Genomic DNA, 115343 nt, shown 5'->3' on the forward strand with positions numbered 1-115343 from the left:
GTCACTTTGATCATGGTGTTGTCCGCGCGCGAGGTCGTGGCTGGGCGGATGACGGTGGGGGACGTGGTATTGGTGGCCACGTTCATTACCCAGTTGTACGCGCCCTTGAACTTCCTGGGTTTTGTCTATCGCGAGATTAAGCATTCGCTGGCCGACATCGAGCGCATGTTCTCGCTGTTGAACGCCAATGAGGAAGTGGCGGACGCGCCGGGGGCTGCGGTCTTGGCCGCGCGGGCGGCCGGAGTGCGCTTCGAGCAGGTGGGGTTCGCTTATGAGAGCAAGCGCCGGATTCTAAGCGAAGTCAGCTTCGATATTCCGGCCGGCAAGACGCTGGCGGTGGTCGGCGCCAGCGGCGCCGGCAAATCCACGCTGTCGCGCTTGCTGTTCCGCTATTACGACGTTGGGCAGGGGCGGATTATGGTCAATGGCCGCGACATCCGAGAGCTGACTCAGGATAGCCTGCGCGCCCATATTGGCATCGTGCCGCAGGATACCGTGCTGTTCAACGACACGGTGTATTACAACATCGCTTACGGCCGGCCGGGAGCTAGTCGCGAGGAGGTGATCGAGGCGGCTAAGTCCGCGCACATTCACGACTTTGTCAGCGGCCTGCCGGATGGTTACGACACGATGGTGGGCGAGAGAGGGCTGAAGCTGTCAGGTGGGGAAAAGCAAAGGGTGGCGATTGCGCGCACTATTCTGAAGAACCCGCCCATCCTTATCTTCGACGAGGCCACCAGCGCGTTGGATTCGCGCACCGAGAAGGCGATCCAGCGCGAACTGGTGGAGATCTCAGCCAACCGCACCACGCTGATCATCGCCCACCGGCTGTCCACCATCGTCGACGCCGACCAGATCCTGGTGATGGAGGCCGGGCGCGTGTTGGAGCAGGGCGCGCACCGCGAACTGCTGGAGCGTGGCGGCCGCTACGCCGAGATGTGGCGCTTGCAGCAGACGGAGCAGCTGGCGGCCGGCGACGCCTGAAAGGCGTCGCTTTAAGCTTGGCGGCGGCCGGCGGCTTTCAATTCGCTCATCGCCGCCAGCACCTCGTCGGCCAGCGCCAGCATGCGTTGGCAGTCGGCCGCTTGCGGCAGGGAGGAGAAGTCCAGCGTGGGGGCCAGCGCCTGCAAGGCGCGGCGGGCGCTGGCGGCCACGTCGGCGGCCAGATTGAAGTCGCCGGGAGACAGCACCCGGCCGTTGCGGACTTTCTTGTAGTATACGGCCGCCATCTGCGCGTATTGCGTCGCGGTTTGCTGCGCGGCCAGGCTGGGGCCCAGCGCTTCCAGCAGCGCCATGATTTCGCGGCAGGCCTGCTCCGCGGCGTTCCAGCGCTTGTCCTGCTGCTGGCGTTGCTGCGCCTGGGGCTTGGTCGCGGCTTTCTTGCTGGCCATCTTGGGCTCCTGGGGAAATAGACAGAGCGCCGCATTCTAGCCATCCCGGCCGCGGCGCGCCACCGTCGCGCTATTCGTGCAGGTGGAAGCCGAGCAGGGCGTCGTCTTCGCTGGGCAGCGATAGTTCGACGAAATCGTTTAGGCAGAACAGGGTCAGTTTACCACCGTAGACCGCGCCGGTGTCCAGGTTCAGTACATTGTCGAAGCGGGTGGCGCTGGTTTGTGGGGTATGGCCCACCAGCAGCAGGTCAACACCGCGCACGACACCGCCACGGCTGTTGCGCGCGCGTTCCCGAGACCATAGCGTGACGTTGCGGCTGGACTCCGGCAGGGTGCCGTTCGCGAGGCCGGAGGCCAGTGCCTCCCAGTCGTTGTCCGGGCAGTCGGCGTGCAGCACGCCGATCTTGCCGCCGTCCGCGTCGGCGACTTCAATGGCGTATGGCAGGCGCTGAAAAGCAGTCAGGCAGGCTTGCCGCTGAGGGGCCGGCAGCGTCAGCAACCAGGAGCCTCCATTGTTCACATGACGGACTTCGGCTTGCTTGTCCCCCAGCAGCGAGTCAATCGCCAGTTGCTCGTGATTGCCGCGCACTGCATAGAACCAGGGTTGCGCCAGCCACTCCAGCACCGCTGCGCTGTCGGCGCCGCGATCTATCATGTCGCCAACCGACAGCAGGCGATCGCATTCGGGATTGAAGGCGGCCATTTTCAGCAAGCGCGACAATTGGCGGAAGCATCCGTGAATGTCGCCAACCGCCCAGTCTCGGCCTTGGGTATTGCTTTGCAGCTTCAGAATCATGCTTGAACTCGGGGGTGGGGTGCGTTTATTTTGCGCCATGCCCATGGTTTTGTCATTGAGTTGATAGTTTCAAAGCTAGAATTGTTTTGATTTGACTATCAATGGCTTACCGAGTTCGGCGCCGTCTGGGCTAGCCGGTTAGCCATTCCTGGCAAAATTGCCGGCGGAAGTCGCGCAACCATTGCAGCCGCAGTTCTGCCATTTTTCTGCCGGCTTCTGTTTGCATCATGGCCGGCAATTTGGCGAGTTTGACCTCGATGTGATCCAGCGCCCAGCGGCGGTCGTCCAGTTCGCGGGCCTCGCCAAGCGGGTCCAGCGGGTGGGCCAGCGCGGAGTCCATGCGCCCGGCGGTATAGAACAGCCGCGCCAAGCCGACGGCGCCCAGCGCGTCCATGCGGTCGGCGTCCTGCACGATGCGGGCCTCCAGGCTTTGCGGCGGTATGGCGGCGCTGAAACTGTGCGCCTCGATGGCGTGGGCGACACCGTCCAGCCGGTCCGCCGGAAAATCGCTGGCGGCCAGCAGCGCGCGGGCGCGCGCGGCGGCCTGGCGCGAGGCCAGGTGGCGCTCTGGGTGGTTCTTCGGCAAGTTGACCAGATCGTGCAGATAGCAGGCGGCCAGCACGGTCAGCGCGTCAGCGGCGGGGTGGGCGTCCAGCAACTGTCGGGCGCAGGCCCAGACACGGTGAAAATGGTTCAGGTCGTGGGCGCCGTCGTCGTCGCCCGGCTGTTGTTGCAGCAGGTCGATCAGGCGGGCGCGCCAGACGTCGATAGTCGCATTGGGGAGGATGGCGTTCATGGCGGCGGCAAGGATTGGGGCAGGGGATTACAGCCCCAATCCGCGTTGTCGTCAAGCTGGCCATTTAGAGCGGCTAACAAAAATCAGTTTTACGGCTGAGGCAAGGCGCGCCGACGCAGGCAGTACTTGAGTACGGCAAGTCGGCGCAACGCAGCATCAGGGGTTTGTTAGCCGCTCTTGGCAGGTGCTTAGCCTGCGTTCATCTCGCAGTAGCGCGCGGCGATAGCGGAGGCCAGGCGGGCGTTGTTCAGCACCAACTGGATGTTGGCGGCCAGGCTGTTGCCGCCGGTCAGCTCGCAGACGCGGGCCAGCAGGAAGGGGGTGGACTCCTTGCCGGCTACCCCTTGCTCCTCGGCTTCGCGCAAGGCCTGCTCGATGGCGGCGTCTATCTTGTCGCGCGGCATCGCGTACTGCTCCGGAATCGGGTTGGCCACCACCATGCCGCCGCGCAGCTCCAGGCTCCACTTGGCCTGCATTGCGGCGGCGATGTCGGCGGCTTCATCCAGACGGTGATCCAGTTTGAAGGCGCTGTCGCGGGTGAAGAAGGCTGGGAGGTGGTCGCAGCGGTGGCCGATGACCGGCACGCCGTGGGTTTCCAGGTATTCCAGCGTCAGGCCCAGGTCCAGGATGGACTTGGCGCCGGCGCAGACCACGGCTACCGGGGTTTGCGCCAGTTCCTGAAGGTCGGCGGAAACGTCGAAGCTGCGTTCGGCGCCGCGGTGCACGCCGCCGATGCCGCCGGTTGCGAACACGCGGATGCCGGCCATCGCGGCGATGATCATGGTGGAGGCTACCGTGGTGGCGCCGCTGCGCTTGCCGGCGACGATGAAGGGCAGGTCGCGGCGGCTGACCTTGGCGATGTCGCGGCCGCCCTTGCCCAGGTATTCGATCTCCTGCGCGCTCAGGCCCGCTTTCAAGCGGCCGTCGATGATGGCGATAGTGGCCGGCACCGCGCCGTGGGCGCGGATTTCCGCTTCCACTTGCAGCGCGGTTTCCACGTTCTGCGGATAGGGCATGCCGTGGGAAATGATGGTGGATTCCAGGGCCACTACCGGGCGGTTGGCGGCCAGTGCCGCGGCTACTTCGGGGTGGATATCGAGATGGGCGTTGTGCATTGCGTGCTCCTTGTTGATGACGAGATCAGGCGTTCAGATAGGCATCCACTGCCGCGCGCGACAGAGAAGGGTTGTTGGTGGCGGCGCAGGACAGTGTCAGCGCGGCGCAGCCGCGGGCAAAGCGCACGCTGTCCGCCAGCGACAATTCATTGAGCCAGCCCCAGACCAGGCCGGCCATCAGCGCGTCGCCGGAGCCGGTGGTGTTGACGATGGCGCAGTCCGGCGCGTCCAGCCAGCCGTCGCCGGCTTCGCCGCTGTAATAGATGCCGGCGCCGGCCATGCTCAGCACCACGCGGCGTACGCCTTGGCCATGGAACCAGCGCGCCGCATCCGGCGCGTGTTCCGCCCGCTCCAGCGGCAGGCCGGACAGGGCGGCGGCTTCCAGGCGATTGGGTTTGAGCGTATGTATGCGGGACAGCCAGGGTCGAATGCGTTCCGCCTTGAAGGCGGATACCGGGTCGACAAATAGCGGCTTCTCGCCGCTTTCGGCTATCAGCCAGGCGAGCGCGTCTGCGCTCAGATTGGTGTCCGCCACCACCGCGCCCGCATGGCGCACCAGATCGCGCTGCGCTTGCAGGCGTTCCGGTGTCAGCCGGTTGAGGATGTCCATATCGTTGATGGCCAGCGCCATGTCGCCGTCGGCCTGCTGGATGGACAGATAGGTGGAAGTGGCCGCGTCCGGCAGCGTCAGACAGCCGCGGACGTCGACGCCGGCGCGCTGGGTGGCTTCTAACAGCGAGCGGCCGTGGATATCGTCGCCCACCACCGAAACTAGCCGGCAGTCGGCGCCCAAGCGCGCCAGATTTTCCGCTACGTTGCGAGCCACGCCTCCGGGCGAACAGCGTACCTGGCCGGGATTGGAGTCGCCGTGGCGCAGCGCGGCGGCGGTGCTGCCGACAATGTCCATATTGGCGCCGCCGACGGCGGCGACATAGCGCTGCTCGGCCAGGATGTAACCCTTGCCGCGGATGTGACCCTTCTGCGCCAGGTTCATGATATGCCCAGCCACTGCCGAGCGGCTGATGCCCAGCTGATCCGCCAGCTCCTGCTGTGGAATCAGCGGATCGCGGCGCAGCAGGGCGAGGATTTGTTGTTCCCGCTCTGTCATCAAACATTTGTCCGTTTTGCAAACATTTGTTCGATGTTACTGCTTTGGCATGTCGCGGGTCAAGGGCGGCGCATTTCTCATGGAGATAGTCGCGGGCAGATGAGACAGTGATCACGCCGGACGCGCTGAGGCAGCATGGCTACCGGCTGTTCTTCATTCACTTGCATGAGCGGCGAGTCATCGCGGAACGCCAGTGAAACGCTTGGATGGATGAGCGGGAAATCGATCAGGTATAGGCTGTGCAAGCGCATGGATGGGGGAGAATGAGGGTAGCGATGGTTGTGCGCGGAAATGGCGAGGCGTGCTCGGCGCTGTAGTGTATTGGATACAAAAGACTAAATTCTGCGATGACAGCCTGAGGCAATGCGTCTAGACTATAGCCATGCGCATTGTGCGTGTTTCAAAGGGAGGCAAAGTATGGATGGATTGAGTCAGATCAGCGGGCAAGGCGTATCCAACAGCCTCCAGATCTACGCATTGAAAAAAGCCATGTCGGCGTCGGCGCAGTCGGCTTTGAGCCTGGTGCAGGGCGCGTCCGATAATATGGCGCAGGCCCAGGCCAGCAATCCCGCCCATCTGGGGCAGAACATCGATACCCGCGCCTGATCCGGCGCGGGAACTGAAAAAGCGGCCTTGGCCGCTTTTTTTATTACGGATTGTGGGCGTTCAAGCGCTGAGCGCCTGATCCCAATCCTCGGGGAATTGGCGTTCCAGCCAGTTTGCCAGCCATTCGGCCACGCTCTCCCAGCGGGTGTCCAGCATCATCATGTGACCAAGATGGGGCAGGATGTCCGCCGCCACGTCCAGGCGGCGCGCGGTGGCCACCACGTCCTCAGGCCCCACCAGCCGGTCTTCCGCCGCGCCCAGCACCAGCGCCGGCAGCCTCGTCAGCGGCCGGTTGGTCAGCGGGTTGACCAGGGTCATGTCCATTAATGCGCGCTGACTTTCCTGTTGGCAACGGCTGATCAGCAGCTCCACGGCCGATTCGGGCGCGTCCGGCGATAGCAGCATGTCTTTCAGTTCGATGAACTCCGGGTCGTACAGGCCGTGCTGGTACATATTGAGCTTGAGAAACAGGGCGGGCGCCTGCGTCAGCAGCCTCAGGCTGGAAGAGGCCAGGCCAGTGGGCGGCACCGAGGCCAGCAAGGCCGCGCCCGGAAGCTTGTGGCGGCTCAGATATTGCTGCACCACATAGCCGCCCATGGAGTGGCCCACCATCACCGGCGCGGCCGGCAATTGTTTGAGCGCGAAGTCCAGATTGCGCACATAGTCGTCGATGCCGATGGCGGCCAGGTAGTCCCGGCCCTCGCTGCCGCCGTGGCCTTCCAGGCTTAGCGCCCAGCAATCGTAACCTTGCCGGGCGAACCAGGGCATGAAGTTTTCCCGCCAGCACCAGGCGCCGCAGAAGGCGCCGTGAATGAACAACAACGGCGGCGCATGGCGCGCCGCCGTTGTGGCCGGGGCTTGATGGAGCAGCTCCAGGCGGGGGTGCATCACAGTACTTCTGCTGCGTGGTCGGCCAGCCGCGAGCGCTCGCCGCGTTGCAGTGTGATATGGCCGGAATGGCCCCAGCCCTTGAAGCGGTCCACCACATAAGTCAGGCCGGAGCTGCCCTCGGTCAGGTAGGGGGTGTCGATCTGAGAGATATTGCCCAGGCAGACCACCTTGGTACCGGGGCCGGCGCGGGTGATCAGCGTCTTCATTTGCTTGGGCGTCAGGTTCTGAGCCTCGTCTATGATCAGGTATTTGTTGAGGAAGGTGCGGCCGCGCATGAAGTTCAGCGATTTGACCTTGATGCGGGAGCGAATCAGATCGCGCGTCGCGGCGCGGCCCCAGTCGCCGCCGTCGTCATCGCTCTTGTTGAGCACGTCCAGATTGTCCTCCAGCGCGCCCATCCACGGCGCCATTTTTTCCTCTTCGGTGCCTGGCAGGAAGCCGATGTCCTCGCCCACCGGCACGGTGACCCGGGTCATGATGATTTCGGAGTACAGCTTCTGTTCCAGCGTCATCGCCAGGCCGGCGGCCAGCGTCAGCAGCGTCTTGCCGGTGCCGGCCTGACCCAGCAGTGTGATGAAGTCCACCTCGGGATCCATCAGCAGGTTGAGGGCGAAGTTCTGCTCGCGATTGCGCGCGGTGATGCCCCAGACATTGTTTTTGTGGTGGCTGTAGTCCTTCAGCGTCTGCAGCACCGCGGTCTTGCCTTCCACCTGGGTCACTCGCGCCTGCAGCGGCTGGGCGCCTTCCTGCCACAGCATCTGGTTGACGTAGAGATTCTGGCCGTCCGGGCCTTTGACCTGGTAGTAGCTGCGGCCCTGTTCCTGCCAGGATTTCATGTCCTTGCCGTTGCGCTCCCAGAAGCTCTCGTCGATTTCCCGGGTGCCGGTGTACAGCAGGTCGGTGTCTTCCAGCACCTTGTCGTTGAAATAGTCTTCCGCGTCCAAGCCTAGCGCGCGGGCCTTGATGCGCATATTGATGTCTTTGGATACCAGGATTACCGAGCGGCCCTGCTGCAGTTCCTTCAGCGCCATCACGATGCCGAGGATCTGATTGTCGGCCTTGCCCACCGGCAGCGACGGCGGTAGCACGCTGTGTATCGCCTGAGTCTGCAGGATCAGCTTGCCGGTGGCGGCGTCGCGGCTGGCGTTCTTCAGCGGAATGCCGGATTCGATTTTGGCTTCGGCGCCGCTGACGATCTCATCGAGGAAACGGCTGGCCTGGCGCGCGTTGCGCGCCACTTCGGACATGCCCTTCTTGTGGGTGTCCAATTCTTCCAGCGTGATGATGGGGATGAACACATCGTGTTCTTCGAAACGATACAAGCAGGTGGGGTCGTGCAGCAGCACGTTGGTGTCGAGAACAAACAGCTTGCTGGCGCTGATTTTTTTGCGGCTGGCCATAATGATCCCCTGGTTTTATCGCGGGGCGGCCCGGAAGCCGGCCGCCCGACGCGGTTTTTAGAGTGTCTTGACGAAGTCCAGCACCGCCGCGGCGTGGCCGGGTACCTTGACGCCGCGCCATTCGCGCGCGATGTCGCCGTTCCCGTCAATCACGAAGGTGCTGCGTTCAATGCCTCTGACTTGTTTGCCATACATATTCTTCATCTTGATGACGCCAAACAAATTGCAGACGGTCTCCTCTGTGTCGGACAGCAGTTCAAACGGCAGCTCCAGCTTGGCCTTGAAATTTTCATGGGATTTCAGACTGTCGCGGGAAATGCCGACGATGGCGGCCCCGGCGGCGGCGAATTCGGCATGGAGGTCGCGGAAGTCCATGCTTTCATTGGTGCAACCGGGGGTGTTGTCTTTGGGGTAGAAGTAGATCACCAGCGGCTTGGGGCTGGAGGACAACTGAAACGTGACGCCGGCGGTGCCGGGCAGGGTGAAGTCGGGGCAAGCAGTGCCGGACATGCAGTAACTCCTGTGGTGGAACTGGGTGGTGCGTCCGCCTTGTTTTGAGATTAGCGGATTCCCGCCCGGTTAGACAATGGGAATGGGTAACGAAATTTTCACGGCGCGTGTTCGCGCCGCAGCAGCACCAGAAGCGCGCCGGCGCCGCCCATGGTTTCGCCGGCCTCGCAGAAGGCCAGCACATCGGGGTGGTGCTTGAGCCAGGCGCGCACCATGCGTTTGAGCACTGGCTGGCCGTTGGAGCCGAAGCCCTTGCCGTGTATCACCCGCACACAGGGACCATGTCGGCGCGCCTGGTGCAGGAACAATGCCAGCGCGTCCTGTGCCTGATAGCGGTCGCAGCCGTGCAAGTCGAGCTGACGCGTCACCGGCCAGAAACCGGCGCGCAGCTTCTTCAGCGTGGCCGAAGGCATGCCGGGTCGGGCGAAATGGGCGTCGACCTCGGCGGGTTCGAACCAGCCCACCATGTGCTGCAACAAGGCCTGCTGCACCGCTTCCGACGCTTGGCCGTGCTGATGGCAGCGGCGCGGATGCGGGCTGGGCTTGGGGCGGGGGCTGGCGTGACGGCCGTCCGGCTTCATGGGCTTGACGTCGCGAAACAGCTGGCGGAAATCCGGCTCCGGCTCGGCCTGCGGCGCGGCGGAAACGGAAACGCCAGCAGGCGCGCGGGAGTCGCGCACCTGCTGGCGCAGGCCTTGCAAGGCTTTCTTGAAGGCTTTCAAGCGTTTACTTCAGGCTGTCCAGATAGCGTTCCGCGTCCAGGGCGGCCTGGCAGCCGGAGGCCGCGCTGGTCACCGCCTGGCGGTAAATATGGTCCTGCACGTCGCCGGCGGCGAATACGCCCGCCACGCTGGTGGCGGTGGCGTTGCCTTCGCGGCCGCTCTTGGTGATCAGGTAGCCGGTGGCGTCCATTTCCAGCTGGCCTTTGAAGATTTCGGTGTTGGGTTGGTGGCCGATGGCGACAAACAAGCCCATCACCTTGATTTCTTCAGTGGCGCCGTCCTGCATCGATTTCAGGCGCAGGCCGGTGACGCCGGAGTCGTCGCCCAGCACTTCGTCCAGAGTGGCGTTCAGCTTCAGGCTGATCTTGCCTTCCTTGACGCGGTCCATCAGTTTGTCGATCAGGATTTTCTCTGCGCGGAAGGTGTCGCGGCGGTGGATCAGGGTGACGTGTTTGGCGATATTGGCCAGGTACAGCGCCTCTTCCACGGCGGTGTTGCCGCCGCCGATCACCGCCACGTCCTGGTTGCGGTAGAAGAAACCGTCGCAGGTGGCGCAGGCGGACACGCCCTTGCCCTTGAAGGCTTCTTCGGACGCCAGGCCCAGGTATTTGGCCGAAGCGCCGGTGGAGATGATCAGCGCGTCGCAAGTGTATTCGCCGGCATCGCCCACCAAACGGATCGGTTTTTCGTGCAGATGCGTGGTGTGGATGTGGTCGAACAGGATTTCGGTGCCAAAGCGCTCGGCGTGTTGCTGAAAGCGCTGCATCAGTTCCGGGCCCACCACGCCGGCGGCGTCCGCGGGCCAGTTGTCCACATCGGTGGTGGTCATCAGCTGGCCGCCTTGCGCCAGGCCGGTGATCAGCACCGGCTTCAGGTTGGCGCGCGCCGCGTAAACAGCGGCGGTGTAGCCGGCGGGGCCGGAGCCAAGAATCAGCAGGGGGCTGTGGCGAGTCGTGGTCATGATGTTTTCCTGTGTGAGAAGCGGTAAGAGAGCCGATGGCGACGGTCCGGGGCGGAGTGCTTGGGGCCGAGAACGCGCCGTTCAGTTCTGAAGTATGGAGCCAAGCCGGCGGAATCCAAGCTCCTGACGCCCGCCGGCGTCGGCCGCGCCTGCGCGGCGGCGACCGTTTCGGCTGACAATATACAAGAGCGGCGAGGCAAGGTTAAGGGCCGGCGTGATTGGAATATTCAACATTGCTGATTGAAATCCTTTATCGCCCGTCCAGGCCGTCCTATTGGCCGGGCTTGGTCCAGGTCAAAATCATTTGTGCATTCACGCGTTGATTCAAAAGCTTGCCGTTTCTCGGGCCGTCCTCATGCTGGAATTCGTGGCGGGGCTGGGCCCGCCTGGCCCGCCGCGGCCGCGTGGCGGCTACTTGCCAGCGCCGGCCGCGTGCTATACTGTCCGCTTTCGCGTTGGGTGCGTGGTGTAACTCCACGCAGCGCCAGTCTAAGGTGAGGCAATGTCCTTCGAGTCTGCCGATCCGTGGCGTCGTACCGTCCCAGATGACTAAACCTGTCACACACTTAAGGATTTAACATGCAAGTACAGCTGGAAACATTGAGCAATCTTGAGCGCCGCATGAATATCGCCCTGCCGATGGCGGCTATCGACACGCAAGTGGCCGAGCGCCTGAAGCGCGTGGCCCGCAACGCCAAGATTCAAGGTTTCCGCCCGGGCAAGGCTCCGCTGAAGATCGTGGAAATGAACTACGGCGCCCAGGTGCGTGAAGAAGTGATGGGTGAACAGGTTCAACAGGGTTTCTACTCCGCCGTGAGCGAGCAGAAACTGCGTGTCGCAGGTTACCCGCGCTTCGAGCCGGTAGCCGCCGGCGACGACAAGGAAAACTTCAAGTTCGCCGCCACTTTCGAGGTTTACCCGGAGGTGAAGCTGGGTGAACTGGCCGGCAAGGAAGTGGAAAAGCCGCTGACTCCGGTGACTGACGCCGAAATCGAGAAAACCATCGATATCCTGCGTAAACAGCGCACTCGCTACAACCGCGTTGAGCGCGAAGCCGCCACCGGCGACCGCGTGATCATCGACTTCAAGGGCGCCATCGACGGCGTGGCCTTCGAAGGCGGTTCCTCCGAGAACTTCCCGTTCGTGCTGGGTCAGGGCCAGATGCTGGCCGAGTTTGAAGCGGGCGTTGCCGGCATGAAGGAAGGCGACATCAAGAGCGTGGAAGTGAGCTTCCCCGAGGACTACCACGGCAAGGACGTGGCCGGCAAAACCGCCGTGTTCGAAATCCTGCTGAAGAATGTGGCTGAAGCCGTGCTGCCGGAAGTGAACGAAGAGTTCGCCAAGCAGCTGGGCATCGCCGACGGCGACGTTGAGAAAATGCGCGCTGAAATCCGCAAGAACGTGGAGCGCGAAGTGAAGCGCCGCCTGCAGGCCCGCACCAAGGAAAACGTGATGCAGGTGCTGTTGGACTCCACCGAGATCGAACTGCCGAAAGCCCTGGTCAGCCTGGAAATCGGCCGTCTGGTCGAGCAAGCCCGTCGCGATATGCAGCAACGCGGCATGAACGTCAAGGACATGCCGTTCCCGCCGGAGCTGTTCGCTCAACAAGCCGAGCGCCGCGTGGCTCTGGGCCTGATCCTGTCCGAAGTCGTGGAATCCAACAAGCTGGAAGCCAAGCCGGAGCAGGTCAAGGCCATGATCACCGAGTTTGCCGACAGCTACGAAGATCCGGCTGAAGTGCTGACCTGGTACTACGCCAGCCCGGACCGCCTGGAAGGCCCGACTTCCATGGTGCTGGAAGACAATGTGGTTGAATTTGTGCTGTCCAAGGCCAATGTTGTAGAGAAAGAACTGTCCTTCGACGCCCTGATGGGCAACAACGCCTGATAACAGCTGGAGTGGCCGATGAAATCGATGATGGAACCTCAAGGTCTGGGCCTGGTGCCCATGGTGGTGGAACAAAGCGGCCGCGGCGAGCGCGCGTATGATATCTACTCGCGTCTGCTGAAGGAGCGCATCGTTTTCCTGGTGGGCCCTGTCACGGATGAGTCGGCCAACCTGGTTGTGGCGCAGATGTTGTTCCTTGAATCGGAAAATCCGGACAAGGATATTCACTTCTACATCAACTCGCCGGGTGGGTCGATTACCGCGGGCATGTCCATTTACGACACGATGAACTTCATCAAGCCGGATGTTTCCACCTTGTGCATCGGCCAGGCCGCCAGCATGGGCGCCTTCCTGCTCGCCGCCGGCGCGCCGGGCAAGCGCTTCGCGCTGGCCAACAGCCGGGTGATGATTCACCAGCCGCTGCTGTACGGCGGCGGTCTGTCCGGCCAGGTCACCGATATCGAGATCCACGCTCGCGAACTGGTCAAGGTCAAGGCCAAGATGAACGAGCTGTTGGCCAAGCACAGCGGTCAACCGCTGGAGCGGGTGATGGCCGACACCGAGCGCGACAACTTCATGTCCGCCGACGAGGCGCAGGCCTACGGCTTGATCGACAAAGTGCTGACGTCCCACAAGGACGTGAAAGCTTAAGGAGTGATGGAATCCGCCAATGGCTGACAAGAACAGCAATGAAAAGCTTCTCTACTGCTCTTTCTGCGGCAAGAGCCAGCATGAAGTCCAGCGCCTGATCGCCGGGCCGCAGGTATTCATCTGCAACGAATGCGTCGAGTTGTGCAACGACATCATTCGCGAGGAGCTGGAGAAGGGCGTCGGCGATGCCGCGTCCGCCCCCGAAGACAGTCCGCTGCCCACACCTCAGGAAATCCGCGCGGATCTCGACCAGTACATCATTGGTCAGGATTTCGCCAAGAAAACCCTGTCGGTGGCGGTGTACAACCACTACAAGCGCCTGAGCAGCCCGGCAAGCAAGAACGATGTCGAGCTGGCCAAGAGCAATATCTTGCTGATCGGCCCGACCGGCTCCGGCAAAACCTTGCTCGCCCAGTCGCTAGCCCGTCTGCTGGACGTGCCCTTCGTCATCGCCGACGCCACCACGCTCACCGAAGCGGGTTACGTGGGCGAGGATGTCGAGCACATCATCCAGAAGCTGCTGCAAAAATGCGATTACGACGTGGACAAGGCCCAGCGCGGCATTGTCTACATCGACGAGATCGACAAGATCTCGCGCAAGTCGGAAAACCCGTCCATCACCCGCGACGTATCGGGCGAGGGCGTGCAGCAGGCGCTGCTGAAGCTGATCGAGGGCACCGTTGCCTCGATTCCGCCGCAGGGTGGCCGCAAGCATCCGAATCAGGAATTCATTCAGGTGGACACCACCAACATCCTGTTCATTTGCGGCGGCGCTTTCGACGGCCTGGAGAAGATTATTCGCCAGCGCTCGGAGAAGGGCGGCATTGGTTTCGGCGCCGACATCAGCTCCAAGGACGATGGCAAGAGCTTGTCCGTGTTGTTCCAGGAGGTGGAGCCTCAGGATCTGATTCGTTTCGGTCTTATTCCTGAACTGATCGGCCGGCTGCCGGTGGCGGCAACGCTGGAGGAGCTGGACGAGGAAGCACTGGTCACCATCCTGACCCAGCCGAAGAACGCGCTGATCAAGCAGTATCAGAAGCTGTTCTCGATGGAGTCGGTGGAGCTGGAGGTTCGTCCGTCCGCCTTGCGCGTGATCGCCAAGCAGGCGCTGATCCGCAAGACCGGCGCGCGCGGCTTGCGCTCCATTTTGGAACGGGCGCTGCTCGACACCATGTACGAGCTGCCGTCCATGGCCGATGTGGAAAAAGTGGTGGTGGATGAAAAGGTTATCGACAAGGGCGACAAGCCGTTGTTCATCTATCGCGATAAGGACGACAAGGCGCAATCGGCCTGATTGTTCGCCGCGAATCCGGAGACCGCCCAAACCGGGCGGTTTTTTATTTGTAGAGCCGGAAATCTGATTTAGTATGGGGGTGTTGAATTTTACTGTCCGCCCCCCATCTCCCAAGCATTGTTTCACAAGCAAGGTTAGGTGATATGCCGCAACCCGCAGAACTCAAAGAAGAATCCACGCTGCCATTGCTGCCATTGCGCGATGTGGTGGTCTTCCCCCATATGGTCATCCCGCTGTTCGTCGGCCGCGCCAAGTCCATTCGAGCGCTGGAGCTGGCGATGGACGAGGGCAAGCAAATCCTCTTGGTGGCGCAGCGTTCCGCCTCCAAGGACGAACCGTCCGCCGACGATCTGTACCCAGTCGGCACCATCGCTTCGGTGTTGCAGATGCTCAAGCTGCCGGACGGCACCGTCAAGGTGCTGGTCGAAGGCCGTCAGCGCGCGATGATCGAATCCGTAGGCGAGGAAAACGAGTGCTTTGTCGGCGCCTTCAAGCCGCTGAGCCCGGAAGCCGAGGAATCGACCGAGACCGAGGCAATGCGCCGCGCGCTGCTCGCCCAGTTCGAGCAGTACGTCAAACTGAACAAGAAAATCCCGCCGGAGGTCTTGAACTCGCTGGCCGGCATTGACCGCGCCGGCCGCATGGCCGACACCATCATTGCCCACCTGCCGCTGAAGCTGGAGCAGAAGCAGGAGGTGCTGGAGATGTTCGACGTGCAGCAGCGCCTCGAACACCTGATGTCGCAGCTGGAAGGCGAGATCGACATCCTTCAGGTGGAAAAGCGCATCCGCGGCCGCGTCAAGCGGCAGATGGAAAAGAGCCAGCGCGAGTACTATCTGAACGAGCAGGTCAAGGCGATCCAGAAAGAGCTCGGCGAGATGGACGAGGTCAGCGACCTCGACGAGCTGGAAAACAAGATCAAGGCCGCGGGCATGAGCAAGGAGGGCCGCGAGAAGGCGATGTCCGAGCTCAAGAAGCTACGCATGATGTCGCCTATGTCGGCGGAAGCCACCGTGGTGCGCAACTACATCGACACTCTGCTTGAGCTGCCCTGGAAGAAGAAAACCAAGATCAGCAAGGACGTGGCTAAGGCCGAGGAAGTGCTGGACGAGGATCACTTCGGCCTGGAAAAGGTCAAGGAACGCATCCTGGAGTATCTGGCGGTGCAACAGCGCGTCGACAAGCTCAAGGCGCCCATCCTGTGCCTGGTGGGGCCGCCGGGTGTGGGCAAGACCTCCTTGGGGCAGTCTCTGGCGCGCGCCACCAACCGCAAGTTCGTGCGCATGGCGCTGGGCGGGGTGCGCGACGAGTCCGAGATCCGTGGCCATCGCCGCACCTATATCGGCTCGATGCCGGGCAAGGTGCTACAGAACATGAGCAAGGCGGCGGTGAAGAACCCGCTGTTCCTGCTGGACGAAGTGGACAAGATGGGCGCGGATTTCCGCGGCGATCCGTCGTCGGCGCTGCTGGAGGTGCTAGACCCGGAGCAGAACCATTCCTTCATTGATCACTACGCCGAAGTCGAATTCGACTTGTCCGACGTGATGTTCGTGGCCACCGCCAACTCGTTGAACATTCCGCCGGCGCTGCTGGACCGGATGGAGATCATCCGTCTGGCCGGCTACACCGAGGACGAGAAGGTCAACATCGCCACTAAATACCTGCTGCCCAAGCAAATGAAGGCCAACGGCGTGCAGGAAGGTGAGCTGGCGGTGCAGGAGTCCGCGCTGCGCGACATCGTGCGCTATTACACCCGTGAGGCCGGCGTGCGCAGTCTGGACCGCGAGATAGCCAAGATTTGCCGCAAGGTGGTGACCAGCGCCTCGTTGAAGGCGGGCAAGGCGGCCAAGGTGACGGTTAGCGGCCGCAATCTGGACAAGTATCTGGGTGTGCGCCGTTTCGACTACGGCATCGCCGAGGATGAGAACCGCATCGGTCAGGTCACCGGCCTGGCCTGGACCGAGGTGGGCGGCGAACTGCTGACCATCGAGGCGGTGTCGCTGCCGGGCAAGGGCAACATCATTCGCACCGGCCAGCTGGGCGAGGTGATGCAGGAGTCCATCACCGCGGCGATGAGCGTGGTGCGTAGCCGCGCGCGTTCGCTGGGCATCAAGCCGGACTTCTACGAGAAGAGCGATATGCACATCCACGTGCCGGAAGGCGCGACGCCTAAGGACGGGCCAAGCGCCGGCATCGCGATGACCACGGCCCTGGTGTCCATCCTGACAGGCATTCCGGTGCGCGCCGACGTGGCGATGACCGGCGAGATCACGCTGCGAGGCGAGGTGTTGCCCATTGGCGGCCTGAAGGAGAAGCTGTTGGCCGCTCACCGCGGCGGAATCAAGCATGTGTTGATCCCCAAAGGGAACGAAAAAGATTTGGTTGAAATTCCCGCCAATATCAAGCATAAAATCGAAATCCATGCCGTTAAGTGGATTGACGAGGTCTTGGCCTTGGCGTTGGAGAGACAGCCGGAGCCTTTGTCGGAAGAAGAAAAGCCGGCGGAGGAGTTGCGAGCGACGCAGGAAGCGGCGCAAGGCGTGTCCGTGATGAAGCATTAAGAATCATGGCCTTAGCCAAACGCTGAATAACTTGTGTTCAAGCGGCTTTCCAGTGTGTTTGCGAAATGGCAAAATGCCCGTCAAAGCCGCTTGACACAAGGATTTCGCCCTTGCTATAAAGCAAGCGGTTTTTATCCGAATTACGTAGACCGAGAACGACGAAAGGGGACTTACGTGAACAAGTCTGAACTGATTGACGCTATTGCCGCTGAGGCCGATATCTCCAAAGCCGCCGCCGCCAAGGCGCTGGACGGCATGGTGGCCGCTGTAACCGACGCTCTGAAAAAGGGCGACACCGTGACCCTGGTGGGCTTCGGCACCTTCTATGTTGGCGAACGCGCTGAACGCAGCGGCCGCAACCCGAAGACCGGCGCTACCATCAAGATCCCGGCAGCTCGTTCGCCGAAGTTCCGTGCTGGCAAGGCACTGAAAGACGCGCTATAATTAGCGGCCTTGGCAGCCCCTAGCGGCTGGCAAGGTGTTTCGAGGGGCGTTTAGCTCAGTTGGTAGAGCGTCTGCCTTACAAGCAGAATGTCGGCGGTTCGACTCCGTCAACGCCCACCACAGTCCGGAGCGGTAGTTCAGTTGGTTAGAATACCGGCCTGTCACGCCGGGGGTCGCGGGTTCGAGTCCCGTCCGCTCCGCCAGAACTCACAAAAAGGTGAACGAAATACAGCGTTCACCTTTTTTTTTGACAAGGGTGGCTCAAGCCAATCGCCATGTTCGAGTTTGTCCAGAACAATAAAGTCTTCATTCAGGTTGTATTGGGAGCTGTTGCGTTGACCTTCGTGGGCTTCGGCGTGGGCAGCTATGAAGCAGCTTCCGACGACCCTTATCTCGCCAAGGTGGGTTCCTCCAAGATTTACAAGCGCGATCTGGATCGAGCCTTGGAAGGCCAGCCCACGGATCCGGCCAGTCGTCAGGCCGCGCTGGAAAACCTGATTCGTCAAGAGCTGTTGCTGTCCGACGCACACGACCGCGGCGTCACCGTCAGCCCCGAGCAGTTGCGCAAAGTCATTGCCTCCATTCCCGCCTTCCAGGACAACGGCAAGTTCAGCCCGGAACGTTATCGCGAGTTCCTGCAAAACCGCTACCCGTCGCCTGAGGCATTCGAAACCCAGGTCAAACGCGACCTCGTGCTGCAAAGCCAGCTGACCGGCATCGCCGGAACCGAATTCGTCGCGGGCACGGTGGTCAATCGCCTGGCCGGCCTGTTGGGCGAGGGCCGCGAAGTGCGTTCCTTGCTGTTGAAGCCGGCGGACTTCGCCGCTGAGGTCAAAACCGACGAAGCATCGCTCAAGGCCTTCTACGACGCTAATTTGAAGCGTTTCCGCGTGCCGGAGCGGGTCAAGCTCGATTATGTGCTGCTGTCCCAGGACGCGTTGGTTCAAGGTGTCAAGCCCAGCGACGCCGAGCTGCAGAAGTACTACGAAGAACACAAGGCCGAGTTCAGCAATGAGCAGCGCCGTGCTTCTCACATCTTGCTGACGGTGGCCAAGGACGCCAAGCCGGAGCAGAAGGCCAAGATCAAGGCGGAAGCCGAGGCGTTGTTGAAGGATGTTCGCGCCAATCCGGCTCGTTTCGCGGAGTTGGCCAAGGCGAAGTCGCAAGACCCGGGTTCCGCGGCCAATGGCGGCGATCTGGGCTTCTTCGGCCATGGCATGATGGTGAAGCCTTTCGACGACGCGGTGTTCCGGATGAAGCCGGGCCAGATCAGCGAAGTGATCGAGACCGAGTTCGGTTATCACATCATCAAGCTGGACGAGGTCAAGGCGCAGGACTTCGCCGAAGTGAAGGCGGCTATCGCCGAGAAGCTGCAGCGTCAGCAGGCGGGCAGCCTGTTCCGCAGCCAGGCCGACAAGCTGACCGAGCTGGCTTACCAGCAGGGCGACTCATTGAAGGCTCTGCAGGAGCAACTGAAGCTGCAGCCGCAGCATTCGGATTGGCTGAGCCGCGGCAAGCCGGCGGCGGACCCTCTGCTCAACAGCCCCAAGGTGCTTGAAGCGGCGTTCAGCGAGGACGTGCTGAAGAAGAAACACAATAGCGAGCCAGTGGATATCGGCAACAACCGCCTGTTGGTGGTGCGCGTGGCCGAGCATCAGCCGGAACGTCAGCAGTCGATGGATGAAGTGCGCGATGTAATCAAGGCCGAACTAGTGGCCAAGGAAGGTGCCAAGCTGGCCGAGAGGAAGGGCCAGGCCTTGTTGGCTGAGCTGAAGGGGGGCAAGGGCAATGGCAAGGCCTGGGGCGAATCCAAGACCCTGCTGCGCCGCGATCCGGCCGGGTTGCCGATTGCCGACGCGCGCGCCGTGTTCGCCGCTCAGGCGGGCAAGCTGCCGGCCTTCGCCGGCGCCAAGCGTGATAACGGAGAATACGCGCTTTATCGCATCGACAAGGTGATTCCTGCGCCGGCGGCCAGCGAGGCCGAACGCGGCCAACTGAGCGCCATTTTGGGCGAGATGAACGCCAACGCTCAGTTGTCCAGCTATCTCGACACGCTGCGTCAGAAGTACAGCGTGACAATGGGCAAGCAGGGTTTGTCCGACGCTCAATAAACCTGTGTTGGAGTTGTCTCATCGCCGCCGCCAGCGCCTGCTGGCGGCGGTTTTTCATATGTTTTTGTGCTGAATTGTTTATAGCTATTCTCGCTAAGAGAGACGTTTTTTTGAACTGGATGAGACAATTTCAATGTTTTTGGGGTGGGGCTATTGACTGAAAACGAAAAAAGATGTTCAATCATAAACAAATTTAGTCGCCGATTTGAACACAGCTTGCGGGCGTAAAACAGCTAAAGCGTGGGTAAGCAGACCCAGGAAACAAACCAGCATCTGCTTACAGTAATCTCGATTCAGCATTGATTCCGAAGATTCCCATGCAAGGCCCGCCAAGTTCATTGGCGGGCCTTGTGTTTTTGGAGTGTTTGGAATGATTCATCTGCAAAATGTTCGTAAGCGTTTCCGTCATCCCGAGGGTGGCTGGTTCGACGCGGTCACGGACACCTCTCTTACCATTCGTCCGGGCGAAGTCTTCGGACTGATCGGCTTTTCCGGCGCCGGCAAGTCCACTTTGCTGCGCCTGATCAATTTACTGGAGCGCCCGGACCACGGCGCGGTCATCGTCGATGGCGAAGACCTGACCAGCTTGTCCGCCAAGGCTTTGCGCCGCGCGCGCCAGAATATCGGCATGGTGTTCCAGCAGTTCAATTTGATGGCCAACCGCACCGTGGCCGGCAATGTCGCCTTTCCGCTGGAAGTGGCGGGCTGGGCTAAGACGGATATAGATAAGCGCGTCAACGAATGTCTAGAAGTGGTGGGCTTGCTGGACCGCGCCAACCACTACCCGGCCCAATTGTCCGGCGGTCAGAAGCAGCGCGTCGGCATTGCCCGCGCCCTGGCGCCCAGCCCCAAGGTGATTCTGGCCGATGAGCCTACATCGGCGCTGGACCCGAAAACCACTCAAGCCGTGTTGGAGTGCCTGAAAGACATTAATCAACGCTTTGGCGTCACTATCGTCATCGTCACTCATGAGATGGGCGTGGTGCGGGCGATCTGCCATCGCGCGGCGGCTTTGGACGCCGGTCGGGTGGTGGAAGTGGTGGATGTGTCGGATAACGAAGTGGCGGCGGACTCCGATCTGGCGCGCTCGCTGCTGGAGGCCGCGTAATGGATGCCGCAACCCTGAACGAAGCATTGCAAAACCTGGCGAGCATGGGGCCGGAAATCTGGCAGGCCTTCCAGGAAACGCTGGTGATGCTGGGCATAGGCCTGAGCGCGGCCGTCTTGCTGGGTGGCCCGCTGGGCATCGTGCTCTACCTGACCCAGCCGGGCCAGCAGTTCGCCAACCGCGCGTTGAACGGCGTGTTGGGCTGGGTGGTGAACTTGGTGCGTTCCTTCCCCTTCATTATTCTGATGGTGTCGTTGGTGCCGCTGACGCGGGCGCTGGTGGGCAGCACCATCGGTCCGGTGGCGGCTTCGGTGCCTCTGGCCTTCGCCGCGATTCCGTATTTTGGTCGTCTGGTCGAGCAGACGCTGCGCGAGATTCCTCGCGGAGTGGTGGAGGCGGCCGAAGCGATGGGCGCCAGCCCGCTGCAGATCATTTGCAAGGTGCTGCTCAACGAGGCGCGCTCCGGCCTGATTTCCAGTCTGACCATCCTCACCATCAGCTTCCTGAGCTATACCGCGGTGGCGGGGGTGGTGGGCGGCGGCGGCATCGGCGACTTGGCCATCCGCTATGGCTACTACCGTTATCAGACCGATGTGATGGTGGCCATGGTGCTGATGCTGGTGGTGCTGGTACAGATCATCCAACTGCTGGGCAACCGGCTGGCGGCCAAGCTGGACAAACGTTGACATTCGCCGGCGCTTGGCGCCGGCATGGTGGACCTTTTACCTATCAATGGACAAAGCAGGAGAAAAAAATGCGTAGATTCGTGATCAAGGCAGTGGCGGCTTCGGTATTGGGATTGGCGGCGGCGGGCGCGGCGCTGGCGGCGGACCCGGCCAAGAAGGACATCGTGATTGGCACCACCGTCGGCGATTTCGGCGACATGGTCAAGCAGTCGATCAAACCGATTCTGGAAAAGCAGGGCTACAAGGTCAAGCTGGTGGAGTTCACCGACTATGTCCGCCCGAACCTGGCTTTGCAGGAAGGCGCGCTGGATGTGAATGTGTTCCAGCACAAGCCCTATCTGGACAATTTCGTCAAAGAGCACAAATTGAGCCTGAAAGAGGCTTTCCAAGTGCCGACCGCGCCGCTGGGCATTTACGCTGGCAAGATCAAGGCGCTGAAAGACGTCAAAGTGGGTTCCACCGTGGCCGCCCCCAATGATCCGTCCAACTTTGCCCGCGCGCTGGTGATGCTGGCCGATCTGGGCTGGGTCAAGCTGAAGCCGGGCATCAACCCCTTGACCGCTTCCGAGCGCGACATCGCTGTCAATGTGAAGAAGATCAAGATTATTCCGCTGGAGGCTGCACAGTTGCCGCGTTCGCGCAGTGATGTGGACTTCTCGGTGATCAACGGCAACTACGCCACCAGCTCCGGCATCAAGCTGACCGAGGCGGTCTATCAGGAGAAGAGCTACGCCTATGTCAACTGGGGCGCGGTGCGCACGGCTGACTTGAGCAAGCCCTGGGCCAAGGACGTGGTGGCGGCTTATAACTCGCCGGAGTTCAAGGCTTTCGCCAAGCAGAAATACGCGGGCTACAAGCTTCCGCAGAACTGGAAGTAAGCGAGATTGTTATTCGCGCGCCGGCCAACGGCCGGCGGCGCAGGATTTCTTGTAACACTCCTGGCTACAAGACTTGGTGGGAGGGCTTGGCCCTCCCTATTTTTTTGCGCGCTTAGGACCTGTTCAAAGTCTGCCGCGCTTCGTGGAGCGTTGTACGGTGAGTACAAGCTCAAAATGCTCATGTAACACGTGTACATTCCGCTTTTTCGCTCGTTTTCGCCTTGTCTCGCCCTTGCTCGCGAGACTTTGAACAGGCTCTTAGGAGCTCTTATTTCAGGTAGGAGCGCAGCACACTCGTCACCTGTTCCAAGTCTTTGCCGCGCTGTGCGGGGTCGGCAGCCTCCGGCCCCAGGTGCTCGCGCAGATGGCCCTCGATCACTTCCATCATTAGTCCATTGACAGCGCCGCGTACTGCGGCGATTTGTTGCAGAATCGCCGAGCAATCAACTTCCTGTTCCAGTGCGCGTTCCAACGCTTCCGCCTGGCCTTTGATGCGTCGGACGCGGGTCAATAACTTCTTCTTGTCTTTCACGGTATGCGGCATGCGAGTGGACGTCCCTTATTGTTGATAATATACTGGGGTATAGTATATGGGCGCAGCTTTGCTGCGGTGCCGCCGGTTTGTCCCTCCGTGAGCGGGGAGGCCGGCATGAACGTATTGTAAAAGAAGGCTGAAGATGCCGCCAATCGTCGAGCTGATTCAACAAGGAAGCATTAATCTCTGGTTGTTCATTCCTTCCGCCATCCTGCTGGGGGCGCTGCACGGGCTGGAGCCCGGGCATTCCAAGACCATGATGGCTTCTTTCATCATTGCTATCCGCGGCAGCATCGGTCAGGCCGTGCTGCTTGGCCTGTGCGCGGCCTTGTCGCATTCGCTGATCGTTTGGCTGCTGGCTGCGCTGGCGCTCAAGTACGGGAATCAGTTGATTGCCGAGCAGGCGGAGCCTTATCTGATGCTGTTTTCGGCTGTCGTGGTCATGGTGGTGGCAGCCTGGATGCTATGGCGTACTTGGCGAGACAATCTAGCCGCTCGGGCCATGCTGAAGCCGCCTCAGGGCGGCCGCATGATAAACACCGGCCATGGCTTGATGGAGGCGCTGCCCGTGCGGGAGGAGGGGCTGCGCGTGGCCTTGTACCAGTACGACACCGGTTTGCGACGGCTGAAGCCTGATGGACGTGGCTTGTCGCTGGCTTGGCGGCGCGGCGAAGAGCAAGGAGTGCTAGGTTTTGAAACTGAGGGGGAGTATCTGCTCAGCCCGTGTTTGCCCGCTGGAGCGCTTGTAAGCGCTTTGCTCTTGAGTCACGGCGGTCACGCTCATCGCTACCCTTTGCAGCTGGAGGCAATGGGCTGCGCCGGGCGCGCCGGGCCCTACCGTCGGGCGGAGGGCGCGGGGTTGACACAACGAGCGCGTCGCGCGTCGGCGGCGCTGCCCGTTTATCAAGACGCGCACGAACGCGCGCACGCGGAACAGATTCAGCGGCGCTTTGCGGGCAAGGAGGTTGGCAACGCTCAGATTGCGTTGTTTGGCCTGACTGGGGGCTTGATACCGTGCCCGGCCTCGGTGACTATTTTGCTGCTATGCCTGCACCTGAAGCACTTTTCCCTGGGGGCTACCATGGTGGCTGCGTTCAGCCTGGGTCTGGCCTTGGCGCTGGTCAGCGTTGGAGTGTTGGCGGCCTGGGGCGTGCGTCAGGCGAGCGCCCGCTTTGGCGGGCTGGGCGAATGGGCGCGGCGCGCGCCCTATCTATCTGCCGGTTTGATGTTGCTGGTTGGGTTGGCGATGGCCGCGCAAGCCGCGCGCGGCCTGGTCGCTTAGAACCTGTTCTAAGCGTCTGTTTACGATCTCGCGAGCTAAGGCCAGACAAGGCGAAAATGGCGGAAGAAGCGGAGTGTGCAGTGGTACATGAGCATTCTGAAGCGGTTTTCAACGCTGTATCGCTGATGCGCAGCATATCGTAAACAGGTTCTAGGACCCGCTAAGCAAACATCTGATCCTCCCTTGCGCCTCTTTGTCGTTGCCTGCGTCCGCGCGCCTAGGCTCAGGTTCTCCGCGAGGTTTTGTTGGCAGCTTGAAGTCCGCGGCGCATCGTAAGACGTGGCGCGGCGAGTGCTCCTTGCGAAATGCGCATGTACCCCATGTGCATTTCGCCTTTTCTGCGGTTTTCGCCATGTCTCGTTCCGAGACTTTGAACCGGGTACTTAGGATGGCCTCCGCGCGGTGCCGGCGCGGCCCAGGTATCGCTCCAGCCAGCGGTCCTGCTCCCACAGCATGTGCAGTATGGATTCGCGCGCGCGGTAGCCGTGGCTCTCCGCCGGCAGGGTCACCAGCCGCGCAGTGGCCCCCAGTCCTTGCAGCGCTTGATACAGCCGCTCGCTTTGCAGCGGGAAGGTACCGGGGTTATTGTCCATCTCGCCATGAATCAGCAAGAGCGGGTCTTTGATCTGATTGGCGAAGTTAAACGGCGACATGGCTTGGTAGACCTCTTTGGCCTGCCAGAAATTGCGTTCCTCCGATTGGAAGCCAAAGGGTGTCAGCGTGCGATTGTAGGCGCCGGAGCGGGCGATGCCGGCATGGAACAGCCGGGTGTGAGCCAGCAGGTTGGCGGTCATGAAGGCGCCGTAGGAATGGCCGCCGACGGCGATGCGGGCCGGGTCGGCCACGCCCAGTCGAACCACTTCGTCCACGGCGGCCTGGGCGTTCATTTTCAGTTGCGGCAGGTAGCTGTCGTTCGGCTCTTTGTCGCCTTCGCCGACGATGGGCATGCCTGGGTCGTCCATCACCGCGTAGCCGCGCGCCAGCATGGCCAGCGGCCCCCAATAGCTGACGCGGTTGAAACGGTAAGGGGACTCCGTCACCTGGCTGGCTGCGGCGGCGGTTTTGAACTCGGTGGGATAGGCCCACATCAGCAGCGGCAGCGGACCATCGCGTTTGGCCTCGTAGCCGGGCGGCAGGTAGAGGGTGGCGGTCAGCTTCACTCCATCGGCGCGTTGGTAGCGCAGCTGCTTTTTGGAGACGTTTTTCAGCTGTGGTGTTGGGTGCGGCATATGCGTTAGCGCCAGCGGTTCGGCGGCGTGCCCCAGCGTCAGACGGTAGAGATTGGGCGGCTGGTCGACGGATTCGCGGCTAAGCAGAAGCTCTTGGCCGGCGTCGTCCAGCAGTGCGGCCGGCTGTTCAAACCAGGGCGCTTGCGATTGCCATAGCCGCGTGGCGCGTTTATCGGCTAGAGCGTAGCGGTCGACGAAGGGGCGGTCGCCGTCGGGGCCGGCGCCTTCGCCCAGCAGATAGACGGACTTGCCGTCCGGCGTGGTTTGCAGCACGGATTGGCCGTTAGCATTGCTGACCATGGCCGCCTCGCCTGGGTCGCTGTAGCGGTCTTCCGATTTGCGGCTGCTCAACAACTCCGGCGCGACATCCTGATCCGGGCGCGCGCGCCAGACTTTCAGTTCACGGGTTTTCCACCAGTGCTCGCGCACCAGAGCCAGGTCGCCGCGGCCCCAGCGGACATCGGCGAAGCGGCTGGTCAGCCGCATCAGCCGCCGCGGCGCTTGCTGAAACGGCGCGGCTTGCAGATAGAGCGCGTCGCGTTCGGCGGCGGCGCGGGCAGGGTCGCCTCCGTCCAGCGCCTCAACCCAAAACAGAGACGCTGGAGCGTCGGCGCGCCAGGCGATTTCGCGCGGACCAGCCTCCACCGCGTCGTTGCCGGACGGCATGCGTTCCAGCAGCGGCCGCTGAGTCACGGTGTGCGCAATACGGCCATGCCGGTCCAGTACATCGATGCGTTTAGGGAAGCGGGATATCGGCACCAGGCCGGAGTAGGGGCGCTGCAGGCGGGTGGCCAGCAGGTATTGGCGGTTGGGAGAGCCGCTGACGCTGAGATAGCGGTCCGGTTGACCGATCGTACTGAGCTTGCCGTCCAGGCCGACCAGCGCCAATTGGCTTTGCAGTTGATAGTCGAGCAAGTCGGCGTCGTACGGGGTCTTGAGCAGATCGGGATAGGTCCGGGTTTGGGACAGGATGCCGCCTTCGCTTTGCTGGATGTTGGGGCCGCTGGGCGCTTGGGGTTGCCGCGGCGCGGGGCCTTGCTTCGCGGGCACGCGCTTGATCAGCAATTGTTCGCCGAACCAGGCGAAGCCGGAGCCGGTGGCGGCGTTGAGGTGGAAATCGCCCAGCCGGCGGGCGCGGGCGTCGGCGACATCCAGCAGCCACAGCTCCACGCCCTTGACGCCCCACAGGCTGAAGGCCACTCGGCTTTCGTCGGCGGACCAGGCTGTGTCCGCGATGCGGGCGCCGGCCGGCAGGCCGCGTACCGTGCGGGCGCGGCCTTGTTTGACGTCCAGCAGGGTCAGTGCGTTGCCGAAGTCGAAACGGCTGGCGGCACGCATCGAGGGGTTCAGGCGCAAGCCGGCCAGCTTGAGTTCAGGCTGAGCGACATCGGCGATGCCGGGCAGGCCTGGACGATGGATTTGCAGCAAGGTCCGGCGTTTGGGGCCCAGGCTTTGTAAGGGAGGGCGCGGCGCGTCCACTAGCGCTTGCAGTTCCGCGGGCGGGGTCTGATAGCCGTGTTCGGCGGCGCTAAGCGGCGCCGCGGCCAACAGGCCGACAATGAGCGGCGCGCTGGTCAGCAGCGGGGAACGAAGGGACATGCGGGACTCCTGGCGAAGAATGGCGGGCAAGTCAAAAAACTTGCCCTAGTCTTGCCGGAGCGTCAAGGCGCGCCGCGCGCGGGCGGCGAAGGCCGAGTGTGCGCTAGAGCGGCGCGGCGGCGCTAAGCAGTTCTTTTTGCTGCGGATTGGCCGGTGTTACCGGGTAGTCGAAGAACTGCAGCGTCAGGCCGCCGCCGTCTGCGTTGAAGCGGGCCGGGAAGCCCAGAGGCAGCGTGGTCTTGTCGTGGACATGACCAAAAGGAATGCCTGTCAGCACCGGAACCCCGGTCAGACGGCGGATTTCTTCCAATACCGCGTCCAGGGTATAGCCGGGATCGTAAATGTCGACTTGGCGGTTCATATTGAAATCGCCGATGAAAATGGCGCGTTGTTTAGCAAGCACGCCGGCGAGATGCAGTTGCTGCAGCATGCGCTCAATGCGGTAGGGCTGTTCGGCGACATCCTCCAGGAACAGCAGACCGCCTTTGATCTCCGGCAGGTAGGGGGTGCCGACCAGGCTGCTGAGCACGCTGAGGTTGCCGCCCCAGAAAATGCCTTCGCCGCTGGCGTTGTGGCGTTGAGGCGCGTCGACGCGCAGTTGGCGGTTGGGCGTGGTGGTGGTGGTCAAGAACTCATTCAGCGTGAAGGCGCTGAGCTGCTTGGCTCCAAAGTCGCTGACCATGGGGCCGGCGAAGCTGCCCAGGCCGCCCTTGGCCAGCAAGGCCAGCTGGATGGCGGTGAAGTCGCTGTAGCCGATCAGTTGGCTGCCGGATTCACGCAGCAGCGGGCAGAGCCGGCCGTAGTCGATATGAGGCAGCAGCCGCGTGGCGCCGTAGCCGCCACGGCCGGCCACCAGCAACTGCGGCGCGCGGCGGCGCGAGATCAGCTGATTGAGGTCGCCCAGCCTTTGCGCGTCGCTGCCGGCGAAGCGCTGGTAGCGGCGATCCAAAGCCTGGACGTTTTCAAGCTGGTAACCGGCCAAGCGCAGCCGCTCGACGGCTTGCTGTTTTTGGCGCGCGTCCGGCAGCGGGCCGGAGCAGGCGGTGAAATAGAGGCTGCTGCCGGCGGCGGCCGGCGTGGGAAGCGATTGGTCAACCATGGTGCGACATCCTTGCAAGAGGCCAAGGCCGGCGCTGAGCGCGCCCATCTGGAGTAGTTGGCGACGAGAGTATTGAATGCGGGCAGTCATTGAGTCCGGGGCCGGTAAGGGCTGGTGCAAACGAGGTTCGACAGCGCTAGGCTGCGTGAGTTGCGCCAGTATACGGCAAACGCGGCGACGATGCTGAGCGCCGCCGTCGTGATGCACTTTGAACAGGCTCATAGAGCCTATTTGCGATCTCGCGAGCTAGAGCGAGACAAGGCGAAAACGGCTGAGAAAGCGGAATGCACAAGTGGTACTTGAGCATTTTGAGTTTGTTTTTAACGCCGTATCGCTGAAGCGCAGCAGACTATGAACAGGTCCTTAGGCAAGCAGATTGGCCAGGCTGGAAGTGGACTGCTGCATGGCGGACAGTTCGCTGTTCAGCGAGGTGTACTGGTGCAGGAGCGAGCTTTTCTCATTGGCCAACTGGTTGTTGAGCTGGGACTGGAGATTGTTCTCGTCGCTGATCTTGGTGTTGATGTCGCCTTGTTCGGTGGTGATCATGCCGTTGGGCCCCAGCAGATTATTGATGGCGGTATTGAAGGTGTTGGCGTAGCCGTTGTTCTTGGCATTGCCAAACAGATTGGCCACGGCGCCGGGGTCGGCTTTTAGCGCGGAGGTGAAGGCTGTGGAGTCCAGTTTCAGCGTGCCGTCCGCCTGCTGGGTGATGCCGACCTGGGCCAGGTAAGCGTAAGAGGAGGTGGCGTTGACGCCTGGCACCGGGGTGCTGAGCAGGCCGGCTAATTGCTCTTGCAGGCCGATCACATCGCTATTGTTCTTCATGCTGCCGCCCAGCGCGGAATTGCTGGCGCTTATCACCTGATTGTAAGCGCTGACGAAGCTTTGCAGCGTCGAGGTGACATTGGCGGTGTTCTGGCTCATGTTCAGTGTTGCCTGGCCCAGTTTGTTGAGGTTGACGGAGGCGCCGTTGATCACATTGCTCAGGGTGTTGCTGCTGCTGGACACGTTGACGCCGTTGACGGTCAGCAACGCGTCCTGAGCGGCCGCGGATTCGCTGGCGGCCGCGCTGCTCTGGCCCAGGCCGGCCAGGGTGTTGCCCGAGGTGCCGCCGCTATCGCTGCCGCCGGCGGAAATGCTGAAGGCGTTGGCGGGGCCGAATTGCGAGGAGGCCAGCACCAGCGAGTAATGGTTGTTGTACTGCACCACCGATGCGTTGACGCCGATGCCGGCGCTGTTGATGTTGTCGGCGATTGAGGAGAGCGAGATGGTGGAGCCGTTCTGGCCCAATTGCACCGTGCTGGTGGTGCCGTTGACGGTGAAGCTCAGTGCGCTGGGGGCGCCGGCCAGCGCCGCGTTCTGGTCGGTGATGGCTTGTCCGCCGGATGTTTGGTCGAACACCAGTTGCCGCGGCTGTGCCAGTTGGGTGACGTTAAGCGCGTAATTGCCGGCCACGCCGCCGGAGGTGGCACTGGCGGTGGCGATGGTGTTGTCGGTGGAGGTGACCTGGAATTGTTGCAGGAAACTGCCCGAGGCCATGGCGGTGACCGAGGTCTGCAAGGCGGACAGCGCCGAGCTGATCTGACCGATGGAACTGAGCTGGGACTGATAGTTGCTGACCCGGCTTTGGCTTTGGGCCAGCGGCCGGGACTCAATCGACATCAGTTGGCTGACGATGCTTTGAACGTCCAGCGGCCCAACGCTGGTGGTAATGGACGCCATGACGACTTCTCCCCGCGCGATCCGCTGCCATGGGCGCGCTGCAATGCTAGAGATTCAAGAATCTTATTGTCGTAATGCGTCCATCACGGTTGAGCCTCCGGCTGCCAGGCCGGCGCGAGCTTGCGCCGCAACTTCCATTGTAGAAGGCGGCGCGCTGCGCGTTGATGAAACCTTATCGACCATTCCCGTCCGGATTTTAGCGCGGCGCGTGCGAATGAGTCGGCGGGGCGGTTTCCGTTATAACGCGGGCCGCGGCGGCGGGTTGACGTCGCCGCGGCCCCGAGCGGTCACGAACCGTTCTTTAGTTCGGCGGCTTCACCGGTTTCGCCGCCGTCTTCCGGCGGAGGGCTCTTGGGCGGGAGGAAGAAAGACAGCGGCGCGTTGAGGAAGCGTTTGAACAGCATGGGCACAAGAGGCCACAGCAGGCTGCCGGACAGCTTGCGCGAGCGCAGCGCCACCCACAGCGCCAGCGAGAAGCTGACCGCCAGGTTGGTCAGGCCGATCAGCGCCACGCCGGCGCAGCCCAGCAGCACGGTGGCCAAGGGCAATTGGAAGTCCTGCGCCACGGTGGCGAAGGCCAGGTTGGCGGCGGAAAAGGTGATGTGGCGGATGTCGATGGGCAGGCCGAGGATGAAGCCTATGGTGCCGGTCAGGCCCAGGAACATGCCAAAGTAAAAGTTGCCTGCCAGCGCGCCCAGATTGTGCTCGATATAGCTGCCCAGCTTCCAGGCGCGGTGCTCGCCCAGCAACCGCTTCAGGCCGGCGTGGGAGGCGATGCGTTCCGGGATGCGGCGGTAGATCGCCTTGTTGTCGTAGTAGCCGGCGATCAGGCCGGACAGAAACAGGAAGACGCCGGCAATGGCGGCGTGCGGCAGCGCTAGGCTGTGAATGGGGTCGATATCGTGCAGCAGGCTTTGCGCCTTGACCACGTTCACCACCGGCGCGCCAAAGGCGGCTTGCCAGGCGAAGGCGATCAGGCCGGCGGTGGGGATGGCCAGCAACACGTTGCCGAGGATGGCGACGAACTGAGTGCGCATCACTTTGACCACCAAGTCGGCCAGGTCTTCCAGCTGCTTCTTCTGGCCGTGGTTTTCATGCAGCACCGCGGCGATGCGGGCGGCGGTCATCGCCGGCTGCTTGGTGGCAATGGTCAGGTGCAGGATCTGCACGATGATGAAGCCTATGGCGTAATTGAGGCCGAAGGCGATGCCTTCCCACAGCGGGGGCAAATGGCCGCGGCTGAGCATCAGTTTGATCAGCGCCATGAAGCCGACGATCAGGCCGGCGCCCATCGCCGCCTTGGCCATGGTTGACCACTCCTGGCGGCTCTCGGCGATATAGTGCTCGCCGTGGCGGCCGGCGTGCTCGGTGACTTGCAGCGCCAGCAGCTCCACATTGGACTTGAACAGATCGCGCAGGCTGTATTTGCGGTTCTCCGCGCGCGCGAAGGTCACGATGAGCTGGAACAAATGCGGTTCTGCGGCCGGGTTGTGTTCCGGATCCAGGATGGCCAGCAGCGCGCGGATGCGGGCGATGCTCTGCGCCAGCCGCAGGCCGTGGTAGGTGAGGTTGACCGAGATGCCGAAGCGCCGCGCGTTCTTGCGCACCTTGTTGAGAATGCTTTCACACTGGTCCAGCAGCACCAGCACGTGCTTGTCGTCCTCGGCGCGCGGCAGGCTCTCCACCAGATCGCGGCGGTAGCCATCGACATAGCGCTGAACCTCGGCGTTCAGGTTGAGAAAAGGGGATTCGAAGCGCTCGATGTCCGGATTGATGCGCACCAGCTCGGGCTCCAGGCCGATGGCGGTGATCTGGGCCGACAGCACTTGCACCGACTCCAATAATTGCAGCCGGGTCTGCTGCCAGCCGTCGGCGTTATCGTTCTCCTGCCAGGCCATCGCCCGCCACAGCGCGTGCCAAGTGGCGTTGGGGATGGCCGCCAGCCAAATGTAGTCTTGTTTCCAGCTAAACAGCCGGCTGAAGCGGTCTTGCAGCGAATCCGCCTTATAAGGCATGGGCAGGATGCGCTCGCCGACGCGGCGCAGCAAGGTGGAGCCGAAACCTTCGTTGGCCAGGATGCCGCATTCGGTATACAGCGGAATCTGCCGGGTTTCGGTCAGCAATTGCAGCAAGGCTTTGCGTAAGGCCGCGCGGTAATCGGAATGGTGCTCCAGCAGATAGGACAGCGCTTGCAGATTGACCACCGCTTGTTGCGGTTTGCCGGCGTCGTCGGGGCGCAGGCACTGCAGCAGGGCGGACAGGGCGTCGAGCTGGGCCGGCGCTTGGCTGATCTGGCGCAAGGCCTGTTCCAGGCTGGGGGACTGAATGTTTTCGCTCATCTAGGGTGCTGGTTTGGATGAAAGTGAGTGGTGGGGCGCGACTCCGGCCTACGACCTTAATGGTAGGCGCAAGCGGCTGGATTTTCCGGCGCGGCGCGAGCGCCTGCTTGGCGGCGCGTGGAATCGACCTCGGGGTTTAGAGATGGGGACGATTGATTCAGTTTCCAGCTTTGCTTGCAAAATCGCGTAATTGACACCTTACTGACCAGTAAGTAGAGTGCTTCGCATGACTCAAAGCTCCGATCCCAAGACCGACACCCGCAAGCGCATTCTGGACATCGCCGAGCAGTTGCTGCTCAGCCGGGGCTTCAACGCTTTCAGCTATCAGCACATCAGCTCGGAGCTGGGCGTGCGCAATGCCGCCATTCATTATCACTTTCCCAAGAAAAGCGATCTGGGCGTGGCCTTGATCCAGCGTTACCGCCGGCGTTTCCAACGCTTCATCGACCAGCAAGCGGCGCTGGATCCCCGGGCGCAGCTGGAGGCGTATTTCGGTTTGAGCGACAGCTATTACCGACAGCACCGGCAGATCTGCCCCAGCGGCATTCTCAGCACGGAGTTCCTGACGTTGCCGGAGGACATGCAGCAAGAGGCGGCGGCCTTCATCGACGAGATGCGGCTGTGGGCGGTGGACATCACCCGGCGGGGAGCGGCCTGCGGCCAGATGCGTTACGCCGGCACGCCGGAAGCAATCGGCATGATGTTGTTTTCCGCCTTGCAAGGCGCGCTGCAACTGGCGCGCATCGACCCGCACGCGCTGGAAACCATCAAGCAGCAGGTGCGCGCGGTGCTGGGGCTGGACGGGCGTTGAGTGCCGGAATCACGACAACAACAGAGGGGCGCTACATGGAGTACAAGAAAAACAGCATGAGCCGCATTGCCGACAAAGTGGGCAAGTTGCCGACGGGAATGCGCAGCACGGTATTGAGTTTGATGTTCGGCAAGATCGTGCCGTTTCTGTCCACGGCCGGCCTGCGTTTCGAGGAGGTGGGCCATCAGCGCTTGACGGTGTCCATTCGCAACCGCAAGAAGGTGCAGAACCACATTCGCGGCGTGCACGCCGCGGCGATGGCCTTGCTGGCGGAGACTTCGACCGGCTTTGTCGTCGGCATGAACATGCCGGACGACAAGCTGATGCTGCTTAAGTCCATGAAGGTCAACTACGTGCGTCGTTCGCAAGGGGATATGCGCGCGGTGGCCAGCCTGAACGCGGAACAGATTCAGCTGATGCACGACACGGAAAAGGGCGAGGTGCTGGTGCCGGTGCTTGTCACCGACGAATCCGGCGAATCGCCGATCGAATGCGAAATGCTGTGGGCGTGGATTCCCAAGAAGCGTCCGGAACAAGGAGCGGCGGCATGATCAATCTGGAAACGATGCGAATCGAACTGAACGAGCATGTAGCGCTGATTCGCCTCAGCCGCGCGGATAAGGCCAATGCCCTGAACCGGCAAATGTGGCAGGATTTGCGCGCCGCTTTCGAGTGGCTGGACGACGCTCCCGAGGCACGCGTGGGCGTGTTGGCCGGCGAGGGCAGGCATTTCTGTTCCGGCATCGACCTGGGCATGCTGATGGGCGTGCAGGCGGAGATCGCCGACGATTGCGAGGCGCGCAAGCGCGAGAAGTTGCGTAGGCTGATCCTGGATCTGCAGGACTGCGTCAATAGTCTGGAACATTGCCGCAAGCCGGTGATCGCCGCGGTGCACGGCGCTTGCGTCGGCGGCGGCCTGGATGTCGCGCTGGCCGCGGATTTCCGCTTCGCCGCCGCGGACGCGGTGTTCTCGGTGCGGGAGATCGACGTGGGCATGGTGGCGGACGTGGGGTCGCTACAGCGGCTACCACGCGTGGTGGGCGAGGGCATGGCGCGCGAACTGGCGTTGACCGGCCGCGACGTGGCCGCGGAAGAGGCGCTGGCGATGCGTTTGGTCAACCGGGTGTTGCCGGATGCGGACGCGGTGCTGGCGGCGGCGCTGGAGTCGGCGCGGCTGATCGCCGGCAAGTCGCCGTTGGCGATGCGCGGCTGCAAGGAAGTGCTCAACTACAGCCGCGACCATTCTGTGGAGGACGGCCTTAATTATGTGGCGAGCTGGAACGCGGCGATGCTGATCTCCGAGGATATCCAAAAGGCCGGCATGGCCATCCTGACCGGCCACGCGGCGCAGTTCCGCGACTGAGCGCGGTTTGTCTGTTCCCAATGGCGCCTGCGGGCGCCATTGTCGTTGGCGGCGGGCAAAGAAAAAGAGGCGCGGAGCGCCTCTTTTTGAGTCAAGCGGGTTCGGCAGCGCTTACTGAGCGGCGCTGGCGGCCGGCGCGGCGGCGGCTTCGCCGCCGACGGTGGACACCACTTCCCACTTGCCGCCCTTGACCTGATACACGGTGACCGCGCCGTTCTTGATGTCGCCCTTGTCGTCAAAGGCGATCTTGCCTGTCACGCCGGTGTAGCCGGTCTTGCCCACTTCGGCCAGATAGGTCTTGGGGTCGGTGGATTTGGCGCGCTTCATCGCGTCCACCAGCACCATTACCGCATCGTATTCATACGGCGCGTAGATCTGCACCTCGGTATTGAACTGCTTCTTGAACTTATCGTTGAACGCCGCGAAGCCGGGCATCTTGTCGCGCGGCACGCCGCAGCTGGACGCGTATTGCCCGTCGGAGGCCTCGCCGGCCAGTTTGATGAATTCCGGCGTCTGCCAGCCGTCGCCGCCCATCAGTTTGGCCTTGAGGCCCAGGCGCTGCATCTGCTTGGCCAAGGGGCCGGCTTGCGCGTCCATGCCGCCGTAGAAAATCAGGTCCGGCTTGCTGGCCTTGATCGAGGTCAGGATGGCGTTGAAGTCGGTGGCGGTGTTGGTGGTGAACTCGCGTTTCACCACTTCGGCGCCCTTGCCCTTGACCGCTGCCTCGAACTGATCGGCGAGGCCTTGGCCGTAAGCCGTGCGGTCGTCAATGATGGCGATCTTCTTCGCCTTCAGCCCGGTGGCGGCGAATTCGCCCAACGCGCGGCCTTGCTGCACGTCGTTGGCGATCACGCGGAAGGTGGTCTTGAAGCCTTGCTTGGTGTAGTCCGGGTTGGTGGCGGAGGGGGAGATTTGAGGAATGCCCGCGTCGGAGTAAATCTTGGACGCGGGGATGGTGGTGCCGGAGTTCAAGTGACCCACCACGCCGGCGACGCCGGCGTCAACCAGGCGCTGCGCCACTTGGGTGCCGATTTTCGGGTCGCCTTGGTCATCTTCCGACACCAGTTCGAATTTGAGCTTCTTCCCGCCGATCTCCACGCCGGCGGCGTTCAGATCGGCGATGGCCAGTTTGGCGCCGTACTCGTTGTCCTTGCCCAAATGGGAAATGGGACCGGACATCGGCGATACCTGGCCGATCTTGACGACGGCGCCGTCGCCAGCGGCTTGAGCCGGGGCCGAAGCCGCCTGATTGGCGGCTGGTTGCTCCTGTTTGCCGCAGGCGGCCAGGGTCATGGCGGCAGCGGCAATGACGCTGAGGCGGACATATTTGTTCATGTGATGTATCCCCTGATTCTCTATTCTGTAGACTCTAGTCATCTCTTTGTGGCCAACGGCATTTTGGTGAAATGACCGTTGGTTGCGTTTGATTATGGGTAGCTGTTTGCGCGAGTGTCAATGTCAAAACCGGGGAGGGATGCAACTATTTGTAAACTTCTTCGCCAATGGTGTGTCTAAAGCGCAAACGCCCCCTGGAATAATTGCCAGGGGGCGTTTCTTGTATTTCAAGTTTTTGAATTTAAAAGACTTGTTCGGATTTTTGCCGGCAGTCTTGTTTCAGGCCTTGGCGCCCAACGTCTGGGCTCGCTGCTGGCGCAGCAGGGCGTTTTCCTCCGGCGCTTCGCACCATCCCGACAGATTCTTTTTGATCATAGTCGAGATTGCGAGAATCCATTGCGGGTTTTCGTTCAAACAAGAAATGTATCGATATTCGCCGCCCCCGTGGCTGAGGAAGGTTTCCTTGCCTTCCATCGCGATTTCCTCCAGCGTTTCCAGGCAGTCGGCGATAAAGCCGGGGCAGAGAATATCCAGCTTGCCGGTCTTGTCCTTGCCTAGTTGAGTCAATACTTCGCTGGTATAAGGCTGCAGCCATTCCGCGCGACCGAATCGGCTTTGGAAGCACACTTGGTATTCTTGATGCGACAAGCCCAATTCTTCCGCCAATAAGCGGCCGGTTTTCTGGCATTCACAGTGATAAGGGTCGCCTTTGTCGCGGGTGAACCGGGGGACGCCGTGAAAGCTCATCACCAATTTGTCGCCGCGGCCATGTTCGCGCCAATGCGAGCGCACTTGTTCCGCCAGCGCGCGGATATAGCCGGGATCGTCGTGAAAATGACGAACGGTGCGCAGCTCCGGCATATTGCGCAGTTTCATCAGGGAGCGGAATACCTGATCCAGCGCAGTGGCGCTGGAGGAAGCCGCGTATTGAGGATACAAAGGCACCACCAGCAGACGTTCCACGCCTTGTTCTCGCATGCGGGCGATCACGCTTTCCACCGAGGGTTCGCCGTAGCGCATGGCGAAATCCACGACTAAGTCGCGCAGCCCCATTTCACCCAACTGGCCTTTGATTAACGCGGCCTGCTTGCGGGTGTGGGTATAAAGCGGCGAACCGTCCTTCTCCCAGATCGCCGCGTATTTTTTGGCGGATTGGGCGGGGCGGGTGTTCAGGATGACGCCGTTGAGGATCAGCCACCAGAGCGCGCGCGGGATTTCGATCACGCGGCGGTCGGAAAGAAACTCTTTCAGGTAGGGGCGCAGAGCCTTGGCGGTGGGGGCTTGCGGCGTGCCCAGATTCATCAGCAGCACACCGGTTTTGGGCGTGTAATCGTGGCGAAAAGGGGGTTCGGGCTTGAAATCCGCCATGCGTGACCTCTTGGTTGGTGCCGGGCGGCATTGCGCCCGGTTGGGTTTTTAGGGGGGGCAGCGGCCGGGTGATCTTAAGACCTGTTTGCGATCTGCTGCGCGTCGTGAAACGAGGCTTGGTGAGTGCGCCATCCGAAATGCTCATGTACCGTGTGCACACTCCGCTTTCTCAGCGGTTTTCACCTTGTCTCGCCTCAGCTCGCGAGATCGTAAACTGTTCTTAGTCTTCGCGGGACGGCGCCAGCACTGCGCGGTTGCCGTTGCTTTCCATCGCCGAAACCAGGCCGGCGGATTCCATCTGCTCAATCAGTCGCGCGGCGCGGTTGTAGCCTATGCGCAGATGGCGCTGCACAGAGGAGATCGACGCCTTGCGCGTCTTGAGCACAATGGCGACGGCTTCGTCGTAAAGCGGGTCGGCTTCGCCGTTCGCCTCGCCGTCAAGGCCGGAGGGCGAACCGTCTTCGCTGTCGCTCTGGCCGGTGAGAATGCCTTCCACATAGTCCGGGCCGCCGGTGCTTTTCAGGAACTCCACCACATGGTGGACTTCTTCGTCGGCGACGAAGGCGCCATGGACCCGGACCGGATAGCCGGTGCCCGGCGGCAGATAGAGCATATCGCCTTGACCGAGCAGGGTTTCCGCGCCCATCTGATCCAGAATGGTGCGGCTGTCTATCTTGCTGGATACCTGGAAGGCGATTCGCGTCGGGATATTGGCCTTGATCAGGCCGGTGATCACGTCCACAGACGGCCGCTGAGTGGCCAGGATCAGGTGGATGCCGGCGGCGCGGGCCTTCTGCGCCAAGCGAGCGATCAGTTCTTCTATCTTCTTGCCAGCCACCATCATTAGATCGGCCAGCTCGTCTATCACCACCACGATCAAAGGCAGGGTGTCCAGCGGTTCCGGGGTTTCCGGGCTCAGGCTGAAGGGGTTGGGGATCTTTTCGCCGGCCTTGTCCGCGTCCTTGATCTTTTGGTTGAACCCGGCCAGGTTGCGCACGCCCAGCTTGGACATCAGTTTATAGCGGCGTTCCATCTCCGCCACGCACCAGTTCAGCGCGTTGGCGGCTTGTTTCATGTCGGTGACCACCGGGGCCAGTAGGTGAGGAATGCCTTCATAGATCGACAGCTCCAGCATTTTGGGGTCGACCATGATCAGCCGCACTTCTTTGGGCGTGGACTTGTACAGCAGCGACAAGATCATCGCGTTGATGGCCACTGATTTGCCGGAGCCGGTGGTGCCGGCCACCAGCACGTGTGGCATCTTGGCGAGGTCGGCGGACACGGGTTGTCCGGCGATGTCCTTGCCCAAGGCCATGGTCAGCTTGGAAGCCATGTTCTGGTAGCCGTCGGAGCCGACGATTTCCGAGAGGCGCACGATCTGGCGTTTGGGGTTGGGGAGTTCCAGGCCCATATAGGTTTTACCGGGAATGGTTTCCACCACCCGGATGGAAACCAGAGACAGCGCGCGCGCCAGATCCTTCATCAAATTGACGACCTGAGCGCCCTTTACGCCCACCGCCGGTTCCACCTCGTAGCGAGTAATCACTGGGCCGGGATAGGCCGCCACCACTTTGACGTCGACCCCGAAATCGGCCAGCTTGCGCTCGATCAGCCGCGAAGTGTATTCAACCGTATCCTGCGACACCGGTTCCTGTTGTTCCTTGGGCGCCTCCAGCAGTGTCAGGCCGGGCAGCGCGCCGTCCTTGGGGTCGGCGAACAAGGATTGTTGCACTGGCTTTTGAGCCTTGGTGGACAGCGGCACGTCCAGCACTGGAGGCTCGATCCGCAGCGGGCTTTTCTCCTCGTTCTTCTTTTTCTCGGTGGTGATCTTGGCTTCGCGCTTTTGCGCGATCTCTTTGCCGATTTCGCGATCTTTGCGTGCCTGCCAGTTGTGCCATAGTTTCAAGGCGCCGTCTTCCAGCGCGCCGCCCAGCCGCTCCATGATGTCGAGCCAAGACAGCCCGGTGAACAGGGAAAAACCGATGGCGGCGAGCACGCTGAGCAAGAGGTAGGCGCCAGACAGGCCCAGGCCGTGGGCGATGCCGAGGCCGATGAAATGCCCCAGCATGCCACCGGCGGACAGGGGTAGATTGAGCGCTTTTTCCGCCAGGATGATGGCCTCTATGCTGGCGCTGGAAAACAGCAGCAGCAGAAAGCCGCCGATGGCGGCGACGGTGATGGGGTTGAGCTTGAAGCCCAGTGTTTCCATGCGCTGATAGCCCCAGGCGATGGCCACCAGGCAGAACACCACCAGCCACCAGGCCGACAAGCCGAACACGTAGAGCAGCATATCGGACAGCCAAGCGCCGAAAGCGCCGCCGTAATTGCGCACGGTGGGATCTGAGGAGCTATGGGACCAGGAGGGGTCTTGCGGGGAGTAGCTTGCCAGCACCAGCACCAGGTAGACGGCCAATACGGCCATCAGCAGCCACCACGCCTCGCGCAGCAGCGAGGCCAGCTGCGGCGGCAACGGGGTCTGGCTGTTTTTGACTACGGCTTTGCGCTTGAAAAGTCGCATTTTTCTCTTGTTTGGCTATGACTGTCGCTGATTATAGCCTGACACGCCTCGTTTAAGCGTGTCGGAATGTATTCGGTTTTGCTGACAAGTCTTGATGGCGTTCCCTTTAGAGACTGTGTATCAAAGTCTGTTGTGTTGACACGCAAGGCCTTGGAACAGGCTTTGAGGCGCTTATTTGGGGTATAGCGCGCCGAGTACGCGTTCGCCGGCGGCGCCGGTCACTTCCGGCAGGTTGCCGGCGAGGCGGCGCAGGAAGCGCCAGCCCAGCCAGGCGAAGGCGGCGGCCTCCACTTGGTGTTCGGGCAGGCCCAGCGCGGCGGTGCCGGCGATGTTTTGTTCCGGCAGCAAGGCGCTCAGGCGACGCATCAGCGCGCCGTTGCGCGCTCCGCCGCCGCAGACGAAGATAGCCTGGTTTGCCGGGCAATGCAGGGTGATGGCCTGAGCGATGCCGCGCGCGCTCAGCTCCAGCAGCGTGGCTTGCACGTCGACGGCGGGCACATGGCGGCCCAGCAGTTTATGCTCCAGCCAGGGCAAGTCGAACAGGTCGCGACCGGTGCTTTTGGGCGGGGGCTGACGGAAGAAGGGTTCGTCCAGTAGCGCCTGCAGCAGCGAAGACTCCACCACGCCCTGGCTGGCCCATTGGCCGTCGGCATCGTAAGGGTGGCCCTGATGGCGTAGGCACCAGGCGTCCATCAGCATATTGCCGGGACCGCAGTCGAAGCCGATCACCGCTTGGTTTGGGTGAAGGCGGGTCAGGTTGCTGATGCCGCCGATGTTGAGAATCACCCGGTTTTGCTCCGGCGCGCCAAACACCGCCTGATGGAAGGCCGGCACCAGAGGCGCGCCCTGGCCGCCGGCGGCCAGGTCGCGGCTGCGGAAATCGGCGATCACATCGATGTGGGTCAGCTCGGCAAGGCGGGCCATATTGCCTATTTGCCAGGTGTAGCCGGCGTCCGGGGCGTGGCGTATGGTTTGGCCGTGGCTGGCGACGGCTGCGATGTCAGCCGGCTTCAGCTCTTCAGCGGCCATCAGGCCGTTAACCGCCTGGGCGTAGAGCTCGGCCAACTCATTGGCCAGCCGGGCGGCGCGATCCAGCTCATTGTCGCCGATGGCCTGCAGCGCCAGCGCCTGTTCGCGCAGTCGCGGCGGGTAGGCAACGAAGTAGTCGGCTTCGACGCGGAGCGCGCCTTGTTCGTTGAAGCGCACCAGCACGGCGTCGACGCCGTCCAGGCTGGTGCCGGACATCAGTCCGATCAAGCGTTGATTCATCAGTCTAGCAATGCGATGTTGGTGGGCAGTTCGCGCAGTAGTTTCAGGTGCGCGGTCAGCGCCTGGTTGCCGGATTTGAATTCGGCCAGCTGAGTGGCGCTCAGGCCCGGCGTCGGCAAGGCGTTGGTGGCCGGGTCCACCGCCTGGCCGTTGATCCGCACCTCAAAGTGCAGATGGGGGCCGGTGGAGCGGCCGGTGCTGCCGACATAGCCTATCACCTCGCCGGCCTTGACGCTTTTGCCGGAGCGGGCGCCAGGGGCGAAGCGGCTCATGTGCGCGTACAGCGTGGTCATTTTTTGATTGTGGCGGATTTCCACCATATTGCCATAGCCGTTTTGGCGTTCCACCTTGACCATGGTGCCGTCGGCAGGGGCAATGATGGGGGTGCCGCTGGCGGCGGCATAGTCCACGCCGGAATGCAGGCGCAAGGAGCGTAGTATCGGGTGCTTGCGGAAGCCGAAGCCGGAGCTGATGCGGGCGTTGGCCACCGGCTGGTGGCTAAAGCCCTGTTTGATGGGCTTGCCCAGCGCGTCGTAATAGGCGCCGGACTCGCTGTCATGAGCAAAGTAGAAGGCTTGGTGAAGCTTGCCGGAGCGTTGAATTTCCACAGCCAGCAGGTTGCCGGCGGCGATGGGCGCGCCGTTGTAGAGCAGGGTTTCGTACACCAGATTGATGCGGTCGCCTTTGCCCAGAGAGTTGATGTTGAATTGATCGGCGAAGATTTCCGTCAATTGGGCGCGGATGTCGCGCGGTACTTGGGCTTTGGCCAGCGCGGCGCCCACGGAGCGGGTGATCAGCAGCGAGCGCACCGTCTGCACCGCTTCGGTGGCGATCGGGTCGGCGCTGGCCTGCCATTCGCCGTTGACCTTTTCGATGGCCACCAGCACTTGCTCGCCGTTTTCGTCGTCATTGAGAAAACGCAGGCCGAACAATTCGCCCAAATCGTTGGTCTGCACCGACAGCGTGGCGCCGGTCTTCAACTTGAGCAAGTCCTTGGACAGCGGGCTGGAGTGCAGAAAGCGGTTGGCTTCGCTGTCGCGGATGCCCAGCCGGTTCAGCACGCGGGCGATGGTGTCGCCGCGTTGAATCGCCTCGTCTCGCCAGTAACGGGTGGCGCTTTCGTTGAAGGAAAAAGCCGGCAGGGTCAGTTGCTCGGTCACTTCTTTTTGCAAAACTTCCGGTTTGGCGGGCTGAGCGCCGTTCTGAGCCACGGCGAAGGCGGTGGCCATGCCGAACAAGGGCAGGGAGGCGGCCGCGCCGATCAAGCTCAGATGATGGTTCATCAGCTTGTGGAAGCATTTTTGCGGGATATGTAGCAGTTTGCGATAATCCATCGTTCACTATAAAAGGCTGGCCATGAGCCAACCTTTGTAAATTCCGTATTTGCCAATCACAGGCCTTGCGGCCGCGTCTCAACATTTGGGGAGCTTGCGCGGCATAAGTTCCTGTGCAAACTGTAAATTATAGCCGCGATTCCGGATGCTATCCGCCTGATTTCGCCCAGGGCCCATGCCAGGGCGTTTTCGCAAGGCTTTGATATTACTTCGATCTCGTCATCCAAGTGTAGCGATAAATGAAATTGACATTGTTGTTGCCCGGTCTGCTTTGGCTGGACGGCCACGACGGCGCCGATGTGTGCAAGGGGCTGGAACTTCCCGCCCTGCAACGCTTGTTGGGCCAGGGAGAACGCGCCGCCGGACCGGCGACGCTGAGCGAGCTCTTGACCGCGCCGTGGCGCGGCTCCGCGGACGGCCTGGCGAGGCTTCGGGCGCGTCAGGCCGGCTTGCCGGCGGAACAGGGAGATTGGCTGCTGGCCGATCCGGTGCATGTGCGTGTGGATCGCGACCGCGTCTTGCTGGCTGATGTCGGCGTGATGAGCTTGAGCCAGGCCGAGGCCGAAACCCTGGCCGACGCGGCTAACCGCCATTTCGCCGACGACGGCTGGCGCATCCATCCGCTGGAGCCGGGCCGTTGGCTGTTGCAGCTGGACGCGCCCGCGGCGGCCAGCTTCAGCCCGCTGCCGGATGTGGTGGGCGAGGACATTGACGCGCATTTGCCGCAGGGCGAGCGCGGCCTGGACTGGAGCCGCTTGCTGAACGAGTTGCAGATGCTGCTGTACGCCCATCCGCTGAACGATGAGCGCGAGGCGCGCGGGGAACTCGGCGTCAACAGTTTATGGCTGTGGGGCGGCGGCGTAGAGCCGGGCTGGCGCGCGCCGGCGGAACAGGTGTTCGCCGACGAGGGCTGGTTGGGCTGGATCGCGGCCGAGGCCGGCGCGCCGTGCCTGCCGGCGCCTTACGACTTCGCCGGCTTCGTCGAGCAGGCCGGCGTCCGCGACTGCCTGGTGGCGCTGGACGCCTTGCAGGCGGCGGCGCAGTACCGCGACGCCTGGGGCTGGCGCGAAGCGTTGCAACGACTGGAGCGCGACTGGTTCGCTCCCTTGTTGCGGGCGCTGCGTCAGGGCCGGATCGATAGCCTGGTCTTGCGCGCGCACGGTCACGGCGGGCTGGAACTGAAGGTGCGCCGCAACGACCTGTGGAAATTCTGGAAGCGGCCGCTGCCGTTGTCCGCCTTGTATTGAGAAAACATGTCCCAAATCGTTTCCCGAAGCATTCCCGCCGATACTCATGAACAATTGCTGCGTCAGGGCTTGAGCCCGTTGATGGCGAGACTGTACGCCGCGCGCGGCATTTGCGACTGCGCCGAGCTGGATTACGGCCTCAAGGCACTGCTGCCCTATCAAAACCTGAAAAACATCCAGCCGATGGCGGAGCGCCTGGCCGACGCCATCGCCGGCCGTCAACGCCTGTTGGTGGTGGCGGATTACGACGCCGACGGCGCCACCGCCTGCGCGGTGGCGGTCAAGGGCTTGTCCATGCTGGGCGCGCGCGTTGACTTCATCGTGCCAAATCGCTTCGAGTACGGTTACGGCCTGACGCCGGAGATCGTTGAACTGGCCGCGCGTCAAAACCCCGACATCATTGTCACCGTGGACAACGGCATCGCCAGCGTGGACGGCGTGCTCGCCGCCAAGGCGCTCGGCATTGAAGTGCTGGTCACCGATCACCACCTGCCCGGCGACGTGTTGCCGGAGGCCTTGATCGTCAACCCCAATCAGCCCGGCTGCGAATTTCCGTCCAAGAACCTGGCCGGCGTGGGGGTGATGTTCTACGTGCTGCTGGCGCTGCGCGCCGAAATGCGCCGGCGCGGAGTGTTTGACGAGCGTAGCCAGCCCAATCTGGGAGAGCTGCTGGACTATGTGGCGCTGGGCACGGTGGCCGACGTGGTGCGGCTGGATCAGAACAATCGCACCTTGGTGGAAAACGGCCTCAAGCGCATGCGCGCCGGCCGCATGGCGCCAGGCATCGCCGCTTTGTTCCGCGTCGCCGGCCGCGCGCATTACAAGGCCAACACTTTTGACCTGGGGTTCACGCTGGGCCCCCGTTTGAACGCCGCCGGCCGGCTGGACGATATGAGCCTGGGCATCGCCTGCCTGCTGGCCGCCAATGAGGAACAGGCGATGCGGCTGGCGCAACAGCTGGACCAGCTCAACCGCGAACGGCGCAGCATAGAGCACGGCATGCAGGACGAGGCGCTGGCGGCGTTGTCCGGCATCGATGCCGACAACCGCTACACGCTGACTCTGTTCCGCGACGACTGGCATCAGGGCGTGGTCGGCATCGTCGCCTCCCGGCTCAAGGAGCGCTTCCATCGGCCGGCCATCGTGTTCGCGCCCGGCGACAACGGCGAGATCAAGGGCTCCGGCCGCTCGATTCCCGGCTTCCATCTGCGCGACGCGCTGGACTTGGTGTTCAAGCGGCATCCCGGCCTGATTCTCAAGTTCGGCGGCCATGCGATGGCGGCCGGCCTTAGCCTGAAACAGACGCGCTTTGACGAGTTTCAGCGCGCCTTCGAGGCAGTGGCGCGCGAGTTGTTGGAAGAGCGCCATCTGACCCGCACCATAGAAACCGACGGCAGCCTGGCGCCGCGCGAATTGAACCTGGCCTTCGCCGAGCAATTGGCGGCCGAGGTGTGGGGCCAGGGCTTCCCCGTACCTTACTTCCACGACCGTTTCGCGGTGATGAGCCAGCGCGTGGTTGGCGACAAGCACTTGAAGCTGCGCTTGGCGCGCGACGGAGAGGAGTTCGACGCCATGTTGTTCAATCAGGTGGAATGGCTGCCGGACAATGTCGACGCGGTGTATCAGTTGATCGCCAATGAATGGCAGGGCCGCAAGGAGTTGCAAGTGTATTTGCAGCATTGGGCGGCGGTGGGTTTGGAGAGGGAGGGGCTGGGTGTTTAGCGGTCTAGCCCTTTGGGAATTGGTGTGGATGCTTGCCTTCCTGGCTTGGCCGCTGGTGCTGGCTATTCTGCTTTTGCTGATGGCCTGGGGTTTGCTGAGTAGGGGGCGGTTCGGCGCGGCGCTTAAATGGGGGGGCGGCGTTCTTGTCACAGCTTTCGGCGTTTGTGTGTGGTTCACCTCGGCCGAGGGCAATTGGCGCCAGGCCTTGCAACTATTCGGCGTGTTTCTCGTTCTGGCATTGTTGTTCTGGGGCGCCGCCTTGATTCATTTATGGAGAGCGCGGTAATGAGCATGCCGTTGGTAGCGATATTGGCTGCGCTAGTCGCTGGTTTGGGGGGGTGGGCCGCCGCCAGGATTGTGGACGCACGCAGGCGCGAATCGGAATTACAGGATTGGATGCAGCGTCTGGCTACGCTGACGGCGCAGCTGGAAAGCAGCAAGGAGTTGTTGCAGGAGGCGCGGCATAAGGAAGGGAAGTTGGCGGAGGCCCAACAGCAGGCGGCCGCCTATTGGTCGGCGATGCAGGAGCATGTCAAGCAACTGGAGGATATGCGTCAGCAGCGTAGCAGGCAGGCGGAACGGCTGGAGCAACTGAACACGGAGTTGACCCGGCTCACTGCCCGCGAGCAGGAGCTGATGACGCTGCTGGAGCAGGAGCGCGGCCAGAACGCCGAGAAGCTGGCCTTGTTGACCGAGGCGCGCGAAAGCATGGCTGGGCAGTTCAAGGCGCTGGCCGGGGATATCCTGGAAGAGAAGGCCAAGCGTTTCACCGAGCAGAATCAGCAGAACCTCGGTCATCTGCTCGGGCCCTTGCAGCAGCGGCTGCAAGATTTCGGCAAGCTGGTGCAGGACAGTTATGAAAAAGACAGTCAGGGGCGCTTGTCGCTGGAGGCGGAGCTCAAGCGCTTGCAAGAACTCAATAGCCGGCTGGGCGACGACGCCATCGCGCTGACCAAGGCCTTGACCGGCGCCAGCAGCAAGGCGCAGGGCTCTTGGGGCGAGATGGTGCTGGAACGGGTGCTGGAAACCTCCGGCCTGCAGAAGGATCGCGAGTACCGGGTGCAAGTGTCCGACGTGGTGGCCGGCGAAGACGGCAACCGCCGCTATCAGCCGGACGTGGTGATAGACCTGCCGGAAGGCAAGCAGCTGGTGGTGGATTCCAAGGTATCGCTGAACGCCTATGTGCGCTACACCGCCGCAGAGGACGAGGCGGAACGGGCGACGGAAATGAAGGCCCATGTCGCGGCCATCCGCAATCACATCCGTACGCTGTCGGAAAAGCGTTACCAGGACTTGTATCGTTTGAACACCCTGGACTTCGTGTTCATGTTCATTCCGGTGGAGCCGGCCTATCTGTTGGCGGTGCAGCAGGATATGAGTTTGTTCAACGAGGCTTTCGAGCGCCGCATCATGATCGTCGGCCCCAGTACCTTGCTGGCGACGCTACGCACCGTGGCCAGCATCTGGCGCTACGAATACCAGAACCAGAACGCGCAGGAGATCGCCCGCCAGGGCGGGGCGATGTACGACAAATTCGTCGGCTTCGCCGCCAATCTGGAAAAACTGGGCAAGCAGTTGGACGTGGCTCGCGACAGTTTTGGCGACGCGATGAAGCAGCTGTCCGGAGGCCGCGGCAATCTGGTGGCCAGCGCCGAGCGTCTGCGCAAGCTGGGGGTGCGCAATAACAAGCAATTACAGCAGCATCTTAAACTGGGCGCGATGGAAGGCGAGGGCGTGGAAGGGGCGGAAGAGGCCGGGCTGGACTGACGGAAGTCGGTTGGAGATGACCGTTTCGTGATAGAATACGAGCTGTCATTACCTATGCTGGCCGCCCTGCGGCGGGCGCGTGAATGCACCCGCAAACGCAGGGCGGCCTGTTCATCCTTACGAATCAAGAAACTATGACCGATAACCTGTTCGCCAAGGAAACCATCCCCATCAGCCTCGAAGAGGAGATGCGCCGCTCTTATCTGGATTACGCGATGAGCGTGATCGTGGGCCGCGCCTTGCCTGATGTGCGCGATGGCCTGAAGCCGGTGCACCGTCGGGTGCTGTACGCCATGCACGAGCTGTCCAACGATTGGAACCGCGCGTACAAGAAATCGGCGCGTATCGTTGGCGACGTGATCGGTAAATACCACCCGCACGGCGACACCGCGGTGTACGACACTATCGTGCGCATGGCGCAGGACTTTTCGCTGCGCTACCCCTTGGTGGATGGTCAGGGCAACTTCGGTTCGGTGGACGGCGACAACGCCGCCGCGATGCGTTACACCGAGATCCGCATGGCGCGCATCGCCCATGAGCTTCTGGCCGACATCGAGAAGGAAACCGTGGACTTCGGTCCCAACTACGACGGTTCCGAACACGAGCCGCTGATCCTTCCGGCCAAAATCCCCAATCTGCTGATCAACGGCTCCTCCGGCATCGCAGTGGGCATGGCCACCAATATTCCGCCGCACAATCTCAACGAGGTGGTGGACGCCTGCCTGGCCTTGCTGGCCAACAGCGAGCTGACCATTGACGAGCTGATCGACATCATTCCGGCGCCGGACTTCCCCACCGCCGGCATCATCTACGGCACCGCCGGCGTCAAGGAAGGCTATCGCACCGGCCGCGGCCGCGTGATCATGCGCGCGCGCGTTCATTTCGAAGACATCGGCAAGGGCGATCGCCAGGCCATCATCGTCGACGAGATCCCGTATCAGGTAAACAAGGCGCGTCTGCTGGAGCGCATCGGCGAGCTGGTGCGCGACAAGCAGATCGAAGGTATTTCCGACCTGCGCGACGAATCCGACAAGTCCGGCATGCGCGTGGTGATCGAGCTCAAGCGCGGCGAAATGCCGGAAGTGGTGCTCAATCACCTGTACAAGATGACCCAGCTGCAGGACAGCTTCGGCATCAATATGGTGGCGCTGGTGGATGGCCAGCCGCGCTTGCTGAACCTGAAGCAGATCCTGGTGGAGTTCCTGCGTCACCGCCGCGAAGTGGTGACCCGACGCACCATCTTCGAATTGCGCAAGGCGCGCGAGCGGGGCCACATCCTGGAAGGTTTGGCTGTCGCGCTGTCCAACGTCGATGAAATCATCGCGTTGATTAAAGCGTCGGAAACCCCGCCGCAAGCCAAGATCGCGCTGATGGACCGCGAATGGCGTTCGCAGCTGGTGGAGGAAATGCTGTCCCGCGTCGATCAGGATAAGGCGCGCCCAGACGGGCTGGCGGAAGAGTTCGGCCTCAAGGCCAACGGTTACCGTTTGTCCGAAGCCCAGGCCCAGGCTATTTTGGAAATGCGCTTGCAGCGCCTCACCGGCCTGGAGCAGGACAAGATCGTCGCAGAATACCGCGACATCATGGCGGTGATCCTGGACCTCTTGGACATCCTGGCCAAGCCGGAGCGCATCAACCAGATCATCAGCGAAGAACTGACCGCCATTCGCGCCCAGTTTGGCGACGCGCGCCGTTCCGAGATCGAGCCTTTTGGCGGCGATATCAATATCGAGGACTTGATCACCCCGCAGGACATGGTGGTGACCATTTCCCACACCGGCTACATCAAGGCTCAACCCATCGACGACTACAGCGCTCAGCGCCGCGGCGGTCGAGGCAAGCAGGCGGCGGCCACCAAGGACGACGATTTCATCGACACTCTGTTCGTGGCGAATACCCACGACTTCGTGCTGTGCTTCTCCAGCCGCGGCCGCTGCTACTGGCGCAAGGTCTATGACCTGCCGCAGGGCGGCCGACAAAGCCGCGGCAAGCCCATGGTCAACGTGCTGCCGCTGGAAGAGGGAGAGAAGATCAACGCGCTGTTGCCGGTCAAGGAATTCCGCGACGACCAGTACGTATTCATGGCCACCGCCGACGGCACCGTGAAGAAGACGCCGTTGCGCGCCTTCTCCAAGCCGCGCGCGGCGGGCATCATCGCCATCAATCTGGATGAGGGCAACTACCTGGTGGGCGTGGCGCTGACCTGCGGCAAGAGCGTGGCAGGCCAGGGAGACGAGGATGACGAGGCCATCGTAGAGGAAGACATCGCGGTTGAAGGCGAACTGATCGAGGACGGCCTGCCGGTCGAGGGCGATCAGGTGATGCTGTTCTCCGACGCCGGTAAGTCGGTCCGCTTCAGCGAAAGCCAGGTGCGGCCGATGGGGCGCACTTCCAGAGGTGTTCGCGGCATGAAGCTGGGCGAAGGCCAGAAGCTGATTTCCCTGCTGGTGACCAATTCCGAAGACCAGATGGTGCTGACCGCCAGCAACGGCGGTTACGGTAAGCGCACCCGTACCGGTGATTTCCGCCTGACCAGCCGCGGCACCCAGGGCGTGATCGCCATGGATCTGACCGACAAGACCGGCCTCAAGCTGGTGGCTGCCAGCCTAGTGGAAGAAACCGACGACGTGATGCTGATCACCACCGGTGGCGTGCTGATTCGCACCAAGGTGTCCGAAGTGCGCGAAACCGGCCGTTCCGCTCAGGGTGTGCGCCTGATCAATCTGGACGAAGGCGAGCAGCTGATCGGCCTGGAAAAAGTGGCGGAGGGCGATAGCGACGACGAGACGGAGGCACTGGAAGGCGAAGACGGCGTCGAGGCCGCGGACGAGGGCGGCGAGGCATGATTCCAACGCCGGCCAATCCCGAAGTGCTGGAGGCGATGAGCCAGCTTTTCGTCTCCTTTCCGCACTGTCGCACTCTGGGTTTCCAATACATCGGAACCGAGGGACGCCGGCCCACTTTGAAGGTGGACTGGCGCGAGGATCTGGTCGGCAACCCGGCCACCGGCACTTTGCACGGCGGGGTGATCACCTCGCTGGTGGATACCTGCAGCGCGGTGGCGGTGATGGCGCATCTGCCTGAGCTGGAAACCATCGCCACGCTGGATCTGCGCATCGACTACCTGAGGGCGGCCACGCCGGGAAAGCCTATCTTCTGCCGAGCGGAATGCTATCGCCTGGCCAGCCAGATCGCCTTTACCCGCGCCGTGTGTTATCACGAATCGCCCAGCGATCCGATCGCCCACGGCGTGGCCACCTTCATGCGGGAATCCAGCCGGACGCCGATGCTGCCGGAGGCCGCCGCATGAGCCGCTTCATGGAACGTTTCAACGCATTGCGCGATCAAAAAGCCTATGCGCTCATCGTGGACGAGCTCCCCTACATCAAGCTGATGGGGGTGGAGTTGGGCGAGGACGACGCTGGCGAGTTGCTGTTCCAGTTGCCGTTCTCCGAGCGCAATGTCGGCAATACCGCTCTGCCGGCATTGCACGGCGGGCTGATCGGCGGTTTTCTGGAAAGCGCGGCAATGCTGCATCTGATGTGGATACGGGAGTCGCAGGAAACGCCTAAGATCGTCGACTTTTCGCTGGACTATCTGCGCCCGGGCCGGCCGCAAACCTTGTACGCCAAGTGCGAGATTACCAAGCAGGGCAAGCGGGTGGCCAATGTGCTGATCGAAGCCTGGCAAGAAGACCGGCGAAAGCCGGTTGCCGTGGCGAGAGCCCACTTCCTGCTCAGTCAGTAAACTATAACAAAGGCCCGGCGCTTAGCGATCGGGCCTTCGCATACCAAGGCCCGGAGTTCGCCGGTGCGGGCGCCAAGGGCTGTCAACGCAAATAGAGGATGAACATGGCCAAAGTGTACAACTTCTCCGCCGGCCCCGCCGTGCTGCCTCATCAGGTGCTGGCCGAAGCGCAAAGCGAAATGCTGGATTGGCACGGCTCCGGCATGTGCGTGATGGAAATGAGCCATCGCGGCAAGGAATTCATGGAAATCATCCATGACGCCGAGCACGACCTGCGCGAGTTGATGGGCATCCCCGCCAACTACAAAGTGCTGTTCCTGCAGGGGGGCGCTTCGCTGCAGTTCGCCCAGGTGCCGCTTAACTTGCTGGGCGAGCGCGACAGCGTGGATATCGTCAATACCGGCCACTGGTCCAAGCTGGCGATCAAAGAAGCGCGTCGCTACGCCAAGGTCAATGTGGCGGCCAGCAGCGAGGACCGCAACTTCGCCTACGTTCCGGACGAAGCCGGCTGGCAGCGCGACCCCAAGGCGGCTTATCTGCACTACACCTCCAACGAGACTATAGGCGGCTTGCAATTCCCCTTCGTGCCGCAAAGCCTGCCGGACGTGCCGCTGGTTTGCGACATGTCCTCGGACTTCCTGTCCAGGGAAGTGGACGTCAGCCAGTTCGGTTTGATCTACGCCGGTGCGCAAAAGAACATCGGGCCTTCCGGCCTAGTGGTGCTGATCGTGCGCGACGACTTGCTAGGCAAAGCCCGTGCCGATCTGCCCACCATGCTCAATTACCAGGTCCACGCCGACGCCGACTCGATGTACAACACTCCGCCCACCTTTCCGATCTACATCTCCGGCCTGGTATTCAAATGGTTGAAGGAGCAAGGCGGCGTCAAATCCATCGCCACCCGCAACGAGGAGAAGGCAGGCCTGCTCAACCATGTGATTGAGTCCAGCGAGGGCTTCTATCACACCCATATCGACGCTCCGTTCCGTTCGCGGATGAACGTGGTGTTCCGGCTCAAGGATGAAGGGCTGGAAGAAACCTTTCTGCTGGAAGCGCGCAAGAACGGCTTGATCCAGCTGAAAGGGCATCGCGCGGTGGGCGGCATCCGCGCCTCCATCTACAATGCGATGCCGATAGAGGGCGTCAAATCGCTGGCCAACTTCATGCAGGACTTCGCCCGCATGCACGGCTGAGTTTTCGCCGCAGTGTCGTCAAAGCCCGCCGGCTGGCGGGCTTTGTCTTTGCCGGCTGGCCCGGCTCCCACTGCCATGCTACGGTGACGCTTCCATTTCAATCGTTTGTAACTAGCGAGGAGAAGGCAATGCATTGGCAAGTGAAAATCCTGTTGTCGGTGGTTTTGGTCGTCTCCACCCCCGCCGGCGCCGACGGTGGCCAAGCTTTATTGACGGCGGCCGACCGCGGAGACGCACCTGAAGTGCGGCGCTTGTTGCGCGCGGGCGCGCCGGTGGATGTCCGCGATTCCCGGCAGCGCACGCCCCTGCTGCTGGCGACTTGGGGTAATCATCCGGAGGTGGCGCGTTTGTTGATTGAGGCCGGCGCGGATGTAAACGCCAAGGATAAGCAGCAGGACAGCTCCTATCTGTTGGCCGGCGCCCAGGGCAGGAATGAAATCCTGAGAATGACGCTGCGGCACGGCGCGGACTTGGCCAGCACCAACCGTTATCAGGGCACGGCGTTGATCCCCGCTTGCGAACGAGGCCACGCGGAAGCTGCGCGGCAATTGATTGCCGCGGGGGTCAAGCTTGATCACGTAAACCGGCTGGGTTGGACCTGCTTGCTGGAAGTGGCGATTTTGGGAGTGGACAGCGCGCAGCATCGCGACATCGTCCGGCAACTGATCGCGGCCAAGGCGGATCTGAATCTGGCGGATCGCGACGGCGTAACCGCCTTGCAACATGCCCGCCGCCGGGGGCTGTCCGGCGTTGCCGCCTTGCTGACGGAGGCGGGCGCTCGCTGAACTGCGCAGAACAAAACCGAACGAGCTCGGTCTATTCCCATTTGCCAAGAGCAAGCCGCAGTTCGTCATTCTAGGAGTTGAACCATGAAATCCATCTTGTTCGCCGTACTGACCCTGAGCAGCGCAGCCGCGCTGGCCAAACCGCTGACCTTGCCGGAGATCCAGGCTGGTCAGCGCCAGGTCGTCAACTACGTTTGCGCCGACGGCGCCAAGCTGACAGTCAAGTATTACAACGTCAAAAACGAGCAGAGTTTCGCGGTATTGCCGATCAAGGGCAAGACCATGCTGTTGGCCAATGTGGTGTCCGGTTCCGGCGCCAAATACGCGGCCGAGCAATACAGCTGGTGGACCAAGGGGCCGGAAGGCACGCTGCGCGACGAAATCACCGACAAGGTCTTGTTGGACGACTGCAAGGAAAGCCGGCGCTAAAGCGCCGGGCCGGAACTGGATGCCGCCGAGCGCGCTGCGTCCAGTTCCGGGCGCAGCAGAAATTCGCGCAGCGGCATCGGTCGCGCAAACAGGTAACCTTGCAGCCAACCCACATCCAGACGAGTCAGGTAAGCGCGCTGGGCTTCGGTCTCCACTCCTTCCGCCACGATTTCCAGCTTCAATTTATGCGCAAGCTCGGCCACGCTGTCGACAATGTGGCTGGACGGCGCGTCCGCGCCGATGCTGGCGGTGAAGCTCTTGTCTATCTTGATGCCGTCCAGCGGTAGTTGCTGCAGATAGACCAGGCTGGAGTGGCCGGTGCCAAAATCGTCTATCGCTATCTTCACGCCTAGTCCGCGCAGTCGGGCCAGCCGTTCGCAGGCTTCGGGAGTGGGCTCTACCATCTCTCTTTCGGTTAGTTCCAGCACCAGATTCAGGTCCCCCGGCGGGAAGTGAGCGAGAAACTGTCGGCAGTCTGCCAGCAAAGCATCATCCCGTAGATGGGCGGCGGTGATGTTGATGCCAAGGTGGAACTGCGGTGGCAATCGGCTTCGCCCCAGAGTCCGCGCCAACTGGCGCATCATCTGCCGCGTCATCGGCACGATCATGCCGCAGTCCTCGGCGCGGGGAATGAACAGGTCCGGCCGGATCAGTCCATCCCGCGGGTGACGCCAGCGCATCAGCACTTCCGCGCCTTGCCAGCCCAGCCCGTCGGAACGCACTACGGGCTGTAGAAAGGGCTCGAATTCCCCATTGTCCAGCGCGCGTTGCAGTTCAACGGTGGGCGACGCCGGCCGGCTTAGTTGCCAGCGCAGCGCGGCGGCCAGCACCAGGCCCAGCGCCGCCATGCTGAGGAAGACCAGTTCATAGCTGCTGGCCATCTGGTGGTACAGGTCGCGGCGGTTGAAGCCGCTAATCAGGGTATAGGGATGGCGGGAGGAGGCGCGTTCTATCGTAAGCAGGTCGAAGGGCGGACTGGGGTTGGGGTGTACCGCGTGATCCGGCCCTATCCAGAGCGGTCCCACGCGCATGTAAACCGGGCTGTAGTCGCTGGCCATGTCCAGGCTGAACTGCAGATGCACGCCGTCAATGGCGATGTAGATCGCCGTCGGCCCCGATTGCTTGCGGTAAATGATCAGCGGACGGCCCGGGGTCAGCTCGTTGCCGGACTTCAAGCGCAGCTCGGTTTCCGGGCGGGGTTTGTCCGGCGAGGAGATCTGTCTGTGGTAGACGCCGAATAACGAGGAGCAGTAGAGAATGCCGCCGCGTTCCAACGTGACGCTGCGGATGAAGGGCACCACGGTGACTTGTTTGCGCAGCGCCTGTTCTATTTGCGGACATGGCTGGTTGGTGAGCGGGGCCACACTGTCGGCGGCCTGAGCCGCATAGTCCAGCATCAAGTCCAGCATGCTTTCCGCTTGGCCTGTTTGCAGGGTGGCTTGCTGTCGCAGCCGGTTGCTTTCCTGCCAATAGACAATGGGAGTGATGATGGCCAGCGGCAGCAGCGCGGCGACGCCGATCAACAGCCAGCGGCTGATGCGGGCAGGCAGGGTTAGGCGGCGGGACATCATGGAGCGTATGGGGGAGTCGGCATGGTTCATGATATACGAGGGCCGCCGCCGCTGCCGGGAGGGCTAGCGCTCAGCGGCTTCCGGCTGCGACAGGTAGGCCAGGCTTAGCAGGATGAAGCCGATGAAGGCGTAAGCCTTCATTTGGCCGTTCCATTGGCTGGCCCACATGGCGAAGTATTCGCCGCCTATCACCGCAAAACCGGTGTACCAGACCAGCAGCGCCGGAATGCAGCCCAGTGTGAACAGCGTCTTGCCTCGCAGATAAGCTTCCTCGCGTCCGCAGAGCGCGCCGCGCAGCATGGCGCCGCCGCCCCAGGCGCAGATCAAGCCGAAGGCCAGTTCGCCGGCGATGATGGCCAGGTAGGCGGCTTGCTGCCAGCCGGGGTGAGTGATGGCGCGGCCTTTCAGTGCTTGGCCGTTAAACCAGGGTTCCATGCTGTCCATGGCCAGCACGTGGCGGACGAACTGCCAGTTGCTGTCGTAGTCCAGAATGTTGCCGCTTGCGGCCAGCAGACCGAACAGGGCGATGGAAAGCGCGAGCAGGCATTTAAAGCACTGCTGGGCACGGCGCAGAGAAGGTAGGCGCATGGAGTTTCCTTATGGTGGGGGTGTGGGGGGATTGTGCCAGTGCGGAGAGACGCTGGGAATGACCGGCGACGGCGTAAAAAAGCCCCGCGAGAGCGGGGCTGGAGTTACGGGATCGAGCTGCTTAGAACCAGCGGCCGTAGCGTTTGATGTAAATGGTTTTAACGATTTGGGTCAGCGTCATATAACCCATCATGGTTGCCAGCAACCACCAGAAGTAGCTGGTGTCCAGCTTGATGAAGCCAATGCTCTCCGCCAGCGACGAGAACGGCAGGTAGCAACCTATGGCGATGGCCACCGAGGTGGACAGCAGGACCGGCAGCGAGGCGGTGCTTTGCAGGAAGGGGATCTTGCGCGTGCGCAACATGTGCACCACCAGGGTTTGCGACACCAGGCCCTCGATGAACCAGCCGGAGTGCATGATGCTGGCGCCGCCGTCGCTGACGCCGTGGGCCAGGCCGGCGTAGTAGGCCGCGCCGGCGCCGAACACCGTCCACATCAGAGTGTAGGTGGTGATGTCGAACACAGAGGAGGTGGGCCCCAGCCACAGCATGAAGCGCTTGATGTTGCTGGCTTCCCACTTGCGTGGTTTTTTCAGGAACTCAGGATCCATTTTGTCCCAGGGTAGAACCATCTGCGATACGTCGTAGATCAGGTTCTGAATCAAGAGATGCATCGCCAGCATCGGCTCCCACGGCAGCCAGGCCGAGGCCACCAGTACCGAGAATACGTTGCCGAAGTTGGAGCTGGCGGTCATGTTCAGGTACTTGAGAATATTGCCGAAGGTTTCCCGGCCCTTGATCACGCCTTCTTCCAGAACCATCAGGCTCTTTTCCAGCAGGATGATGTCCGCGGTTTCCTTGGCGATGTCCGCGCCGCTGTCCACCGAGATGCCGACGTCGGCGTCGCGCAGCGCCGGAGCATCGTTGATGCCGTCGCCCAGGAAGCCCACGGTGTGGCCGTTGGCCTGCAGGGCTTTGACCACGCGGGATTTTTGCAGCGGGGTCAGCTTGGCGAAGATGGTGGTGTGCTTGACCGCGCTGCACAGAGCCACGTCGTCCATAGCCTCGATGTCTTTGCCGATCAAGGGGACGCCGGGGCTGAGGCCGACGTCGCGGCACACTTTGGCGGTGATGATGGGGTTGTCGCCGGTCAGAACTTTGACCGCCACGCCGTATTCCTTCAGCGCGCGGATGGCCGGAGCCGCGGAGTCCTTCGGCGGATCGAGGAAGGTTAGGAAGCCGCGCACCACCAATTGGGCCTCGTCATTGGTTTTGTAGTTGCGCTTGGCTTCTTCGGCCGGAATGTCGCGGGTGGCGACCAGCAACACGCGATAGCCCTCGGCGTTGTAATCCTGGCTGCGTTTGAGCAGGGCGGCGCGCTCCTCGGCGGTCAGCGGCTTTATCAGTTCGCCGTCCTGAACATGGCTGGAGACGGCCAGCATTTCTTCCACCGCGCCCTTGGAAATCATCAACTGGCGGCCGCGCTGGTTTTCCACGATCACCGACAGCCGGCGACGCACGAAATCGAACGGCATTTCGTCCACCTTGCTGTAGCCGCTGGGCTTGACGCGGTTGCCCAGTTCATCTGCGTGTTCCACCACGGCAATATCCATCAGGTTCTTCATGCCGCTCTGGTGGAAGCTGTTGAGCCAAGCCAGTTGCAGCACGCCCTCGTCTTTGAGCCCATGGATATTGTAATGGTGTTCCAGGATGATCTTGTCCTGGGTCAGGGTGCCGGTTTTATCGGTGCACAGCACGTCCATCGCGCCGAAGTTCTGCACCGAGTTCAGGCGTTTGACCACAACCTTGCGCCGCGCCATCGCCACCGCGCCCTTGGCCAGGTTGGCGGACACGATCATGGGCAGCATTTCCGGGGTCAGGCCCACGGCCACCGCCAGCGCGAAGGTAAGGGCGGACATCCAGTCGCCCTTGGTCAAGCCGTTGATCATGAACACCACGGGCACCATCACCAGCATGAAGCGGATCAGCAACCAGGATACGCTGCTGACGCCACGGTCGAAGCTGGTTTCCACGCGCTTGCGGCTGACTACGCTGCGGGCCAGCGAGCCGAAATAGGTGTCGGTGCCGGTGGCCACCACAAGAGCGGAGGCTTTGCCGCTGACCACGTTGGTGCCCATGAAGCAGATATTGGGCAGGTCTAGCAGGTCCGTATCGCCGTTGGCTTGCCCGTTGGCCGACTTCTCCGCCACCGAGCCCAGGGTGTCGTACTTTTCCACCGGCAGCGCCTCGCCGGTCAGCACTGCCTGGCTGATGAACAAGTCGCGGGACTCCAGCAACTTGATGTCGGCGGGGATCATGTCGCCGGCTTGCAGGTGGACGATGTCGCCGACCACCAGTTCGCTCATCGCGATTTCCTGGCGAATGGGGCTGCTGCCGTTAGCCGGGCGGCGCTGTACGGTGGCGGTGTTGCGCACCAGCGATTTGAGCTTTTCCGCCGCTTTGGCGGAGCGGAATTCCTGCCAGAACCGCAGCAGGCCGCTGATGCCCACCATGGTTAGCAAGATGATGATGCCGGTCCACTCTTCGTCGCCTGGGGTGGCGAAATAGACATCGGTGAAATAGCTGATGGCGGCAAGCACCATCAGGACGACGACAAAGGGGTTCTTGAAGGCTTGCGCCAGTTGAATCAGCGGATGCGGCGCCTTGTCGTGAGCCACTTCGTTGGGGCCGAACTGAGCGTAGCGCTGATGCGCCTCCGCCATGGTCAGGCCGTCTTGGTGACCGCGTACGCGTTGCAGGGTTTCTTCTACGGAGCTGTCGGCTTCCTGTACCGCGCGGATGACCGGTTTTTCCTGTTTTGCGCTAGGGGTAGCGACATAGCCTTTCAGCTTGTGTCGGCTGCTAGTGTGTTTCGTCATTGTTTCGTCTCCTGCGCGTGTGTCCCGCGCAGTGCGGCTAGGGCTGTTTAGGCCGGCCGGATATCTGGCGGACGCAGCACGGGGGGGGTTGCGGGTGTTCTGGGTTGGAGGTTGGCGCCCGCCTGCGTTGTTGTCTGTGTGTGCAGGGCGGGCGGTCGCGGGTAACTGTCGTCAGTCATGGTGTTTCCTTGTGAGAAATGGGAGCTTGAAAATCCCGCGCCGCCGCGGATGAGCGGAGGCCGGCGCGGGACGATGAATCAGGATTGAGCCAGAGGGCGGACCCCGGCGGACCACTCTGGCCGGACCTGACCGGGCAAAATGTCCAACCGGACCCGGGCCAGCGGCAGATTGCCTAGCCTTTGCATGATGGCCTCGAGAAAGTGCATGGAGGCGTCGCCGCGGGAGCGGAACTCCGTGGCCAGCATCCAGTTGGCGGGCGCGCCGGAGGGCTGGCACTCGCCAACCAGCAGGGTTTCGTTCCAGCTGGACACTTTCAGTCCGTGCCCCTGTGCGGCGGCACGGATTTCCCTGCGGGCGGCCTTGACCGCTTGCGTGGGGCAGATGACCGACAATTGATAACGCTGCGGCCGGATGTTGTGGCGGATGATGTCGTTCATGGCGATCTCCTTGCGATCCGGCTTTCGTCGCGTCTGGACGTGCCGGCCCCTGCCTTACGGCATGCTAATGACAGGGTTGTGTTTGACGGTGGCGAGGCGCGCGAGCCTATCTCGCCGCCGTCAGGCGGGGGAGATCAGGCGGTGCGGGCGGCCTCGGGTCTGCAAGATCGGGGTTCCGGTTCTTCAGACATGGCTGGCCTTTCTTGGCGAAGAGGGTTGAACAGCGCGCAACAGCGCGGCGGGCATTGATCGAATGTTCAGGCGCTGGCCGCCCAGCGACGGGGCGTCGCCCGCGTCTCCGGCTTGCGGCGGCCCCAGCGCACGCGATGGATTTCCGGCATTTTGCTCAGGCGCAACGCCATTTCATTGAAGGCGCGGCGCAGGGCTACCGGGCAATCCAGCCGTACGCTCAGGCAGGCTTGTCCGGCGGCGGAGGCGGGCGTGATGGTGACGTGGGTCGCCGCCAGGCCCAGGGTGTGCATTTCCCAGAATAATTGCTTGCGCAGCGCGGTAATCACCGGAATGTCGCAAGTCACATTCAGATGGCAGCTAGTTTCGTCTTGGCGTTTGCTTGGGGTGCGCGCGAGATAATTAAATAACCAAGCCAGTTTGTTATGGCGCATATTTCTCACTCCCTCATTTTCATTTTGAAAATGCGACAGACAGCATTATTCCCTTTCTGTGTTTTATAGACGCAGAAATGAAAATATATTTAGTGGTCGATTGCGATGGTCGGCGGCGGCTAATTGGCCGGTCCCGCTGTCGCAATAAGGGAGAGGCTCAGATCAGCAATACGCCAAAGGCCGGCGCGGTCGCGGTTCAGGGTCTTCAATCAACATCAGAACCTCCTGCTGGTTGGCAGCGTTTGCGTTTCAAGGATGCGCGCGGATTTGTCCGCGCCCGGAAAGAACTTAGAAGAATTAGGGCGGGTCAGTGCGCCAAGTGGGCCCGTTGGGCCAGCAAAAAGGTGCGATTGGGCACGCGCGGGCGCTGTGCGTGGCGCGCCCAGTGAACACGGTTCACCTGCGGCAGCTGGCAAAAATGCGCGGCGAGCTGATTCAGACAACGGCTGGCCACGTCGGGACAAGCGAACAGCACGCTCAAACAGGCCAGGTCGTTGTCGCCGGCGGTCAGGGCGATGCGTTCTACCTCCAGGCCGCGGGCGTGCAGCTGTTTGGCGGCTTGCACGCGCAGCATGGTCAGGTCCGCATGGACGCAAAAAATGTTCAACTGGTAAACGGCGGCCGGGGCAGTGGTTTTGCCTGGGCGCAGCAAGGCTGCCAGTTTGGTGATCAAGCGCATGATGATTCCTCCCGTTGGCGATGCAAGGAGGACGCGACGAAGATCCGAAGGCAAGCGCCGTCAAAGGGAATCCGTGCGCAATGAGGCGGCAAACCGCCCGTGCGGCGCGAATCTGGGGATGTCTGAAATAGGAGGCCGTTTGGCCTGGGTTCCGACACGCACTGGACTGCGCAATAGGAGCGCCGCTGATGTGCGTTGTTGCCGAATTTTTAGACACCACACCCTGTCATTGCAGGATGTGGCAGAGAAAAGGTTCTGCTAAATCCTGCAAGACGGCGTTGCGATACAAGATCGACTACTTCCGTCGTTGTCCACGATGAACCTTTGCAGTATTTGAGATGCCCGGATTATAGGGGGCTTTGAGAGGATAGGCAATCCTTAATCAGACTTTTTTACATTTTTGTGTGCGCCGCAACACTAAATAAGCCGTGAGCATGGAGGGAAATGAAAACGCCGGCTGCATTGTCTTGAGCAAGCTGGCCCATGTTGGAGATATTCTCTGGCTTTGATGTTAATTAATATCACGCCTTCAATCGGCGCCGTAAGCGTAAGGTCCGCCTTTTTCCAGCGCGATTTGGTAAGCCGGGCGGGCGTGGATGCGTTGGAGGAAGTCCAGCGCATGCGGATGCTCTTGATTGAGGAGGCCGCGCGCGCGCGCCGCCTCCAGCGGAAAACTCATTTGGATGTCGGCGGCGCTGAAGACGGGGCCGGCAAACCAGCCGCTGCGAGCCAGGCTGCGGTCGGCATGACTCAACAGCGCATCCAATTGAGGCTTCAAATAAGCGCGGCGGACGCCGTCTGCCAGTTTGCGCGCCAACGGTCGCAGCAGCCAAGGCACCGGCGGCTGGTCCAAGCGCGAGAACACCAGGCTCATCACTAGCGGCGGCATCAGCGAACCTTCGGCGTGGTGCAGCCAAAACAGGTAATCGCTGTGTTCCGGCGCGGCTGAGGCGGGTTTGAGTCGGCCGGAGCCGTAGGTGTCCACCAGATATTCGACGATGGCGCCGGACTCGGCCAAAGTCAGTTCGCCGTCGCTGATCACCGGAGACTTGCCCAGCGGATGTATCGCCTTGAGTTCCGGCGGAGCAAGCAGGGTGTGCGGATCGCGCTGGTAGTGTTGAATTTGGTAGTGAAGATTCAGCTCCTCCAGCAGCCAGAGCACGCGTTGCGAGCGGGAGTTATTCAAGTGATGAACAGTAATCATGGGCGGGTTCTGCCTTTAGATGGGGAGCCGGCTGCCGGCCTTGACTTCGCGCAGCGCCAGGCTGGAATGGATGGAGAGCAGGCCCGGCGTGCGGCGCAACACGGTCTCGATGAAGTCGCTGTACGCATCCAGATTGGGCGCGACTACTTGCAGCAGGTAGTCGGCGTCGCCGGTGATTTTGTGGCAGGACAGCACTTCCGGGCGCTCTCGCATCTGATCTTCAAAGCGGTTAGGGGCATCATCGGCGTGTTCCCCGAAGCTGAGCCGGACGAAGGCCAGTACGTCGTAGCCCAGTTTGCGGCGGTCCAGATTGGCCTGATAGTCCTTGATGTAGCCGGCTTCCTCCAGCCGTTTCAGGCGGCGCCAGCACGGAGTTACGCTGAGGGATAGCCGCTCGGCCAGCTTGGGATTGGACATGGCGCCATCCTGTTGCAATAGCCTTAGAAGAGTTAGATCCGTTTCATCTAGTGAATTTCTGAGTCTGTTCATGCTTAATTGTCGCCAATATCGTTGATTTCTTGCTCCAGATTAGCGCCTAAGGCGGCGTAAAAGCAAAACTATTCCAGTGGCCGCGGCGCATACTGGGTCTTCCCTTATTTATTCGAAAAGCAAGCAAAGGAGGGCTGACGATGCTGACAATTTACAGTGACGCGCACCATCTGCATCACGGTTGCGAGTTGAAGGATGGGGTGTTGATGCCTTGTTTTGAGCAACCGGGGCGGGCGGACACTATCTTGGCGCGCGTGAGGGCGACTGGGTTGGGCCCGGTGGCCGCGCCGGGCGAATACGACAGCGCGCGCTACGCCCGGGTTCACAGCCCGCGCTACGTTCGTTTTTTGGAGCGGGCCTGGGATGAGTGGACAGCAAGCGGGCGCAGCCATGACGCGCTGCCGTTGATTTGGCCGGTGCGCGATCTGCGCGGCGATATCGAGCCGGAATTTATCGACGGCAAATTGGGTTTTTACGCGATGGACGCCGGGGTGGCGATCACCGCGGGAACCTGGAAAGCGGCGCGCGCCAGCGCCGACGTGGCCTTGACCGGAATGGATGCTTTACTGGCAGGCGAGAGAAGCGCCTTCGCCTTGTGCAGGCCGCCCGGCCACCACGCGGCGGCCGAGTATATGGGCGGCTATTGCTATCTGAACAATGCGGCGATCGCCGCGCAGTCCTGCCTGGACGGCGGCGCCGGCAAGGTGGCTTTGCTGGATGTGGATTACCATCACGGCAACGGCGGGCAGAGCATTTTCTACCAGCGCGACGACGTAATGTTCCTATCCCTGCACGGCGATCCCAAATATTCCTATCCGTATTTTTCCGGCCATCGCGACGAAACCGGGGCGGGTTCCGGCCTGGGCTTCAATCACAATTACCCGCTGCCGCATGGCACCGGTTGGCCGGCCTACAGCGAAGCCTTGAACCATGCTTGCGGTCGGATAGCCGCCTATGCGCCGGATGCGCTGGTGGTCTCGCTGGGCGTGGACACCTTCAAGGATGATCCGATCAGTCAGTTCCGTCTGGAGAGCGAGGACTTCCTGCGTTTGGGGGCGCGCATAGCCGAACTGGGTTTGCCGACCTTGTTTGTGATGGAGGGGGGCTATATGGTGGACGACATCGGCGTCAACGCGGTGAATGTGCTGACGGGCTTCCTGGCGGGCGGTGTTGGCGTTTGACCTGGGTCAGTCCGGCTGCGAATAAAGCGCTGGACGGGCTGTCGGCAAGCCGAGCTTGTGAAAAAAATGTAAAAAGCATAGAGTGTCGGGTGTAAAATTGCTTACACCCGACAACTTCAGAGTTATTTCTCATGAAAAGCGGTCATTCCGACTCCGCGGATCGAAGTCCCAACGCGTTTTATCAGCATTTTTCGCCTCATATATCCTTGGCGGGCGCCAAGCGCCAGGCCAAATGGCGGCTCAGCGCCCGGCAAGAGGAAGTCTTGCTGCATGCGGCGCTGATCGCTTGTATCGCATTGGTGGCGCTGTTTGCTTACCTGCGCCACTAAGAACCTGTTTACTATCTGCTGCGCTGCGGCGTTGAAACCGGTTTCGAAATGCTCATGTACCACTCGAGAGCGTAAACACGTTCTAAGCACCTGCCCAGCATCTTGCGAGCAAAGCCTGCGCCGTCGATGCGCAGCAGACTGTAAATTAGGCTTTAAGCCGGCTGCGGCTGTTCCGCGTGGTGAATCTCGCGGCGCAGCTGCTTCAGCGTAGGCGTCACGATGGCGATGAAGCTCGCCTCGCGCAGACGGCGTTGCGCCGGGCTCGACAGCAAGTAGCCGGCGGCGCCGGCGTGCAGTTGGGCCGACATCGCCGCGCGCAGGCACAGTTCGCTAACCTCGGCGCGCAGCCGCAACACCCGCGGCGGAGCGGCCTGGCCCGCCTCCGCCAGCGGCGCCAGCGTTTTTGCCTCGCGCCACAGCGCGGCCAGTTCCGCCGCCAAATCCTCATAAGAATGATCCAACCAGCGGTTTTGCTCGCCGTCGCGTAGGTTGGCGGCCTGGATGTCGTCCAGACAACCCTGCACGATGCCCAGGCCTACCGCCGCTTGAGCCAGTACGAAGCCGGGGCGCACGCGGCGGATGAAGCCGACGAAGGCCGCCGGTTCTGCCAGTACGCGTTCCGAAGGAACCAATACCTGATCCAGTTTCACGCACAAGGTGCGGGTGCCGTTCATGCCGGCGATTGGCGGGCCGGCGTTCAACCGTACCCCTGGGGCATCGCAGTCTGCGAGGAAAACCAGTTTGCCGCCGTCGGAGCAGCTTGCCGCCGCGACGAACAGATGGCCGGCGCCTAGGTTGGACACCCACGGCAGTTCTCCGCTGATCCGATAACCCTGGGGGCAGAGCTCGGCGCGCAAGCGCATAGCTTCCAGGCCGGCAAGGTGTTTGATGGCGTTGGACAGGCCGGGGCCGCCCAGCCGGCGGCCGGCGGCCAGCTCGGACAGCGTCGCGCTCAACTCCTCCCGCGGCGCGGCATGGCGCAGCAAGTAGACGCAAGCGCTTTGACACCAGGCGAGGAAGGCGGTGCTGCCGCACGCCGCGCCCACCTCGGAGATTGAGGCCATCAGCGTGGCCAGGCCCAGGCCGCTGCCGCCTTGCTCGGCGGGCAACAGGGCGGCGTAGGCGCCGTCCTCGCCCAGGCCGCGCAGCATGGCTTGGGGGTAGAGCGCTTGTTGGTCGATGGCGGCCGCCTGCGGCGCCAACTGTTGACGCACGCGCTGATCAATGCGGCGAAGCAGGGCTAAGGATTCGGCTTGATGCATGGCGCTGGGCAAGGGTAGTTGAAGAATCAGCGGCATTCTGGGCGCGATGGCCGTCGCTGTCCATGCCTACAGCATGGCGTCTGTGCGTATGGATCGCGCGCTCGGGCGGAACTTGGCGGCGTTTCATGGCTCTATTCTGCTTGCCCGTCCCCTGTTTTTATTCACACCGTTCCCGCCGCGCCTATGGCGCGGGAAATCAATATCGCGGAACGGGGAAAGGTTCCAATGAGAGCATCTCCCACCCTTACCCTTGGTCTGCTGCTGGCCATGCTGGGCCTGGCAGGCCCCAGCCTGGCGCTGGACCTGAATCTCAAACCGGCTCCGACCGAAGCGCCCAGCCCCGCGGCCAAGCCGCCGCCGGGCTGGAGCCAGGGGTATGACAGCAAGCGCTTCAGCTATCCGCCGTCCGAACAAACCCGCAGGCTGGCGGACCAAGCGCTGCGCAGCAAGCAAGAGCCCAAGACGCCGGTGGACTGCCAAAGCCATCCCGGCTATGCCTATTGCCAGCCCAAGGGCGCCGAGCGCGCCTACGCCTCCGCGCCGCCCCAGCCCATGGGCAGCGCAAAGCACTGCGACCAGGACCCCTATGCGCCGCAGTGCGCGGACAGCGCGTTGCAGCTGCACACCCGCAACAGCAATTGCGCGCCGGACGATAGAAACTGCCAGGGGCTGGGTCTCAGCCTCAAGTGGGGCGACTGAGCCGAGGCCCAGGGCTGGACGAGGCCCGGCAAGCGGGTAAACTGCCGGGCATTGATTCCATTGAGTGGCCGGCATGCGCATCCTCCACACCTCGGACTGGCACCTGGGCCAGCATTTCATCGGCAAAACCCGCCTGGCGGAGCATCAGACCTTCATTCATTGGCTGCTGGAGCAGGCGGAAAGCCACCAGGCCGACGCCGTGCTGGTGGCCGGAGACATTTTCGACACCGGCGCGCCGCCCAGCTACGCGCGCGAACTGTACAACGGCCTGATCGCCCAGGCTCACCGTGCCGGCGTGCAACTGGTGCTGTTGGGCGGCAACCACGACTCCGTGGCCACGCTGGCGGAAAGCCGCGCGCTGCTGTCCTATCTGTCCGCTTGCGTGGTGCCGGCCCTGAGCGAAGACCCTGCAGAACAAGTGTTGATCCTCAAACGCCGAGACGGCGAACCGGGCGCGTTGCTGTGCGCGCTGCCCTATATCCGCCCGCGCGACGTGTTGCGCAGCCAGGCGGGCCAGAGCGCGGAGCAAAAGCAGCAATCCTTGCAGGACGCCATCCGAGAACGCTACCAGCAGGTGTACGAGCAGGCGCTCCGCCTGCGCGAGCGGCTGGGCCGGCCGCTACCCATTATTGCCAGCGGCCATCTGACCACGGTGGGCGCCAGCGCCAGCGAATCCGTTCGCGAGATCTACGTTGGCGCGCTGGAGGCCTTCCCCAGCAACGCCTTCCCGCCGGCCGACTACATCGCCCTCGGCCATATCCACCGGCCGCAGAAAGTGGGCGGCCACGAACACATTCATTACAGCGGCTCCCCCATCCCGCTGAGTTTCGACGAAGCCGGCCAGGGCAAGGAGGTGCTCTTGGTGGAGCTGGACGCCCAGGGCTTGCGCGGCGTCACGCCGCTGGAGGTGCCTTGCTTCCAACCCTTGCACTCGGTGCGCGGCAGCCTGGCCCAGCTGCCGGCGTTGTTGGCCGAGGCGGCTGAAGCCGGCTCCGCCGAACGGCCGGTGTGGCTGGAAGTCGTGGTCAGCGCCGACGACTACCTGAGCGATCTGGCCGCCCGCGCGCAGGCGATGTGCGCGGAACTGCCGCTGGAGCTGTTGCGCGTGCGGCGCGAGCGCGGGCAGTCCGCCTCAGGGCTAGTCTCGACCGCCGGCGAAACCCTGGCAGAGCTGACGCCGCTGGACGTGTTCGAGCGCCGGCTGGCGCTGGAAACGCTGGAGCCGCCGTTACAGGAGCAATTGCGCTTGCGCTACCGCGAAATCCTGGCCTCGCTGCAGGAGGAACAGGCATGAAAATCTTGACCCTGCGCCTGAAAAACCTCAATTCGCTGCAAGGAGAGTGGAAGCTGGACTTCAGCGCCGAACCCTTCGCCGGCAGCGGGCTGTTCGCCATCACCGGCCCCACAGGCGCCGGCAAATCCACATTGCTGGACGCCATCTGCCTGGCGCTTTACCACAAGACGCCGCGGCTGGACGCCGTGACCCAGGGCAGCAACGACATCATGAGCCGGCACACCGCGGACTGCCTGGCGGAGGTGGAGTTCGAAGTCAAAGGCCGGCGTTACCGCGCCTTCTGGAGTCAGCGCCGCGCGCGCGACAAGCCGGACGGCGCGCTGCAAGCGCCTAAGGTGGAGCTGGCGGAAGCCGACGGCGAGATCCTCAGCAGCCAGGTGGCGGACAAGCTCAAGCGCATCGAAGCCATCACCGGGCTGGATTACGAGCGCTTCACCAAATCCATGCTGTTGGCGCAAGGCGGCTTTGCCGCCTTCCTCAATGCCGACGCCAATGCGCGGGCCGAATTGCTGGAGGAACTGACCGGCAGCGAAATCTACGGGGTGATCTCGCAGCAGGTGTTTGAACGCGCCCGCGATGCCCGTCAAACCCTGGAGCAATGGCAGGCGCGCGCCGACGGGGTGGAACTGTTGGCGCCGGAGCAGCGTGAGGAAATGGAAGCGAGGCTGGCCGAGCTTGGCGCGGCCTCGCGTCAGGCGCAGGCGGATTGGGAATTGGCGCGCAAGCAGTGGCAGTGGCGCGAAGCTCTTGAGCAGGCGCGGCGTCAGAGCGCGAAAGCCGACGGCGAATGGCGGGAAGCCTGCGAGCGAGAAGCGCAGGCGGAGCCGGAGCTGGCGCGTTTGCGTGGCGACGAACCGGCGCGGCGCATCCAGCCGCAGTGGCGCGAAATGGAACAGGCGCGGGCGGAACTGCGGCGTCTGGAGGCGGAGGGCCAGGCGCTGCGGCAAGAACAAGCGGCGTTGAACACGGGCTGGCAGGCCGGCCACTGGCGAGCCTTGAGCCTGGCCCGTCGGTTGGAGCGGACTGAAGGCGCGCGTCTGGACGCGCTCAAGGCCGTGGCGGATGAGCAAGAGGCGGCCGCCCGGCGTCTGGGGCATCACGCTCGTTTGGGCGAACTGCTGGAACGCTGGCGCGCCGGCTTCGAACAACAGGAACGGTTGCGCCAACAGCGCGACGGCTGCGCCGCGCGCATTGCGGAATTGGACGCGCAAACACTGCGTCAGCGGCGGGACCTGGCGGCCTTGAGCGCGGAAGTCGAGGCGCAGGAGCGGCGAGGCCTCGAGGCCGCCGACCAGCTGCGGCGGGCGGAAGAGAACGGGCGCGCGGCGCTGGACGGCCGCAGCCTGGCCGAATGGCGCGAGCAATGGCAGCTCACGCTGCGGCAAACCACGGTTTTGCGCGGCCTGGCGACGTTGGCCGCCGAACTGAAGCCGCTGGAAGCGCGGCTGGCCGGCCGGCGCGAGGAGAGGGCGGCGCTGGAAGCCGAACATGCCCGCCATGACGCGGACTTGCAGCGGCTGCGCGCCGATTATCGACAGGCGCAGGAGCAAGCGGCGGACAAACGGCGGTTGCTGGAACAGGAACGGCGCATTCTCAGCCTGGAGCAGCACCGGGCCGCTTTGCGGCCGGGCGAACCCTGCCCGCTGTGCGGCGCCAGCGAGCACCCAGCGGTGGCCGCTTATCAGTCCTTGGACATCGGCGCCGCCGAGGCGGCTCTGAACGCCAAGGAGGCCACGCTTGAAGCCCTGCGCGAACAAGGCCAGCAGGCCGCGGCGCAACTGGCGCGAGACAAAGCGCGGCTGCGGCAGTTGGATGAATCGACGGAACAGGAGCAAGCGCGCCGCGAGCGTTTGGCTGAGCAATGGCTGAGCGAGGGCGCGCCCTGGGGGCTGACGGACGGGGACTGGCGCGGGCCCAGGCTGGAACAAGCCAGCCAGGATGCCGAGCGGCTGCAACAGCGGCAGGAAAGCGCGCTGCGCGCCGCGGAACAGGCGGAAGCGGCGCTGGAACAGGCGCGCGGGGACGCGCGGCGTCAGAGCGAGGCCGTCCAGGCGCTGAGCCAGCAGCGGGCGTTGCAACAACAAGGTCTGCAGAACCTGGAACAAAGCCTGCAAACGCTGCGGGGCGAGCTTGCGCAGCGCGAGGCCGAGTTGCGGGAACTGGCCGATGGGCGCGACGCCGACATCGCCGCCGCGGGGTTTGTTGCGCCGGAATCCGGACGGGAGGCGGGCTGGCTGGAACAGCGCGCCGCCGACTGGCAAGCCTGGAAGGATTTGGAGCAGGCACGCCGGCAAGGGGAGGCAGACGCGAAGGCCCAGGCCGCCGCGCATCGGTTGGCCGGCGAACGCGTTGCGGATTGGGAGGCGCGTTGGCGGAAGCTGGAGCTGCCGGACGGCGCGCCCTTGCCGGACGATGCCGACGTCGAGGCCGCTTGGCTGGCCGCCGTCGCGGATTGCGAGGAGCTGGCGCGGAGCTTGGCCCGGAACCGGGGTGCGCTGGAGCGGATGGAAAGCGACGCCGTGCGCCAACGGCAACGCGCGGAGGAGGCGGAGCAGGCTTGGGGCAGGACCTTGGACGCCAGCCCGTTTGCGGACGCCGCCGCCTTCCTGGCGGCGGCCTTGCCGGAGGAGGAGCGCGAGCGTTTGGGCGCATTGAGCCGACAACTGGAACAGGAGCGGCTGCGCGCTGCGGCGCTGCGGCAGCAGGCAACGGAACGGTTGGAAACGCTGGAGCGGGAAAACGTTTCAGACCAGCCAGAGCCGGAGCTGCGCCAGCGAATGGAGGCGCTGGACGCCGAGCGGCAACGCCTGGCCGGCGAGGACGGGGCCTTGCGCGCCTTGCTGAATAATGATGCCGCGCGCCGCGACGGCCAGCGAGAGCTGTTTGCCCGCATCGACAGCCTGCGCGACGAGGCGGATGTCTGGCAGCGGCTGAACGGCTTGATCGGCTCCGCCGCCGGCGACAAATACCGCCGCTTCGCCCAGGGGCTGACGCTGGAGCATCTGGTGGCGCTGGCCAACCGCCATTTGAGCCGGCTGCACGGCCGCTATTGGCTGCGCCGCCGCGCAGACGGCGAGTTGGAGCTGGAAATTGTAGACAGCTGGCAGGCCGACGTGGCGCGGGACACCCGTACCCTCTCCGGCGGGGAAAGCTTCCTGGTCAGCCTGGCGCTGGCACTGGCGCTATCCGACCTGGCCAGTCACAAAACCTCGATCGATTCCCTGTTTCTGGACGAAGGCTTCGGCACCCTGGACGGCGAAACGCTGGAACTGGCGCTGGACGCCTTGGACGCGCTCAACGCCGGCGGCAAGACCATAGGCGTGATCAGCCATGTGGAGGCGCTGAAGGAGCGCATCCCGGTGCAGATCCGGGTCAGCCGCGCGGGCGGCGCCGGTTGCTCCGTACTGGCGGTAAGCGGCTGAGAACCCGTTCATGGTCTGCTTCGCGTAGAACGCCTTGCCTCGCTCTTGCCCGCAAGAGCATAAAGGCGTTCTATTGGGCAGATTCAGCCGGCGGCGAAGTCGGAGAGGGCCGCGCCGTCCATCCGGTAGCGCACCCATTCCGCCTGCGGCTTGGCGCCGATGGACAGGTAGAAATCGATGGCCGGCTGGTTCCAGTCCAGCACGCTCCATTCAAAGCGGCCGCAGCCTTGCTCCACCGCCAGCTGTGCCAGGCGGCGCAGCATCAGCTTGCCGGCGCCGCCGCCGCGCTGCAGCGGCGAAATATACAGATCCTCCAGGTACAGCCCCTTCTTGGCTTGCCAGGTGGAGTAGCTGAAGAAGTAGACGGCGTAGCCGGCCGGCTCGCCGTCCACTTCGCAGATCAACGCCCGCGCCGGGCTGTCCGCGCCAAACAGACTGGCGACGATGCCGGCCTCGGTGGCGGCAACCTGATCGCCGGCGCGTTCGTAAACGGCCAGCTCCTTGATAAAGCGCAGAATCAGCCCGGCGTCTTGGGCCTGGGCGGGACGGATGTGGATGGACATGGGCGGGGCCTGAATCGTAGTGAACGGATAAGCCGCTATACTACGGCCAAGACAAAATGCATGTGCTGCATTGTTTTCAATTCATGATGAACATTTTGCATTCCGATCTGCGCCGTTTGGATCTCAACCTGCTGCTGGTCTTCGACGCGCTGCTGCGCCAGCGCTCGGTCAGCGCCGCCGCCGACGAACTGGCGATGAGCCCGTCCGCGTTCAGCCACGCGCTGGCGCGGCTGCGGGCCGCCTTGGGCGACGATCTCTTCGTCCGCATCGGCAATGCGATGCAGCCCACGGCCTACGCCGAGCGGCTGGCCGGCGCGGTGAGCGCCGCGCTGGAAACGCTGTCGCAAGGGCTGGCTCAGGCCGGCGGTTTTCAGCCGGAACGCAGCGAGCGCGCCTTCGTGATGGCGGTGACCGACTACACCGCCTTCGCGGTGATGCCGCGCCTGCTGGCGGGTTTGCAGCGGGCCGCGCCGCGGCTGCGATTCAAGCTGGTGCACTCGCGCGGCCGCGAGTCCGCCGAGGATCTGGCCGCCGGCCGCATCGACTTCGCCCTGGGCTATGTAGAAGACATCGCGGAACCCGCTGCCGGGATCGAAAGCTTCGATTGGCTGGAGGACCGCTACGTGGCCATCGTCAGCCGCGCCCACCCCGACATTCGCGGCAGCCTCAGCCTGGAGCAATACCTGGCGGCGCGCCACGTGGTAGTGACGCCGTGGGGCGAAACCCGCGGCGGCATCGATCGGGCGCTGGAGCGGCGGGGCCTGCGCCGCGACGTGGCGCTGCAACTGCCGTCGGTGCTGGCTGCGCCTTTCATCATCGCGGAGTCAGACTGGGTCATGACCCTGCCGCGGCTGGCGGCTGAGGCCTTGAGCCAGGCCGCGCCCATCGTCGTCCACCCCGCGCCTTTCGATATTCCGTCCTACACCCTCAAGGTCTATAGTCACGCCCGGCACGGCCGCAGCGCCGCCCATGATTGGCTGCGCGCGCAATTGCGCGCCTGCGCGCCCTTGCTCCAGGACTAGCCGATCCTCGTCGCCTTGATATCGGTCATAGCCTTTCCCATGAGGGAAAACCCCCTGGGCGCAATGACAGGCTCGGCGTTGCTTGAGCCCGCAATGTGCTTATCATGTGGCTTCAACCATGCGCGGCCAAGACGGGCCATCGCCCAGGGCTGCTGCGAGAGGAGAAGCCGATGCAAGCAGAATGGAGCGGCCTGGACCGCTATTACACCGCGGCGCTGCAGGTAGAGGACAGCGCCTTGAACAGCGCCTTGTCGGCCAACGCCGCCGCCGGCCTGCCGGCGCAGGACGTGTCGCCGCTGCAAGGGCGCGGCGGGTGCTGGAGATCGGCACCCTGGGCGGCTACAGCACCATCTGGCTGGCGCGGGCGCTGCCGGCCGACGGCCGGGTGGTGACGCTGGAGGCCAACCCCGCGCATGCGGACACCGCGCGGGCTAATCTGGCCGCCGCCGGTGTGGCGGAGAAGGTTGAGCTGTGCGAAGGGCCGGCGCTGGACAGCCTGCCGCTGCTGGCCGGGGGCGAACCCTTCGACCTGATCTTCATCGACGCCGACAAGCCCAATAATCCGGCTTATCTGGAGTGGGCCTTGAAGCTGGCGCGGCCCGGCGCCGCCATCGTCGGCGACAATGTGGCGCGCGGCGGCGCGGTGGCCAATGTGGTCAGCCAGGACCCCAGCGTGCGCGGCGTACGCCGTTTCCTGGAAGACATGGGCGCCGAGCCGCGGCTGACCGCCACCGCGCTGCAGACGGTAGGCGTCAAGGGTTGGGACGGGTTTTCCATCGCCATCGTCAATGAAATGGCCTGAGAACCTGTTTACGATCTGCCGCGCCTCGTGAGACGTGACACGGCGAGTACCCCTTCGAAATGCTCATGTACCGTGTGTACACTCCGCTTTCTCAGCGGTTTTCGCCTTGTCTCACCTTAGCTCGCAAGATCGTAAACACGTTCTGAGCGCCGGCTCGCGGGAAGGCAAACCGGCGGCCTTGCTCAAGAGCAGGCGGAATCCAGTGCCGGTTGCGCGGCGGTCTCCTCCGGCTGCGCTTGGCCGGCTCCGCGCAGGAACAGCGCCACCACCAGCGCGCTGAGCACGGTCAGGACGGACAGCACCGTCAACAGCCGCTGGAAAGCGGCTGCGTAGCTCAGGCTCAAGGTTTCCGGCGACAGGCCGGGCAACAGCTCGCCGGCGGCGGACAGCTTGCCCAAGGCGCCCTGGCTGGCGGCCGCGGCCAGAGTCTGCGGCTCCACCGTGGACACAGCGGCCAGCCGCTGTTGCAGCAGCGCCGCCAGCAGCGCGCCCACCAGGGCCAGCGCAATGCCTTCGCCCGCCACCCGCGTGGTGCTGAAAATCCCGGCGGCCATGCCGGCGCGCTCCTTGGGCACCACGCTGACAGCCAGGCCATCCATCAAGCCCCAGGGCAGACTGATGCCCACGCCTATCAGCAGCAAGGGCCACAGCGTCTGCTGCAACGTGGACAGTTGCGGGTAACGGCTCAGCCACCACAGCCCCAGCGCGCACAGCAGCAAGCCGCCGGCGGACAAAGCCGCGGCAGAAAACCAGCGCGTCAGCCAGGCCGCGCACAACGGCAGCGCCAGCATGGGCGCGGACAAGGCCAGCATCACCCGGCCGGCCTCCGCCTCGCTAACGCCCTCCGCGGCCACCAGGCGCAGCGGCAACAGCACCAGCAACACCACAAAGGCGTAAGCCGGCGCGGCGGCCAGGCATTGGACGCCAACGAAGCGCGGGTAACGGAACAGGCTCAGGTCCAGCATCGGGCGCGCCGCGCGGCGCTCCAGCGTCACGAATAGCCAGAACGCCGCCGCGGACCCCAGCAGCAGGCCAATCACCAGCGGGCTGTTCCAGCCCCGCTCCGGCGCGGCCAGCGCGCCGTAAGTCAGCAGGCTCAGCGCCAGCGTGAAGCTGAGCGCGCCCGGCCAGTCCAGGCCAGTGGCCTGCGGATCGCGCGATTCGCGCATGCAATAAGCGGCCAGCCCCAAGGCGAGCAGCCCCACCAAGCCGGCCAGCGCGAAAATCGCGCGCCAGCCCAAGGCCTGAATCAGAAGGCCGCACAGCAAGGGGCCGAAGGCCAGGCCGATGCCGAAGGTGGTGCCTATCAGGCTGAAGGCGCGCGTGCGCGCCGCGCCGGCGAAGCTTTGCGCCAGCGCCGCCAGTCCGCTGGCGAAGGACAGCGCCGCGCCCAGGCCCTGGACCGCGCGCCATATATCCAGCCATAGCAGGCTGCCCACCAGGAACAAGCCCAGCGAGGACAGCGAGAACAAACCGACGCCAAGCAGAAACACCCGTTTGCGGCCGTATTGATCGGCCAGCGCGCCGGCCGCCATCAGGCTGCCGCCGAAGGTGAGCATGAAAGCGTTGGTGACCCAGGTCAGCGCCTGAGCGCTGCCGCCCAGTTCGCGGCCTATCGCCGTCAGCGCCAGCGCCGGGCCGGTGAAGCTGAGCGGCATGGTCAGCGCGGCCAGGCACACGGCGGCCAGGGTTAGAAGATGGGCGCCTTGGGAGGGCGCCGGTTTGGAAAGCTGCATGAGTTCGCCTTTTCAAAGAGTGGGACAAGCGCCCGCGCGCTGCTTGCGGGCGGATACGGATGGTCATTGGGCGAAAACATGATAATTTGGCGGCAATTGACGAAAAATAGGCTATCCGTCCAAACTAGGCGGACAAAAACTCCGCAATAAGGGCGTTTCATGGATAGTTTGAGCGGCTTGGCCGCCTTTGTGCGCGCCGCCGAGGCGCAAAGCTTCGTCGGCGCCGGCCGCGCGCTGGGGGTGTCCTCGTCCGCCGTGGGCAAGAGCGTGGCGCGGTTGGAAGAGAAGCTGGGGGTGCGGCTGTTCCAGCGCAGCACCCGCCACGTGCGGCTGACGGCGGAGGGCGAGCTGTTCTACGAACGCTGCCGCCGCATCCTGGACGACATTGACGACGCCGAGGCCGAACTGGCGCTCAGTCGCGCCACGCCGCGCGGCAAGCTGCGGGTCAGCCTGCCGGTGATAGGCTATCGCATGCTGCTGCCCATCCTGCCGGACTTCATGCAGCGTTATCCGGAAGTGGAGCTGGACCTGGATTTTTCCGATCGCATGGTGGACGTGATAGAAGAGGGCCTGGACGCGGTGGTGCGCAGCGGCCCGCTGGCGGATTCCCGGCTGATGGCGCGGCCCTTGGGGCCGTTCCGCCTGCTGGTGGTGGGCTCGCCCGGCTATCTGCGCGAGCGCGGCACGCCGCAAAGCCCGGAGGACCTGGCCCAGCACGCCTGCCTGCGCTACCGCTTCCCCAGCACCGGCAAGCTGCAAGCCTGGGCGCTGGACGGCGCGCCGGCCGGCCAGGACTGGCCGCCCAGCAGCGCCATGAGCTGCAACAATATCGAGGCGCTGATCTGCGCCGCCAGCCAGGACCAGGGCCTGGCGTATCTGCCGGACTTCATCGTGCGCGACGCGCTGGCCGCCGGCCGGCTGCAAACCGTATTGGCGCCTTATTTGAACCAGACCGGCCTGTTTCACGTGGTATGGCCATCCAGCCGCCAGCTATCGCCCAAGCTGCGCGTCTTCGTCGATTTTCTGTGCCAGCGCTTGTTCGCGCGGCCGGAGGAGGGCGCTGTCGTGTTGCCTACACGCCGCGCTGGCGGCGGAACGCCCACCAGCCGGCCAGCAGGCTGAAGCTGGCCACCAGCAGCACCAGCACCCAAAAGCCGTGTGGATGATTGGCCAGCGGCACGCCGCCCACGTTCATGCCGAAGAAGCCGGCGACGATATTGATGGGCAACGCCAGCACCGTGACCAGGGTCAGCGTGAACAGGGTGCGGTTGCTCTGCTCGTTCAGGCGCGCGGCCAGCTCTTCCTGCAAGAGCTTGATGCGCTCCACCAGCGCTGACAGGTCGTTCAGCGTCAACGCGAACTCCTCCGAAGACTGGCGCAGCGCCTGCGCGTCGGCGGCGTCCAGCCAGGCCGGTGGCCGGTTCAGCAGCCGGAACAGCGCGCTGGGCTCCGGGGCCAGCAGGCGTTGCAAGCGCACCAAGGAGCGGCGCATCGCCGCCAACTGCGCGCGCTGATCGTCCAGCCTTTGCGCCAGCAGCCTGTCCTCCAGCACATCCACCTGCGCGCCGCTGGCGCGCACGATGCCGGCCAGCGCGTCAGCCTGGTTCTGCAGCAAGTGCACCAGCAAGGCCGCCGGCGAACGGAAGGCCGCGCCGCCGCGCACCGCCGCGCGCAGCCGGTCCACCGAGTGCAGCGGCTTGACCCGCGCGGTGATCAGCACCCGCGGCTGCGCATGCGCCCACAGGGTGGCGATGTCCGACGAGGCCAGGCCAAAGCTGAAGGCCACATCGTTGATCACCGCCAGCAAGGCCTGATCCAGCAACTCGATGCGGGTGGAGTTGGAGCCGCCGCGCAGCGCCTCGAAGAAATCCTCCTGCAGCGGCAAGGCCGCGCGCAGCCAGCGCTCGCTGGCGGCATTGGCCAGATTGAAATGCAGCCACAGAAAGGCGTCGCCGTCCGGCGGCGCGCGCAGCCAGGCCTGAGCCTGGGCGGAATCAATCTCCGCGCCGGCGCCGTCCGGATGAAAACAAAAACCGCAGATCAGCCCGGCCTGGTCCGAGCCGTATTGTTGCTGTGCGATGGGGTGGTTCATGGCGCGCGGCCGACATGGTGGGATACGGTACAGCTTAGGCGCGGTGGATGACGGAATGGTGACGGTGAGATGAAGGGGCCGGCGCATGCGCGCTGACGAGCGAGGCTCAGTATTTGAAATACATCACGCCGAATGCGCCGGGGTCGTCTGGTTTGCGCTTTGTCGCTTTGGGAAGATCGATGTTGTCGGGGGCCGGCAGTTCCAAGGCTTTAAAGACTTGGGTGGCGGCGCGAACGTACATCATGGACCTCTTGCCCGTTGAGAAAGAGTAGCCGCCCAGAATGCCAAATATCACGAGAATGGCATAAATGTATCCGGTCTCTAAAAACAAGTAGGGCGCTTTACTGCCGCTAATGAAGTCAAAAATCACGGCCACGAGGGGAATCAGTATGCCTACTGAAAAAGAGGAGGACAGCAGCCTTCATTTGATCAAGGTTTTGATGTGTGCTGCTTTCCCTCTGGAACAATGGGAGTAAATCGCAATAACTCTATTCTTTAGCCGAGCTATCGCGATGATTTCAAAACAGCCGTCCCGTTGCGTCCCAATCCGTTCGACTTCATCGCCATCCTGAAAAAGGCTAAACCAGACCAGCCTTTGGCCGGCGGACCATTGACCTCATTCCCACAGAGTCGGCCTGCTCGTGTAAATTACTGGCATCCCTGGCGGTGCTAGCCCATGCCGGCAGCACCAGCCAGGTCCCCTACAAAACCCATAGGTGTTGTTAACGAGTCGTAGGAAGGTTTTTGTTGATTTTGTTATTAATCCAAGAAAGCAAGGGTTGTTCAATATGCCTAAAGCACGCAATGCCTGAGCATACCATGAGTGTGACGCAAATTAAAAATTGGATTGTTATATTTTGGGTGATGAAAGGCAGGGTGCGGTATGCGTCGAATCTAAAAAACCAATGGGTCAGGTATATTGAGTATGACGCATCGCCAAGCATGATAAAAAATGGATATTTATCCCAGTTGATATGGTTGTCGATGTTTAAAAATCCTAGCAAAAGTAATGCGGAGGGGATGCCCCAGATGAATAGCCTTGCAAACCCACCGGCCTCGTAAGCGTATTTTGCGGCTATAATTATGGTTAAAAATGAAAAAATTATAAAAACGTAACCCCAGGTTTGGTTGATGGTTGTTTTTTTCCAAATATAAAACACAACAATGCCGAGAAAAAATTCCAGCAGCTGTGGTGAATATATTTCAAAGTAGATAAGTAAGGCAATAGACAGGCTGTATGCAAGGGTAAGTGTTTGGGTGGTGATGTTTTTGTGTTTGAAGTGCAGCGCTATAAAGAAAACAAACACATAAAATATGAACTCATAGTTAAGAGTCCAGCCAACATTTAAAAATGGTTGCGTGATTCCATCGGGGCCGGCGGCATTGATGAATAGAAGAGATTTTGCGAGGTGTGGAATCCATTCGTGAGCCAGAAATGCAGGGGACCATCTTATGAATACATACAAAAAAAACATTAAGGACCAAAACCAATATATTGGAACCACTCTTATGGTTCTGGCTAATATAAATCTACTGGGTGTTAAGTCTTTATTTGATAAAATATAGCACATCAAAAAGCCGCTGATGACAAAAAAGATGTCAACGCCAGCACCTCCCGCTATGAGGAAAGAAGGGAATCGGTTTGGCGGGAAGTTATTCAGCTCGTGTGCTGGGATAAATTGAAATGCATGGATTAGGACGACCATTACAGCGGCGATACCCCTTAAGAACTGCACGGATTTAATATTTTTATTTTGTTTCATTTTTCCCGCTTTGGTTTCCATGTTGTGAATCATTATGATGTTTGCGATAAATCGCCAATTTCTGTGACGTAGTTGCTCCGCTTCTCCCTCGAGTCGTCACTTGAAATTGCCCCCCTCCTGCAAACCGAACGGTCAAATTTAGACGCTTCCGGCTTCAAGGCGAGCAAGTCGGAACTTGCTCGGGGTCTGGCCGCCCAGCAATCTGTGCGGCCTGAATTCGTTGTAACCCTGTCGCCAGCGCTCGATTTTGTCACGCGCATCATCCATCGATCAAGTAGATTGGGCCGGCGCTGTTTGAGTCCATCACTCGGCAGATCGTCCGGCGAGGGCCAGACAAGCCCACGTTATCGTGTAAGGGTGGGCGGAAGAAGCCGCGTTGTCGCCGAGCTGATCAATCCCCTTGAAATGTGCCGATTAGTTCTACTTCATCTCCATTTTTAAATGGGCTAAACCATACCCAACCTTTGGCGGGTTGCCCATTGATTTTCATCTCAACATAGTCGGCCTGCTCGCGTAAGTTGGCTGCATCCCTGGCGGTTCTGGCCGCGATGCCGGCAGCACCAGCCAGTGCACCCGCAATGGCTGTCAGCCCCATGATGTTGCGGTCACGATCAGTAAAGAAGAAGTTGGCCATTTCCCGTGTTTTCTTGTAGTGGGAGATTTTGCCGCTGATTTTGCCTAGCTCTGTAGAGGGAGTAAGGGGCGCTAAGCTGTTTTGAAGTGTCATGACTAGAGCATGGCTTAGTAGTTGAAGTACATTACACCGAATACGCCGGGGTCACCCGGTTTGCGTTTTGTATATTTAGGTAGGTTGATATTGTCAGGATCTTGTAAATCTAATGCTTTAAAAACTTGAGTGGCGGCGTATACATACATCATGAATTTTCTTCCGGTGACGAGCGAGTATGTCCCTAGGAATAAATACATAAATATAGTCGCATACAAATACTCTGCTCCAAAAAAAGAGAACAGTTTCTCTTTCCCCCCCGATAAGAGCAAATATTGTAAATAATATCGGGATAAATATTGCTACCAAGAAAGTTGTTGCTATGAGCCACCACTTGATGATGGTGCTGATGTGAGATTTTTTGCCGCGAGAGCAATGTGGGTATAGGGCAATGGTGCGGTCTTGAGGTCTCGCAATGGCGATGATTTCAAAGTAGCCCTCTTGGAATGTGCCGATTAGTTCTACTTCATCTCCATTTTTAAACGGGCTAAACCATACCCAGCCTTTTGCGGGGTGCCCATTAACTTCCATCTCAACGTAGTCGGCCTGCTCGCGTAAGTTGGCTGCATCCCTGGCGGTGCTAGCTGCCATGCCGGCGGCTCCAGCCAGAGCTCCTGCAATGGCAGACAAACCCATGATGTTACGGTCATGGTCGGTAAAGAAAAAGTTGGCCATCTCTCGCGTTTTTTTGTAGCGGGAAATCTTGCCGCTGATTTTGCTTAGCTCTGTTGTTGGTGCAAGAGGCGCTAAGCTGTCGGGTGATGACGAAGTCATGCCTGGGGCTTAGTAGTTGAAATACATCACGCCGAATGCGCCAGGATCGCCTGGCTTGCGTTTTGTGCGTTTGGGTAGGTCGATGTGGTCAGGGTCTTGTAGGTCCATCACTTTAAAAATACGTGTTGCTGCATGTACATACATCATAAATTTTTTCCCTGTAACATACGCGTACGCCCCAAAAATGGCATAAACTGCTGCACATACATAAATGTAATCGAAATCTATTAAACTAAAAATTTCGTCTTTACCAGAAATTAAATCAAAAAAACCAAAAACAAGAGGGGCTAATATTGCAACCAAAAAAGATACTGACAGAAACCACCATTTGAATACGGTTTTGATATGTGCAGTTTTGCCACGGGAACAGTGTGGGTACAGTGCGATAACTTTGTCTTTGGGGCGGGTCACTGCGATTATTTCAAAATAATCATTCTGCTGTGTGCCAATAATCTCTACTTCATCACCATCTTTAAATGGGCTGAACCATACCCAGCCTTTGGCTAGTTGTCCATTGATCTTCATTTCGATGTAGTCTGCTTGTTCTCTTAGATTGGCTGCGTCGCGTGCTGTGCTCGCAGCAATGCCTGCCGCACCTGCAAGAGCCCCAGCTATAGCGGACAAGCCCATTATGCTGCGATCGCGGTCAGTGAAAAAAAAATTGGCCATTTCTCTAGATTTTTTGTAGTGAGTAATGCGGCCTTTTATTTTTTCTAGATTAGTGTTTTGACTAGATTCTATTGTGCTGATCATGTGTATGGTGCTCCTATTCTTTTTCTGCGGAGGTGGATTTTTCCATTATTTTTTTCAAGGAATTTGTGAGGTCGTTAATGTTGCTTGGGGCTTTGGAGTTTTTGTGATCAACGCCAAATGGTGTTTGACTAATCCATATCTGTAGATCGTCGTCCTCTACTGCCAATATTATGCCTTGTAATATAAAAATGGTGAGAGATATCCAGCTGCCTGCCGTCATGAAAATAATTCTAGTTGCTAATATGGCCGTGGCGCGTGCACCTATTGCTGCAGCAGTGTCGGCAATAACAACATTGCTACTTACTCTCATGATAAGTGGGGCGGCATATGTGAATGTACTTAGGCCTGCTACAGTCAGGCCGGCAAGTCCAGCAATTGCTTTCACTCGGTAGAGATTCACAACTAAAGACTGTCCCTTAGATTTAGCAGTGTCAATTGCGATATAGTCTTGATAAACCCCAATCCCATTCGACGCAGCCATCAACAAGCCGCCCATCAGTTTCAGGCGCTGTATGCTGCGGGCTTGTTCTCCACCCTGCATGACCTTGCTCAGGGGCAGGCTCATCATATCGATGGCCTGGGCTGTCAAGGCCATGGCGGAGGCGGCCAGGCTGGCGTATAGTGCGCCGTCCTTCTCGTTTTGCAGCAACAAGCGTCCCAGGTAGACGCCTTCTATCATCATCACCAACAAGGTCAGGCGGGCGTCCTTGACCACGGACAGATGATCTTTCGGTTTGTCCGCTCGCAGCTTATTGTAGGCCTGCTGCAGTTTGGCTCCCTGAGTCCGACGGTATTCCGCTTCTTTGCGCAATACTTTTTGCAAGCGTTTGTTCCTGGTGCGTTGGCTTGGCTCTTTTTTCCTGTTGAGGTCCGCGCGTTGGCGGAAATCCGCATATTCGGCGGCCACCAAGGCCTTGATGTCGGCGGTACTGACCAGCGCGCGGCTGGCCAACACCATTTGCAACAGCTTTTCGCCCAGATAGATTTCCGCCTTGTCCAGCTTCAAGGCGGCGCCGGCGCGGCCGGCGGCTGGAGCGAAGGCTTTGACGATGGCGTTGCCGGCGGTGACGATCACGTGGTCTATCTGCCCGGTGCGCGCGGTTTTGAGACTGACGCCGAAGACGGTGTCGCCCTGCGGGCTGGCCGCGGCGATGTTGGCCTGGTACAAGGCGGAGTTTTCCTTGTACATGTCCAGCAGCTTCTGGAAATAGTTCTTGGTGGTTTCTATGGTGCGCACCGCCGCGTCGCTGTACGGCGTGTCCTGGTTCTGCTTGGCGTCCTTTAGCGCGGCTTTCAGCTCGGTTTCAATTTTCTTCTGGTTGAGCGCCAGCGCGCGGTAAAGCACGTTGTTGCGCGCTATCGCCACGTCCTTGGCCCAGGCTTCCAGCTTGGCCTGGCCGCTGGCGGTGACGTTGATGCCGCTGATGGCGTGGCCGATGACGGCTTCAAATTCGATGCCGTCCTTGGGGTCTGCGTCGTGGTAGTCCTCCAGCGTATCCAGGAACAAGGGCGCTTGCAGCCAGCGCAGCAGGACGCCCACGGTTTTGTTCTGGCGCTCGCGGATGGCGGCGTCCAGCTCGTTTTGGAATTTCTGGAAGTTGGACAGGCGGTCCGGGTCTATTTTCTTGCGGTATTTGGGCCAGCTGCGGTCGCCGGCCTGCTCGATATTGTTGTCGTAGTTTTCGCCGCGTTTGGAGTGGAAGGCGGCCACCTTGGCCTTGAGCGCGGCGATCTGCTGGCTGCGCTGTGGCTCCGGGATGCGGCGTACATCAATGGCGTCCAGCTCATTGGGCGCGATAACGGCCGGGATTTGCCAGCCGGCCCATTGGTCCAGCAGGTCGCACACTTCCAGGCGCTGGCGTTTCAGCACCGGGTCTTGCAGTTTGGCGATGGCGGCGCGGCGCTGGGCCATGACGGCCGGGTTGTACCAGGTGGCGGTGTCGCGCCGCATCATGTCGTCCTGGAATTTCTCCTGTCCCTCCTGGGCCTGGGCGCTAAGCGATTTCCGAATGTTTTCCAATGCCTGGATCGTGTACAACTGGAAGCCGCGTTCCTCGGCGAACAAGAGCGCCAGGCCGGCGCTGTCGTTGACATAGCCGTTGAGTTCCTGGGCGGTGCCGATGGCGTCCCACAGCGCCAGGATGTGCGGGGTGTTGTTGCCACCGCTTTTCTTGGCGCGCGCCTGCATGAATTGCAGGCTTTCCTCGGCCTTGCCGCGGCGCGCGTGGATGGGGTAGCGCGCGTAGTTTTTGTCCACCCGGGCCTTGTCGTAGCTGCCGTCTTCCTTGCTGAAGGCCTCGGTCTTGGGATTGTAGGCCAGTTGGGCGGGCTGGTAGCCGGGGTGGTATTCCATCACCGCTTCGATCGCGGCCTTGCTGGCGGTGGTGCCGTGGGCGTTGGAGCTGCCGGCGGCCATGGCCTTGGGGTCTATCGCCTGCATGCGGGCGGCGCGCAGCTTGGCGTCCTGGGCGTAGCGCCGCAGGGTCAGGTCGCTCCATTTGTATTCGCTGAAGGCAATCCAGGCCGGGCCGCATTTTTCCGGCTGTTCGATGATCAGGTGGTGCAGCCGGCTATTGCTGTGGCCGGAGGTGCTGCAAACCACGCTTTCCCCGGCCGCTTTCGCCGCCTTGGGCGAGGGCTGTTTCAGCAGGACGCCGTCTTCGGTGACGCTATAGCATTCCCATAGATTGGAGCCGCGCGCGTGCTTGGAATAAAACAGGTAGACGAAGCCGGCGCGCAGGGTGCGCAGCGCGTAATGGAAGTCCGCGTCCAGCGCGATGTCTTTGACCTTGTCGGCACAGGCCCAGGCGGGCAGGGCGGCTTTCACCGTTTTGGGCACCGGCGCGTAGCGTACCGGCATGATGGGCAGGCCGCTGGCCTGACAGGCTTTACACAGTTGGCTCATGATTTGCTGTGGTCCGGGATATGGGGTGCGTGATGTCGGCCGCGTTCAGGCGCCGGCGGCGATGGCCGCCCAGTCCGCTTCGCTGAGCGAATCCGTCAGCCCGCTGTAAAAGTCGTCCGCAGCGCGCCCCGCCAGCAGCGCTTGCACGCGGGGGTGCAGGTAGAAGCGGGGGTGGACGGTGACGGCGTGCAGGGCGAAGCGGGACAAGTCCTCGTCGTCGTCAAAGCCCAGCGCGCCGGCATGGCGCAAGGCGGCGAAGGCGTGCAGACGCGCGGTTTCCAGCTTGTCCGCGTCGCATTCCGGCGCTTGTTCGCGCCAGGCCAGCAGCGCGCGGTTGAGCGAGCCGATGCGGGCGATGTCTTCCCACAAGCCGGGTTCCCAGCGCGAGGGCGGGCGCGGCGCGCGAGCGGCTTGTTGCGCCGGCTCCAGGCAAACGAGTTCGCCGGCCGGGTCCAGCAGCCACCAGCGGCTGACCGAGCCCAATAGGCCGCGCTGCTGCGCGGTGTTCAACAGCGGCCACAGCGCCCAGCTCACCGCCGGGTCGTGCAGGCGCAATAGATGGGTTTCGCCATTGGGCGTGCGGCGTATCATCTGCCGGCCGATATGGGCGGCCGCCAGTTTGGCGGAGCCGGCGATTTCCAGCCAGCCGGCCACGAGCCGACCTTGTCCTTGCGCCAGCGCGTCCGGCTCGGCTTCAGCCAGCGCTTGGGCGATGCTGTCGGCCAACGCCGGCGCGCCGGCGGTCAGCGGCAGCCAGGCGGGCTGGCGCGCCGGGTCCAGTTGCGGGTGTTTCAGCGGCACGGGCAGGCCTTGCTGCCGGACTTGAGCGTCCAGTTCGGCCTCGGCTCCCGCCAGCGGGCGGCTGGGCGCGTCCAGGGCCAACAGCAGTTGCGCGCCGGCCTGCTGGCGGGCTTGCAGCTGCCGCAGAATGGCGGCGTGTTGATTGGATGTTTGCATGGCTTACCCCAGTCGCACAGTGGCGGATTGGGTGGCGGCAGCGCTGTCCAGCGCTTGCTCGCAGCCTTTGTTGAACTTGGGCAAGGGCGCGTTCAGGCTGGTGGGGCCGCTGAGCTTGTGGCTGGCGCCTTTCACCGTCACGGTGCCGGGGCAGTGCACTTCGATGTCGCCGCCCTTGAGCCGGATGTAGCCGCCGCCGGCGGTGACCAGGATTTCCTCCTTGGCGGTGATGACGATGCGCTCCTTGCAGGAGGTGATGGTCACGTCCTTGTCCGCGGTCACTTCGATAGTGTCGCTTTGCGCCTGCATCTGGATTTTGCCCTTGGCGGCAATCAGCTTCAGCGCGATCTTGTCTTGCAGGCCGGTGACGAACAGGCTGATCTTGTCGCCGACATTGTGAATCCAGCGCCGTCCGCTGGTCTGGTTGGTGTCGCGCTGCGCCACCAGATCCAGATTGGTTTCCGCGGCCAGGGTGTGGCTCTGCTGGCTCAGGCTGGCGATGCCGGCCGGCGCGGATAGGATGAGCAGGGGCTGGCGGCCGGAGATGTCCTGGCCGGTCTTGCCTTCCTTGTCGGTATTGGTTTCCGCCTCCCAGGCTTTCAGCGCCGCTTGCTGGTGCTGCAGGTGGCCGATCAGCTGCTTGCCTTCCCGCTTATTGTCGTCGCCTATGCCTTCCGGCCCGGTTTCCATGGTGTCGGCCTGCTGGCCGGTGGCGGTTTCGCCCAGGCTCTGGCTCAGGCCCAGCGCCGCGTCCAGCTGGCTTTGCGCCTGTTCGCGCGCCAGTTGTTTGCCCCCAGCGCCGTTCTGCGCTTCGGTGCTCAGCAGCAGGCCGTGGCCGGCGCGGATGGCGCCGTGGCTGTCGGTTCTGAGTTCGAAGCCGTCGCCGCGCGGCTCGGCCTTGCCGTTGCTGCGCGGGTGGGTGAGGAAGCCCTGGTTGAGCTGGGTCTTGCCCGGTTCGCTCGATAGCTTGGTTCTGACTTCGCCGGGGGTGTCGTCGAACAGCAGTTCGTTGTATTGGCCGCCCTGGTGTTCCTTGGATTTGATGCCGGACAGGGTTTTGTTGGCCGGCAAGGCGCCGGCGCCGCTGAAGTCCGGCGGCGGGTGGCTGCCGTTGTAGAGCACGCCGGTGATCACCGGGCGGTCGATGTCGCCTTCGATGAAGTCGACCAGCACTTCCTGGCCGATGCGCGGAATGAATTGGTGGCCCCAGCCGGCGCCGGCGCTGGGCATGACCACCCGCAGCCAGCAGGAGGATGTGTCGTCCAGGTTGGCGCCGATGCTCGGGTGTTCGTCCGGCCGTTGCCAGTGGAATTGCACTTTGATGCGGCCGTGCTGGTCGGTATGCACTTCTTCACCTTGGGGGCCGACCACGGTAGCGGTTTGCACGCCGCGGGACTTGGGCTTGGCCAGCTCGGTGTGGGCGTAGGCCGGGGTCAGCGGCACGCCGCGGCGCTGGGCGTCGAACTCGGCGCGGAAGGGTTGGGCGTCCTCTGCTTTTGCCAGCGCTTTGAGGTCCGCCGGCAGGTTGTTGCGCGCGCTCAGGGTTTGGCGGGTGACGACGAATTCGCGCTGTTCGCTGCTGTCGCCGTCGTGGGCGGGGTGGTCGTCCAGTCGGAACCATTGGCCGGCGGCCAGGCCGCGCACCGAGCCGCCGCCGCTGAATTGCTTGGCCTTGAGGTCATGCGCCTGCTGGCGCAGTTGGGCGTAGTGGCTGAGCTGGTCGGCGTCGCCGGCGTAGTACAGCGATTGCGGGTCGTAGTCGTGCAAAGAAGACTGCAGCGCCTTGCCGTTCTGGCCTTGATCAATGCGGCTGTCGTCGCCGCTGTGCTGGGTGCTGACGGGTTGGTAGTCGAAGCTGGCCAGCGCCACCGCGCCGGGGACGATCTGGCGCAGGGCGTTCCACTCGGTCAAGCCGTCCTCGGCCTCGGTGGCGTCGCTGCGGTGGAAACGCACGCGCTCGACGCCGGCCGGCGGCAGGCTGTAGGGGTCGTCGAAGGCGACCAAGCGCACTTGTGGTGTGTCGCCGTCGAGGTGATCGAAACGCCAGGCATAACCCTCTTCGTGCAGCAGCCGCACGATGAAGTCGTAATCGCTCTCGCGGTATTGCAGGCAATAGCTGCGCGGCGAGGCTGGGCCGGTCTTGAAGTCCAGCGTCTGCACCCGGGCGAACACCGGGTTGGCCTGCTGATGCTCGGCCAGGATCTGTTTGACGATGTCCGGCACCGTCAGGTCCTGGAACACCCGCGAGCTGACGCGATGCCGCAGCAGCGCGAACGGCGGCTCTATGGTCAGCTGGTAACGGCTGAAGCCGCCGTCGGATCCCAGGCTTTCCACCTTGGACACCACGCCGCAGCGCAGACTCTCCGCGCCGGCGGCGTCGAGGATGCCGAGCCGGGCCGGCAGACCGAGCAGGGTCTTGAGTTCGATGGCCCCGTCCGGGGACAGACAGGTGAGCTGGTAGGCGTAAGGCCGGGACACGCCTTCCTCGCCGGCCAGGCTCAGGGGCAGCAGTTGCTCGGCCGCCACGCTGCCGTCGCCCAGGCTGAGGGTGAGCAGGCGTTGGTCTTGATTGAAGGCGGAGGCGAAGCTGGCGAGCATGGGGCTGAGGTCCATGGGTTCAGGGCTCTATCTGGCGAAGGTTTGCGTGCAAGCGTTCAGGCGCCGTAGCGGCGGCATCGTGGCTTGCGCGATAGCTGTTGATAGTTATTGTTAAAAAGCGAGCTTATTCTATGTGTTTTTACTGCTCCGCACAAAGGCTTTGATGCCAAAGGGATTTCGTTTTAATCAGTACCAGCCGGCGCGCTTGAAGCGCGGCTGCCATGCCGAGTCAGATCAAGCGGGCCTGGCTTTGGGTTTGCCTGCGGATGGCGGCGGGTGAGACAATCCTGCTCTGACATGGTTCACGCACTGTTTTACAATGCCAACCGTATATTTCTGATCCTGCCCGCGGGCGGGTTTTTTTATTGGGAGACGTCTGAGCCATGACTTGGCAGGATTTCAAGACGCAATACCTGGTGCGCTTTTGGGCGCCGGTGCCGGCGGTGATCGCCGCCGGGGTGTTGTCCGCTTATTATTTCGGCATTACCGGTACCTTCTGGGCGGTGACCGGGGAGTTCACGCGCTGGGGCGGCCACGCTTTGCAGCTGTTTGGCTTTCATCCGGAAACCTGGGGTTATTTCAAGGTGATCCACCTTGAAGGCACACCGCTGGACCGCGTGGACGGCATGATGATCATCGGCATGTTCGCCGGCTGTCTGTCCGCTGCCTTGTGGGCCAACAACGTCAAGCTGCGCATGCCGCATCATCGCGTCCGCATCGCGCAGGCGGTGTTGGGCGGCCTGATCGCCGGCTTTGGCGCGCGCTTGGCCATGGGTTGCAATCTGGCGGCCTTCTTCACCGGCATTCCGCAGTTTTCCCTGCATGCCTGGCTGTTTGCGCTGGCCACGGCGGCCGGTTCCTGGTTTGGCGCGCGCGTGACCATGCTGCCGGTGTTCCGCATTCCGGTGAAGCTGCAGAAGGTGAACGCGCCGCAGCCCTTGCAGCAGCGAGAGGATCAGGCGCGGCGGCGCTTCCGCCTGGGCATGCTGATTTTCGCCGCCTTCACGCTGTGGGCGCTGGCCCGGACCTTCTCCATGCCCAAGCTGGGGCTGGCGGCCTTGTTCGGCCTGGCTTTCGGCCTGATCATCGAGCGCGCCCAGGTGTGCTTCACCTCGGCCTTCCGCGATCTGTGGCTAACCGGCCGCACTCAGATGGCCAAGGCCATCATTGCCGGCATGGCGGTGAGCGTGATCGGCGTATACAGCTATGTGCAGCTGGGCGTGCCGCCCAAGATCCTGTGGGCCGGCCCCAACGCGGTGATAGGCGGGGTGTTGTTCGGCTTCGGCATTGTGCTGGCCGGCGGCTGCGAAACCGGCTGGATGTATCGCGCGGTAGAGGGCCAGGTGCATTACTGGTGGGTGGGGCTGGGCAATATCGTCGGCGCCACCTTGCTGGCGGCGTGGTGGGACGATATCGCGCCGGCGGTGGCGACTGATTACGCCAAGGTGAACCTGCTGGCGGTGTTTGGCCCGCAAGGCGGCCTGGTGTTGACTTATGGAATGTTGGCGCTGGCCATGCTGGCGGTGATGTGGTGGGAAAAGCGCTTCTTCGCCGATAAGGCGCAGGCGGCTAGATTCAGCAAGGAGGCGGCATGAGCAAGCAGAGTTATACCCCGAATTACCGTTTGGACATGATGGGCGAGCCTTGCCCGTACCCGGCGGTGGCCACGCTGGAGGCGATGCCGCAGCTGCAGCCGGGAGAAATTCTTGAAGTGGTGACCGATTGCCCGCAGTCCATCAACAATATCCCGTTGGACGCCAAGAACCATGGCTACACCGTGCTGGAAATCCAGCAGCACGGCCCGACGATACGCTATCTGATCCAGCGTTGAGCCTGTTTAAATAGTGCCTGTGGAGGCGTAAGCAGACGGCCTGTCGTTCAATCACTTAAATCAAGTGCTTGGCGGCAGGCCGTTATTGCAATGTCGTCCCCGCGACCAAGGGCGCGGGGATATGCTTTATTGTTCGCAGCGGGAGAGGAAGGCTCGGGTGGCGATCGCGCCGGCTTGGTAGAGTTGTTGGTAGACCGGGTCGTTTGGCTGAATGTTGAAGTCGGTGGCTTTCACCTGCCCTGTGTCTATATTGATGCTGCGGCCTTGGTCCTGCCGAGACTGGTCGTAGTTTTGAGTTTGCACGGCCATGACGCAGTGCGAAATGTCCGCGATGTGCTCAATCAGATTACGGTCTGATTTCTGGCACGATTGATGGGTGAAGCGGGCCCCCAAAACGGTTTCCGACGAGTATTTGTCGTCGAAGAAGTTGATTGGGTAGTTCCACATGGTCCCGCCGTCTACAAACACGCCGGCCTCTTGGCCTGGATAAGTGAAGTTCTGCGCTTCGAAGAAGAAGGGGATGGACATGGAGATGCGCACAGCTTCCGCCACTTCTACGTCCGGTGTTAGTTCCGCTGAGAAAACCATGCTTTTTTGAGCGGGCGCGTCGCAACCGGTGACGAACAATTCGCGGAAGGGACGTTCGTTCTTGTGCAGCGCTGGGTTGGCGAAGTCGGCGAAAGTGTATTTCTTATCCTGCCGCCCGTCCTTGAACTGGCTGGCGGCGATGTCTTTCAGCCAATGATAGAAATAGTCGCTGGAGTACCAGCCCTTCTTGTTAAACAAGCGCAGCAGACACACAAAATCTTCCAAATTGGCTTTGGGCGCAAAGGGTTTGAAGGCGTTAAAGGCCGCATCCAAATTCGACGGTAACGCGCTGGCCACTTTTTGCGGAATCTTGCGATAGTCCAGGGAATCGGCCAAGTCCTTGGTTTGAGCGGCGCTGAGTCCAAAGCTGATCAGCATGGAAGAGATGGCGCCGGCGGAGGAGCCGATCACGCGCTGGATTTGAGGCAGCGCGCCGGCTTGCTCCAATTCCGCCAGCATGCCCAGGTAGGCGATGCCCCAGACGCCGCCGCCGGACAGAGCCAGGTTTTTGAATGAATACTTCATGTGTTGCTCCTTGTCGTTGAGGTAGAAACGATACGCCATTTATGTTTATGGCATGGAGCGATGCTTGCGGCTATTTTTTAGCGGGGGAACTAACTTTACCGGCCTTTCGGCCTGGAATGGCCGCCGCGCCGCGCACTTCAAAGCGGATTTTCTCCACCACCAGGCCCTTGGCGTCACGCAGTTCCAGCGCGTGGCGGCCGGGCCAAGGGAACCAGGGCAGGCTGGCGCCGGCGCCCAGGCGCTTGCCGTTGAGCCACCATTGCGGGCGGGCCACGCCGCGCGCGCGCAGCAGCAGGCGTTGGTTGGCCGGAGGGATGTCCGGATCCAGTGCGTAGACGCTGCCGTCCACCGGCACGGCGATGCCCGGCGTCTGGCTGGCGGCGCCGCCGCGCTCCGGCACGATCAGCGCGCGCTCGGTGCCGGCCAGAAACCATTCACGCCGGCTGGCCTCGACATCGCCCTCGTAGCGCACGTTCTGCCTCACCACGCCGGGCGGCGGAGTCGGCGGCAGGGAGGCCGGCGCGCCCTGTTGGGCACGGTCCAGCACCGCCTGCCACACCGGCGCCGCGCCGTGCATGCCGGACACGTCCCACATCGGCTCGCCGGCGGCGTTGCCCACCCACACCGCCACGGTGCGCTGGCGGGAAAAGCCCACCGCCCAGTTGTCGCGCATGTCCTTGCTGGTGCCGGTCTTGACCGCGCTCCAGTAGCGGGTGGACAGCGCGCTTTCCAGGCCGAAGGTGCGCGCGCGCGCGGTGCGGTCGGACAGGATGTCGGCGATGATGAAGCTGCTGGCGGCGTTCAGTTGCCGCTGCGGCTTGGGTTTGGGGTCCGCCAGCGTCCAGCGGGTCGGGCTGGCCAGCCCCTGATTGGCCAGGGTGCGGTAGGCGTTGGCCAGTTCCAGCAGGCGGATGTCGGCGGCGCCCAGCGCCAGGCTGTAGCCGTAGTAGTCGCCGTCCTGCTGCAGGCTGCTCAGGCCCAGCCGGTACAGGCGGTCGCGCAGCGCGTTGGGGCCCACCATTTCGATGGCGCGCACCGCCGGCACATTGAGGGAGGAGGCCAGCGCGGTGCGCGCCGACACCAGGCCCTTGAAGTCCTTGGCGTAGTTTTGCGGCGCGTACAGGCCGGCGCCGGTTTGCAGGCTGAGCGGGCTGTCGTCCAGCAAGGAGGCGGCGCTCAGGTAATGGCGCTCCAGCGCCAGCTGGTAGAGGAAGGGCTTGAGCGTGGAGCCGGCCTGGCGCAGCGAGGTGACGCCATCCACTTCCGCGGCGCTGGACAGGCCGCGGCCGCTGGAGCCCACCCAGGCCAGGATGTCGCCGCTGACGTTGTCCAGCACCACCAGCGCGCCGTCCTGCACATTGCGCTGCGCCAGCGCGGCCAGGTGCCGGCGCAGCACCGAAGCCGCGTAGCGTTGCAGGCCCAGGTCCAGTGTGGAACCGATGCGGCTGCCGGCCGCCAGCGGCTGGCGCTGCAGCAGTTTCTGCGCGAAATGGGGCGCGTCCTGCTCCGCCAGCGGATTGGCGGCGCGGCTTTGCGCCAGTGCCTGGCGCGTGCGCACCGCCAGCGCCGCGCAGTTGGGCTGGCGGCGCATGTCCTGCAGGATGCGGCAGGCGCGGGCGGCCACCTTGTCCGGCGCGGCGTTGGGCGCGCGGATCAGCGCCACCGCGATGGCGGATTCTTCCAGATTGAGGCCGGTTGGCAGTTTGCCGAACAAGGTGGCGGACAGCGCGGACAAGCCCACCAGTTCGCCGCGGAAGCCCACCAGATTCAGGTAGGCCTCCAGGATCTGCGCCTTGCTCCAATGGGTTTCCAGCCAAGCGGCGGACCAGCCCTGGCCCATCTTCTGCCACAGGCTGCGGCCGTTGCGGCCCACCTTGAGGTCGTTGTCCAGCAGACCTGCCAGTTGCATGGTCAGCGTGGAGGCGCCGCGGGTGCGGGTGTTCCACAGATTGCCCCAGGCCGCGGCGGCCACGCCGGACCAGTCCACGCCGCTGTGCTGGTAGAAACGCCGGTCTTCCGACACCACCAGCGCGTGGCGAAAAGCCGGCGAGGTGTCCGCCAGGCCCACCCAGTCCAACCGCCGGCCTTGTTTGTCCACTCTCAGCCGCTGCAATGGCTGGCCGTTGCGGTCCAGTACCACAACGTCCGACGGCCGCCATTCCGCTTTGACCTGCTGAAAACTGGGTTGGGCCAGCGCCGGCGCGGCCGCGCCGCACAAAGCCAGCGCCGCCAGCCACTTCCATCCCGCTCTATTTGCCATCGACTACCTTGAATACCGGGTTGGGCAACATGCCGAACACGTCCGGCGCGTACAGCGCTTCCACCCGCGTCGGCGGCAGTTTGAAGGCGCCGGGGTTGTTGAGCCGCATGGTGTAGCTGGTTTTCAGGCCGCCGCGCGGCACGTAGCCGTAGTAGGCGCGGTAGCCGGAGAAGCGGCGCTCCACGTAGTCGGCGGGGTCGCCGTCGTTGTCCGCCTTGGCGTTGATTGCCGAATCCCGGCCCAGGCCGGAGCCCAGGATGGTGGCGCCGGCCGGGATCGGGTCGTTGACCACCACCCAGGTCATATCGCTTTGCGCCTGGATCTCCAGCGTGACCTTGACCACGTCGCCGGGCTGGTACTGGCCGCTGGTTTTCTGGCTGATCGGACTCAGCGTTTTCTTGATGCTGTAGCCGGCGTAGCGCGGGGCCTTGAGCGCGATGGCGGCCTCGGCCTGGACTGTGGCCCACGGCGCGCCGCTGCCGGCGTGCTTGAGCTGCAGGCTGCCGCCGTTTGTGGCCCAGGGCAGCAGGCCCAGCTGTTTGACGCCTTCCTGCGGCCAGGCCAGGTTCAGCTTGGCGCCGCCCAGCGCGGCGCTGGTCTGGCCGCTGACCGGCGTGGTTTCGAACTGGCGCGAGAATTGCGCAACGGCCAGGCTGCCCCACAGATTGGAGGTGGTGGTGCCCCAATGGCCTTTTTGCTGACGCCCCAGCAGGCCGGTGAGCAGGCGCGGCATGTCCGCCTGCCAGCCCGGCAGCTTGCGCACCGTCAGCAGCAGCTTGGCGGCGTTGACGTCGGCGCTGCCCATCAGCCACCAGGTGTTGTCGCTGGCCTCGGTGCTGAAGCCCATGCGCGTGCCCTGATAGGTGAGACGCGCGCGCAGCAGGTTCTCGGCCTCGCTCAGCCGCGCGGCGCGCTGTGGAACGTCGGCGGCGCGGTTCAGCAGAGCCAGCCAGTCCACCAGCATGGCGGTGCTCATTTTCTGCGGATTGAGGTCTAGTACGTCCAGCATGGCCGGACGGAAGCGGCCGTAGCGCGCCAGCGCTTCCATCGCGCTCAGGCGGCGGGCGTCTGCGTCCTGGCGGCCCAGCGGCAGATCGCGCTTGAGCCGGCCTTCGACGAAGGCGGTCAGGCCATCCAGCAGCCGCGCGCGCTGAGCTTCCGGAATGGCGACGCCGGCTTCGTGGGCGGCGGCCAGCAGGTAGCTGCTGAGGATGTCGCTGCCGCGGTCCGGCGCGCCTTCGGCCAGCGGGAAGTAGGCGGCGAGGCCGCTGCCGTCCAGATACAGCGGCAGTTCGCTCATCAATTGATCCCAGCGCTTGGCGTCGGCCAGGCCCAGGGCCACCGAGCTGCGCTGTTCCAGGCAGACATAGGGGTAGTCCTGGAACCAGCGGCGCACGCCGGGCAGTTCATTGCCCAGCTTGGCCTGCAGGCTGACGCGGATGCCGCCGCGGCCGGGCAGGGCGCCCGACGGCAAGGCGACGGGGATGCTCAGCTCCGGCGCCACGCGTTGCAGCGTGGCCTGCTCCACGGTGACGGGCACCGCCGGCTCGATTTCCTGGCGCACCGCCAGCTTGTCGGCGGCCTTGCCGTCCACTTGCTGGGCGCTGAAGTTCCATTTCAATTCCTTGACGTCGTTGGGCACCGTCACCGGCCAGCTCAACAACCGCGCCTCGCCCACCGGCAGGCTGATCTCCTGCGGTGGCAAGTCTGGCAAGCCGGGCGCGCCGGCCTGGACCTTGACCTTGAGCGGCTTGTCGCCGCCGTTGCGCACGGTGACGCCGGCGCTGAACTGGTCGCCTTCGCGCGCCAGCGGCGGGATGCCGGAACTCAGCTGCAAGTCCTGGGTGACGTTGAAGCCGGCTTCGCCGGTTCCGAACAAATCATTGCCGACGTCGGCCACCGCCACCAGGCGGAAGCGGGTCAGCGCGTCGTTGATCGGCACTTTGACTCGGGCGCTGCCGTTGGCGTCCAGCGCCACGCGCGGCTGCCACAGCAGCAGGGTGTCCAGCAGTTCGCGGGTGGGCGCCTTGCCGCCGCCGCCGCCCGGCGGCAGCGATTTGCGGCCGTAATGGCGCTTGCCCACCACTTCCAGCTGGGCGGTGGCGGTTTCCACGCCGTAGCTGTGGCGCTGGTACATCGCCTGCATCAGCTCCCAGCTGCGGTTGGGCTGCAGTTCCAGCAGCGCTTCGTCCACCGCGGCGAAGGCCACTTCGGTGCCGGCCGGCGCCGGCTTGCCGCCGGGCAGCTTGACCTGGATGGTCACTTCGGCGGTTTCGCGGATGCCGTAGCTCTTGCGCGCCGGGCTCACGGTGACGTCCAGCCGCTTGGCGGCGTCGCCCACCTGGATTTCGGCGATGCCGTATTTGAAGGCCGGGCGCGACAGGTCCACCATGCTGGTGGGCGGGGTGTAATCGCCGCCTTCGTTCCAGTAGGCGTCCCACCATTCGCTCGGGGTTTTCCAGCCCCAGGTGAAGAAGGAGTACCACGGCACCTCGCGCACGCGGCCGCGCACCGCCAGCACCGAAACGTAGACGTTGGGCGTCCAGCCCGGTTCTATCTTGAGTTCGATCACCGGGTTCTTGCCTTCCAACTCCACCACCCGGGTTTCGATCACGCCTTCGCGTTCAATCGCCAGCCAGGCGGTGGCCTTGCGGAAGGGCATACGCACCTGGAAGCGGGCGGTTTCGCCGGGCGCGTAGCTGATTTTTTCCGGCAGGATGTCGATGCGGTCGTTGTTGTCCACGTCGAACCACAGCTCGTCGTGCTTGCTGACCCAGACGGATTGCGCGCTTTGCGCCAAGTTGCCGTTGTCGTCGGCGGCTTCGGCGATCAGTTCCATGTCGCCGGCGTCCTTGAGATTGATTTCGCAGAACATCAGGCCGCGGCCGTCGGTGCTGCCGCTGCACACCTTGCCCTTGTCGTCGGTCTCTTCGTTGTGGTCCCAGGCGTAGAAACCGCCCACCAGCCGCTTGCGGCTGGACAGGTAGCGGTGTTCGCGCAGGCTGATTTTGACGTTCTTGCCGGCCAGCGGCTTGCCGGCGGTGTCCAGCACCACGGCCTTGAGCTGCAGCGCGCGGCCGGCGGTGATCCAGCTGTCCACGCTGATGCCCACTTGCAGGCCGGCCGGCCACAGAGGAATGCGGCGGGTCAGGGTTTGCACTTCGCCGTTGGGGTCGCGGTAGGCGGCCTCGGTGACCAGGTCATAACGGCGGTCCAGCTTGGGCAATTTGTCCAGCGTGGTCTTGCCGTTGCCGTTGGCGTCCAGTTGCAGCGCGGCCTTGTCCAGCAGTACTTTGCCGTCCAGCGAGGATTCGGCCTGGTCGCGCTGGCGCTGCGGCGGCGAGAAGCTGTAAGACTCATAGCCCTTGATGCGCTGGTAGGCGTCGGCCAGCATGGCGCTGACTTCCACCGGCCAGCCCTTGGCCGGGCCGCCGTTGCCCCAGGACAGGGATACGTTGAGCGGCAACTGCTTGGGCGCGATGCCGGCGTTCTTCACCGTGGACAGGCGGCCAGTCATGGTGGGCAGGCGGAATTCCTCCACCCGGAAACTGCCGCTGTGCAAGGAGTAGCCGTCCAGCTCCGGGCTGGACGGCTTGTCCTTGTCGTCCGGGCCGCGCGAGCCTTTGCGTTCCAGATACAGCGTGTATTCGCCCAGCTTGGCTTCCTTGGGTAGCGCGTAGCTGCTTTCCGCGTAGCGGCCGTTGCGCCAGCTTAGCGGCAGGCTGATTTCGTCGCCGCTGCCGTCGTGGACGATGCGCAGTTGCTGCGGCAGTTGGCCGGGCTTGAGCTGGGCCAAGCCGCGGCTGACCTGAGTGCGCAGCAGATGCTTCATCGATACGGTTTCACCGGCGCGGAACAGCGCGCGATCCAGGATGGTGTGGGCCAGGATGTTGGGGCTGTCGCCCCACTGAGTGGGGAAGGGGAAGCGCCAGGATTCGATGCCGCGGTTCCAACTGGAACGGACGAAGGACACGTCGTCGTTGCCGTTGGCGTCCTTGGAGGCGGCGGTGATGAACAGACCGGACAGCTCCTCGTTGTCGCAGCTGCCGGCAGGCAGCACGGATTTGACCGCGGCCACGCCCTTGGCGTCGGTTTTGCCGGACCACAGCGCGTTGCCCTTGCAATCGTAGATGTTGACGCGGGCGGCCGGCACCGGCTTGCCCTTGTCCAGCGTGGTCACCCACACCGCGGCGTTTTCCTTGGAGCTTTTGAAGTGCACCGCCATATTGGTGACCAGCGCGGCGGTGCGCACATACATGGGCTTGGAGCTGGCCAGCAGCGATTTGCCCAGCAGCCGCGAGGATACTTCCACCACGTAGAGGCCGGGCTTGGGCAGGGGGATGCCCACCACTTCAAACGGCCATTTCCCCTGTTTGTCCGGCTGGCTGGGCAGCTTCAGCGGCTGAGCGGCCTTTTCCTTGGCCAGCAGGGACAGGCGCCGGCTTTCTATGGTCTTGTCCTTGCCTGCGGGCAGATAGCTTTCGTGATAGCGCAGCACCTTGGCCAGCCAGGTCATCATGTCCTGGTCCTTGTTCAGCCGCAGCGCCTGGCCGCCCAATTGCACCGATTTGATGTTGAGGTCGCCCTCCACCCCGCGCAGGGTGATGGGCAGCGCCGCGTCCGCGCCGGACTCTATGATGCCAAAGGGCGCGGCGGCGAATTTGGCCAAGGGCGGGTAATCAGCCAGCTTGATGGACAGCGGGAAGCGCTCCGCGTTGATCAGCGGCCGGCCCACTTCGTCGCCAAAGTCCTTGGGCAGTTTCAGCGTCAGCGTTTCCAGCGGCGGGAACGGCGGCGCAAAGCTGATACTGTCCACCGGCTCGCCCTTGCTACGCGCCTCCGCCTGCGGCGGGCGCTCGGCTCCGGCGCCGCTCAGGCGCACCGCCATCGCCAGTTTTTCCGGCACAGGGGAGCTGAAGTTGAGGGTAATGGGCTTGAACGGAATGCATGCGCCTTTAGCGTTCTCGCGCAGGCAGCTCATGCTGGCGGTGAACGGCGGCCGCACCTGGTAATTGAGCCGGTCCGGCGTGGCCGCGCCGCGTTGGTGTACCAGCGTGAGCTTGCTGTCCGGCGCCAGCCGCTGGCCGCAGCGCAGCGTCAGCACCTTGGCGGATTGTTGTTCCAGTTTCAGATGCTTGAGCAGCGCCGCGCGCTCCCCGGCCGGCAAGGGCTGGACCGGGATGCGCTCCGGCAAGCTGGAGGATTGGCAATACAAGGACGAAGCCGGCACGCCGGCGCCGTTGAATTGCAGAACGAAGGCCTGGTCTTCCTCGATGCGGCCGTTGCGCGGCCAGCGCTCCACCACCACCGGCGCGCCGGTGTAGAAGCGGAAGCTCAGGCCGGCGGCCACGGCATTGCCTTGCAGGTCCTTGAGGCCGGGTTTGGGCGTGAAGCGGCAATCGGTATTGGCGGCCGGGGTTTCGGACACGTCCAGCACCCAGGTCTTGTCGTCCACCCAATGGCTCTTGGCCTTCAAGCCGCAGCTCCAGGCGAACGGCGCCGGCGCGGCGCTATTGCCCAGCGGAATCATGCTGCTGTTGAAGGTAGCGCGCACCTGCTGCACTTCTTTGACTTCACCCTGAGGGCTGAAGGTGGTGACGCCGGCAGCCAGGCTGGCAGCGCTGGCGGCGCAAAGCAGGGCGGACGCGAGATGGGATGGCAAGGACATGGACAAGGCTCCGGAAAATACCATCGCGATTATACGCGGCTGACCGGACATTGAGCGGGGAAAGGCCGCAATCTTTAGTTTGCCGTTTTGGGGGGAGTATTAAAATTCGAACACAAATTTGTTGTTTTTTTACCATTCCATTGCGATTTTTCTGAGTCAAACACAGATGTGCGTCATGCTGGAATCAAGGTTTTTTACTGAGGGAGGCCCCATCTCCAGCGGAACTTCTGCGCGGCATCCGTTTGCGTGCAAGCTCTGTCTGAGGCTTTCTCCATCAGGATTGCGGGCTTGCATCTGAAAATAGCCTAGATCAAAAGTTCCTAATTAAAACAACAGCTTTTTTGTGTGTTTGTGTGAAGATTAACATTTCCCGAATACGTAGTTATACGGATTGGGAGACAGCGCCACTGTCATAAAATCGCGGATTTTCAAGAAGACGCTATTTTTGTATGGGGCATTTGAAAGCATCGGCGCGGGTTTGCCGTGAGCCGGCCGGCCGCGTTGCGGTCTCGCTTTTGGCGCTGGGTTTTGCCGCGCCTGCATGGGCGCTGCCGATGGCGGCGCCGTCTCCCGATCAGCAATTGATCTTGCAGCAGGAGCGCGAGCGAGCCTTGCAAGAGCAGGTGCTGCCGACTGCGCCCGACGTGCGCTTGCCGCGGCCGGCCGACGCTTTGGCTGACTATCCGGCCAGCGAAGCCCCGTGTTTCGCCATTCACGAGTTGCGCATGGTTGGCGATCTGGCCGAGCGTTTCCGGTGGGCCTTGACGGCCGCCGACGCCGCCGGCCGCTGCCTGGGCGTTCAGGGAGTGAACCTGGCGATGAAGCGGGTGCAGAACGCCCTGATCGCACAGGGCTACGTCACCACCCGGGTGCTGGTCAAACCGCAGGATCTAAAACCGGGCGTGCTGACCCTGACGCTGGTTCCCGGCCGCATCCACGCCATCCGCTTCGCCGATCCGATGTCATGGCGCGCGCGCTGGTCCAACGCCTTGCCGGCGCGTCCGGGCGACGTGCTCAACCTGCGCGACATCGAACAGGCGCTGGAAAACTTCAAACGGGTGCCGACGGCGGACGCCGACATCCAGATCGAGCCGGCCGGGGCCGACGGCGAAAGCGATCTGGTGATCGCCTGGAAAGAGGCCTTGCCCATCCGGCTGTCCTTGAGCCTGGACGATGGCGGCAGCGACGCCACCGGCCGTTATCAGGGCAGCGCCACGCTGTCGCTGGACAATCTGCTCACCGTCAATGATCTGTTCTATTACAGCCAGGGCAAGGACTTGTTCCAGCACGACCCCTTGGGTTCGAAAAGCCGTTCGCTGCATTACTCGCTGCCCTTGGGGTACTGGCAGCTGGGCCTGACCCTCAATGATTACCGCTACCACCAGACCATAGCCGGCGCCAACGAGAAATACCTGTACCGCGGCGACAGCGAGAACAGCCAGCTCAGTCTGTCGCGGGTGGTGTATCGCAGCCAGGCGCACAAGACCACGCTCAGCCTGCGAGCCTACCAGCGCAAATCGCGCAACTTTGTCGAAGACACGGAAATCCGCCTGCAGCATCGGCAAACCGCTGGTTGGGAGCTGGGGCTGAACCAGCGTTCTTATCTGGGCGACGCCACGCTGGACGCCGGTCTCAACTGGCGGCGCGGCACCGGCATGCTGGGCGCCTTGCCTGCGCTGGAAGAAGAAACCGGCAACGGAAGCTCTCGGTCCAGCATCGTGACCGCGGACCTGAGCTACAACCAGCCGCTGCAAATCGGTACGCAAAAGCTGCGGCTCAACAGCCAGTGGCGCGGCCAGTGGAGCAAGGGCGCGCTGGTGCCGCAGGACCGCTTCGCCATTGGCGGCCGTTACACCGTGCGCGGCTTCGACGGCGATCTGAGCCTGTCCAGCGAGCGCGGCTGGCTGTGGCGCAACGAGCTGTCCTGGGCGATGGGTCCCAGCGGCCAGGAACTGTATCTGGCGCTGGACCTGGGCCGCGTTAGCGGCGCCGCCAGCGCGCAGTTGATAGGCCGGCAGCTGGCCGGCGGCGCGGTCGGCATGCGCGGCAGCCTGTTCAAGCGCCTGTCCTACGACATGTTCACCGGCTGGCCGATCCAGAAACCCGCCGGCTTCCATACCGGCGCGGCGTCGGGCTTCAGCCTGAACCTGCAATTTTGATTTTTGAATTTGGGGCCGGCGGCAACGCCTCGCGTTGGCGGCCTCCCTCTTGTCGAGAGTTTTGGCCATGAACCGTCTTTGTTACCGTCTGATTTTCAACCGCGCGCGGGGCCTGATCATGGCCGTCGCCGAGATCGTCAAGCCGCTGGGCGCGGGCGGCGGCCGTTCCGCCGCGCCGGCGGCGGCAAGCCGGCGCTTGGCTGTGACCTTGCGCGGCATCGTCTGGGCAAGCTGGTGCGCGTTCGCAGGCGGCGCGTTGGCCGCTGGCATCGTGGCGGACCCGAACGCGCCAACGGCCCAGCGCCCCAGCGTGATCAATACCGCCAACGGCCTGCCGCAAGTGAACATCCAGGCGCCCAGCGCCGCCGGAGTGTCCCGCAATCAGTACAGCCAGTTCGACGTCGACAAAGGCGGGGCCATTCTCAATAACAGCGCCACCAGCGTGCAAACCCAACTGGGCGGCTGGATCCAGGGCAACCCCAACCTCAACCCGGCCGCGCCGGCGCGGGTGATCCTCAACGAGGTCAACAGCGCCAACCCCAGTCAGCTGCGCGGCTTCCTGGAAGTGGCCGGCGGCCGCGCCCAGGTCATCGTGGCCAACCCTTCCGGCATTCTCTGCGACGGCTGCGGCACCATCAACGCCGGGCGCATGACCCTGACCACCGGACGCCCTGAGCTGAACCCGGACGGCAGCCTGGCCGGCTACCGGGTGGAAAGCGGCACCATCCGCATTGAAGGCGCCGGCATGCAGGCCGGCAGCACCGAATACGCGGATCTGATGGCGCGCGCGGTGGAAGTGCAGGCCGGCATCTGGGCGCAAAATCTGCGCGTCAGCGCCGGCCGCAACCGCGTCAGCGCCGACCATCAAAACGTCCAGGCCTTGGCGGCGGACGGCGCCAGCCGGCCCGGCTTCGCCATCGACGTGGCGCAACTGGGCGGCATGTACGCCGGCAAGATCCGCCTGCTGGCAACCGAAGCCGGCGTAGGCGTGCGCAGCAGCGGGCAGCTGAGCGGCGACGAGCAGCTGCGGCTGGACAGCGCCGGCCAGCTGACCCTGAGCGGCCGCCAGAACGGCGGCGACATCCAGTACCACGCCGCCGGCGACATCGAACACGGCGGCGCCAGCTACAGCCGCGGCAAGTTGGCCTTAGACGGCGACGCCGCCTTGCGCCAGAGCGGCACCGTGGCGGCGGCCGGCGATGTAAGGGTCAAGGCGCGCAGCATCGCCGCCAGCGGCGATTTCGCCGCCGGCAGCGACGACAAGGGGCAAGTGGGCGCGGCAGGCGCGCTGAGCCTGCAGGCCGACGACAGCCTGCAGCTGAGCGGCCACGCGCTGGCCGGCTCCAGCCTGGAACTGGACGCGGCGACGATCAAGGCCGCCGACGCCAAACTGCGCGCCAAAGACAGCGCTACCTTGAAAGCGGCGGACGGGTTGGGACTCAGCCGCACCAGTTTGAACACCGGCTGGCTGATCGTCCAGGCCGGCGGGCAGATCGACAGCGACGCGGCCAAGCTTCAAGCCGGCCAATGGCAGGCTAGCGCCGCCGCACTCAACAACCTGGGCGGCGTTTGGGAACAGATAGGCCAGGGCAGCGGCGACTTCCGCATCGGCCAACTGCTGGACAACCGCGGCGGCCGCATCGAGGCCGACAGCCTGGCGCTGAGTCTTGGCCAGATGGACAACCGCGGCGGCAAACTGCTGGCCCTGGGCGGCACGGCGCAAGAATGGACCGTGCGCGGCGGGTTCAACAATCAGGATGGCCTGGCGGGGAGCAATGGGGACCTGAGTCTGAACGTCGGCAGCCTGGACAATGCCGGCGGCACGCTGAAAAGCGCCGCCGCCTTAACGCTGGAGACGGGCGGAGCGTTTGACAACCGCGGCGGCGCATTGCTGGCGGACGCCGCCTTGAAGCTGGAAGCGGCGCAACTGGACAATGGTCAGGCCGGGCGGATAGACGGCGGCGGCCCCCTGACGATCAAGGCGACGGGCAAGCTGAGCAATCAGGCCGGCTCCATACACGGCGGCGCGGACGTTGGTCTGCAAGCGGGCGAGATTGACAACGCCGGCGGCAAGGTGGAAAGCGAAGGCGCGTTGACGTTGCACTCCGACGGCGCGCTGGACAACGGCGCGGGCAAGTTGCTGAGCAACCGGGATCAGGAGATCGAGGCCGCGAGCCTCAACAACGACGGCGGCGAAATCAGCAGCCGACAAGCGCTGACGCTGCGAGCCGGCGTCTTGGCAAACCGGGGGGGCGGCATCGTCAGCCTGGGCGAGGGCGACTTCCAACTGGCTGCGCTGGACAATAGCGGCGGCAAGCTGCAAAGCGGCGGCGCGCTGGCCGTGCGAACCCAGGGGGACATCGCCAACCGGGAAGGCCGCATCAGCGCCCAGCGCGCGATGCGCTTGGACGCCGGCGCGCTGAACAATCGGCAAGGCACGCTGGCGGGCGGCGAACGCATCACCGTGAACGCCGGCCAGATGGACAATCAAGGCGGCGCGGCGGCCAGCCAGCAAGGCTTGACGCTGACCCTGGGCGCGCTCAACAACCAGGGCGGCCAGATCCAGACCTTGGGCGATCTGGCGCTGAACGCCAGCGGCCTGCTGGACAATCAGGACGGCAAGCTGGTGGCTGATCAAGGGCAGCGCCTGCGCGCAGGGGAACTGGACAACCGGCGCGGCAAGATCAGCAGCGGCCAGGGCCTGAAAGTGGACAGCGGCTTGCTGAGCAACCAGCAAGGCAAGCTGCTCAGCGGCGGCGACGCAAACTACCAGCTGGCGCGGCTGCATAACGCGGAAGGCGAACTGCAGAGCGGCGGCGCAGCGCGGCTCACCATCAGCGACGCGCTGGACAATAAGCAAGGCAAGATCGTGGCGGACCAGGGCCTTGCGCTGCAAGCCGCCGCCGTGGACAACGCCGGCGGCTTGCTCAACAGCCGCGGCGCGCTAGAGCTCAAGGCCGGCGAACTGAGCAACCGCTACGGCAGCCTGCTGAGCCTGGGAGACGTCAGCTTGGGGCTGACCAGTTTCGACAACCAATACGGCCAGATCCAAACCACCGGCGCGCTGGAGGCGGAACTGAGCGGCCAGATCGACAACCGCCAGGGCAAGCTGATCTCCAATCGCAATCAGAAGCTGAGTGCCAGCCGGCTCCACAACGAGGGCGGCGCGGTGAACAGCGGCCAGACGCTGAGCCTGACCGCCGGGCAATTGGGCAACCAGGGCGGCAAGATGGTGGGGCAAAGCGGCCTCAGCCTGGATTTGCAGCAGGACTACGTCTTCCGCGACGGCGAGACGCTGGCCAGCCAGGGGGCACTGAGTTTCCGCACCAGCGGCAGCCTGCGCAACGAAAGCCAGTGGGCCAGCGCCGGCAACGTCAGCCTGCAAGCGGCCAGTTTCAGCAACGCCGCTGGCGCCAAGCTGGCCGCCAGCGGCCGCCTGGACATCAACAGCGCCGGCCAGGCGGTCAACCAGGGCCGGCTGGACGCGGAACAACTGACGCTGAGCGCCGGGGGGCTGGACAACAGCGGCATGATCAGCGGCCGCGACGTCACGGTGAACAGCGGCGTCATCGACAATCACGGCGGCCAGGCGGTGCTGGCCGCCACCCACAGCCTGAGCCTCAACGCCGGCACCCGCTTGAGCAACCGCGACAGCGGCTACATCTACAGCGGCGGCGCCCTGAGCCTGAGCAGCGGAGATTTGATCGAAAACATCTCCACCACGATAGAGGCCGAAGGCGACGTTGCCATCAGCGCCGCTCGGTTTAACAACCAGCGCACCCACGTCAACATCCAGCGCGCGGCGGAAAGCGAGAACTATAGCTGGTACAAGTACAACTACTATTGGGACGTGTTTGAACGCGTGGGCGGCTGGGATTGGTCCGCGGTGACCAAGTCCTTGCCGGTCAACGATGCGGAAGCGGCCAAGACGCGATACGGCACCATTCTGCAAGTGAACGAAGCGAAGAAGCAGGCCCTGGTCCGCTTCCAGGGCACACAGGAACGCTGGGTCAATTACAACGCCATCAAGAAGAACGACAGCGGCGGCTACGACATGACCTTCTACCAAGGCTACAGCTGCTTCCAGGGCGCCGCCTGTCCCTATGAGCACACGGTATGGCGAGAGGTCTGGTCCGGCAGCAACGAACAATGGAACCCAGCCATTCACATCAATCCGCTGGAGTTGGACTTTGTCGATCCCAATAACAAGTTCAACTTGCGCAACCGTTCCGCCAGCGGCACCAAGACCCGGGACAAGCTGATCTCCGCCGGCGAAGTGGCCAGCCTGAGCGCCGGCGGCAATATGACGGTGAACGTCAGCGGGCAATTGCTGAACGACGCCAGCCGCATCGCCGCCAACGGCGCCGTCACCATCAACGGAGCGGACAATGGCGGAGGCGACGCGCGCGTGGTCAACCGCGGCTACTCCGTCAACGAGCGCACCCAGGAAACCGGCACGGATCACTACGACCGCAATACGCGGCACTGGTTCCCCACATACACCCAGGACAAAACGGTGGCGTTGCAGACCATAGACGCCACCATTGCCGGCCACCAGGGTGTCAGCGTGCGCGCGCCCAGCATTGTAAACGTCACCGTCAATCCGGCCCAGGTCAGCGTGGCCGAGGCGGCCAAGGCCGCCGCGGAAGCGGAGCAGGCGCGCTGGGACATGCAAGACGTGGCAGCGGCCGCTGCCTCCGCCGCGGCCGGCGTGAAAGCCGGTCCGCTCAAGGGCAGCGCCGCTCAGCCCGGCTTGCTGGACCGTCTGCCGAACAACCAGCTGTTCCAGCAAAACCCCAGCCCCACGGCCCAGTACCTGATAGAAACCGACAGTCGCTTCACCCAGTACAACAACTTCATCAGCAGCGACTACATGCTGAAACAGTTGAACTACGACCCGGTGGGCGCGCACAAGCGCCTGGGCGACGGTTATTACGAGCAAAAACTGGTGCGCGACCAGATCCTGGCGCTGACCGGCCGGCCGTCGCTGCGCGGCGAAGACGCCACCGAGCAATTCAAGGCGCTGATGAACCAAGGCGTCAACGTGGCCAAGGACTTCCGCCTGACCACCGGCGTGGCGCTGACCCCGGCGCAGATCGCCGCTTTGCAGCAAGACATCGTCTGGATGGTCAGCGAAACCGTCAACACCGCCAACGGCCCGCAAACCGTGCTGGTGCCCACCGTCTATCTGGCGCACAACACCGTGGGCCTCAGCGGCGACGGCGCGGTGATTGCCGGCAAGGACCTCAGCCTGTCCGCTGCCAGCCTGAGCAATAGCGGCAAGCTGCAGGCGGACCAAAGCCTGGTGGCCAAGGCCGATGTCATCCGCAACACCGGCGGCCTGATCCAGGCCGACACCGTCAAGCTGTTGGCGGACAGCCTGACGCTGGACACCGATTTGCAAAACGCCGGCCGTCAGGCCGCCGTCAGCGGGCGCGATGTCAGCCTGAGCGGCGTGGACATCGCCTTGAAAGGCGCCAAGATCGATGCGACGGAGCTGCTCAGCCTCAGCGCCAGCAACAACCTGACCTTGAGCACCGCGCGCAGCCGCAAGGAAGGCAGCGTGGACCTGATCGCCGGCAGCATGGGCAACCGCGACGCCACATTGGGCCCCGACGCAGGCGGCAGCGGCGTCGCCACCGTCAGCGGTGTGTGGGAGGCCGCGCAGGGCAGCAGCCTGCAATCCGGCGGCAAGCTCAACTTGAGCGCGGGCAAGGATCTGACGTTGACCGGCTCCAGCGCCCAGGCCAAGGGTCAACTCAATGTCAGCGCCGGCAACCGGCTGTCGGTGTTGGCCGACAAAACCACCAACAACACCACACTCACCGCCGATAGCGCCAGCTCTCGCGTGGAGGCGCGCTATCAGGCCGATACGCTGATCGCCAGCCAGCTCAGCGGCGGAGCCGGCGTGGTCGCCGTGGCCGGCCAGGAGCTGAGCGTGCAGGGCAGTCGAGTCGCCAGCGATCAGGGTCAGGTGTTGTTGTCCGGCACCCAAGTGGACATCGGCGCGACGGCACGCCATGTGGAAATCGACGACTACGAAAACAATCACATCGGCCAGACCCGCAGCCAGCGCCAGCAAGCCATTCGCGACACGCAAGCGCAGGGCAGCCAAATCAGCGGTCAGCAAGGCGTCACCATCCAGGCGCGCAAGACGGACCTCACCGTGCAGGGCAGCGAACTGGCCAGCGACAACGGCGACCTCAAGCTCAGCGCCGCGCGCGATATCCGCGTGGGCGCGGCGGAAGAAAGCCACAGCTTCCAGGAGCAAGCCGCCAGCACCCGCAAGAATCTGGCCAACAGCAAGCAAAGCCTCAGCCAGACCGATGAACGGCAAACGCAGGCCAAGGGCAGCAGCTTGTCCGGCGAAAGCATCAGCCTGCAAGCCGGGCAGGACCTGACCGTGGCCGGCAGCAGCGTGGCCGCCACTCATGACGTGGACCTGCTCGCCGGCCGCGACGTCACCGTCACCACAGCGGAAAACCGCCAGTACCAGCAGCACGACGAAAGCGTCAAACGATCCGGCCTGTTGGGCAGCGGCGGCATCGGCTTCACTATCGGCAGTCAGAAACAGCGCGACCAGGTGGGCGAAACCAGCGTCAGCCAAACCAATAGCACGGTGGGCAGCGTGCTGGGCAAGGTCAATATCGACGCCGGCCGCAATGCGCTGATCAAGGGCTCCGACCTGGTTGCCGGCGGCGACATCGACGTGCAAGCGCAGAACATCCGCGTGGAAGATGTGGCCAACCGCTATCAGCGCGAGGAGAAGCACGAAGCCAGCAAGAGCGGCCTCACCGTGGCCTTGTCCGGCGTGGTGGGCGCCGCCGCCAACACCGCCGTGCAGCAGGCGCAGGACAGCAAAAAAGCCAGCGGCCGACTGGCCGCGCTGCAAGGCGTTCAGGCCGGCTTGTCAGGCTATCAGGCTTATCAGGCCTACCAGCAGGAAGCGATGAAACCGGCGGCGGAACAAAGCTTTGTCGGCATCAGCTTGTCCGTGGGCAACCAGCAAAGCCAATCCCACAGCCAGCGTCAGCAAAGCCAGAGCCAGGGCAGCCAGCTCACCGCCGGCGGCAACCTCAGTTTGACCGCCACCGGCAGCGGCGCCAAAGACGTCCAGGGCCAGGCGCAGGACGGCGACATCAGCGTCACCGGCGGCCGTCTCAAGGCCGGCAAGGACCTGACGCTGGACGCGGCGCGGGACCTGCAGCTGCAAGCCGGCCGCAATGAAGACTCTCAAAGCGGCGGCAACAAGAGCAGTGGCTGGAATGCCGGCCTCAGCATCGGTGTCAGCAATGGCAGCGCTGGCATCTCCATCTTCGCCAACGCCAACAAGGGCCGGGGCAAGGAAGAAGGCCAGGGCAGCCGCTGGAACGAAACCGTGCTCAGCGCCGGCGATACCTTGAACCTGCAAAGCGGCCGCGACGCGAGCCTAACCGGCGCCAGCGCCAGCGGCAAAACCGTGGTGGCGGACATAGGACGCAACCTGACGCTGCAGAGTCTGCAAGATCAGGACCGCTACCACAGCGAGCAGAGCAACGCTTCCGCCGGCGCCAGCTTCACCTTTGGCAGCATGAGCGGCAGCGCCTCCATCAGCATCAGCCGTCAAAAGGCCAATAGCGACTTCGTCAGCGTGCAGGAGCAAACCGGCCTCTACGCCGGCCAGGGCGGTTTCGACGTCAAGGTGGGACGCCACACCCAGCTGGACGGCGCGGTGATCGCCAGCACCGCCAAGGCGGACAAAAACACGCTGGATACCGGCACGCTGGGCTTCAGCAATCAGCACAACCAGGCGGATTTCAAGGTGGAGAGCCAAAGCTTTGGCTTCAGCAGCGGCGGCAGCCTCACCGGCACGCTAAAAGGCACGCTGATGAGCCAGGGCGCCAGCAGCGTGCTGGGCGGCGGCAACAGCAGCGGCCACGCCGAATCCACCACCTACGCCGCGGTCAGCGAAGGCGCGATCAAGGTCCGCGACCAGGACAAGCAGCAACAGGATCTGAAAGACCTGAGCCGTGACGCCGAACACGCCGCCAACGGTCTGAGCCCGATCTTCGACAAGGAGAAGGAACTCAACCGCCTGCAGGAAGCACAGCTGATTGGACAGATTGGCGCGCAAGCCACTCAGATTGTTGTCACTCAGATGATGATGAAGGCGAATGAAGACTTGCGGCGCAATCCCGAATATGCGAACAGCGAAGACTATAAGAAGCTGAACGCTAAATGGGGTACCGGTAGTGACTTCCAAAGAGCGGCCCAAGCTGCCACCGCCGCGCTGCAAGGCCTGGCTGGCGGCAATGTGCAAGCCGCCATCAGCGGCGCCGCCGCGCCTTACCTGGCCGGCGTGGTCAAGGACATGACCGACGGCAACAAAGAAGCCAATGTGATGGCGCACGCCTTGCTGGGCGCGACGCTGGCACAGATGAAGGGAGAAAGCGCGGCGGCAGGAGCTGCCAGCGGCGCAACGGCTCCCATCGTGGCAGAATTGCTGCTTAACCAGCTATACCCCGGGAAGAAGGTTCGTGATCTTAACGAGTCCCAGAAACAGACCATTTCCGCGCTGACGACGATGGCGGGCAGCCTGGCGGGCTCGCTGGCTGGGGGGGATAGTGCCGGAGCGCTGGCAGGAGCGCAGACGGCTAAGAATGAGGTGGAGAACAACCATCTGCGAGCGGCTCAGATTGAGCAGTGGACGCGGGAAATAAAGGCCTGCCAAAGCAGTGGTGGCAATTGTGATGGCATCATCAAGCAGTATGAAGCTTTGAGCATTCTACAGCGTGAGCAGCTGATTACAACTTGCGCCAACAACCCCAAAGCTTGTAGCGAACAATATGGCTATGTGATCGCAGACAGCCTGGCGGTGAAAAAAACAATTGACCGAGCCCTCGGCGAAGACATTCCTCTGAAGATGGTCTACGATTTGACCGCACTTTTCCTGCAGCAACGTGAGGCAGAAGGTGTTGTAGCCAGCACCGAGTTTGCTCAGAAGTTGCAGCAGCAATATGGGATGAGCCCGGAAAAATCGGAGTTGGCTGCCGCTGGCGCGATGATGGCGATTGGTGGTGTGATTGGTGGGGGCTATAAGGGCAAGCCCATGTATATCGGAGGGGTGAAGATAGATAGTAATGTTTTTCATCGAGACATCAAGCCTAGAATTCTTTCTAGTGCGGGGAGTCGAGAGTATGCGTCTATTGTTGGGAAGAATCCGGATGTGTCCGTTAAAAATGGTAGTATTGTTTTGGTTGGTACGGGTGGTAAGTTTAAAGGGAAAGAGTTTAAGACCGAATTAAACGCAAGTGATTATTTTAAGTAAAATCCAGAGGTTCTATGCAATCCATAGTATATGATATTCGGCTGTTTTTTGGTGACGCAGCTGAGCTTATGAAATTATCTGCTACTTTTGAAGGCGGGCGGGATGGGGCGGAGTTATTGTTGGATATGCATGAGTGTTTAGCAAGGGTGTTGATTTTTGATTATCAAGAACTTGTCTTGTGCTTAACGGAGTTGCGTGCAGTGATTTTGGATGGTGGGTTGAATGTTGATGCGGATAATTCATTCCTTCTGGTTACAAGAATAGGTGCGGATGATATGGGGTGTTTTAATTTTGAGTTTGATAAGGAAGTATTGAAACTGCTAGTTGACATGGGACTCTCGCTGGCGTTTTCGGCATCGGATTGATTTTGATTACTACTGTAGGGGCTGTTGTTGTAAGGTCCAAAAGAGTAGAGGACGGTTATGCTAAGTGAATAGCTGGAGTTGCCTATGGACCCAGAAAAACTAGAGGTTCGAGTAAAATGATTTTTGGTGATCCTTATAAATTTGCTGTATTAATTCAATGCATTCCAGAGTGGTGTGATGACGCTTATAAAAATGGGGTTTTTCATTTTTGCATTGATGGTAAGTTCTTTCCTGATGTAATTGGGGCCTCCACTATTTTTGTGGATGCCTACTCTCTAATTGATGATTCAAGTCCTTTGATAGAGTTTCAGGAAAATAAGGGGCTGTTTGAGTTGGATGTTGAAGCAGCATTTCGGGAGCTGCTGGCAATGATTTCACCAGATTTTAATGGGGGACATGAGTCTGATTTTTTTGAACAAAATCTTCAATACAAAATTTCAACAGAAAACATTGAGGAACATGGTTTCATTGCTTTTGCTGTGGGATGCAAGTCAAGTGTCAGAGTAATGTGTGCAAAATGTTACGAGCTTAAGAACGATGAAAAAGGTCAAGGTTATTGGGGGGTGGTGGATTGCTTGAATATAACGGAGGCTGTTGTTGATAAGGCAGAGCTTGTCTCAATGATGACAAGCGTAAAGGAGTATGTGGTAAAAGCTTTGTCGTAAGCGAAAGTTTGAGCTGGCTGTATGGATGTAGCTAATGTTGAGTTGGTTGAAAAGCTTTCAATTCAAATAACTCAAAGCCAATGTTTTTACAATTGTTTTCAAATTTCTACCTAGACTAATTTTACCCTTAAAAATACATGAATGACTATATTTATTAAAAAGTCCTGATAAGGTTGATTATATCTATTTTTTGAGCTGGAGCCATTTTTTTAGAATACGTAAGACTTGCACCTCGCATACCAGATATGTCGACGTTAATGGGGGCGACGTCCCTCCGGTGTTGAGTAGCATGTGACTTTAGAGTCCAATCAACCATACATGGAGATTGGACATGAAGATAACGACTCCGCAAAGATCTGGTGGGAAGACATTTTTCCTAGGATTGCCAGCAGAGCACGGAGGTTTGATTTCTTATGACTCTTCTCAAGTAGAAGTTGTAGACGCTACTTTGGCAGGTAGATTGGTATTTTGTGAGCTTAATCAGATTAAGGGAGTCTATCATTGGTCGATGATTGAAGAGCAATTGCTGGATGATTTGTTAGAGTCTGATGAGGATGCCTATCGTAGATTTTTGGAGATTATTAAAGAGGAGGGGCTTATTGATGCTGGATGCTGCTAAAAAGGGAGTGATGGTTTGTGCGCATTGATGCTTTAGTAAATGGAAAATTGTGTCCTTGTTAGTGGCTTTGATAAAGAGGTTGAGATAAGTTGCTGTTTTGCAATGGTCTCAGGGGGTGGGTTCTTGGTAGAGAGTAAGGAAGACGCGTTCTCTATGAAAAATGCTATAAAAATCCAGCATCCCGATCTTGAAAAAATACTTTTCTCCTTGGTTCCTGCCCTCGGTGGGAGTGAGTTCAGCTATTTGTGTGATGCAAGCATAATTGGTACCCTGCGGAAAAGTGAGGATGTAAAATTCCAAGGAGAGATTGTTGATATTAAAAAATTTAATTTAATTGTTAGCGGCCTGTGTTTTAATATTTTTTAAATTTAACGGATTGTTGTGGGCGTAAAGACCGTTCCGCTTGCGGGGTTTGCATTGGGCGAAAATTAATGTAACCCTGAGCTAAATTTATACCGATTTGATTGTTTTTCAAATAAGATCGCCCTTGACAAGTTAATGTTGCATAAATCCTAGATAGGGTGAGTTTCCCCTGTCCCCAATGGATTTTCGCCACAGGCACCGTGCACGGCTGGCCCAGTATGCTGAAATGGTTCAATATGGTAGCACGCACTTGTAGCTCTGCCACTTGAGCATCGAAGCACCGGGCTGTCCCCCGTTCACCCAGCCGTTTGAAGCAATACATCTCGGTTTCCCAATGATAGCGGCTCCAGGGTTCTCCAAAGCGCTCTGCATGGTTGTTTGGTGGCTCGCAGAATCTCGTTTCAAGCTAACACATCCAGCGTACTTCCTTCCCATTGCCTAGCATTCTTGCGTGTTGAGACGCACCCGATTGCACCTCGGCAATAAGGAGCGCGTGCCTTACTGAGCGCGACGCTGGTACAGATGAAGGGTGAGAGTGAGGCGTCGGGAGCTGGACTCCTGCTCACTGAATTTTAGCAATCCTCATAACTAAATGAGACTTATAGTGACTATGGGCATTTATATGACTTGTGTGTGATTGACTGAATTTCAAGGGCAACGCCATATTAAAAGGAAGGTAGTAATGTCTAGCGAGGTAATGATCCCCATATCGGTTTTACCTGATTTTTGTGATTTTTTGGAAATTATCACTGCTGAATTTGACTTGATGGGTGTAAAAAGAAGTCAGATAACTGTTGGGGTGACCTTAGGTGTGGGGCCTGACCTGCTTGAGCAGGTGCTGTGCGTTTGCGATCACGATAGTGGTTTTGTCTGTTGGATAAGCTTTTGTTACTTTCCCCCTGAAGTTAGAGAGAAAGCTGAGATGGACTTGCCATATGTGGCCGGTTTTTCTGCTAAAGGGGAGGGTAATTTAAAATTTTTGACAGTGGTGGCTGGTATTGTGGCCAAAAATCAAGGGAGAGTGGTTTATGATGATGGGTATATGTTAAAAAACAAGAAGTGTATTCAGTCGAAGAGTTGAAGCTGATGGCCTGCTCAGCGTTTAATGAATTGTATGGGAAATGATGCCTTGTCGTATGCTTGGGATAAGGTTGCTGTTGGCCTGGGATAAGGAAAGTACTGCTGGTTTCTAACTACCCATCTGAGCTTTGTGAAACCTGGAAAATAATGTGGCTGCAGTAAAACAATACCAAGAAGTGGCATGAAATGGTGTTGGTATGAATAGAGAGCTTTTTGGCCAGCCATATGATGGGCGCAATCCAAATTGGGTTGTGTTGGCGTATTTGGACAGAATGTACAATGATGGCAAATTTATCGAGGCGATTGAATCTATCTCAGATGGAGTCGGCTTGAGTGTGGATGGTGCTTATTGTCATTTCCCATTTATGGATAGTTTTTACGATGATGATAGATTTGAAGGGGTTAAATTTATTTATGGTTACTCGGTGGATGGAGATGATGATGAAGTGATTGTAAGTCTAGACGTTTGTTTGAGCTTGATTAATGTTGCGTGTGCAAAATACATAAAAAATCACCCGGAGGATGAGCGGGTCGTAAAAGAGGTTTTTGATAAAACAAGTGAGAGATTGGGTGATGCTAAAGGAATGTAACAATGTATTTATAACAATGCCAAGAAGGGATTGGCATGAATGAGATTGATAGGCAATGGATTTGTGAAGTTGGAGAGTGCTTGGATGGCTTTGGTACGGGGGGGGAGGATTTGTATCATGTTCTAAGCACTATTTTGTTTGAAAATAAAATGAACTATTTGCAGTTTCTTGCTAGTGCAAGTGAGGGGCATGGGTGCTATGCTCATGAAGGGCTAGGCTATTCATTAGATCAAGACTGGGACTTTCCAGAAGATTTTGATGAGGTTGCTTTTTTTGTTGGAGATTTTGAAAGCTCTACTTTAAAAGTTTCTGAATTTTTAATGGCTATGTCGTGCATTTCAAAGGCTTATGTGGAGCGGCATGTAGAGGATAAGCAGGCGGTTGAACGTTATATGGAGAAAATAAGCGCACGATATTCTAGCTTGTGATGGCTTAGGTTTTTGACTAATTCCTACTTTTTGAAAATAAACAAAGCTTGTATTTTATATAGGATAGAAATTGATGTTTAATGAATAAGCTGGCATCGGGGGCAAGGGTTGCCTGTTGAGGGAAAGTGTACTTTTTCCTGTAAGATGTGGGGCAGCCAGAATCCTTGGGTAGGATATCTTACTAGTTAAGGCCGACCGTTTGGCGGTCATGCCGGTTGCATTGTCGCATTGGGTGTCGACCCAGTTGTTGTCAACAATGCGTCCGTGCTTCTAATGAGGTTGGCTGGATTCTTGGTGTTGATGGCAGGAATGTGCTTGTTAATATTTATAAAGATGTTGGTGTCGGCATTGCCGGCTTGTATGGTGCCGTGCCTGACGTTGTGAAGTGGGGATGTGAGGTTGTAAAGTGAACGGGGAGATACGTTCCACTGAGCGCTTGGGGTGATTAAAATTTTGTAATGGCAATACAAAAAAGGAAAAGCATGTTTATTAGATCGGTCCCAGATGACCTGGATCTTTGGGCTTTTTTTGGATCTGGTCCCTTTTTTGAAAACAAGCAAGATCTACATTTTGCATTTCAATACACGGATGGCAACAATGTCACTGCTATTTTTTCTTATTGTGAAGTGGCGGGCTGGATACAGGTGGTTTTAGAGCTTCAAGGGTGTGAGCTGTCTAGGTGTTTGTATGAGTGTGTTGCATGTTTTGAAATTAAGAAGGATGCGATTGGAGAATTTCTGTGTGCCGAAATATTTTATGGAGGGGCCAAAAGCAACTTCTCATTAAGGGTTCAACCCTTTGTTGTTTTTAGTTGCTCTAGCCTAGAAGTGTGAGACTAGTCTCAGGGGCGTGGAGGTAAATTGCACTTGATTCGCCGTGGGTGAGCTACTGAACAGTTTTTGCAAGCTCGCCCTCCGGAGCCTATGCGAAAGTGCCGGCGTCGCGCATCTGCGCTTTTCCCTGTGTGCTCCCCCCATGCCCATCCAACGTCCCGGCCTTAAACTGAATCTCCCTCCTTTGAATATGGGCGCGCTTGCCGTCAGTGCGTCAGCGCCGTCCAGCGCAGATCATCTTCGCGCCAATATGGAGGGCTTGCGCCAGCAGGTGCGGGCGATGCCGCCCGCTGATTTTCGCGAGGCCCAGCATGCTCCGGACTATGCCGGCATGCGGCAAAGCGGTTTCGCCTGCATGAGCCACGGCTTTATGTTGAGCAGCGGAGGGCAGGATGTGTTCATGCATGCCCGGCGCGAGCAGGCGCAGAATCAGGGCGAATTCGCCGGCGATAAATTCCATCTCAGCGTGCGGCGGGACTTGGTGCCGCAGGCGTTTCAGGCTTTGTCCGGGCTATTGTTTTCGGAATCCAGCCCGATTGATAAATGGAAAGTGACGGATATTGAGCGCGCAGGGCCGGAGGCCAGAGTCGGCGCCGGCGCGCAGTTGACCTTGTATGTGAAGCCGGATGGCGCGGACTCCCAATACAGCGCACAAGGTTTGAGCCAGGTGCGTCAGTTTGTGGAGCGCCTGGAAACGACTTTGGCCGAGCACGGCATTGAGCCGGGCCAGCATCCGGAGTCCGATGTCCGTCCTGAACACTGGCGCTACGCCAGTTATCGCAATGAATTGCGCAGCGGCAGGGACGGTGGCGACGCGCAAAGCCAGGCCTTGCGCGAGGAGCCGTTTTATCGGCTGATGACGGAGTAAGGCTGGAGCCGCCATGTCGCGCCCCTTTAACAGCCAGGGGCGCGCGATGGTTTTAGAACCTGTTTACGATCTGCTGCGCATCGTGAGACGTGGCACGGTGAGTACCACTTCGAAATGCTCATGTACCACTTGTACATCACGCTTTCTCAGCGGTTTTCGCCTTGTCTCGCCTTAGCTCGCGAGATCGTAAACACGTTCTTAGAACGAGTAAATCAGCCCCACGCCCAGCGAACGGATTTCAGCGTCGTAGAAGCTGATGTCGGCGTTGGATTTGCCGTAGGCGGCGCTGACGAAGGCGGACAGCGCTTTCTCGCCGAACAGCTGATGGCGCAGGTAGTTGAGGTCGACGGCGTAGGCGTTGCTGTCAGCTTTTTTATTGCCGAACAGCGGGTTGCCCTGGTCGAAGCGCTGTTTGCGGAATTGCAGGCCGGCGCTGAAGGTGTTGAGATCGCTGCTGTAGGCGTAGTCCAGGCTCAGGCCGTAGCTTTTGTTGCTCATCGCGCCGCCGTCCAGCTTGTCCTTGCCCCAGCTCAAACCGGGGGTCAGCGTTTGATTGGGGGCGAACGCCCATTCATAGCCGGCTTTCAGCAAGGTGGCGTCGCCGTTGCGGTTCAGCGTGGCGCGGTCCGCCGCGCTGAGGCCGGCCACGCTCTGGCCGCTGCGCTCGTCGTCTATCTTGATGTTGCGCTGGGTCAGCTGGGCCTTGAAGCCGGTGCCCATGATGTTTTCCCAGCCCAGCAACAGGCCGGTGGATTTGCGCTTGGTGCCGTCGCGGTCCACGCCCACGGCGTAGGGGTCGGTCCAGGTATTTTTGTTGAGGCCGCCGTAAAGCAGGCCGGCGGAGACGATGCCGTTGTTGCCCACTTGCTGGCGCACGCCCAGCTCCAGGGTGTCGTCCATGCCCAGCGGGTCGTGGATTTGGCTGTCGAACACGATCTGGGTGCGGCTGGCGGCGAAGGTGTAGCTGAGGTCCAGCACCGGCAGCGCGAAGGAGTCGTTATGGGATTCCGGCGCGCTGTTCAGGCTGTTGGTTCTTTGGTTTTTGTCCCCTTTGAAG

Annotated in this window: 92 protein-coding genes, 2 tRNA genes and 1 pseudogene (2 of these 95 cut by a window edge); 48 read left to right on the top strand and 47 right to left on the bottom strand. The window is 61.9% G+C overall.

Features of this window, described 5'->3' with window-relative positions:
- On the top strand, positions 1–984 hold the 3' portion of the coding sequence (locus tag GYH29_RS10005) for an ABCB family ABC transporter ATP-binding protein/permease (protein ID WP_019101390.1). Its footprint begins 810 nt before the window's first position; 984 of the gene's 1794 nt are visible here — the last part of the coding sequence; its start codon lies beyond the left edge, outside the window; the stop codon is at positions 982–984.
- A gap of 11 nt (positions 985–995) precedes the next feature.
- Here the strand turns inward: GYH29_RS10005 and GYH29_RS10010 are convergent, their stop codons facing one another.
- The 5 genes from GYH29_RS10010 to GYH29_RS10030 all read right to left on the bottom strand — a co-directional run bounded on the left by GYH29_RS10010 (position 996) and on the right by GYH29_RS10030 (position 5206).
- Entirely contained in the window at positions 996–1391 is a 396-nt protein-coding gene (locus GYH29_RS10010; RefSeq protein WP_019101391.1) for a hypothetical protein, read from the bottom strand.
- 70 nt (positions 1392–1461) lie between these two features.
- Positions 1462–2187 (bottom strand): metallophosphoesterase, encoded by a 726-nt coding sequence (locus tag GYH29_RS10015; RefSeq protein WP_161523625.1) that lies wholly within the window; start codon positions 2185–2187, stop codon positions 1462–1464.
- 130 nt (positions 2188–2317) lie between these two features.
- Positions 2318–2983: an HD domain-containing protein gene (locus tag GYH29_RS10020; RefSeq protein ID WP_043641807.1), complete on the bottom strand. Its 666-nt coding sequence runs from the start codon at positions 2981–2983 to the stop codon at positions 2318–2320.
- Positions 2984–3171: 188 nt separating this feature from the next.
- On the bottom strand, positions 3172–4098 hold the full coding sequence (locus tag GYH29_RS10025; RefSeq protein ID WP_107732253.1) for a pseudouridine-5'-phosphate glycosidase: 927 nt from the start codon (positions 4096–4098) through the stop codon (positions 3172–3174).
- Between the two features lie 25 nt (positions 4099–4123).
- Complete coding sequence (locus tag GYH29_RS10030; RefSeq protein WP_107732254.1) at positions 4124–5206, bottom strand: PfkB family carbohydrate kinase; 1083 nt, start codon at positions 5204–5206, stop codon at positions 4124–4126.
- Between the two features lie 417 nt (positions 5207–5623).
- On the opposite strand from GYH29_RS10030, the gene GYH29_RS10035 reads away from it, so the two are divergent.
- Positions 5624–5812: a putative motility protein gene (locus GYH29_RS10035; protein WP_043641810.1), complete on the top strand. Its 189-nt coding sequence runs from the start codon at positions 5624–5626 to the stop codon at positions 5810–5812.
- A gap of 60 nt (positions 5813–5872) precedes the next feature.
- Here GYH29_RS10035 and GYH29_RS10040 read toward each other — a convergent pair whose 3' ends face one another.
- The 5 genes from GYH29_RS10040 to trxB all read right to left on the bottom strand — a co-directional run bounded on the left by GYH29_RS10040 (position 5873) and on the right by trxB (position 10296).
- A complete protein-coding gene (locus tag GYH29_RS10040; RefSeq protein ID WP_232060563.1) occupies positions 5873–6700 on the bottom strand; it encodes an alpha/beta hydrolase in 828 nt (275 codons plus the stop codon).
- The gene (locus GYH29_RS10045; protein ID WP_043593601.1) at positions 6700–8103 is read right to left on the bottom strand and encodes a PhoH family protein; all 1404 of its coding nucleotides are present in this window, start codon (positions 8101–8103) and stop codon (positions 6700–6702) included. The genes GYH29_RS10040 and GYH29_RS10045 overlap by 1 nt, the downstream gene beginning before the upstream one ends.
- Before the next feature lie 57 nt (positions 8104–8160).
- Positions 8161–8613 carry a peroxiredoxin gene (locus GYH29_RS10050; protein WP_019101399.1) on the bottom strand — a complete coding sequence of 151 codons (453 nt, stop codon included), beginning with the start codon at positions 8611–8613 and terminating at the stop codon, positions 8161–8163.
- A gap of 98 nt (positions 8614–8711) precedes the next feature.
- Positions 8712–9335 (bottom strand): Smr/MutS family protein, encoded by a 624-nt coding sequence (locus GYH29_RS10055; RefSeq protein WP_161523626.1) that lies wholly within the window; start codon positions 9333–9335, stop codon positions 8712–8714.
- A gap of 4 nt (positions 9336–9339) precedes the next feature.
- Positions 9340–10296: a thioredoxin-disulfide reductase gene (gene trxB, locus GYH29_RS10060; RefSeq protein WP_161523627.1), complete on the bottom strand. Its 957-nt coding sequence runs from the start codon at positions 10294–10296 to the stop codon at positions 9340–9342.
- Positions 10297–10875: 579 nt separating this feature from the next.
- Here trxB and tig point away from each other — a divergent pair.
- From tig to GYH29_RS10100, 8 genes are all read left to right on the top strand, one after another.
- On the top strand, positions 10876–12183 hold the full coding sequence (tig, locus tag GYH29_RS10065) for a trigger factor (RefSeq protein WP_019101402.1): 1308 nt from the start codon (positions 10876–10878) through the stop codon (positions 12181–12183).
- 18 nt (positions 12184–12201) lie between these two features.
- Positions 12202–12834 carry an ATP-dependent Clp endopeptidase proteolytic subunit ClpP gene (clpP, locus tag GYH29_RS10070; protein WP_019101403.1) on the top strand — a complete coding sequence of 211 codons (633 nt, stop codon included), beginning with the start codon at positions 12202–12204 and terminating at the stop codon, positions 12832–12834.
- Positions 12835–12853: 19 nt separating this feature from the next.
- Positions 12854–14128 carry an ATP-dependent Clp protease ATP-binding subunit ClpX gene (gene clpX, locus GYH29_RS10075; protein WP_019101404.1) on the top strand — a complete coding sequence of 425 codons (1275 nt, stop codon included), beginning with the start codon at positions 12854–12856 and terminating at the stop codon, positions 14126–14128.
- 143 nt (positions 14129–14271) lie between these two features.
- Positions 14272–16689, top strand: a complete 2418-nt coding sequence (gene lon, locus GYH29_RS10080; protein ID WP_043593607.1) for an endopeptidase La — start codon at positions 14272–14274, stop codon at positions 16687–16689.
- 174 nt (positions 16690–16863) lie between these two features.
- Complete coding sequence (locus tag GYH29_RS10085) at positions 16864–17133, top strand: HU family DNA-binding protein (RefSeq protein WP_019101406.1); 270 nt, start codon at positions 16864–16866, stop codon at positions 17131–17133.
- Positions 17134–17177: 44 nt separating this feature from the next.
- Positions 17178–17253: transfer RNA gene (locus GYH29_RS10090), tRNA-Val, on the top strand.
- Positions 17254–17259: 6 nt separating this feature from the next.
- A tRNA-Asp gene (locus tag GYH29_RS10095) sits at positions 17260–17336 on the top strand.
- A 72-nt stretch (positions 17337–17408) separates the two neighbouring features.
- Positions 17409–19244, top strand: a complete 1836-nt coding sequence (locus tag GYH29_RS10100) for a SurA N-terminal domain-containing protein (RefSeq protein ID WP_161523628.1) — start codon at positions 17409–17411, stop codon at positions 19242–19244.
- On the opposite strand, the gene GYH29_RS10105 is transcribed toward GYH29_RS10100, so the two are convergent.
- On the bottom strand, positions 19238–19429 hold the full coding sequence (locus GYH29_RS10105; RefSeq protein ID WP_161523629.1) for a hypothetical protein: 192 nt from the start codon (positions 19427–19429) through the stop codon (positions 19238–19240). The two genes, GYH29_RS10100 and GYH29_RS10105, sit on opposite strands and share 7 nt — an antisense overlap.
- A gap of 185 nt (positions 19430–19614) precedes the next feature.
- Here GYH29_RS10105 and GYH29_RS10110 point away from each other — a divergent pair, with 185 nt between their 5' ends.
- The 3 genes from GYH29_RS10110 to GYH29_RS10120 all read left to right on the top strand — a co-directional run bounded on the left by GYH29_RS10110 (position 19615) and on the right by GYH29_RS10120 (position 21916).
- Positions 19615–20352, top strand: a complete 738-nt coding sequence (locus GYH29_RS10110) for a methionine ABC transporter ATP-binding protein (protein WP_052052234.1) — start codon at positions 19615–19617, stop codon at positions 20350–20352.
- Positions 20352–21038: a methionine ABC transporter permease gene (locus GYH29_RS10115; RefSeq protein ID WP_043641827.1), complete on the top strand. Its 687-nt coding sequence runs from the start codon at positions 20352–20354 to the stop codon at positions 21036–21038. Before GYH29_RS10110 ends, GYH29_RS10115 begins: the two co-directional genes overlap by 1 nt.
- A gap of 68 nt (positions 21039–21106) precedes the next feature.
- Entirely contained in the window at positions 21107–21916 is an 810-nt protein-coding gene (locus tag GYH29_RS10120; RefSeq protein WP_019101410.1) for a MetQ/NlpA family ABC transporter substrate-binding protein, read from the top strand.
- Positions 21917–22184: 268 nt separating this feature from the next.
- Here GYH29_RS10120 and GYH29_RS10125 read toward each other — a convergent pair whose 3' ends face one another.
- Positions 22185–22460 (bottom strand): metal/formaldehyde-sensitive transcriptional repressor, encoded by a 276-nt coding sequence (locus tag GYH29_RS10125; protein WP_107732259.1) that lies wholly within the window; start codon positions 22458–22460, stop codon positions 22185–22187.
- A gap of 133 nt (positions 22461–22593) precedes the next feature.
- Between GYH29_RS10125 and GYH29_RS10130 the strand changes: the two genes are divergently transcribed.
- A complete protein-coding gene (locus GYH29_RS10130; protein ID WP_161523630.1) occupies positions 22594–23733 on the top strand; it encodes a HoxN/HupN/NixA family nickel/cobalt transporter in 1140 nt (379 codons plus the stop codon).
- A 383-nt stretch (positions 23734–24116) separates the two neighbouring features.
- Here the strand turns inward: GYH29_RS10130 and GYH29_RS10135 are convergent, their stop codons facing one another.
- The 4 genes from GYH29_RS10135 to GYH29_RS10150 form a co-directional block, all read right to left on the bottom strand.
- Entirely contained in the window at positions 24117–26561 is a 2445-nt protein-coding gene (locus GYH29_RS10135) for a S9 family peptidase (protein WP_161523631.1), read from the bottom strand.
- A 103-nt stretch (positions 26562–26664) separates the two neighbouring features.
- The gene (locus GYH29_RS10140; RefSeq protein ID WP_232060564.1) at positions 26665–27660 is read right to left on the bottom strand and encodes an LD-carboxypeptidase; all 996 of its coding nucleotides are present in this window, start codon (positions 27658–27660) and stop codon (positions 26665–26667) included.
- Between the two features lie 363 nt (positions 27661–28023).
- Positions 28024–29382 (bottom strand): flagellar filament capping protein FliD, encoded by a 1359-nt coding sequence (gene fliD, locus GYH29_RS10145; protein WP_161523633.1) that lies wholly within the window; start codon positions 29380–29382, stop codon positions 28024–28026.
- 287 nt (positions 29383–29669) lie between these two features.
- On the bottom strand, positions 29670–31721 hold the full coding sequence (locus GYH29_RS10150; RefSeq protein ID WP_118267480.1) for a site-specific recombinase: 2052 nt from the start codon (positions 31719–31721) through the stop codon (positions 29670–29672).
- Between the two features lie 226 nt (positions 31722–31947).
- On the opposite strand from GYH29_RS10150, the gene GYH29_RS10155 reads away from it, so the two are divergent.
- From GYH29_RS10155 to GYH29_RS10165, 3 genes are read left to right on the top strand one after another with little or no spacing between them, the layout of a single operon-like run.
- Positions 31948–32532: a TetR/AcrR family transcriptional regulator gene (locus tag GYH29_RS10155; RefSeq protein WP_043593624.1), complete on the top strand. Its 585-nt coding sequence runs from the start codon at positions 31948–31950 to the stop codon at positions 32530–32532.
- Between the two features lie 56 nt (positions 32533–32588).
- Entirely contained in the window at positions 32589–33083 is a 495-nt protein-coding gene (locus GYH29_RS10160; RefSeq protein ID WP_232060565.1) for a DUF4442 domain-containing protein, read from the top strand.
- A complete protein-coding gene (locus GYH29_RS10165; protein ID WP_174243637.1) occupies positions 33080–33895 on the top strand; it encodes a crotonase/enoyl-CoA hydratase family protein in 816 nt (271 codons plus the stop codon). Before GYH29_RS10160 ends, GYH29_RS10165 begins: the two co-directional genes overlap by 4 nt.
- 111 nt (positions 33896–34006) lie before the next feature.
- Here the strand turns inward: GYH29_RS10165 and GYH29_RS10170 are convergent, their stop codons facing one another.
- The 5 genes from GYH29_RS10170 to GYH29_RS10190 form a co-directional block, all read right to left on the bottom strand.
- Positions 34007–35230 carry a branched-chain amino acid ABC transporter substrate-binding protein gene (locus tag GYH29_RS10170; protein ID WP_019101420.1) on the bottom strand — a complete coding sequence of 408 codons (1224 nt, stop codon included), beginning with the start codon at positions 35228–35230 and terminating at the stop codon, positions 34007–34009.
- A 279-nt stretch (positions 35231–35509) separates the two neighbouring features.
- Positions 35510–36598: a ferrochelatase gene (gene hemH / locus GYH29_RS10175; RefSeq protein ID WP_161523634.1), complete on the bottom strand. Its 1089-nt coding sequence runs from the start codon at positions 36596–36598 to the stop codon at positions 35510–35512.
- Positions 36599–36818: 220 nt separating this feature from the next.
- The gene (locus GYH29_RS10180) at positions 36819–39116 is read right to left on the bottom strand and encodes a DNA translocase FtsK (RefSeq protein WP_052052236.1); all 2298 of its coding nucleotides are present in this window, start codon (positions 39114–39116) and stop codon (positions 36819–36821) included.
- 171 nt (positions 39117–39287) lie between these two features.
- Complete coding sequence (locus GYH29_RS10185) at positions 39288–40385, bottom strand: anhydro-N-acetylmuramic acid kinase (RefSeq protein ID WP_161523635.1); 1098 nt, start codon at positions 40383–40385, stop codon at positions 39288–39290.
- On the bottom strand, positions 40385–41719 hold the full coding sequence (locus GYH29_RS10190) for a M23 family metallopeptidase (RefSeq protein WP_019100440.1): 1335 nt from the start codon (positions 41717–41719) through the stop codon (positions 40385–40387). Before GYH29_RS10190 ends, GYH29_RS10185 begins: the two co-directional genes overlap by 1 nt.
- A gap of 239 nt (positions 41720–41958) precedes the next feature.
- Here GYH29_RS10190 and GYH29_RS10195 point away from each other — a divergent pair, with 239 nt between their 5' ends.
- The 10 genes from GYH29_RS10195 to GYH29_RS10240 all read left to right on the top strand — a co-directional run bounded on the left by GYH29_RS10195 (position 41959) and on the right by GYH29_RS10240 (position 52609).
- Entirely contained in the window at positions 41959–42966 is a 1008-nt protein-coding gene (locus GYH29_RS10195) for a hypothetical protein (RefSeq protein WP_161523636.1), read from the top strand.
- A 6-nt stretch (positions 42967–42972) separates the two neighbouring features.
- Complete coding sequence (recJ, locus tag GYH29_RS10200; RefSeq protein ID WP_043593635.1) at positions 42973–44688, top strand: single-stranded-DNA-specific exonuclease RecJ; 1716 nt, start codon at positions 42973–42975, stop codon at positions 44686–44688.
- 28 nt (positions 44689–44716) lie between these two features.
- A complete protein-coding gene (locus GYH29_RS10205) occupies positions 44717–44974 on the top strand; it encodes a hypothetical protein (RefSeq protein WP_161523637.1) in 258 nt (85 codons plus the stop codon).
- A gap of 110 nt (positions 44975–45084) precedes the next feature.
- Positions 45085–46455 (top strand): DNA recombination protein RmuC, encoded by a 1371-nt coding sequence (gene rmuC, locus GYH29_RS10210; RefSeq protein ID WP_232060567.1) that lies wholly within the window; start codon positions 45085–45087, stop codon positions 46453–46455.
- 134 nt (positions 46456–46589) lie between these two features.
- The gene (gyrA, locus tag GYH29_RS10215) at positions 46590–49301 is read left to right on the top strand and encodes a DNA gyrase subunit A (protein ID WP_019100435.1); all 2712 of its coding nucleotides are present in this window, start codon (positions 46590–46592) and stop codon (positions 49299–49301) included.
- The gene (locus GYH29_RS10220; RefSeq protein WP_019100434.1) at positions 49298–49765 is read left to right on the top strand and encodes a PaaI family thioesterase; all 468 of its coding nucleotides are present in this window, start codon (positions 49298–49300) and stop codon (positions 49763–49765) included. The genes gyrA and GYH29_RS10220 overlap by 4 nt, the downstream gene beginning before the upstream one ends.
- Positions 49762–50202 (top strand): PaaI family thioesterase, encoded by a 441-nt coding sequence (locus tag GYH29_RS10225; RefSeq protein WP_019100433.1) that lies wholly within the window; start codon positions 49762–49764, stop codon positions 50200–50202. Before GYH29_RS10220 ends, GYH29_RS10225 begins: the two co-directional genes overlap by 4 nt.
- Positions 50203–50306: 104 nt before the next feature.
- On the top strand, positions 50307–51395 hold the full coding sequence (gene serC / locus GYH29_RS10230) for a 3-phosphoserine/phosphohydroxythreonine transaminase (protein WP_039753773.1): 1089 nt from the start codon (positions 50307–50309) through the stop codon (positions 51393–51395).
- A 128-nt stretch (positions 51396–51523) separates the two neighbouring features.
- Positions 51524–52180: an ankyrin repeat domain-containing protein gene (locus GYH29_RS10235; protein WP_161523638.1), complete on the top strand. Its 657-nt coding sequence runs from the start codon at positions 51524–51526 to the stop codon at positions 52178–52180.
- Positions 52181–52264: 84 nt separating this feature from the next.
- Positions 52265–52609: an MliC family protein gene (locus GYH29_RS10240; protein ID WP_043593644.1), complete on the top strand. Its 345-nt coding sequence runs from the start codon at positions 52265–52267 to the stop codon at positions 52607–52609.
- Here GYH29_RS10240 and GYH29_RS10245 read toward each other — a convergent pair.
- From GYH29_RS10245 to GYH29_RS10280, 8 genes are all read right to left on the bottom strand, one after another.
- The gene (locus tag GYH29_RS10245) at positions 52606–54210 is read right to left on the bottom strand and encodes an EAL domain-containing protein (protein WP_081950492.1); all 1605 of its coding nucleotides are present in this window, start codon (positions 54208–54210) and stop codon (positions 52606–52608) included. The two genes, GYH29_RS10240 and GYH29_RS10245, sit on opposite strands and share 4 nt — an antisense overlap.
- 33 nt (positions 54211–54243) lie before the next feature.
- Entirely contained in the window at positions 54244–54768 is a 525-nt protein-coding gene (locus tag GYH29_RS10250) for a DUF2165 family protein (RefSeq protein ID WP_019100428.1), read from the bottom strand.
- Between the two features lie 121 nt (positions 54769–54889).
- The gene (mgtA, locus tag GYH29_RS10255) at positions 54890–57646 is read right to left on the bottom strand and encodes a magnesium-translocating P-type ATPase (protein WP_081574105.1); all 2757 of its coding nucleotides are present in this window, start codon (positions 57644–57646) and stop codon (positions 54890–54892) included.
- 257 nt (positions 57647–57903) lie between these two features.
- On the bottom strand, positions 57904–58263 hold the full coding sequence (locus GYH29_RS10260) for a hypothetical protein (RefSeq protein WP_118267497.1): 360 nt from the start codon (positions 58261–58263) through the stop codon (positions 57904–57906).
- 257 nt (positions 58264–58520) lie between these two features.
- On the bottom strand, positions 58521–58886 hold the full coding sequence (locus GYH29_RS10265; protein ID WP_081544693.1) for a hypothetical protein: 366 nt from the start codon (positions 58884–58886) through the stop codon (positions 58521–58523).
- 307 nt (positions 58887–59193) lie between these two features.
- Complete coding sequence (locus GYH29_RS10270; RefSeq protein WP_161523639.1) at positions 59194–59565, bottom strand: hypothetical protein; 372 nt, start codon at positions 59563–59565, stop codon at positions 59194–59196.
- 529 nt (positions 59566–60094) lie between these two features.
- Positions 60095–60769 (bottom strand): glutathione S-transferase family protein, encoded by a 675-nt coding sequence (locus GYH29_RS10275; RefSeq protein WP_161523640.1) that lies wholly within the window; start codon positions 60767–60769, stop codon positions 60095–60097.
- 15 nt (positions 60770–60784) lie between these two features.
- On the bottom strand, positions 60785–61258 hold the full coding sequence (locus GYH29_RS10280) for an Lrp/AsnC family transcriptional regulator (RefSeq protein WP_161523641.1): 474 nt from the start codon (positions 61256–61258) through the stop codon (positions 60785–60787).
- 140 nt (positions 61259–61398) lie between these two features.
- Here GYH29_RS10280 and GYH29_RS10285 point away from each other — a divergent pair, with 140 nt between their 5' ends.
- Positions 61399–62439 carry a histone deacetylase family protein gene (locus GYH29_RS10285; RefSeq protein WP_081574106.1) on the top strand — a complete coding sequence of 347 codons (1041 nt, stop codon included), beginning with the start codon at positions 61399–61401 and terminating at the stop codon, positions 62437–62439.
- 481 nt (positions 62440–62920) lie between these two features.
- Here the strand turns inward: GYH29_RS10285 and GYH29_RS10290 are convergent, their stop codons facing one another.
- Entirely contained in the window at positions 62921–64066 is a 1146-nt protein-coding gene (locus tag GYH29_RS10290; protein WP_161523642.1) for an acyl-CoA dehydrogenase family protein, read from the bottom strand.
- Positions 64067–64255: 189 nt separating this feature from the next.
- Here GYH29_RS10290 and GYH29_RS10295 point away from each other — a divergent pair, with 189 nt between their 5' ends.
- The 3 genes from GYH29_RS10295 to GYH29_RS10305 all read left to right on the top strand — a co-directional run bounded on the left by GYH29_RS10295 (position 64256) and on the right by GYH29_RS10305 (position 69445).
- On the top strand, positions 64256–64729 hold the full coding sequence (locus GYH29_RS10295; protein WP_141113088.1) for a hypothetical protein: 474 nt from the start codon (positions 64256–64258) through the stop codon (positions 64727–64729).
- A gap of 73 nt (positions 64730–64802) precedes the next feature.
- Positions 64803–66023, top strand: coding sequence for an exonuclease subunit SbcD (sbcD, locus tag GYH29_RS10300; RefSeq protein WP_161523643.1), 1221 nt, complete (start codon positions 64803–64805; stop codon positions 66021–66023).
- On the top strand, positions 66020–69445 hold the full coding sequence (locus GYH29_RS10305; RefSeq protein WP_161523644.1) for an AAA family ATPase: 3426 nt from the start codon (positions 66020–66022) through the stop codon (positions 69443–69445). The genes sbcD and GYH29_RS10305 overlap by 4 nt, the downstream gene beginning before the upstream one ends.
- A gap of 83 nt (positions 69446–69528) precedes the next feature.
- Here GYH29_RS10305 and GYH29_RS10310 read toward each other — a convergent pair whose 3' ends face one another.
- Entirely contained in the window at positions 69529–70008 is a 480-nt protein-coding gene (locus GYH29_RS10310) for a GNAT family N-acetyltransferase (RefSeq protein WP_019104071.1), read from the bottom strand.
- A gap of 83 nt (positions 70009–70091) precedes the next feature.
- Here GYH29_RS10310 and GYH29_RS10315 point away from each other — a divergent pair, with 83 nt between their 5' ends.
- From GYH29_RS10315 to GYH29_RS10320, 3 genes are all read left to right on the top strand, one after another.
- Positions 70092–71030, top strand: coding sequence for a LysR family transcriptional regulator (locus tag GYH29_RS10315; RefSeq protein WP_231138196.1), 939 nt, complete (start codon positions 70092–70094; stop codon positions 71028–71030).
- 170 nt (positions 71031–71200) lie between these two features.
- The gene (locus tag GYH29_RS24660; RefSeq protein ID WP_198001660.1) at positions 71201–71422 is read left to right on the top strand and encodes a hypothetical protein; all 222 of its coding nucleotides are present in this window, start codon (positions 71201–71203) and stop codon (positions 71420–71422) included.
- Entirely contained in the window at positions 71344–71832 is a 489-nt protein-coding gene (locus GYH29_RS10320; protein WP_198001661.1) for an O-methyltransferase, read from the top strand. The genes GYH29_RS24660 and GYH29_RS10320 overlap by 79 nt, the downstream gene beginning before the upstream one ends.
- A 182-nt stretch (positions 71833–72014) precedes the next feature.
- Here the strand turns inward: GYH29_RS10320 and GYH29_RS10325 are convergent, their stop codons facing one another.
- Positions 72015–73568 (bottom strand): MFS transporter, encoded by a 1554-nt coding sequence (locus GYH29_RS10325; RefSeq protein ID WP_161523645.1) that lies wholly within the window; start codon positions 73566–73568, stop codon positions 72015–72017.
- A 159-nt stretch (positions 73569–73727) separates the two neighbouring features.
- On the opposite strand from GYH29_RS10325, the gene GYH29_RS10330 reads away from it, so the two are divergent.
- Positions 73728–74690 carry a LysR family transcriptional regulator gene (locus tag GYH29_RS10330; protein WP_019104076.1) on the top strand — a complete coding sequence of 321 codons (963 nt, stop codon included), beginning with the start codon at positions 73728–73730 and terminating at the stop codon, positions 74688–74690.
- Here the strand turns inward: GYH29_RS10330 and GYH29_RS10335 are convergent.
- From GYH29_RS10335 to GYH29_RS10380, 10 genes are all read right to left on the bottom strand, one after another.
- Positions 74641–75660, bottom strand: coding sequence for a transporter (locus GYH29_RS10335; protein ID WP_019104077.1), 1020 nt, complete (start codon positions 75658–75660; stop codon positions 74641–74643). The genes GYH29_RS10330 and GYH29_RS10335 overlap by 50 nt on opposite strands.
- A 106-nt stretch (positions 75661–75766) precedes the next feature.
- The gene (locus GYH29_RS10340) at positions 75767–76036 is read right to left on the bottom strand and encodes a hypothetical protein (protein WP_161523646.1); all 270 of its coding nucleotides are present in this window, start codon (positions 76034–76036) and stop codon (positions 75767–75769) included.
- 346 nt (positions 76037–76382) lie between these two features.
- On the bottom strand, positions 76383–77444 hold the full coding sequence (locus tag GYH29_RS10345) for an acyltransferase family protein (RefSeq protein WP_161523647.1): 1062 nt from the start codon (positions 77442–77444) through the stop codon (positions 76383–76385).
- A 117-nt stretch (positions 77445–77561) separates the two neighbouring features.
- Positions 77562–77690, bottom strand: coding sequence for an integrase core domain-containing protein (locus GYH29_RS25155; protein ID WP_081576514.1), 129 nt, complete (start codon positions 77688–77690; stop codon positions 77562–77564).
- A gap of 124 nt (positions 77691–77814) precedes the next feature.
- Positions 77815–78150: a putative type VI secretion system effector gene (locus GYH29_RS10355; protein ID WP_152596973.1), complete on the bottom strand. Its 336-nt coding sequence runs from the start codon at positions 78148–78150 to the stop codon at positions 77815–77817.
- Between the two features lie 117 nt (positions 78151–78267).
- The gene (locus GYH29_RS10360; protein WP_161523648.1) at positions 78268–78924 is read right to left on the bottom strand and encodes a putative type VI secretion system effector; all 657 of its coding nucleotides are present in this window, start codon (positions 78922–78924) and stop codon (positions 78268–78270) included.
- Positions 78925–78933: 9 nt separating this feature from the next.
- Positions 78934–79677, bottom strand: a complete 744-nt coding sequence (locus tag GYH29_RS10365; RefSeq protein ID WP_152596975.1) for a putative type VI secretion system effector — start codon at positions 79675–79677, stop codon at positions 78934–78936.
- Between the two features lie 13 nt (positions 79678–79690).
- Positions 79691–82582, bottom strand: coding sequence for a T6SS effector BTH_I2691 family protein (locus GYH29_RS10370; RefSeq protein ID WP_161523649.1), 2892 nt, complete (start codon positions 82580–82582; stop codon positions 79691–79693).
- 45 nt (positions 82583–82627) lie between these two features.
- A complete protein-coding gene (locus GYH29_RS10375; RefSeq protein WP_081576505.1) occupies positions 82628–83539 on the bottom strand; it encodes a hypothetical protein in 912 nt (303 codons plus the stop codon).
- Positions 83540–83542: 3 nt separating this feature from the next.
- Complete coding sequence (locus GYH29_RS10380; protein WP_161523650.1) at positions 83543–86152, bottom strand: type VI secretion system Vgr family protein; 2610 nt, start codon at positions 86150–86152, stop codon at positions 83543–83545.
- A 368-nt stretch (positions 86153–86520) separates the two neighbouring features.
- On the opposite strand from GYH29_RS10380, the gene yedE reads away from it, so the two are divergent.
- Both yedE and yedF read left to right on the top strand, forming a co-directional pair.
- Entirely contained in the window at positions 86521–87732 is a 1212-nt protein-coding gene (yedE, locus tag GYH29_RS10385) for a selenium metabolism membrane protein YedE/FdhT (protein WP_161523651.1), read from the top strand.
- Positions 87729–87968 (top strand): sulfurtransferase-like selenium metabolism protein YedF, encoded by a 240-nt coding sequence (gene yedF, locus GYH29_RS10390; RefSeq protein WP_043593093.1) that lies wholly within the window; start codon positions 87729–87731, stop codon positions 87966–87968. Before yedE ends, yedF begins: the two co-directional genes overlap by 4 nt.
- Before the next feature lie 126 nt (positions 87969–88094).
- On the opposite strand, the gene GYH29_RS10395 is transcribed toward yedF, so the two are convergent.
- From GYH29_RS10395 to GYH29_RS10405, 3 genes are all read right to left on the bottom strand, one after another.
- On the bottom strand, positions 88095–89081 hold the full coding sequence (locus tag GYH29_RS10395) for a patatin-like phospholipase family protein (RefSeq protein ID WP_039754136.1): 987 nt from the start codon (positions 89079–89081) through the stop codon (positions 88095–88097).
- A 70-nt stretch (positions 89082–89151) separates the two neighbouring features.
- A complete protein-coding gene (gene pbpC, locus GYH29_RS10400; protein ID WP_161523652.1) occupies positions 89152–91341 on the bottom strand; it encodes a penicillin-binding protein 1C in 2190 nt (729 codons plus the stop codon).
- Positions 91331–97009 carry an alpha-2-macroglobulin family protein gene (locus GYH29_RS10405; protein ID WP_232060569.1) on the bottom strand — a complete coding sequence of 1893 codons (5679 nt, stop codon included), beginning with the start codon at positions 97007–97009 and terminating at the stop codon, positions 91331–91333. The genes pbpC and GYH29_RS10405 overlap by 11 nt, the downstream gene beginning before the upstream one ends.
- Before the next feature lie 449 nt (positions 97010–97458).
- Here GYH29_RS10405 and GYH29_RS10410 point away from each other — a divergent pair, with 449 nt between their 5' ends.
- The 6 genes from GYH29_RS10410 to GYH29_RS10435 all read left to right on the top strand — a co-directional run bounded on the left by GYH29_RS10410 (position 97459) and on the right by GYH29_RS10435 (position 110490).
- Positions 97459–99168 carry a ShlB/FhaC/HecB family hemolysin secretion/activation protein gene (locus tag GYH29_RS10410; protein WP_161523654.1) on the top strand — a complete coding sequence of 570 codons (1710 nt, stop codon included), beginning with the start codon at positions 97459–97461 and terminating at the stop codon, positions 99166–99168.
- A gap of 67 nt (positions 99169–99235) precedes the next feature.
- Positions 99236–108475, top strand: coding sequence for a hemagglutinin repeat-containing protein (locus GYH29_RS10415; protein ID WP_161523655.1), 9240 nt, complete (start codon positions 99236–99238; stop codon positions 108473–108475).
- 14 nt (positions 108476–108489) lie between these two features.
- A complete protein-coding gene (locus tag GYH29_RS10420; protein WP_161523656.1) occupies positions 108490–108840 on the top strand; it encodes a hypothetical protein in 351 nt (116 codons plus the stop codon).
- A gap of 116 nt (positions 108841–108956) precedes the next feature.
- Positions 108957–109505: an immunity 42 family protein gene (locus GYH29_RS10425; RefSeq protein WP_161523657.1), complete on the top strand. Its 549-nt coding sequence runs from the start codon at positions 108957–108959 to the stop codon at positions 109503–109505.
- 331 nt (positions 109506–109836) lie between these two features.
- On the top strand, positions 109837–110124 hold the full coding sequence (locus GYH29_RS10430) for a hypothetical protein (protein WP_118267534.1): 288 nt from the start codon (positions 109837–109839) through the stop codon (positions 110122–110124).
- A 39-nt stretch (positions 110125–110163) separates the two neighbouring features.
- Entirely contained in the window at positions 110164–110490 is a 327-nt protein-coding gene (locus GYH29_RS10435) for a hypothetical protein (protein ID WP_161523658.1), read from the top strand.
- Between the two features lie 184 nt (positions 110491–110674).
- Here GYH29_RS10435 and GYH29_RS10440 read toward each other — a convergent pair.
- Positions 110675–110963 (bottom strand): annotated as a pseudogene (locus tag GYH29_RS10440) (IS5/IS1182 family transposase); the annotation flags it as partial.
- A 206-nt stretch (positions 110964–111169) separates the two neighbouring features.
- Here GYH29_RS10440 and GYH29_RS10445 point away from each other — a divergent pair.
- The 5 genes from GYH29_RS10445 (at position 111170) to GYH29_RS10465 (ending at position 114286) form a co-directional block, all read left to right on the top strand.
- Positions 111170–111568, top strand: coding sequence for a hypothetical protein (locus GYH29_RS10445; protein WP_161523659.1), 399 nt, complete (start codon positions 111170–111172; stop codon positions 111566–111568).
- A 196-nt stretch (positions 111569–111764) separates the two neighbouring features.
- Positions 111765–112157, top strand: coding sequence for a ribonuclease toxin immunity protein CdiI (gene cdiI / locus GYH29_RS10450; protein ID WP_161523660.1), 393 nt, complete (start codon positions 111765–111767; stop codon positions 112155–112157).
- Between the two features lie 35 nt (positions 112158–112192).
- Positions 112193–112585, top strand: a complete 393-nt coding sequence (locus GYH29_RS10455; RefSeq protein WP_161523661.1) for a hypothetical protein — start codon at positions 112193–112195, stop codon at positions 112583–112585.
- A gap of 482 nt (positions 112586–113067) precedes the next feature.
- A complete protein-coding gene (locus tag GYH29_RS10460; protein WP_161523662.1) occupies positions 113068–113418 on the top strand; it encodes a hypothetical protein in 351 nt (116 codons plus the stop codon).
- 142 nt (positions 113419–113560) lie between these two features.
- Positions 113561–114286, top strand: a complete 726-nt coding sequence (locus tag GYH29_RS10465) for a type III secretion system effector phosphothreonine lyase (protein ID WP_043593104.1) — start codon at positions 113561–113563, stop codon at positions 114284–114286.
- 198 nt (positions 114287–114484) lie between these two features.
- On the opposite strand, the gene GYH29_RS10470 is transcribed toward GYH29_RS10465, so the two are convergent.
- Positions 114485–115343, bottom strand: partial view of a DUF2860 family protein gene (locus GYH29_RS10470; RefSeq protein ID WP_161523663.1) — the 3' portion only. Its footprint extends 134 nt past the window's final position; 859 of the gene's 993 nt are visible here — the last part of the coding sequence; its start codon lies beyond the right edge, outside the window; its stop codon occupies positions 114485–114487.

Origin of the sequence: Chromobacterium haemolyticum, assembly GCF_009936155.1 — a bacterium.
Lineage (GTDB): Bacteria > Pseudomonadota > Gammaproteobacteria > Burkholderiales > Chromobacteriaceae > Chromobacterium > Chromobacterium haemolyticum.

What these genes read in the sequence shown, in the direction of transcription:
- GYH29_RS10010 (WP_019101391.1), bottom strand. Translation starts at nt 1,391, where the DNA reads ATGGCCAGCAAGAAAGCCGCGACCAAGCCCCAGGCGCAGCAACGCCAG.
- GYH29_RS10015 (WP_161523625.1), bottom strand. Translation starts at nt 2,187, where the DNA reads ATGATTCTGAAGCTGCAAAGCAATACCCAAGGCCGAGACTGGGCGGTT.
- GYH29_RS10020 (WP_043641807.1), bottom strand. Translation starts at nt 2,983, where the DNA reads ATGAACGCCATCCTCCCCAATGCGACTATCGACGTCTGGCGCGCCCGC.
- GYH29_RS10025 (WP_107732253.1), bottom strand. Translation starts at nt 4,098, where the DNA reads ATGCACAACGCCCATCTCGATATCCACCCCGAAGTAGCCGCGGCACTG.
- GYH29_RS10030 (WP_107732254.1), bottom strand. Translation starts at nt 5,206, where the DNA reads ATGACAGAGCGGGAACAACAAATCCTCGCCCTGCTGCGCCGCGATCCG.
- GYH29_RS10035 (WP_043641810.1), top strand. Translation starts at nt 5,624, where the DNA reads ATGGATGGATTGAGTCAGATCAGCGGGCAAGGCGTATCCAACAGCCTC.
- GYH29_RS10040 (WP_232060563.1), bottom strand. Translation starts at nt 6,700, where the DNA reads ATGCACCCCCGCCTGGAGCTGCTCCATCAAGCCCCGGCCACAACGGCG.
- GYH29_RS10045 (WP_043593601.1), bottom strand. Translation starts at nt 8,103, where the DNA reads ATGGCCAGCCGCAAAAAAATCAGCGCCAGCAAGCTGTTTGTTCTCGAC.
- GYH29_RS10050 (WP_019101399.1), bottom strand. Translation starts at nt 8,613, where the DNA reads ATGTCCGGCACTGCTTGCCCCGACTTCACCCTGCCCGGCACCGCCGGC.
- trxB (WP_161523627.1), bottom strand. Translation starts at nt 10,296, where the DNA reads ATGACCACGACTCGCCACAGCCCCCTGCTGATTCTTGGCTCCGGCCCC.
- tig (WP_019101402.1), top strand. Translation starts at nt 10,876, where the DNA reads ATGCAAGTACAGCTGGAAACATTGAGCAATCTTGAGCGCCGCATGAAT.
- clpP (WP_019101403.1), top strand. Translation starts at nt 12,202, where the DNA reads ATGAAATCGATGATGGAACCTCAAGGTCTGGGCCTGGTGCCCATGGTG.
- clpX (WP_019101404.1), top strand. Translation starts at nt 12,854, where the DNA reads ATGGCTGACAAGAACAGCAATGAAAAGCTTCTCTACTGCTCTTTCTGC.
- lon (WP_043593607.1), top strand. Translation starts at nt 14,272, where the DNA reads ATGCCGCAACCCGCAGAACTCAAAGAAGAATCCACGCTGCCATTGCTG.
- GYH29_RS10100 (WP_161523628.1), top strand. Translation starts at nt 17,409, where the DNA reads ATGTTCGAGTTTGTCCAGAACAATAAAGTCTTCATTCAGGTTGTATTG.
- GYH29_RS10105 (WP_161523629.1), bottom strand. Translation starts at nt 19,429, where the DNA reads ATGATTGAACATCTTTTTTCGTTTTCAGTCAATAGCCCCACCCCAAAA.
- GYH29_RS10110 (WP_052052234.1), top strand. Translation starts at nt 19,615, where the DNA reads ATGATTCATCTGCAAAATGTTCGTAAGCGTTTCCGTCATCCCGAGGGT.
- GYH29_RS10115 (WP_043641827.1), top strand. Translation starts at nt 20,352, where the DNA reads ATGGATGCCGCAACCCTGAACGAAGCATTGCAAAACCTGGCGAGCATG.
- GYH29_RS10120 (WP_019101410.1), top strand. Translation starts at nt 21,107, where the DNA reads ATGCGTAGATTCGTGATCAAGGCAGTGGCGGCTTCGGTATTGGGATTG.
- GYH29_RS10125 (WP_107732259.1), bottom strand. Translation starts at nt 22,460, where the DNA reads ATGCCGCATACCGTGAAAGACAAGAAGAAGTTATTGACCCGCGTCCGA.
- GYH29_RS10130 (WP_161523630.1), top strand. Translation starts at nt 22,594, where the DNA reads ATGCCGCCAATCGTCGAGCTGATTCAACAAGGAAGCATTAATCTCTGG.
- GYH29_RS10135 (WP_161523631.1), bottom strand. Translation starts at nt 26,561, where the DNA reads ATGTCCCTTCGTTCCCCGCTGCTGACCAGCGCGCCGCTCATTGTCGGC.
- GYH29_RS10140 (WP_232060564.1), bottom strand. Translation starts at nt 27,660, where the DNA reads ATGGTTGACCAATCGCTTCCCACGCCGGCCGCCGCCGGCAGCAGCCTC.
- fliD (WP_161523633.1), bottom strand. Translation starts at nt 29,382, where the DNA reads ATGGCGTCCATTACCACCAGCGTTGGGCCGCTGGACGTTCAAAGCATC.
- GYH29_RS10150 (WP_118267480.1), bottom strand. Translation starts at nt 31,721, where the DNA reads ATGAGCGAAAACATTCAGTCCCCCAGCCTGGAACAGGCCTTGCGCCAG.
- GYH29_RS10155 (WP_043593624.1), top strand. Translation starts at nt 31,948, where the DNA reads ATGACTCAAAGCTCCGATCCCAAGACCGACACCCGCAAGCGCATTCTG.
- GYH29_RS10160 (WP_232060565.1), top strand. Translation starts at nt 32,589, where the DNA reads ATGAGCCGCATTGCCGACAAAGTGGGCAAGTTGCCGACGGGAATGCGC.
- GYH29_RS10165 (WP_174243637.1), top strand. Translation starts at nt 33,080, where the DNA reads ATGATCAATCTGGAAACGATGCGAATCGAACTGAACGAGCATGTAGCG.
- GYH29_RS10170 (WP_019101420.1), bottom strand. Translation starts at nt 35,230, where the DNA reads ATGAACAAATATGTCCGCCTCAGCGTCATTGCCGCTGCCGCCATGACC.
- hemH (WP_161523634.1), bottom strand. Translation starts at nt 36,598, where the DNA reads ATGGCGGATTTCAAGCCCGAACCCCCTTTTCGCCACGATTACACGCCC.
- GYH29_RS10180 (WP_052052236.1), bottom strand. Translation starts at nt 39,116, where the DNA reads ATGCGACTTTTCAAGCGCAAAGCCGTAGTCAAAAACAGCCAGACCCCG.
- GYH29_RS10185 (WP_161523635.1), bottom strand. Translation starts at nt 40,385, where the DNA reads ATGAATCAACGCTTGATCGGACTGATGTCCGGCACCAGCCTGGACGGC.
- GYH29_RS10190 (WP_019100440.1), bottom strand. Translation starts at nt 41,719, where the DNA reads ATGGATTATCGCAAACTGCTACATATCCCGCAAAAATGCTTCCACAAG.
- GYH29_RS10195 (WP_161523636.1), top strand. Translation starts at nt 41,959, where the DNA reads ATGAAATTGACATTGTTGTTGCCCGGTCTGCTTTGGCTGGACGGCCAC.
- recJ (WP_043593635.1), top strand. Translation starts at nt 42,973, where the DNA reads ATGTCCCAAATCGTTTCCCGAAGCATTCCCGCCGATACTCATGAACAA.
- GYH29_RS10205 (WP_161523637.1), top strand. Translation starts at nt 44,717, where the DNA reads ATGCTTGCCTTCCTGGCTTGGCCGCTGGTGCTGGCTATTCTGCTTTTG.
- rmuC (WP_232060567.1), top strand. Translation starts at nt 45,085, where the DNA reads ATGCAGCGTCTGGCTACGCTGACGGCGCAGCTGGAAAGCAGCAAGGAG.
- gyrA (WP_019100435.1), top strand. Translation starts at nt 46,590, where the DNA reads ATGACCGATAACCTGTTCGCCAAGGAAACCATCCCCATCAGCCTCGAA.
- GYH29_RS10220 (WP_019100434.1), top strand. Translation starts at nt 49,298, where the DNA reads ATGATTCCAACGCCGGCCAATCCCGAAGTGCTGGAGGCGATGAGCCAG.
- GYH29_RS10225 (WP_019100433.1), top strand. Translation starts at nt 49,762, where the DNA reads ATGAGCCGCTTCATGGAACGTTTCAACGCATTGCGCGATCAAAAAGCC.
- serC (WP_039753773.1), top strand. Translation starts at nt 50,307, where the DNA reads ATGGCCAAAGTGTACAACTTCTCCGCCGGCCCCGCCGTGCTGCCTCAT.
- GYH29_RS10235 (WP_161523638.1), top strand. Translation starts at nt 51,524, where the DNA reads ATGCATTGGCAAGTGAAAATCCTGTTGTCGGTGGTTTTGGTCGTCTCC.
- GYH29_RS10240 (WP_043593644.1), top strand. Translation starts at nt 52,265, where the DNA reads ATGAAATCCATCTTGTTCGCCGTACTGACCCTGAGCAGCGCAGCCGCG.
- GYH29_RS10245 (WP_081950492.1), bottom strand. Translation starts at nt 54,210, where the DNA reads ATGAACCATGCCGACTCCCCCATACGCTCCATGATGTCCCGCCGCCTA.
- GYH29_RS10250 (WP_019100428.1), bottom strand. Translation starts at nt 54,768, where the DNA reads ATGCGCCTACCTTCTCTGCGCCGTGCCCAGCAGTGCTTTAAATGCCTG.
- mgtA (WP_081574105.1), bottom strand. Translation starts at nt 57,646, where the DNA reads ATGACGAAACACACTAGCAGCCGACACAAGCTGAAAGGCTATGTCGCT.
- GYH29_RS10260 (WP_118267497.1), bottom strand. Translation starts at nt 58,263, where the DNA reads ATGAACGACATCATCCGCCACAACATCCGGCCGCAGCGTTATCAATTG.
- GYH29_RS10265 (WP_081544693.1), bottom strand. Translation starts at nt 58,886, where the DNA reads ATGCGCCATAACAAACTGGCTTGGTTATTTAATTATCTCGCGCGCACC.
- GYH29_RS10270 (WP_161523639.1), bottom strand. Translation starts at nt 59,565, where the DNA reads ATGCGCTTGATCACCAAACTGGCAGCCTTGCTGCGCCCAGGCAAAACC.
- GYH29_RS10275 (WP_161523640.1), bottom strand. Translation starts at nt 60,769, where the DNA reads ATGATTACTGTTCATCACTTGAATAACTCCCGCTCGCAACGCGTGCTC.
- GYH29_RS10280 (WP_161523641.1), bottom strand. Translation starts at nt 61,258, where the DNA reads ATGAACAGACTCAGAAATTCACTAGATGAAACGGATCTAACTCTTCTA.
- GYH29_RS10285 (WP_081574106.1), top strand. Translation starts at nt 61,399, where the DNA reads ATGCTGACAATTTACAGTGACGCGCACCATCTGCATCACGGTTGCGAG.
- GYH29_RS10290 (WP_161523642.1), bottom strand. Translation starts at nt 64,066, where the DNA reads ATGCCGCTGATTCTTCAACTACCCTTGCCCAGCGCCATGCATCAAGCC.
- GYH29_RS10295 (WP_141113088.1), top strand. Translation starts at nt 64,256, where the DNA reads ATGAGAGCATCTCCCACCCTTACCCTTGGTCTGCTGCTGGCCATGCTG.
- sbcD (WP_161523643.1), top strand. Translation starts at nt 64,803, where the DNA reads ATGCGCATCCTCCACACCTCGGACTGGCACCTGGGCCAGCATTTCATC.
- GYH29_RS10305 (WP_161523644.1), top strand. Translation starts at nt 66,020, where the DNA reads ATGAAAATCTTGACCCTGCGCCTGAAAAACCTCAATTCGCTGCAAGGA.
- GYH29_RS10310 (WP_019104071.1), bottom strand. Translation starts at nt 70,008, where the DNA reads ATGTCCATCCACATCCGTCCCGCCCAGGCCCAAGACGCCGGGCTGATT.
- GYH29_RS10315 (WP_231138196.1), top strand. Translation starts at nt 70,092, where the DNA reads ATGATGAACATTTTGCATTCCGATCTGCGCCGTTTGGATCTCAACCTG.
- GYH29_RS24660 (WP_198001660.1), top strand. Translation starts at nt 71,201, where the DNA reads ATGCAAGCAGAATGGAGCGGCCTGGACCGCTATTACACCGCGGCGCTG.
- GYH29_RS10325 (WP_161523645.1), bottom strand. Translation starts at nt 73,568, where the DNA reads ATGCAGCTTTCCAAACCGGCGCCCTCCCAAGGCGCCCATCTTCTAACC.
- GYH29_RS10330 (WP_019104076.1), top strand. Translation starts at nt 73,728, where the DNA reads ATGGATAGTTTGAGCGGCTTGGCCGCCTTTGTGCGCGCCGCCGAGGCG.
- GYH29_RS10335 (WP_019104077.1), bottom strand. Translation starts at nt 75,660, where the DNA reads ATGAACCACCCCATCGCACAGCAACAATACGGCTCGGACCAGGCCGGG.
- GYH29_RS10345 (WP_161523647.1), bottom strand. Translation starts at nt 77,444, where the DNA reads ATGGAAACCAAAGCGGGAAAAATGAAACAAAATAAAAATATTAAATCC.
- GYH29_RS25155 (WP_081576514.1), bottom strand. Translation starts at nt 77,690, where the DNA reads ATGGATGATGCGCGTGACAAAATCGAGCGCTGGCGACAGGGTTACAAC.
- GYH29_RS10355 (WP_152596973.1), bottom strand. Translation starts at nt 78,150, where the DNA reads ATGACACTTCAAAACAGCTTAGCGCCCCTTACTCCCTCTACAGAGCTA.
- GYH29_RS10360 (WP_161523648.1), bottom strand. Translation starts at nt 78,924, where the DNA reads ATGACTTCGTCATCACCCGACAGCTTAGCGCCTCTTGCACCAACAACA.
- GYH29_RS10365 (WP_152596975.1), bottom strand. Translation starts at nt 79,677, where the DNA reads ATGATCAGCACAATAGAATCTAGTCAAAACACTAATCTAGAAAAAATA.
- GYH29_RS10370 (WP_161523649.1), bottom strand. Translation starts at nt 82,582, where the DNA reads ATGAGCCAACTGTGTAAAGCCTGTCAGGCCAGCGGCCTGCCCATCATG.
- GYH29_RS10375 (WP_081576505.1), bottom strand. Translation starts at nt 83,539, where the DNA reads ATGCAAACATCCAATCAACACGCCGCCATTCTGCGGCAGCTGCAAGCC.
- GYH29_RS10380 (WP_161523650.1), bottom strand. Translation starts at nt 86,152, where the DNA reads ATGGACCTCAGCCCCATGCTCGCCAGCTTCGCCTCCGCCTTCAATCAA.
- yedE (WP_161523651.1), top strand. Translation starts at nt 86,521, where the DNA reads ATGACTTGGCAGGATTTCAAGACGCAATACCTGGTGCGCTTTTGGGCG.
- yedF (WP_043593093.1), top strand. Translation starts at nt 87,729, where the DNA reads ATGAGCAAGCAGAGTTATACCCCGAATTACCGTTTGGACATGATGGGC.
- GYH29_RS10395 (WP_039754136.1), bottom strand. Translation starts at nt 89,081, where the DNA reads ATGAAGTATTCATTCAAAAACCTGGCTCTGTCCGGCGGCGGCGTCTGG.
- pbpC (WP_161523652.1), bottom strand. Translation starts at nt 91,341, where the DNA reads ATGGCAAATAGAGCGGGATGGAAGTGGCTGGCGGCGCTGGCTTTGTGC.
- GYH29_RS10405 (WP_232060569.1), bottom strand. Translation starts at nt 97,009, where the DNA reads ATGTCCTTGCCATCCCATCTCGCGTCCGCCCTGCTTTGCGCCGCCAGC.
- GYH29_RS10410 (WP_161523654.1), top strand. Translation starts at nt 97,459, where the DNA reads ATGGGGCATTTGAAAGCATCGGCGCGGGTTTGCCGTGAGCCGGCCGGC.
- GYH29_RS10415 (WP_161523655.1), top strand. Translation starts at nt 99,236, where the DNA reads ATGAACCGTCTTTGTTACCGTCTGATTTTCAACCGCGCGCGGGGCCTG.
- GYH29_RS10420 (WP_161523656.1), top strand. Translation starts at nt 108,490, where the DNA reads ATGCAATCCATAGTATATGATATTCGGCTGTTTTTTGGTGACGCAGCT.
- GYH29_RS10425 (WP_161523657.1), top strand. Translation starts at nt 108,957, where the DNA reads ATGATTTTTGGTGATCCTTATAAATTTGCTGTATTAATTCAATGCATT.
- GYH29_RS10430 (WP_118267534.1), top strand. Translation starts at nt 109,837, where the DNA reads ATGAAGATAACGACTCCGCAAAGATCTGGTGGGAAGACATTTTTCCTA.
- GYH29_RS10435 (WP_161523658.1), top strand. Translation starts at nt 110,164, where the DNA reads ATGGAAAATTGTGTCCTTGTTAGTGGCTTTGATAAAGAGGTTGAGATA.
- GYH29_RS10445 (WP_161523659.1), top strand. Translation starts at nt 111,170, where the DNA reads ATGTCTAGCGAGGTAATGATCCCCATATCGGTTTTACCTGATTTTTGT.
- cdiI (WP_161523660.1), top strand. Translation starts at nt 111,765, where the DNA reads ATGAATAGAGAGCTTTTTGGCCAGCCATATGATGGGCGCAATCCAAAT.
- GYH29_RS10455 (WP_161523661.1), top strand. Translation starts at nt 112,193, where the DNA reads ATGAATGAGATTGATAGGCAATGGATTTGTGAAGTTGGAGAGTGCTTG.
- GYH29_RS10460 (WP_161523662.1), top strand. Translation starts at nt 113,068, where the DNA reads ATGTTTATTAGATCGGTCCCAGATGACCTGGATCTTTGGGCTTTTTTT.
- GYH29_RS10465 (WP_043593104.1), top strand. Translation starts at nt 113,561, where the DNA reads ATGCCCATCCAACGTCCCGGCCTTAAACTGAATCTCCCTCCTTTGAAT.